This is a genomic window from Streptomyces sp. NPDC090798 (genome assembly GCF_044768965.1).
GTDB lineage: Bacteria > Actinomycetota > Actinomycetes > Streptomycetales > Streptomycetaceae > Streptomyces.
The window spans coordinates 1-114,857 of sequence record NZ_JBIVXA010000028.1 but is presented as its reverse complement, the minus strand read 5'-3'; the positions used below and the strand labels follow the sequence as shown (position 1 = coordinate 114,857).

Sequence of the window (114,857 nt, the reverse complement as noted above, 5' to 3'; positions counted from 1 at the left end):
GGCGTTGAAGGCGCTCAGCCCGCGGACGTAGGCGCCCTTGAAGGTCGGCCCGTCGGCCCCGCAGCCGTTCGTCTCGCACGGCTCGCGCAGGATTCCGCCGGAGTTCAGCGCCGTGGAGGTGGTCGAGGCATCACCGATCTGACGGCCGGTGGTCAGCAGGGTCGAGTCCCCCGTCGCGCGGTACAGGTCGGCCAGTCCGCCGAGGAGTACACCCTGGTTGTACGACCATGCCGTGGACCCGTTGTTGCGGCAGGTCGACAGGTCGATGCCGTCGTTGACGAGATGCGAACTGTTGATCATGCCGGTGCCCTTGAACCACGACCACTCGGCGTTCGCCCGGCCGAGATAGACCGTGTCGCCACCGATCCGGTTGTGCAGGGCGGCGTTCAGCTCCAGGTAGAGGGAGTTGGCGATCGCGTTCTTGTACGTCTTCGCCGTGCTCCACCACACCCCACCGCCGCACGTCGAGTCCCAGTACCGCGCCATGTAGTCCGCGTCGGCGCGGGCGGTGTTCAGATAGCGGCTGTCACCGGACAGGTCGTACGCGGCGACCCAGGCGAGCCCCCACCATCCCGTGTCGTCGATGTACTCGTTTCGGAACTGGCCTCCTTGGGCGCCCAGTTGGCGGTCGTAGGTGTTCGCGACGGCGTACTTGTAGCTGGGCATGCCCGTGACCCGGATGTTGTCGATGATCGCGGTCAGGGCGTTGGCGGAGTTCCACCAGCCGGTGGTGTCGAACAGGCCGGTGGAGTTGTTGTACGACTGCATCAGCGCGGTGGCCGCCGCCGTGGGGCGGCTGTACGCGTTCCACGTGGTACGGGCCCATGCCGTGCAGGCGATCTCGGCCCGGTCCCCCGCCTTGCCGCAGGCCCGCAGCGCGCCGACGCCGTTGTTGTTCCAGTCGTCGACGTTGTACATCAGGGTGCGCCAACCCCGTTGCCCGGTAGGGACGGTGGTGTCGCCGAGCTTGCTGCCCGAGCTCCAGGTGCGGCCGCCGTCGAAGGAGCGGTCGAGCCAGACCTCGTCGGTCGGGCTGCCGTTGGTGATCGAGGCCCAGCCCATCGCGTCGGTGTCGTCGAAGTGCAGGGCGAGAGTGCGGGAGTAGATGGTGGCGGTGACCGGCTGCCGGTCCCCCGGGGACAGGGCCGGGTCGCGGCTGTCGCAGTACTTGTTGCAGATCGTCGCCTCGGAGGCGGCGATCGCGACGCCGGAGGTGACCGGGACGAGGAGGGCCAGGGTCACGATCAGGCCGGTCCCGATTCTGCGGACGCGTCTTGCCGTTGAGGTCATGTCAGCTCCGTGGGCGTGGGGGGTGCGGGCCGTCAGCCCAGACGCCACTGCTGGTTGGCGCCGCCGTTGCAGGTCCACAGCTCGACCTGGGTGCCGTTGACGTTCCCGGCGGGCTTGTCGCCTCCGGTGACATCGAGGCAGAGCCCGGACTGAGTGCCGGTGATGGTGCCGTTCCCGTTGAGGCGCCACTGTTGGTTCGCGCCGCCGTTGCAGGTCCAGAGCTGCACTTTCGTGCCGGAGGTGGTCCCGTTGTCGTAGGCGTCCAGGCACTGGGTGCCGCCGTAGAGCCGCAGTTCACCGGCGGCGGTGAGGGTGACGGCCTGGTTGGAGCCGCCGCCGCAGTCCCAGATCTCGATCTTGGTGCCGGGGGTGGTCTGACCGTCGTACGCGTCGAGGCAGCGGTTGGAGGAGGCTCCGACCAGCGGGTGCGTCGTCCCGACGCTGGTTCCGCTGCCGACGGACACCCGGTACATGACCGAGCCGTGCCCCGGAACGCTGGCCGCGATGCTGCCGCTCGTACTGCTGATCACGTGCGACCAGAGGTTGTTCACCCGGTACGAGGATGCTGCCGGGAGGCCCGCCGCGGAGGCCGAGGTGGTGATCGTGGCCGCGCTCGAGTTCTCGTTGAACAGGACCACCGACACGTCACCGTTGGCGAGGGGTTTGGTCAGGACGTGCAGACCACCCGCCGAGGAGATCTCGGTGCCCTGCTTGCCGAGGGAGTCCTGGTCCACGGCGATGACGTCCTTGTTGCCGTAGAGGGAGAGGGTGGCGGCGGAGGCTTTGCGCAGGTCGGTTCCGGCGATCAGCGGCGCGGCCATCTCGGCCCACAGGCTGAAGTGGGAACGGTCCTCGGTGAACGACATGCCGTTGCCGACTTCGAGCATGTCCGGGTCGTTCCAGGCGCCGGGCTTGGCGTACTGGGCGAGCTGGACGTTGGCCTTGTAGATCGACACCACCGTGGAGAAGTTGACGTTGATGTCGTCGGTGGTGCGCCAGCTGTTGCCGACCCCCGCACCCCAGGTCCACACACCGGCCAGGCCCCAGTTGCAGAGGCTGTAGACGATCGGACGGCCGGTGTTCGCCAGGGCGTCGCGCATGGCGGTGTAACGCTGCTGGTCGGGCACGTTCTGGTGGTTGCAGTTGTCGTACTTCAGGTAGTCGACGCCCCAGGAGGCGAAGCTGTTGGCGTCCGTCTGCTCATGGCCGAGGCTGCCCGGGAATCCCTGACAGGTGGCGGTGCCGGCGCTCTCGTAGATGCCGAGCTTGAGTCCCTTGGAGTGGACGTAGGCGGCGCTACCGCTGATGCCGGCGGGGAACTTGGCGGGGTCGGGTACCAGCTGACCGGCGGAGTTCCGGGCGGAGGTCATCCAGCAGTCGTCGATGTTGACGTACTGGTACCCCGCGTCCTTCAGACCGGAGGAGACGAGATAGTCGGCGGTCTGCTCGACCAGCGTCTCGCTGACATTGCAGCCGAAGGCGTTCCAGTCGTTCCAGCCCATCGGGGGCGTCCGGGCCAGGCCGTTGTCGAGAGCGTGGACGCGCGGGGCCGAGCTCAGCAGGAGCAGGGGCGGTGAGAGCACCAACAGCAGCAGCGCGAGCACTGCTCTCAGCGGTCTCCATGGTCTTGACGGGGCGGTCATGTCTGCGTCTCCTGTATCGCCGTGGGGGCCGGACGGATCCATATGTCCGGAGCTATGGAAACGTAACCATCGTGAAGGTCCCACCAGCCCGAGCAGACGTCAATGGTCCGTACCACACTGGCCGTTGAGAAAGACAGCGGAGAACTACCGTGACTGCGCGGTCCGTTGACGACTCCATGCGACAGTGGCAACGTTTCCATTCGCCGGACGCCCGCACGACCCGTGCGGGCAGCGGCGTCCTGAATGGAGGCGTTTCGATGCGCTTGAATCCCTCTCGCCGGGCGCTGGTCGGCGGCGGCCTTGCGGCAGTGGCCACGTTGACCGCGGCCAACGAAGCGTCCGCCGCAGGAGACTCGGGCGCATCTCAACGCTCGGACCGATCTCGGGCGTTGTCACGCGGCAGCGCCGCCTACGCCGCGCTGGAGACACACCTGGCGAGCAAGGACGGCTCAGGTCTGGTCCGCGAGCAGTATCCGGCGGCCTCCGGAGACAACGCGTACTCGTACGAATGGCCCTTCTCCCAGGTACACATCGCGGCCCTCGACCTCGCGGCGGTCGATGCCCGGTACGCGGCGGAGGTGGCCGAGCGGGCGAAGGCGCAGGAGCACTACTGGAACGCCGGCGGCGGCACCACCGAACTGGCCGGGTACGACTCCTACCCTCGCGCGCCCTACGGCTCGGGCGGCGACATGTTCTACGACGACAACGAATGGGTGGGCCTGGCGAAAGTCCAACTCCACCTGCAGACAGGGGACTCGGCCGCGCTGGTCCGGGCCAAGGAGATCTTCGACCTCGTCAGGTCGGGCTGGGACACCGACTCCACGCACGCCGCTCCCGGCGGCGTCTTCTGGACCCAGGCGAACTGGAGCCAGGACCGCAACACCGTCTCGAACATGCCGGGCGCCCAACTCGCCCTCCGTCTGCACCAGATCACCGGTGAAGACGGCTACCTGGACTGGGCAAGACGGTTCTACGACTGGACGAACACGTATCTGCAGAGTCCCGGCGGTCTGTACTGGGATCATCTCGACCTGAAGGGGACGGTCGAGAAGACCATCTGGTCGTACAACCAGGGAGTGCCGGTCGGCGTCAACGTCCTCCTCTACAAGGCGACCCACGATCGCACGTATCTGCGCCGCGCCGAGCGGATCGCCCGGGCGGCCTACGCCTACTACGTCACGCAGGGACGGCTGTTCACCCAGCCGGTGTACTTCAACTCGATCTTCTTCAAGAACCTGCTGCTCCTGGAGTCGGTGACCGGGGACGGCAAGTACCACCAGGCGATGGCTGACTACGCGGACGAACTCTGGTCCACGATGCGCGATCCCGGCACGGGTCTTGTGCACTTCGACTCGTCCGGCGGCACCGAGGCGATCCAGCAGGCGGCCTTCGCGCAGCTCTACGCCGTGCTCGCATGGCCGCGCGAGCTGTGGCCGACGCTGTACTGAGCGTCTATCGGGCGGCCGTCTCCCCCGTGCCACGGGCGATCAACTGCGCCGGCAGCACGGTCCGGTGGAAGGGGGCGTCCTCGCCGTTGATGCGGTCGATCAGCAGATGGGCGGCGCGGCGGCCGAGTTCCTCGAGGTCCGAGGTCACCACCGTGACCGGGGTGGGGAGCATATCGGCGAGCTTGAAGTCGTCGAAGCCCACGACGGCGACACGGGCGTGCAGCTGCTGGCTCGCCCGCAGGACGCCCTCGGTGAGGAAGCCCGTCGTCGAGAAGATCGCCGTCGGCGGGTGCGGCGAGGTGAGCAGGGCGTGCGTGGCGGCCGTGGCCTCCTCTGTGGTGCCGCGCCGCAGGGTGACCACCAGCGCTTCGTCGGCGTCGATGCCGCTCTGCCGCAGGGCCTTGCGGTATCCGCGCAGCCGGCGACCGGTGGTGTAGTACGAGGGGGCGACGAGGATCGCGATCCGGCGGTGGCCGTGGTCGATGAGGTGCTGCGTCGCCATGCGTCCCCCGCCCTCGTTGTCGACGAGGACGACATCGGCCTCGGCTCCGGTGGCGGGCCGGTCCACGAAGACGATGGGCACCTGGTCGTGACCGTTGACCTCCTGCAGAAAGGCGTGATCGCCCTGGTCGGGCACGATGATGAGTCCAGCCACTCGTCGCCCGATCAGCTCGCCCACGGCACGGCGTTCGACCTTCGGGTCCTCGTCGGCGGTGCTGAGGAGAACGGCATATCCGGCTTGGGCCGCCACCTCGACGGCCGCCTTCGCCAAGGACGCGTAGAAAGGGTTGGTCAGGTCGCCGAGCAGCAGACCGATGGTCATCGAGTTCTGCCCGGGGCGCAGGGAACGCGCGATCTCGTTGCGCTGGTACCCGATCTCGCTGATCGCCGCGTTCACACGGTCGGCCGTCTCCTCGCGGACCGTCCCGATGCCGTTGACGACGCGGGACACGGTGACAAGGGCGACTCCGGCCCGCTCTGCGACATCGCGCATGGTCGGCCTGGTGTTCTGACGCTGCGGGAGACGACTGCTCACGTGGGGCGGAGACCAACTTTCGTTACGTGTCGCGGCCACCTGAGAGGGTGCCGCGCGGGCCTGACCGGACGAACGCCCTCAGGATACGTTTCCGGTCTCGTCGTACGCCCCGGTCGGCGGGCAGCTTGCCCGCCGACCGCGAGCGAGGAGAACCGGAGCCGGACACCTAACTGCTGCTCTTGATCAGTTCGTTGATCTTGTCGGCCATGGTCTGCAGATCGGACAGCGGCTTCTTGCCCTGGAGGATGTCGGGCCAGTACGCCGTGACCAGGTCGCTGGCCTGGCTGGCCCACTGGGTGGTGAAGCGCACGCCGGTGGTGGACGAGGCCTTCAGATCCGTCTTGACGGTGGAGGCGACGGTCGTCTGCCCCGCCTTGTCGAGGGCGTTGAAGTAGGAGTCCTGAGCACCGGTGTAGGCCGGCACCGCCACGGGCGAGTCGGGGAGCACCTTGGTCCACACGGTTGAGTCGAGGTACTTGAGGACCTTGAAGGTGGCGTCCGCGTTCTTGGTGTACGAGGGGGTGCAGATGCCCACGGCGTCGTACAGCGTGGCCGGCTTGTCGACCCGGGGCAGGGGCGCGAACCCGTACTTGATCTTCGGCTTGTCCGTGAGGAAGCCGGCGGCCAGCCACTGGCCGCTCCAGAGCATGGGGATCTCCCCGGCAGAGAACAGCGACTGCTGGTTGGAGATGTCGTAACCAGGAGGCGCTACGGCGCCGCTCTTGATCCCTGCCACCAGCTTGCTGACGCCTTCGGTGTAGGTGGCGTCGACGGTGACCTTGGTGGGGTGGTGGACATCGTCGGTGAAGGGCGCGCCGCCTGCGGACTGGGAGTAGAGGCTGAGGCTGAAGGGGGCGTCGAGGGCGGTCATGGCGTCGGCGACCAGGCCGTACTTGGCGCCCTTCTCGTGCAGCTTGGCGGCGGCCTCGTACATCTGGTCCCAGCTCCAGCCGGCCGCGGGTACCTGAATGCCGGCTGCCTTGAAGGCGTCGATGTCGTACCAGATGCCATAGGTGTTCATCAGCGAGGGGACGCCGCCGATCCTGCCGTCGGCGGTCTTCCAGTTCTTCATGGCTGTGGAGTCGAAACTGCCGGTGCTGAAGTCGCCGGAACCGGAGAGTTTCGAGGACCAGTCGGTGAGCAGTCCCTGTCCGGTGTACTGCTGCTCGGTGTCGTTGCCGCACCAGAACAGGTCGGGGAGCTTCTTGGCCTGGGTCAGCGCCGAGAGCTTGTCGCTGTAGTTGCCGTTGGGAGTGTCGATGCGTTTGACCGTGATGCCGGGGTCCTGGAAACCGGCCAGGGCCTGGTCGATGAGCTTGTTGGTCGCGTTCGACTCCCAGGTCATCACGGTGACCGTGGTCTTCCCGCCCGACTCCTGACCCGAGGAGCCGCCGCAGGCGGAGGTGGCCAGCAGTCCGCCTGCCGCCAGCAGCGCTCCGGCGGCGTGGAGTGTTCGTTTCAACGTGGCCTCCTGGTACGTGGAATGGGGTCGGCCGACCTGATGCGGTCAGCGTTGGTTGACGGTGCCCAGGGCGCTCAGGCCTTGGATGAAGTAGCGCTGGGCCACGAAGAACACGGCCAGTGGGGGCAGCATGTAGAGCAGGTTGGTGGCCATGAAGAGGTTCCAGTCCGGGGTCTGGCCGGCGAACTGGGAGACGAAGGAGGCCATGCCGACACTCAGCGGCCACTTCTCCGACGAGTACAGATAGATCAGTGGGTTGAGATAGTCGTTCCACGACATCTGGAAGGCCAGGATGGACATGGTGATCCAGGCCGGTCGCGTCATGGGCAGCATGATGCTCACGAAGATCCGGAAGTGTCCCGCGCCGTCGACCTTGGCGGCCTCGTCGATGGAGTGGGGTATCGACAGGAAGTACTGGCGGGCGAGGAAGATGAACAGCGGATTACCGCCCAGCCAGGCTGGCACGATCAGCGGCAGCCAGGTGTCGTACCAGCCAATGTCCTTGAACAGCTGGAACAGCGGGATGATGCCGACCACCGGTGGCAGGAGCATGCTGCCGACGAAGACGTAGAAGAGGATCTTCCGGCCGGGAAAGCGGAGCCGGGCCAGGGCGTATCCGGCCAGCATCGATGTCATCACCCCGCCGATCACCGAAAGACTGGTGATGACAAGGGAGTTGAGCAGCAGCCGCGGGAAGTGGATCGCTTTCGGCCCGTCGATGAAGTTCTTGAAATGGAACTCGTGGGGCAGCAGTTTCGGCGGCACTTCGAAGACGGCCGAAGGGCCTTTGAGTGCGACGGTGAGCATCCACAGGATGGGCAGGATCATCACGGAGCTGATGAGCAGCGCGACGGCGTACCAGGACGCGGTACGTGCTGCCCTGCTGCGCGGTCGGTCCGCGCCTGCGCTGTCGGACGCCTGCGGAGCGGTCGGCGGCGATGTCTTCATGACGTCAGGAGAGGTGGTCACTGTAGGTCCAAATCGAGGAGAAGCGAGCGGTGGCGGCGATCAGGACGACGATGACGAGGAAGAGCACCCACACCTGGGCGGAGGCGTAGCCGAGCTGGGCGACCCGGCCGAGCGAGGGGAAGCCGTTGGTGTAGATCGACAGCATCAGCGCCCTGGTGCTGAATCCCGGGCCTCCCATACCGTCCGGTGAGAGGATCTTCGGCTGGTTGAAGGCCTGGAGAGCGGTCACCATCTGCAGTACGACCTGCAGCACCATGATCGGGCTGATCAGCGGCAGGGTGATCCGGAAGAACACCGTCCTGGGTCCGGCGCCGTCGAGCCTGGCCGCCTCGTACAGCTCGGTCGGCACCGCCTGGAGCGCGGCGAGGAAGATGACCATGGTCGAGCCGACGCTCCACAGCATGACGATCACGATCGAGGGCATCGCCGAGTCCGAACCGGACAGCCACTCACTCGTCGGAAGGTGAAGCCACGTCAGCACCTGGTTGGCCAGGCCGACTTGGGGGTTGAAGACGAACTTCCACAGCGTGATCGTGGCGACCACCGGCAGTACGACGGGTAGGTAGCACAACGTGCGCAGCAGGCTGACCCCCCGCATCCGCTGGTTGCAGAAGACCGCCAGGGCCAGCCCGATGGCCAGTGACAGCGGTACGTACAGGACGACCAGCAGCAGGGTGGCGCGTACCGAGGGCCAGAACGACGGATCGGTGGTGAACATCCTTCGGAAGTTGTCGAAGCCGACGAACTTCGGGTCCGACAGGCCGTTGTACTGCGTCAGCGCGAAATACGCCGACCGGATCAGCGGGTAGACGACGAACACCGTGAATCCGATGAGGGCCGGCGCCAGGAACACGTACGCGGCCCGGGCGTCCGATCCGAGCTTCCTCCCCCGCCGGATCGGGACCCGGCGGAGCCGCCGCCCGGGCCGCCGCGTCACCGGTGGCGGAGAGGTCTGCACCTCTCGGTGCGGAGTGGCTGTCACACGCGCTCACCTTCTCCCTCCGAGGAGTTGGCGATGGCTCAGTCCTGGGCGCGCTCGCCGGTCTGGTGGCCGCCAGCTCCCTCAAGGTAACGTTTCCATTCCCCGTTGATCACACCGTGGCGTAGGTCACAGGAGGAGTCAAGAGGCGTGATGGTAACGTTTCCCATTCCCAAATCGCCTGAGCCATGGGGCGTTCCGGAGTCCCTGAGCACGCTGGGACGAAAGCTCGCCGGCGAACTCCGGGGCGGTCCGGCCGCGGACATCGTAGAGAGCTGCCTGGCCAACACCTGGGCCACGTCGATGAGTTGGGGTTCCCCCCACGAGCCGTCCGACAGCGGGGAACGGATGGTGTCTCCCCGGACGGAGGTCTTCGTCAGGACCGGCGACATACCGGCGATGTGGTTGCGTGACAGCACCGCCCAGATGCGTCCCTACCTGGCCCTGGCCGCGGATCCCCAGATCGGCGAGGTCCTGGTCGGCGTATCGCGACGTCAGATCCGCTGCGTCCTGCTGGACCCGTACGCGAATGCCTTCAACGACGGTCCCATCGACGCGCACGGCGAACCCGCCGACCGCCCTGCGCCGGGAAGCTGGGTCTGGGAGCGCAAGTACGAACTCGACTCGCTGTGCGCGCCACTGCAGTTGGCCTACGCGATCTGGCGGGCGACCGGTCGCGTGGACCACCTCGACGACGGCTTTCGCCGCGCCGCGTGGACGATCGTACGAACCTGGCGTGTTGAGCAGGCGCACGAGCGGTCGCCGTATCGATTCGTCCGGCCCTCCGGCCCCTTCTCGGCGGACACCCTGCCGCTCGGCGGCCGCGGCGCGCCGGTGGCGTGGACCGGTATGACGTGGTCGGGCTTTCGGCCGAGCGACGACCGCTGCGCGTACGGCTATCTCGTGCCGGCCAACGCCTTGGCCTCGACCTGCCTGCACGGCCTGGCCGCACTGGCCGAGTCCGTCCTCCACGACACGGAGCTCACCCGAACGTCCTTGGCGCTGGCGGACGAGATCGATGCGGGAATCCTGGCCACCGCGGTGGTGGAGGCGGACGGCGCGTCCGTGCTGGCGTACGAGGTGGACGGCCGGGGCCATGTCCTGCTGGGCGACGACGCCAACCTCCCCAGCCTGCTGAGCCTCCCCCTCAGCGGCTGGTGCGCCCAGGACGACTCGCTGTATCTGTCCACTCGGCGGCTGGTGCTGTCCGAAGCGAACTCCTCCTACTTCCGTGGCAGGTTCGCGTCCGGGGTGGGCAGTGCGCACACCCCGGACGAGCACGTCTGGCCGCTGGCGATCGCCGTCGCCGGGCTGACCGGCGACGAGAACGACGCGGCGCGGGCTCTGGACACACTGGCGGCCACCACCGCGGGCACCGGGCTGATGCACGAGAGTTTCCATGTCGACGACCCCGCCCGGTTCACCCGGGACTGGTTCGGCTGGGCCAACGCCATGTTCTGTGAACTCGCCCTCGACCTGTGCGGGCGCGGCGTGCGCCACCTCTTCCCCAGGCACCCGCGCATACCGCCTGCCACCTCGGGCGTCACCTGAGAAACGCCCGGCGCGGCCCGTCGGTTCGCGTCCCTGCCTCGGTGCGAGGCGACGAGGGCGAGACACGGCGGAGATCGTGCGCCGTGGCCGTACTGACGTGCCCCAACACCCCTTATTCTTGGGGCCTTTCTACGCACTCGCCCTCGAAGACCGGGGCGGCCGGGAGACCGCTCGGGTCATGTGCTTCCCGACATACACGGACCTGCCGGCCGCTCTCAACCTTGGGTGTTCGACCGCGTCCGACGGTCCCGGCCGGCCCCGCGAACTGCCGGGCAGGACGGCCATGCGGAGGGGGCTGCGGCTCAGCAGGCCTCCGCCGGTGCGCCGACGGGCAGTCCGAAGTACGCGCGGGCCGCGGTCTGAAGCACGGCGGGCCTCCCGGCGGCGTCGTCGAGCCGGGATTCGGCAAGGAAGCTGAAGTGGTTCTTCTCCCACTCGGCGTAGCCGGCGCCGTCCGGCGGCTCCTCCTGCGTCACGACGCGGTAGCCGCCGTCGGTGTCCCGCTCCAGCCGCACCACCTGTGGGACGTGAGCGCCGCCGCACTCCACGAGGGCACCGTCACGCACCCCGTACTCCAGGCACAGCGTGTCGACGCCGGCCCGCACCAGGTCTCCGTGCTCCTGGAGGTCCAGTGCTTCCGCCCGGCAGAACCACCTCGCCCTGAGGGCAGGCATGCTCTCCCCATAGCCGCTCCCCGCTGCCTGAGCCACGAGCCGCGTCTCGATCACCGGTCGCACCTCGGCCCATAGCCGTGCGTCCACGCCCGCCGGCCACCGCGCCCACGCCCCGTCGCCAACAGCACTGCCACGGCTCCCACTCCGGGCCCCACATGCGTACGGACATGACCGCGAGCTCCTCACCGTGCCGCGCACACCGCGCCGCTCCTGCCGGTCAAGACACACTACGCGGGGTTGTGCCCGAGGTCTGCCCGAGGACTCCTCGCCTCCCCTGCGAAGGGTGTCCGGTGTCCCGTGCCGGTCACCGCGTGCAGCCCGGACAAGCCCCTGACCAGGCCGGACAGGCCACGGGTGTCCCGGACATGTCCTGGACACTTCAAGCCATTGATGACCTCGAACACCCCGGCCAGCCTTTCGGTCTGTCAGCCGGACCCGCCTTCGGGTCCGGTACGGATCGCAAGGAAGGAAGCACGGGATGTCTGCGATGAACACGGTGAAGACCACAGCCGTCGCGGGGGCGGCCCTGGCCATGACACTGGGGAGCCTCGTCATGGCCGCCCCAGCTCACGCGGCGACCGCTCCGGGGGCACTGATCGCCGAGCAGGCGCTGGGCCAGTACACGAGCGGCAACGCCGAGGTGCGGAAGCGGAAGTACGAGGGGGACGCCAAGGACGGCGACACCGAGAGGAACAACTGCAACTTCTACACCGGCTTCTGGACGGCGAAGGCGAACCTCCAGTGGGATCACACCAGCGCTCCCCGCACCGGCACGATCGTCAACCGCCAGGCGTGCGGGACGAGCAAGGGCTACATGTACATCAAGGTCAACGGCACCTGGACGAAGACCTGGACCAGCGTCAAGTGGACCTCGCGCGCCTGGTGCGCGGATTTCGCCAAGTACACCTGGTACTGGGGCAAGGCGAAGATCACCGGCCTGAACGCGGCGGCCGACTCCTTCCGCACGTACGGCAGGTCCAATGGAACCTGGCACACCAAGGCGCAGGTGGTGACGAACACCTACAAGCCGAAGCCCGGTGACGTCGTGAGCTACGACGACAACGGTGACGGCCGAGCCGACCACGTGGGTGTCGTGACCTCGTACGACTCCGCCAGGAAGGTCTACAACTCCGTGGAGGGCAACACCTCGCTCGAGCAGCTCACCTACAAGAAGACCCAGGCCGCCACGGCGGGCAGGGTCCTCGGCTACACCTCGCCGAAGGCGCGATAGCCGTCCGGTGACGTTGTCCTGAAAGGGTTTTGTTCCATGGCAGAGCCACGACAAGTATGGATCGCATGGAACAGAGGTCGCTCGCGTTGCAGGAGTTACGGACCGCGGCTGAGCTGAACGCGGAGCTGCGCGAGCTGAAGGCGCGCTCCCGGCTGACGTACCGACAGCTGGAGGAGCGCGCCGCCCGGCACGGGGAGCTGCTGCCACGCAGCACGCTGGCCGACGTGCTGCGCAACGGCTCGCTGCCGCGACCGGAACTGCTGGCCGCGTTCGTCCGCGCCTGCGGGGAGGGCGATGACGTGGACGAATGGCTTGCCGCCCGGCAGCGGGCCGCCGAATCTCCGGCGCCGTCCTCGGAGAGCGCCCCCTCGGTACCGAACGTCCCGGGCCCGGTCCGGCGACTCACCCGCGCCCGCCGCACGCGCGTCGCCGCCGTGTCCTTCGTGGCCGTCGCGCTGGTCACGGCCGTCTCCTGGGCCGCCCTGCGTGACTCCGGCGGCTCGGGGGCGTCCGGGTCCCCGGCCACGTCCGCGCCGACGTCCGGGTCCACGCGGCTGCCGCGCGACCAGGTCCTCATCCGGCCGCTCGGATCCCCCGGCCTGTGTGTGACGGACGGACAGGTGGCGGACAAGCGGTACGGCTCCCTCGTGGCCGTACAACGCCCCTGCGGTGAGACGGAGCCGCAGACGACGTCCCTGGAACGAGTGGGCAGGAACGCCTACCGCATCTCCTGGTTCCGACCCGACCAGGGGAAAGGCTGCCTGAAGGCGCTCACCTCCGGTCCCGGCAAGGGTCTGCTCGAACCCTGGGAGGCGTGCGACCGGACCACTGCCTTCCGCTTCGTACCCATGGAGCCCAAGGAGCCCAAGGAATCCGGGGGATCTCGGGATTCCGGGGTCTCCGGGAAGTCCGTCGGCCGGACCTATCTGATCCACGTGACCGACGAGAAGTGCGTGGGCATCAGAGCCGCGAGCACCGTCGCGGGCGCGGAGGCCGTCGTCGAACCCTGTTCGGGCACGGACGCCCAGCTCTTCGTCGTCGAAGCCGCGCTCTGAGCCCGGCCGTGGTGGACGAACGGCCGACCGAGACCGCACTCCGGCACACGGGAAACTTCCGCGAGATCAAGCCCGTGGGCAAGGTAACTTCGTCCGGGCCATTGGACGGGTGGCAGGGGATCGTGCCGCTCGGACGGGGCCAGGACCGGGCCGGCGCGCCTATCCTCGCCGCATGGCATGCCGAATCAGCGAACTCGTCATCGACGCGGAGGACCCTGGTCGACTGGCCGCATTCTGGTGCGAAGTGCTCGGCTACGTCGAGCTGGCTCGAGAAGGTGACGGCAGCATCGAAATCGGCCCGCCCGGCGTCGGATTCGGCGGCGCACAGCCAACCCTCGTCTTCAACGCGGGCCGCGACCCCCGGCTCGGGAAGCTCCCGCTGCACATCGATGTCAGCGCCACCGACCGCGACCAGGACGCCGAGCTGGCCAGGTTGCTCGCGCTGGGCGCCAGGCCTGTCGACATCGGCCAGACCGGAGAAGAGAGCTGGCATGTCCTTGCCGACCCCGAGGGCAACGAGTTCTGTCTCTTGCGCACGCGGCTGAAGCCCATCTGACGTTCCGCCACATCGATCGAGGTACAGCGGACGGGTGACTGACTCCCTGGTCGGGGTGAGGTAGCCAGTGCCCCTACCCCTGCCCGACCCCGGCGCAGCCGCTGGACCGCAGCGGACGCGCCCCGGTGGCACAGCCGGGGCACGCCTCCACCCGTATGCGGACCGAAGTGGACGGGTTCCTGGAATCCTGGAGGGGATTGGGCGGGAACCCGTCGGTCCCCAGGGGTCATAGGCGGGGTTCTGCGATCGGTTGGCCCTGGAGTCCTGGCCCGGACAGGACACCAGACAAGGAAATGGCCAGCCGGTAGCTTTCAGGGCTTCGTAGCCGAAGTCTTCTTCGGTTGGCCAGGCACGGTCTTGGCCTTGTCGAGGTGCCCGTACACCGTCGACCTCAGTACACCGGACATGTCGGTGAGCTGCCGGACGCTCTTCTCCCGCTCGTCGTAAAGCCGTTGGGCGAGCGCGGCCTGGTAGCCGGTGAGCTTGGGCCGGCGCCCGCCGACCCGACCGCGGGCCCGCGCCGAGGCAAGGCCGTCGTTGGTGTTCGCCACGATGAGCTCGCGCTGGAGCTCGGCGAGTACGGACAGCGTCCCGAACACCGCGCGGCTCCCGATGCTGGCGGTGTCGATGCCGTCGGCCGGCCCCCGGTCAGTCCGTGCGCCGCTGCGGTTCGGACAGCCCGGTGCCGCTCTCGGTGAGAGCCGTGCGCGCGGCCTGCAGCAGTTCTTCGGAGATCGGGTTGCCCCGGGTGGCGCGGGCGAGGACGAGGGCACCGACCATGGTGCAGAGCTGGGCCATGCCGTCGTCGTCGCCGGTGGCCAGCCGAGCGGCGCGGTTGCGTACCCCCTTGATGTAGACGTCCTGGGCGCGGGCGGTCTGGTCGGGCTCGCGCCCCAGGTCAGCGGCGAATCCGGAGACCGGGCAGCCCTCCCCCGCGTGATCGCGGTGCCAGATCGAGAGGTACTGCTCGATCAGCGTCCGGCGGGCGGCCTCGTGGTCCCCTGAGTGGTCCTCGATCACCACCGGCGAGTGTGCCGCCGGATCGTCGAAGGCGTGGACGATGGCCTCGTCGACCAGGTCCTCTTTGGATGCGAACTGCTTGTAGAACCCGCCATGGGTGAGCCCTGCGGCCTTCATCAGGTCGGCGACGCTGACCGCGGTGCCTTTCTCGCGGAACATCCGGGAGGCGGTGGCTACGACGCGCTGCCGGTTCTCCTGCGCCTGCGCCTGGGACACACGGCCCACGGAATCACTCTCCTCAGATGGATGTCACTTGCCATCTATCCTAGCCTCCATTTAGATTGCGAGCGACATCTATTTGAGGCCGATGAGATCACCCGGCGGGTCGAGCAGGGCCTTGCGCTGCCTCCCACCGTCTGAGGCCGACCGAGGCCGAACGGCCTCCGCCCTGCAATCGCCGCACCACCGACAGCACTGGAGACGCCTGTGGCATCGCCACCCGCCCCCACCGAGTCCTCGACGCCCGCGGCGTCGACACCACCCGTGCCCTCCGGACCGTCCGCCCGCCGGGCGGTACCGGTGCGGGCCTGGCTGCAACCAGCGATCGTCGGATTGATCGTGGTCTCGGCCTTCGTCGCCTGTTACGTGGGTCTCCAACGCGACCCCCAGCCGCACGGCGTACCGCTGGCCGTGACCGGGCAGCGACTCGCCACCGAGGTCCGGCATACGCTCGGCGACCGCGTCGACGTGCACCAGGCAGCCGACGCCGCCTCGGCGCGCCGCGCGGTACTCCACCGTGACGCCGTCGCGGCCCTCGGTCCCAACGGTGACGGCGGACTGCGGCTGGACGTGGCCGGAGCCAACGGTCTGTCCACCACCAACGCCGTCACCGGCCTCGCCGCCGCCTATGCGAAGCAGTCGGGGCAGCACCTGGAGACCACGGACATCGTCCCGCTGGCCAAGTTCGACAGTCGTGGACTGTGCGGCTTCTATGTGGCGTTCGGTGTGACCCTCGCCGGGTTCGTCCTCGGCCAGAGCACCCTGGGCCTCGGCCACGTCCTGGCCCTGCGCCACCGGTTCCGGCTGATATGGGGCTTCTCGGTGGCCTGCGGCACCATCGCGTCCGCCATCGCCGGACCCGTCATGGGAGCCCTGCCGGCACCGTTCCTGCCTCTGGCGGGTGCGCTCGCGCTACTGGCAGCCGCGGCAGCGTTCACCACCAAGCTGCTCGGCACCTGGCTGGGACCGATCGGCGTCCCGGTGGCCACCCTGCTGCTGCTCACCATCGGCAACTCGACCAGCGGCGCCACCATCGGCGTCGTCCTGCTGCCCGGTCCGGCCCGCATCGTCTCGGGGCTGCTTCCGCCCGGCGCCGCCATACGGGCCGTCGCCGACCTCAGCTACTTCGGCGGTGCCCACGTCGCCGGCCCACTGATCACCCTCGCACTGTGGGCCGTACTCGGGGCGCTCCTGGTGGGTCTGCGGTCCCGGCGGGTCGCCGCCCGGGGCTGAGCGCCCGCTGCCCGGGACGCGGGGGAGGAGGGCCCCCGCCGCCGACTCGCCGCTCGCCCTGTGGAAGCGGCGACCCGCGAGCCCGGAGTGGATCAGCGGTGACATCGCCGCGGCCAACGCCTTGCCATCAGCTCCGCTGACGCCCTGATCGCACCTCAACCCAGATATTCCATTACTCCGAAGGAGATCGACCGATGGTTGCCAGCAACCTTGTTCTCATCGCCGGCGCCGGTGGCGTGGGCCGCACGGTCATCGAGCAGCTACGCGCGCAGGACGTGCCGGTCCGCGTGATGGTCCGCCGCGACGACGATCGTGCTGCCGAGCTGCGCGCACTCGGTGCGGAGGTCGTCGTCGGCGATCTGACCCGACCCGAGACCGTCGCCGCCGCGCTGGAGGGTGTCGGGCGGATGTACTTCGCGATGCCCGTGTCACCGGACCACCTGCTGGCGGCGACCGTGGTGGCCTCCGTCGCGAGGGAGTACGGGAAGCTGGACGCCCTGGTCGGGCTGTCCCAGATGACGGTGTCGCAGATGACCGCCACCAGCACCGAGGAGTCGCACCAGCAGCGGCTGCACTGGCTGGCGGAGCAGGTACTGAACTGGTCCGGCCTGCCCGTGGTGCACATCCGGCCGACGTCGTTCCTGGACACTCCGTTGTTCACCACGCTGGCGGCGCGGTCGATCAGGGAGAACGGCACCATCGCGCTGCCGTTCGGCACCGGGCGGACGTCGCCGGTCGCCGTGGAGGACGTCGCCCGGGTGGTCGCCACCGTGCTGCGCGACCCGGCTCCGCACGTCGGACAGGTCTACGAGCTGACCGGGCCCCGCTCGGTCGACATGAAGGAGCTGGCAGAGGAGTTCTCGCGGGGGCTGGGACAGCCGGTGACCTACGTGGCCGTGCCCCCGGAGAGGTGGGAGGCCGAGCTCCCGAAGCTGGGGATGCCGCCTCACCTCGAACAGCACGTCGCCGTCATGGGCCGACTGCACCGCGAGAACCGCTACGACCGCACCGCCGACGGCGTCGAACGGGTGACCGGCGTACCCGCCCGGACGATCGAGGCGTTCGTGGCCGCCCGCAGGGACTTCTACCTGGGCTGAGCCGCCCGGCCAAGGCCGGCCGCGGACGCGAAGGCGTTGTTCTTCGTCTTCGACGACGGAACAGCTTTGGCGCGGGCGCCTGCCCAGGCCGCGGATCCCCCTACGTTAGGGCAGCGTCGGGCGTCCGCTTCTCCTCCCTTTCCTCCCCCTCGGCGAGCAGCGCGTCGAGGACGTTCAGGGCGCGCCAGGTCCGTGTCATTCCGAACGGCGCGGTGACGCGGACGGCGGCACGGACCTCATCCGGTGTCGCCCCCGCACCCAGTGCGCGGCCGACGTGGGCGCGGAAGCTTTCCTGAAGGGTCTGGTAGAGGACGTCCACCGTCAGCGTGGCGAACGCCCGTTCGCGGACGCTGATGAGGGACATGCCGGCCCGCATGCGCGACTGCAGGTCCATGTAGTCGGCCAGGGCCGGGTCGAGGGCTTGGACCTGGGCGCGCATCGCCGCGGGAAGCGGGCTGCCCTTGCCGTCCGCGTTCACCTTGTGGCCCTGGCCGGTCGGTCCGGGCAGGTCGTGCTCGCGCTCGATCTCGGCCAGCCGCACCAGCGCGGCCAGTGCCGCCGGGTATCCGCTGTCGTAGGAGATGAAGCGGAGCAGTTCGCGCAGGTCGTCGGCGTCGATGCCCTGGTCCAGGGCGGCTCGCACATGCAGTTCGTACGGCACTCCGAGGACCTGTGCGCACACGTCGGCGACGAGGCTGACCAGGATGCGCTCACGTGGTGTCAGTTCCGGCCCCTCGCCGGCGAGTCGAAAGCTCGCGGCGGTCATCTCCGCGAACACCGGGTCCAGCTCGACGATCGTGCTCTGGGTCGGCAGTGTCATGGCGACTCCCCTAAGTGAACACCTGTAGTGCTACGACTGTAGCCCTACAGGACGTCCCCTACAATGCCGAACCATGGACGCGACCACCCCGGCCCGGAAGACCGCCCGGACCACCTCGCGCGGTCGCAACCCGCGGGGCCAGGGCGAGCGGCTGCGCGCCGAGATCGTCGACTCGACGCTGCGACTGCTGGACGAACTCGCCGACGACGAGGCCCTGTCGCTGCGCGCCGTCGCTCGCGAGGTGGGTATCGCCGCGACGTCCGTCTACATCCACTTCGCCGACCGCGACGCGCTGGTGCTGGCCGCGCTGGAGCGCTGCTACACGGACCTGCTGCGCGCGGTGGACGAGGCGGAGTCGGGTGCCGCCGACCCGGTGGCCGCGCTGCGCGCCCGCACGACGCTGCTCGGCGCGTGGTCGCGCGAGCACCCGGGACTGTACAAGGTGCTGCACGAGAGCACACTCAACCGGCGCACGGACATGTCCTTCAAGGAGGAGATGGCCGGGCGCACGACCGCTGCGATCCGTCGCTGCATGGACGCGGGGCTGGCACCGCGGGGCGACGCCGAGACCGTATCCCTGGATCTGCGGACGGCCGTCCATGGCGCGGTGTCACTGCGCGTCAATCAACCAGAGCTGCCCTGGCCCCCGTTGGAGGAGCAGGTCGACCGGTTCCTGGCGAAACTGGTCGGTGTGCCGCCCGCGAAAGGGTGACGGAGCGGCGCGGCCCACCGTCGCTCACCGACTCAGCCGCCGGAGGACACCGGTGGCAGGGGCGTGTCGTTCTGTCGCAGTTCGACCAGCAGTTCGTTCTGCCCCGCCAGCAGCTCCGTGAGGATGCGGCGGGCCGCGCGCAGGAGCTCCGCGACGTCACCGCCGGCCAGCGCGTAGCTGACGGTGGAGCCCTCACGGATGGACACCACGATGCCGGAACGACGCAGGACGGCCAGCTGCTGCGACAGGCTGGACGGCTCGATGTCGAGGTCGGCGAGCAGGTCCCGCACCGGGACGGGGCCGTGTTGCAGCAGCTCGAGGACCCTGATGCGCACGGGGTGTCCCAGCATGCGGAAGAACTCCGCCTTGGCCTGGTAGAGGGGGACCCGCATCGGTGCTCGCTCCCTGCCGCGTGGGGATGGTCGTCACCTGGTGCGACGGCGCCCTGAAGGCGCCGCCGCACCATGTGTCCGTCGCCGCCGATCCTTCTCGCTCATGGCCGCGCGCATCCACTTGTTCGGAGGATGCTGATGTGGTGACTTGAAGAAGTCTTCACATCGTGGGCGCACGTCGGGCCGAGAATCCGGCCGGCCTAGACTTCCAGCTGCTCCTCGACGCGCTTGAGTTGGTGGCGGGCCATCGCCAGGTTCGAACGCGCCTTGTCGAGCACGAGGTAGAGGAACAGACCGTTGCCGGTGCGTCCGGCGACCGGTCGGATGAGGTGGTACTGCGTTTCGAGAGTGATCAGGATGTCTTCGATCCGGCTCTTGAGCCCCAGTTGCTCCATGGTCCGCACCTTCGCGCGGACGACATCCGTGTTTCCCGCGGCAGCGATCGTGAGGTCGAGGTCCTTGCCCCCGCCCAGCGTGCCCAGTGCCATGCCGCTGGTGTAGTCGACGACGGCCGCCCCCAACGCCCCCTCGGCCGCGGTCATCATCTCCTTCAGCGACACATCCACACTCGCCATAGCGCCTCCCCTTGGTTGTCGGCTGTGCGGTGGGATCGGCGATGCCCGTCCCGCCGCGTGACCGCACCGTATGCGGGCGACCGAGGCGCCGACGGGGGTATCTCCGAGGCTGACATCTGGCGATCGGAGATGAGCGCGACGGCGTCGTTTCTCGACTACTACTGCCCCATTGCGGCCAGTGTGGCGAGGGTGGCGTCGAGGTCGGTGGCACGGGGCTGGTTGAGCGGGAGCCTGGCCAGGACACGGGCCATGGCGCAGCTGCCACTGACGGCCGAGTGGACCAGACCTCCGGCGACGCCGACGGACAACCATCGGGCGGCCGACCGGCGTTGGCCGGCCGCGAGTCCGGCGAGGACCAGGGCCCCGGCGACGAAACGGACCTGCCGGTCCATGGGCCAGACGCCGCGGTCGTCGGCCGGGCGGTGCAGGCCGTGTCCGTGCCGGCTCCAGGCGGTGGTGCCGCCGGTGAGGGTGGCGGCGGGGATGCCGTGGGCGGCGAGGGTGGCGCAGGCCTGCGCGGAGCGGGCGCCGGAGGCGCACACCATGGCGAGGTCACCGCGCTCGGCGGCGGACCTCAGGACGGGGACGGCCGCGTCCAGACGGTCCAGGGGGATGTTGTGGGCGCCCGCTATGTGGCCCGAGGCGTACTCGCCGGGGGTGCGCACATCGATGACGGTCAGCTCATGGAGCCGGGCGTGGGCCTGGTCCGGGGCGAGGGAAGTGGGGGTCACGGGAATTTCCTTGTCTTTCTGGGGCTTCACCCCCACGGACAGGATACCCGCGGGGGTATATCGAGGGAGCGCTTGTGGAACTGGCGGGACGGCTGCCGACCTGGCCGCCGACGGTGACCGTGAGCGGACGCGGGCCCGTTTGGCGAAGCTGTTCCTGTCCCTGGCGTGAGTCCGCCGGGACCGGCCGGGGTCAGGTCAGTGCGTCGACGAGCATGAACGCGGCCACCGCCAGCAGGACCACGGCGAAGGTCCGCTGAAGGAGGGTGCCCGAGACCTTTCCTGCCAGGCGTTTGCCGTCCCAGGCGCCCAGGATCGCGGTCCCGGTGAAGGGTGCGATCAACGTCCAGTCCAGGCCCGACGTCGTGGCACCGCGGGTGAGCAGCGAGGCCAGCGAGTTGACCGAGATGATCAGCAGGCTGGTGCCGACGGCGGCCGGCATCTCGAAGGCCAGGACGGTGACCAGGGCCGGCACGGCGAGGAACCCGCCGCCCACCCCCAGCAGTCCGGTCAGTGCGCCCAGCCCGGCTCCGGTGCCGAGGGCCTTGGCCGGCCGAACCGCGCCGGGCTCCGTGGAGGACGTTGCCCGGGAGGGGCGCAGCATGCGGGTGGCCGCCAGGGCGGCGACGGCGGCGAACGCGGCGATCAGCAGCGGCTGCGGCAGCCGGGCCGACGCCGCTCCGGCCGCCACGGCCGGGAGGATGCCGGCGGCCGCGAACAGAGTGCCGGCCCGCCACCGCACATGGCCGCAGCGGGCGTGGCCGAACAGGGCCGTGAGCGAGGTGGCGGTGACGATCAGGAGGCTCGCGGTGGTGGCCGCGGCCGGGGTGAAACCGAGCAGGTAGATCAAGGCGGGCACGGCGAGGACGCTGCCTCCGCCACCCAGCGCGCCCAGCGCGAGACCGACCAGGCCCCCCGCGACGAGCGCGAGAACGAACGCGCTCACGCTATGGCACCGTCGTCTCCGTCCGGGCGGGCCGCCGGCAGACCGGCCCGCGCCCGGGCGACCATTCCGCCGGTGACATCGGTGGCCTTCGTTCCACGGCCGGTCAGGATCTCGACGGCCTGCCGCGAGCGTCGGCCGGAGCGGCGGATCGCCACGACTGGCCCGCCCTGAGCGGCTGGTGGCAGCGCCTCCCCCGCCACCAGCCGGGACAGGGGCCGGTGCGGCGCATCCGGTGCGTGTCCCGCCTCCCACTCGGCGGTTTCACGGACGTCGAACGGGACGACCCGGCCATGGGCGGCCCGCTGGTGGGCCCGGACAGGGCCGAGGCGACGGGAGGCGCGGCTGCGGAAGAACATGGGTTCATCACTCCGAAGGGGTGGTACGGCGGGGGGAGCCGTCCGTGCGGGACCGACTGAGGGGCAGTCGGTACGGGACCGGGCTCGGTCGGGACCGGGTGCGGGTCAGGCCACGCAAGACCGCCGAGGGTCAGTCCGTGCCGGACCAGGTGCAGGTCCGTCCATGCCGGTTCAGGTGAGAGTCAGTCCGTGCTGGACCAGGTGAGAGTCAGTCCGGCCTCGACGGCGGCGGCGAAGCTGTCGTCGACGGCGACCACGCCGCGGTCCGTGGCGTCCAGGAAGGAGGCCGCGATCGCCGCGCGCATCCCGCCCGCGCAGTACACCCACACCTCCCCCGCGGGCACCTCCCCGAGACGACCGGGCAGCTCATGGATGGGTATGTGCACCGAGCCCTCCACGCAGCCGCCCGCGCGCTCGGAGTCGCGCCGCACGTCGAGCACCACCACGTCCTCGCCACGGCCGCGGCGGGCGGCGAGGTCGGCGAAGGTGGCGCGCGGGAAGGACCGCGGCTCCACTCCCCCGGGCACCCAGTCCCGCGGGCCGCCGGTGGCGGCGGCGACCGGCCGGTCGATGCCGACCCGGGCCAGCTCCCGCTGTGCCGCGGCGATCCGCTCGGGTGTGTCGGCGAGCAGCGTGACGGGCTTGCCCCACGGGATCAGCCAGGCCAGGTAGGTGGCCGGCTTGCCCTCGCCCTCGAAGTTGTAGGAGCCGGCGACGTGCCCCTGGGCGAACGCGACACGGTTGCGCAGGTCGACCACCCACTCTCCGGCCGCCAGCCGCTGGGCGATCTGTGCGGCGTCGGCCGCACGTGGCGGGGTGAGGTCGACGGGAGCGGGGCCCGCGGCGTTGGCCGGACCCATGTGCGCGTAGTACGCCGGGACGTCGTCCAGACCGTCGAGCAGGTCGGCGACGAAGGTGTCCACGTCGCGGGTGAGGGCTTCGTTGGTCTTGCGTTCGCGCCCGATCGTGGAGGTGTCCCCCTCGGCCTGGGATCCGGAGCAGAAACTGCCGAACCCGTGCGTGGGCAGCACCGGCACCTCGTCGTCCAGTTCCTCGGCCAGACGGTGGGCGGATGCGTGCTGGGCGCGGGCCAGTTGCTCGGTCAGCCGCGGTTCGACCAGGTCCGGCCGCCCCACCGTACCGATCAGCAGTGATCCGCCGGTGAAGGCGGCCACGCCTCGCCCGTCCTCTTCCAGGACGTAGGACGTGTGGTGCGGGGTGTGGCCCGGGGTGGCCAGTGCCCTCAGGGCCACACCCCGGCCGACCGTGACGGTGTCGCCGTCGGCGACCGGGGTGCGGGCGAAGGACACCGAGGCCCCGGCCGGGACCAGATAGCGGGCACCGGTGACCCGGGCCAGTTCGAGCCCACCGCTCACGTAGTCGTTGTGCAGGTGCGTCTCGGCGACGTACACGATCCGCACGCCTCGTCGGGCGGCCGCGGCGATCACCTGATCGATGTCCCGCGGGGGATCGATCACGACCGCCTCGCCAGGGCCGCCGGCCAGGTAGCTGCGGTTGCCCAGGCCCTCGAACTCAAGGGTGTCGACGAAGAACACGGGTTCGACTCCTTCCGGATTAAAGTACCCCGGGGGGTATCTGACGGCCACCGTAACAGAAATACCCAGGGGGGTATCCCGGGATATGCGCGGAGGTGTTTCAGGGACGGCCACCGGCCAGTGACCGTGAGCGACATGAGTGGCGCGAGTGATGTGAGTGATGTGAGTGACGTCGGGGGCGCCCTAAACGAGGCCCTTGAGCATGCCGCGCCAGTACAGAGCCGGCAGGCCGTACCGCTTGAGCAGCCACATGTCACGGCGCTCCTTGGTGGTGTCCAGCAGGGGGATGCTGGGGGCGGGGCGCTGGTCGTAGTCGAACTCGGCGAGCAGCACCTTGTCGCGGGCCGTGACCAACGGGCAGGACGTGTAACCGTCGTAGCGGCGCTGCTCACGGTGCTCGCCGTTGATCTCGGCCAGCAGGTTGGCCACCAGGACGGGCGCCTGCTTGCGGACGGCGGCGCCGGTCTTGGAGGTGGGCAGGCTGGCGACGTCGCCGAGGGCGAAGACGCCGCGGTGCCGCGGGTGTTGCAGGGTGTGCTTGTCCACTTCGACGTAGCCGTAGGGGCTCGCGGGGTCGGACAGCGGGCCGCGCTTGACCCAGTCGGGGGCGCTCTGCGGCGGTACGGCATGGAGCAGGTCGAACGCGAGGCCCTCCTCGGTGCCGGTGGAGTGGTCGGCCACGGTCAGCCGGCGGGCCGCGCCGTCGACGGCGGTCATCTCGGAGTTCAGCCGGACCTCGATGCCGTAACGCTCGGCGACGCGTTCGAGGGCACGGCGCCAGACCGGTACGCCGAACATGGAGTCGGCGGGCAGCACAAGGACCACGCGGATACGGTCCAGTACCCCTTGTCTGCGCCAGTGGTCGGCGGCCAGATAGGCGATCTTCTGGGGGGCGCCACCGCATTTCACCGGGCCGCTCGGCTGGGTGAAGACCGCGGTGCCCGAGCGCAGGCCACGGATGAGTTCCCAGGTGTACGGGGCGTACTCGAAAGCGTAGTTGCTGGATACGGCACCGTGTCCGACGGCGGCATCGAGGCCGGGGATCGCGTCCCAGTCCAGCTGGAGACCGGGGGCCATCACGAGGTGGTCGTAGCCGATGGTGCGGTGCGCGGCGGTGGTGACGGTCCGCGCCTCGGGTTCGACGGCGGTGGCGGCCTCACGGATCCAGCGCACCTGCCTGGGCATGACGGAGGCTTCGGGGCGGCGGGTGACACCGAGTGGGGCCCGGCCGCCGCCGACCAGGGTCCACAGCGGCTGATACCAGTGGACGTCGGCCGGTTCGAGCACCGCGACGTCAAAGACACCGGCGCGCCGCAGGCGGGCCGCGACGGTGATGCCCGCGGTTCCACCTCCGACGATCAACACCTGGAAGTGGTCGCGGTCCGCGCCGGAGGCGGAGTGGAGGGAGGGCATGGCGGGCTCCTCGCAATCCTCGGAATATACCCCCGGGGGTATTGAGCGAACCCGATGCTAGGCCACGCCGGACGACGGGACCAATGCGCGGTCGATTAATTGCCAGTCAAGTAAGGGGAGTTGACGTACATGACGACTGTCGGCTAGGTCGAGGCGGTGAGGACCGGCCGTGGAGCGTGTCGGCGCGCGAAGGCGATCCGCCCGTCGAACACGGTCCGGTCGACCTCGACCGGTGTGGCGTCGTGGAAGTCGACACGGACAGCCGATCGCCGTCCAGTACGCCCAGGTCGGCGGCCTTGCCCGGCTCGACCGACCCCTTCCGCTCCTCGGCGAAGTCCTGGCGGGCGGTAGCCGAGGACGCCGACTCGGACACCGAGGGGCTGCGCTTCCGCGAGGCTTGGTCCGACGCCAAGCGGGTGCGCCCCGCGGGTTTCCGCGACGGGTTCACGGGGGCGCCGCGCCACCGGGGGCCGTCAGGTCGGCCTGATCCATCTCCTGACGGAACGCGGCGAGCTCCGCGACGTGCGCGGCGACGTCGTCCTGGCCGACGCGTACGACACCGATGCCCGCCATCTGCCGACCTCACCTGCCGACCTCGGTATGCCCGCCCTCGCTGCGGGTAGAGCGGTTCCGTGTGCTGCTGCGGGCGTTCGACACCGCGGGCGGCATGCGGCTGCGGCCGTCGTGGCAGGTGGAGCGCGGCTGGTACCACGCGCTGCGCCGCCCCGGCCGCCGTCGTACGGGACACGGCCCTGCCGCAAGCGCCGCCGTGTCAGCTCATGGTGAGCACCATCCGGAAGCGGGCGGCACCGGAGAGCATCTTCTGGTACGCCTCGTCGGTCTCGCCCAGCGTCACGACCTCGGTCATCGGACGGATGCCGTGCAGGGCGCTGAAGTCCATGGTGTCCTGGATGTCCTGCGAGGTGCCGCTGGGGTGGCCTCTGACGACCTTGCCCGCCATCAGCAGCTGGGCCGGGGTGATGCCGAGCGGCTCCGCGTCCAGGCCGACGACCACCAGCTCACCGCGGGGACGCAGGCCGTCCACGGTCGCGGTGATGGCGGCGGAGTTCGACGCGGTGGCCAGGACGACCTGTGCGCCCCCCAGGGACTGAAGCGCCTCGGCGACCGGAGTATCGGCCGTGCTGTCGATGTAGTGGTGCGCGCCGAGCTGCTTGGCGAAGTCGGCCTTGTCGGCACCGCGGGCGATGGCCACGGTCTCGAAGCCCATCGCGGCCGCGTACTTCACCCCCAGGTGCCCGAGGCCGCCGATGCCGAGAATGGCGACCAGGTCACCCGGCCGTGCCGGGCTGCGCCGCATGCCGTTGTACACGGTCACGCCCGCGCATGCCAGGGGCCCCGCGTCGGTGGCCGCCAGCGCGTCGGGGATCCGGGCCAGCGCGTCCACGGGTACGACCACCGTCTCGGCGTAGCCACCGTCGTACGCCCATCCTGGGACCCGCAGGTTCTCGCACGCGATGAAGTCGCCCTGCCGACAGGGTGTGCAGTGGCCGCACGCGCCGCCGAACCAGCCCACCGCCACCCGGTCGCCCACCTGCCAGCCCCAGTCCCGCGTCCCCTCGCCGAGCTCCGCGATCCGCCCGGCGACCTCATGCCCGGGGACCACCGGGAACGTCACGCCGGGAACGCCGGCGTTCACGAAGAAGGTATCGCTGTGGCACACCCCGCAGGCGTCGACGGTGACCCGTACGTGTCCCGGGCCCGGCTGCGGCACCTCACGCTCGACGACCTCGAAAGAGCCGCCGGGGGCGGTCACCTGCGCGACGCGATAGCTAGTCATCCGGATCCCTGCCTTGGAGAGTCGGTCTGATCTCGAAGCGCTCCGCCCTCAGGTGCTCACGGGGGCCGGTGACAGGCGCGCGGGCCGCACGCGGACCACACACGAACCCGACCGGCTCGCGTCACTCCGGTGGTGGCTGTTGTCGGTCGGCGGCCGGGCGGGATCCGCTTGCCGAGCCTCGGCAGGCCACGGGCGGACGGGCGCGGGTAAGCTCACGCTACTTCAGGTCACAGCAGGACGCTCGGCGAGTACAGGCCGCCGACCGCGAGCCGCCACCCCGGCCCCGCCGCCAGGGCCGCCCGGGGCGCCCGCCACCGGAGCGGCCCCGGCGCGACGAGCGGCACACCTCCGGCCGCGACCTCTCGCACGCGCGGTCGACGACCAGCCGGACGGGAGCGCCGTCCGCCGCCCCTGCCGCACGGCGACGCCCCATCGCCAGATCCGCCGGAGCCCCACCTGCCGTGACCTGCCCGCCCCGGACAGAAACCCACCCCGCGCCGCTACGGCTGTCGCACCCGATCCTCCACCGGCGCCCGCATCGAGCGCAGCCGACCGCCATGGATCGGTGTCGTGTGCCAGCGCACGCTGAACGTGCCGGCCGGCAGCGAACAGGTCACGGTCAGTCGGTGCGGGGTCTCCAGGAACAGCACGTCGAGGCTCAGGGTGTCCTGGTCCCTCCAGCCTCCGCTGACCGCCGTGGGCGGGCCGTCCGCGTCGACGGTCCAACCGGTCGCGCCGAGCCGCAACCCGAGGAGCTCGTCGTCCTCCGCGAGCGACACACCCCAGCCCTTCCCGTCCGCGTCGGCCGTGACCGTGACGCCCGTCAGGGTCCGCTGCTGCGGGCACTCACCGTCCTCCGGTGTGAACACGGCGCTCCTCCAGTCGTCACCCCGCGCGGGCGGCTCGGGACTCGCCTCGACCGGTGGCAGGGCCAGCTCCGCGAGGCGGCGGCGCACGCCCTCGTCCGCCGTGCCCGCGAGCGGTTCGGCGTCGAACGCCGGGAGGAGGTGGCGCCACACCAGGTTCAGCAGACCCTGCATGTCCTCGGCCGCCGCGGTCGTCGCGATCACGGCGTCGTGCTCGGGCAGGACGAGACAGAACTGCCCGTACGCGCCGTCGCCGCGGTACCCGTGCCTGCTCCTCCAGAACTGGTACCCGTACCCCTGTTGCCAGTCCGACAGCGCCCCCTCCTGCGTACCGTCCGCGGTGGAGATGTGCGCACGGGTCGCTTCCGCGATCCATGAGGACGGAAGCAGCCGCTGCCCCTCCCAGACCCCGTCCTGCAGATAGAACTGGCCGAGCCGGGCGATCGCGTCCGTCGTGGCGTGCAGACCGCTGAAGCCGAGGTCACGCCCGGGCGGCCGCTGGAGCCAGGCCGTCTCGCCGATGCCCAGCGGGTCGAAAAGCCGGGGCCGCAGATACTCCGTCAACGACTGGCCGGTCAGACGCTGGATGATCGCGGCGAGCGTGTACGTGCAGGGCTGGTTGTAGGCGAAGACGGTGCCGGGTTCCCGGTCCGGCGGGAAGAGCAGGAAGCCCCGTACGATTTCGTCGCGGTCGCGTCGGATCGAGGTCGCGTAGGTCTCTTCGAGGTGGCCGCTGGCCATGGCGGCCACGTGGCGTACGAGCATGGCGCGGCTGCGCGGGTCGGTGATGTCGGCCTCGAACTCGGGGAAGTACGAGATCACGGGGGCGTCCAGGCGCAACAGGCCTTCGGCGACGGCGAATCCGGCGGCCGTGGACGTGAAGCTCTTGCTGAGCGAGTAGAGCAGGTGGCGGCGGTCGGGTGTGTACGGCGCCCACCAGCCGGAGGCCACGAGGTGCCCGTGGCGCAGGATCATCAGGCTGTGCGGTTCGATGTCCGGCGCCGCCTCGACGGCGTCGAGGAAGGCATGGATGCCCGCGGCGTCCACCCCCTCGGCGGCGGGGGTGCTGGCGGGCAGAGGACGGGAGCTCATGAAGGCTGCCTCCGGGCGGCTCGGGCGGTGATGGAGCGGAGCACTGTGGGCATTTGCCATCTTTCCGTCGGCGGACACCGTCTGTCCACGAGGTGTGTGCAGGACTCTTGAGGCTGAAGTGGCGTGATGCGTAGGATCATCGACACCGGAATGAAACGTTTCAGCGCCCACAACGGTGCCGACACCATGTGGGAGATATGGCCGCTCGACTCCCGTTCCGGGACCACTACTTCCTGGGCACCGTGGTGCAGTGGCTCTACGAGAACGTGGCGGGTCTGCGCCCCGGCGACGCGGGCTACCGCACCGTCACGGTCCGCCCGGACGGCCGTACGGGCGTGGACTGGGCCCGCGCCTCGGTGCGGACCGTGCGCGGCCAAGCGGCGGCCGCGTCGTCCGTCGTGGACGGGACGACCCGGCTGTCGGTGGGAGTACCGGTCGGGGCGACGGCGGAGGTGCACGTCCCGGCGGCCCACCGCTCGGCCGTCGCGCCGCCGGCCGGCGCGAAGTGGGTGCGCTCGGAGCCGGGATTCGTCGTGTACGCGGTACCGCACGGGAGTTGGGAGTCCGTGGCGCGCGTCTGAGTCACGTACGGGGACGCCGCGGCACGTCGGCACGGGCAGGGGCGAGGGGTTGTGCGGGCCGTGTCAGAGGGTTGCGCAGGCGGTGTGGGGGCTTGTCGGATCGCCGCCATAATGCCGGGATGATCAACCCCTCCCCCACATCCGCGCCGGCACCGCGCGTCCCCGTCGTCATCATCGGTGCCGGACCGGCCGGGCTCACCGTCGCCAACATCCTGCGGGCCGCGTCCGTCGACTGCCTGGTCCTGGAGACCGAAAGCCGGGAGTTCGTCGAACAGCGGCCCCGCGCCGGCTTCATCGAGGAGTGGGCGGTGCGGGCGCTGCGTCAACGGGGGCTGGCCGACCGGCTGGCGGAGCGGGCGCAGGCGCACAGCGAGTGCGAGTTCCGGATCGACGGCGAGCAGCACCGCTTCCGGTACGCCGCGCTGACCGGGGACCGGCACTTCGTCTATCCGCAGCCGCTGCTGGTGACGGACCTGGTGCGCGAGTACGCCGACGTGAGGGGTGGCGAGATCCTTTTCGGCGTGCGGGACGTGGCCCTGCACGGCATCGACGGCGACCGGCCCGCGGTGCTCTACACCGATCCGCAGACGGGTGGGCGCCGGCGGATCGACTGCGACATCGTCGTCGGCTGCGACGGCGCGCGCGGAGTGACCCGCACCCATGTGACCCCGGGCCGGGGCACGGTGGCCCGGTACGACTACGGGGTCGGCTGGCTGGCGCTGCTCGCCGAGGCTCCGCCGTCCAGCGACTGCGTCGTTTTCGGTGTCCACCCGCGCGGATTCGGCGCCCACATGGCCCGCAGCCCCGAAGTCACCCGCTACTACCTGGAGGTGGCGCCCGGCGAGGACCCGGAGAACTGGTCGCACGACCGCGTCTGGTCGGAGCTGCACGCCCGGCTGTCGGCCGCCGGAGCCCCACCGCTCACCGAGGGACCGCTGATCGAGAAGCGCGTCCTCGACATGCACAGCTACGTCGTGGAGCCGATGACGTACGGGCGGCTGTTCCTGGCCGGCGACTCCGCGCACCTCGTCGCGCCGATCGCCGCGAAGGGCATGAACCTCGCGCTGCACGACGCCCTGCTGCTGGCCGACGCGCTCGTCGCCTACTACCTGAGGGGGGACGCCGACGGACTGCGCGGCTACTCGGCGGCCTGTCTGCGGCGGGTGTGGGAGTACCAGGAATTCTCCCAGTGGCTCGCGGAGTTGCTGCACGGACCGTCCTCGGGCGATCCCTTCCGGGCGGGTGCCGCGCGAGCCCGCCTCCGACGGATTCTCGGCTCACCCGCGGCGGCGGCCACCTTCGCCGAGTCGTACATCGGCAAGGACACCGGCCCGATGTCCACGACGACACCGTGCGATGAGCCCGCGCTGGGGATGTGACGACAGGAAGGTGACGACAGGACCTAGGCCGGAATTCCTCGCACGGGTGCGCTACGCGCAAAGAATTCCGGAAAACGGGGCCCCGGAATCGCCCGCCTTTGAACACACAACGTCACACCCGCCGTACAACCGGGAAAGGTGAGAGTCCGGTGCGCAGCGAGGGATGACCATGGTCAAGGTGCAAGTCTCCACGGATGAGTTGGTCGCCGGAAGATACCGACTGCTGGAGGTCGTCCACCACGAGGAAGGGCGCGACGGCTGGCACGGTCAGGACGTCGAGTCCGAGCGGCCGGTCACCCTGACCCGCTCCCGGCTCCCGGCCCATCTCCGTGAGGAGGCGGAGCTGCGCACCGCCGTCCGGATCACCCGGGAGTCCGAGGCCCTGGGGCTGGTCTGCCCCGGACAGGTCTCCGTCGTCGTCGACGTCCTCGAGGACAACGACTTCCTGTGGACGGTCACCGCGCGGCCGCAGGGCGTTCCCCTGAGCGCACTCCTCGGGCACGGCCCGGTGGACCACGTCCGCGCGGCCCGGATCGGGCTCGGCGTCCTCGACATCCTGGGCGCGGCCCATCAGGAAGGGATCACACACGGCGACCTCAGCCCCGGCCAGGTGTGGGTGGCGGAACGGGGCGGGGTCACGGTGGCCGGCTTCGGGCTGATGGGGGCCAACGCCTCCCCTCGCGTCACGGCACCGTCGTACGCCTCCCCCGAGCAGGCCCGTGGCGAGGGCGGTGGACCGGCCTCGGACCTGTGGGCGCTGGGCGCGATCATGTACGAGATGGTCGAGGGCCGGCCGGCCATCCGGGACCGGGGAGGGCTCGAGGCGACGTTCCGCGCCGTGGAACGGCTGCCCATCCGGGCCCCGTTGAGCGCCGGGCCGCTCAGTCCGGCCATTCAGGGGCTCCTGCGCAGGGATCCGGTGGAGCGGGTGCCCGAGTCGGTCGTGCGGGAGGCGCTCACGCGCATTCTCAAGGCGGAACTCGACGAGAGCTCGATGCCCACCGAGACCCTGCCGGTCTTCCGGGACCTCGACGCCCCACCGCCGGGGCGGGTGTGGGGCAAGGTGCCCCTCAGCCGCCCGGTGCTGCTGGGCGGGGCGCTGGCCGTGACGGTCGTCTGCTTCGCCGGGCTCACCGCGGCGGGCGGGCTGTCCGAACGCGGCACCTCCGCGTCCGGCCCCGCGCCGTCCCCCACGGTTTCCGCCAAACCGTCCCCCACACCGAGCGCCTCGCCCAGCAGCACCGTTCCCCAGCAGGCCCCGTCGACGTCCCCCTCCCCTTCTTCCTCCTCGTCCGCTTCCGTTTCCGCCTCCCCTTCGCCGTCCCACACCGTCACCGCGGATCCGCCGGCCGGCTTCTTCCGTTACACCGCGTCCCAGGGCTTCTCCGTCGAGCTGCCCAAGGGCTGGAAGCCGGTGCGGACCGAGAACTCCGCCGACGGCTCCTATCGGGTCACGCTCGGCGCGAGCGGGGACCCGCGCACGCTGGTCGTCACCTACAGCACCCGGCTCGCCTCGGACCCCGTCGCGGTCTGGCGCGAGGTGGACACCTCGCTGCGCGGCGACTCCATCGCCTACGAGCGGCTGGGTGACATCCGCGCCGTCACCTACCAGGGCTACAAGGGTGCGGACATGGAGTGGCTGTCGACGAACGGCGGAGTCCGTGAGCGCACGTTCGGGCGTGGCTTCCTCATCGGTGACCACGAGGGCTTCTCCCTCAGGTGGACGACCCCGGCCGCCGACTGGGACACCACCGCCAACCGGGCAGCCCTGGCCACCTTCCTGGGGACCTTCAGGGGCACATCACAGTGAACCCGTGCCGCAACAGCCGTCCCCGCGCATCAGGCGCCCCACTTCGAGCCAGTGGTCCTCCGTCACGTCGCGCCGCTGCGACGCCGAGACCTTCGACGGCGGCTCGAAAGCGGCCACCAGGTCCTCCGTCACGTACGGTGTACCGCCCCTCAGGACGGACACCGTGCGGACGAGGGTGTCGAAGTCCTCGAAGGGATCGCCGTCCACCACCGTGAGGTCTGCGAGTTTCCCCGGCTGTACGGTGCCGAGGTCACCGTCGAGGCCGAAGAGGCGGGCCGGCAGCACGGTCGCGGTGCGCAGCGCCCCGGCCGGGGACAGTCCGCCGCGGTGCAGCGCGCGCAGGCCCAGGTGCAGGGAGAGCCCGACCGGTACGAGGGGCTGGTCCGTGCCGAGCGCGACGAGACCGCCCGCGGCCAGCACCCGCCGGTAGACGTCCGTCTCGGTGCGCAGGGTGGCAAGTTGGGCCGCGGTGGGCGGCACACCCGCGGACAGCCGTACGGCGGCGGAGTCCCACGGGGGCATGACGAAGGTGACGCGTGGGTCGTCGGCGAGCCCCGGATCGGCGCCGAGCAGCGGCGCGGAGGTGAACGGGGTGGCGATGAGGGCGAAGTTGACGCCCTGCCCGGTGTAGATCTCCATGACGTCCTCGTACGCCCGCCCGGTCGCGGTCACCGCGTGTCCGAACTCCCCCCGCTGAGTGGCCAGCAGATGGGTCGTCAGGTCCTGTCCGCTCTGGACGCCCGGTGACAGGAGATGGCTCCCCGAGCGCACCCCGAGCCGCTCGTGCGCGAACCGCGCCGCCTCCTCCATCACCCAACTCGGCGCTCGCACATAGGTCTTGACGAAGTCCCAGTCGAGGGCGGCACCCCGCTCCAGCGACCTGCGCAGACCGTCCTTCGTGCGGTGGGCGCGTCCCATGCTGTAGGCGACCCGCGAGCCGTCGAGCAGTTCGCCGGTCGTCAACAGCCGGGGTCCGGCGAGCTGGCCGACGGCCACCGCCTCGCGGATGCGGGCCTGCTCGTAGGCGAATCCGCCCAGGGAGACGGCCGTGGTGATCCCGTACGTCAGTTGTCCGACGGTCTGGCGGCCTCCGTAGGTGCTCTGCCAGGGGTGGGTGTGGGTGTCCCACAGCCCGGGGATCACAGTGCGGTTCGAGGCGTCGATCCTGTTGAGGGCGCCACGGCCGCGGGCCCGGTGCGGCGCGACTTCGGCGACGCGTCCGCCGCGTACGACGATGTCCACGTCGTCCCTGACCGACTCGCCGGCGCCGTCCCACAGGCGCCCGGCGTGCACCACCGTGTCGGCGGGGGCGGTCCTGTGCTGGTCGAGCGGGACCCGGACGGTGCGGCTCTCGCCCCCGTCGATGCCGATGAGCCGCAGCCGCCCGGCCGAGAGGTACAGGAGCGTTTTCGAGTCGCCGGACCAGGAGGGGTGGTCGGCGGGTTCGGTGGCGAGGGTGCGCGGGGCACCGGTCGGGGTGCCGTCGGGGGCGACGGGCAGCAGGCACAGCGCGGACTCGACGACGACCGCCATCCAGCGTCCGTCGGGCGACCAGACGGGTCCTGAGTCGTAGCGGTCGGCGATGCAGACGTGGGGTGCGACGGCGTGGAGGCGGTCGGTGCCTGTGGTGGTGTCGACGATCCGGATGACGTTGTAGCCCTCGCGGAAGCGGAGGTTGAGGCGGTTGCGGTCGCACAGCGCGAGGTATCTGCCGTCGGGTGACCAGCTGGGGCGGCCGGGCAGCCCGCCGCCGCCGAGTGGCGTCACCAGGACGCGTTCCTCATCGCTGCCCGGATCGCGCAGGACGAGCCTTCCGGTCATGTCGAGACAGGCGAGCCGCTTCCCGTCGGGCGAGAGGGCGGGATGGACCCGCCCGCCCGTGGCGAGCGCGGTCTCCTCGCCGGTGGTGAGATCGCGCCGGTACACGCCGAGCAGTCCGTCGCGGTCGTCGGCGTACACGAGGGACCGTCCGTCGCGCGCCCAGACCGGTGCGAGCAGATAGCGGGTGGGCCCGGACTTCCTCAGTCGCTCGGGCGGCCGCCCGCCCGACGTTGCGGCCAGCCAGAGCGAGTTGAGGGCGGCGAAAGCGATCCGCCGTCCGTCGGGGGACAGCGCGGGCAGGTGGATGCCCCGCACCGGTCGCACCCGTGCCTCGCCGAGGTCGTACTCCTTGATCCGGTACCGCGGCCGGTCCACCGGCAGTTCGCCCGCGAAGGGGACCGGCTCGGTCCGCGCCGGCTTCTCCGGTCGTACGAGGGTGAAGCGGCCGTCCACGGTGAGGAGCAGTTCCCCCGCCGCGGTCCAGCGTGGCGGCACGGGTGCGAGGTCTCCGGCGAGCGCGACGGGCGTGCCGTCGACGACAAGGGTGCAGGAGGCGCTCGGGGCAGCGGTGAGGCGCAGGTATGCGAGGCGCCGGCCGTCGGGGGCCAGGGCCGGGGTCATGACCTGCGCGGCCGTGGTCTCCGTGTGCTCGACGACGACCGGGCCCGCGGCGCCGGCCGGTACCGCGGCGATGGTGCGGGCTTCGAGGCCGGTCCCCGTGGGCAGGGTGACGGCCTTCGCGCGGACGAAGAGGACGCGTTTGCCGTCCGGCGACCAGGTGGGGTCGAAGTCCTCCCAGGGGCCGTCCTGCAGTGGGCGGTCCTGACCGGTGAGCCCGGTGACGCGGGTCAGTTCGCCGCTTGCCAGGTCCAGGACGTGGATGCGGTACGGGCTGCCCTCGACCGGGTCGCCGCCGCGCTCGGAGGCGAAGGCGATCCGGGTGCCGTCCGGGGACCAGGCCGGGGCGCGGTCGTCCCAGGGTCCTTCGGTGCGCTGCCGTACGTCCGAGCCGTCGGGGCGCATGGTCCACAGGTGGTAGCCGCCGCCCTGGTACGCGCAGAACGCGATGAGCTTGCCGTCCGGGGAGTACGAGGGCCGGTTGGGTTCGAGGCCGGCCGGGGTGAGGGGCACGGCACGGCCGCCGGCGCGCGGGAGCGACCACAGCACATGCTGGATCTCGACGATCAGCCGGTCGCCGGCCGGCGAGAGCGTGGCCGCGCCGTTGGTGGCCTCCGAGAACGACAGGGAGAGAGCGGCGCGGCTGCTCGCCGCGGCCGGAGCGGCGGCGAGGGCGGTGGAGGAAACGCCCACGACACCCGCGACGCCTGCCGCGGCGAGGAGTTGACGACGGGAAAGACGAGAGAGCGGGGAGAGCGGGGAAAACAGGGCGGGACGGGAGGTGGGGAGGGCTTCGGGGCTCCGGTCGCGTTCCATGACAGAGAACGCTTACTCATCTCAAAGCCCGCGAGCAACAGCGCCATTCACGCCAAACGGGTACGGTCGGCCTGCCTTGAGGTCGGGTCGGCGTGCCGGTGAGGCCGGGTTGACGCGCGTCAACGAGGCCGGGTCGACGCGCGTCAATGACCCTTGGCAGCTGGTCTTCGCTGGGAGAGCCACAGGGCGACCGCCTCCGAGATGGGCTGGCCGGTTTCCAGTTCGATGAAGCCGAACTGCCCGCCCTGGTTGCCCTCGAGGAACCACCAGACGCCGTCCTCGTCCTCGGCGAAGTCGAAGGCGGCGTACGCGAGTCCGGTGAACGCGGTGTACTCCTGGACCGCGCGGGAGATGCGACCGGGCACCGGGGTGGACTCCCAGCCGTGTCCGGTCTCGCCGAAGCGCCCGTCGACCTGTCCGGCCACGGCGACCTTCCGTGCGGCGAACAGCTGGTTGCCGATACAGGTGAGCCGGATGTCGGCCCGCTTGGGGATGTACTGCTGAAGCAGCGCGGGACCGGCAGCCACGCCGGAGAAGTCCGCGTCGGGGCCGATCAACGTGGTCGGCAGGGCCACCGGGGGTTCGCCGGGCGGCGGCCCCGAGGCGGACTTCACCACCACCTGCCGGTACTCCTCCACGAACTGCTGGGCCACCTGGGGAGCGGTGGTGATCACGGTCGGTGGGACCGCGAAGCCACTGCTGTGGGCGACCCGCAGCTGCCAGGGTTTGTGCCGGGCCTGTTCGGCCCGGCGCGGATGGTTCATCCAGCGGGTGGAGGCGGAGTAGAGCATGCCGAACAGGGCCTGCCTGGTCTCCGCGGTGAGCCACGGCGAGGGCTCCGCCGCGTGCGCCGCGGGTTCGCCCGGCCGGCGTACCCACACGGAGCGCAGGCCGCCCATGCTGAGCACATGGCCGTTGACCGAGAGGTAACCGTCGAAGTCGCCGTGCGCGTAGTCCGCGGACAACACGGCCTTGCCGGGCAGGTCGGCCGGGTCCAGGCGCACCATGGGCACGCCCTGTTCGTGCAGCCTGGCCACGACCATGTCGGCGGTGACGTCCTGCTCCGCCGTGAGTATGAGTACCGTCATGTGAGTGAGGGACCGTCAGTCGTCGAAGTGCGTCTGGGAACCGGCGGTGGAGGTGGTCGTGCCGGTGGCCAAGAGGAGGGCGTGGTCGCTGACGGCCGGGCGGCCGTCCGGCAGCACGTTCAGCTGCAGGGACACGTCGAAGTGGTACGAGGGTATTGCGGCCGAATGCCCCGTGGGCAAGGCGTAGTTGAGGGTGAACGGTCGCACGAAAGATCCTCCCGCCATCTCACGAATGTTCTGCCCCCTTCCCTACGTGTCGCGACCGTAAGGAATTCATCACTTTCCGCCACATCGGGGTGAAGGGCATCACATCGCGTCGTTTCAGGCTTACTTGTTTCCGTATTGCACGTGTGTGTGCTTGATTGTCTGTTTGACCCAGGCCAAAGCTTCGGCCAAGGCTTCATTCTCCGTGATCTAAACGCCGTTCTTACCCAGGAGAGTTCCCGGTGACCGTAGTTCTCGATCCGAGTGCCCAATCCGCCCCGATCCAGGGCGTGTTGGACCCCATCTCGTGTGACGCACGCGACTTCGGCGCCTATGCGCGAACCGGCGGCTGGATCTTCGCCCTGAAGGTGGCGCGCAGCGTGCGCCCCGGTGGGCAGTCCGCCGACGAGACGCCGAAGGTGTCCGCGAAGGAGTTCGCCGAGCTGGCCGGATGTTCCCCCGAACGGGTGATGCGCTATTACAAGGCGTGGGACAGGGCCGCCGACGACGGTCTCGTCCCGCACTTCGAAGTCCTCGTCCCGGGCCAGGACATCGAGCTGCCGGACGCCGAGGTGTGGCAGACGTACTACGTGTCCCGCTCCAGCGCCTCCTCCGAGCGCGGCAGCGCCATCACCGAGGCCGCCGCGGCCGAGGGCATCCGCCCCACCAAGGCCCTGGAGGTCGCCGAGAACCCCACCGCGCTGCGGGCGGCGATCCTCGCCGACCCCTCCACGGCCCAGGCGGCCCGGACCGCGCTCCTCGACCGGGTGAAGGAGGACCCGGCGCTGCAGGCCGAGCTGGCCCGTGACATCGCCCGCACCGACGAGCTGAAGAAGGCGGTCGCCACCGAGACCAGGGCGGCCGACCGGATCGGCTACGTCCGCCAGATCGCGGAGAAGGGCCAGATCAGGACGCCGGCCGGACAGACCCTCGACGCCCCGGCCGAACTGCGTTCCGAGGCCGAGCGCCACCTCTCCCTCCTCGACGAGCTGGACGAGGGCGAGGACACCGGCGAGTGGGCGACCGAGGCGTACGAGACCATGAAGAACCTCGTCGTCGAGACCGTCGAGGCTGACCCCGAACTGCGCGTCCAGGAGCGCCGCACGAAGTTCTACAGCAGCCTGCAGAGGGCCACGAAGGTCTTTGAGGAGCTCACCTTCGACGACGCCGACGCCGACGACATCTACGAGGACGACATGGTGCAGCGCCTGGAGGAGCTCCAGCAGGCGATCGGCTCCTGCATCACGGCACTTCGGAGCGCGGCTCCCCGCCAGTGAGCCGTGCCGGTGGTCTCCCGGGAACGGCCTGTTCCCGGGAGACCACCGGTTTCACCGGGGAAGACCGGCCGGGTCGGTCGCCCACTGGGTGTTGGGCTGTTCGGCGAGCCGGAAGGCGATCCTGCCGCCCTTCGTCGTCAGATCGGCATCCGTCCAGGAGCGTTGCGTGGGGCGCCCGTTGACGCGTACGGCGTCGATGTAGGGGTGTGCGGCGTCCGCACCGGGCGCGCCGACGGTGAGGTCGGCGCCGCCCGGACGGTCCACGACCGCGCTCGGGAAGAGCGGGGCGCCCAGCAGCATCGAGGCGCTGCCCGGGGTCTGGGGATACAGGCCGAGGGCGGAGAAGACGTACCAGGCGGACATGGTGCCGAGGTCGTCGTTGCCGGGCAGCCCCGAAGGCCCGGTGCCGTACACGGTGTTGAGGATCTGGCGTACCGTCGCCTGGGTCTTCCAGGGCTGTCCGAGGGCGTTGTACAGCCAGGGCGCGTGGATACCGGGTTCGTTGGTCGGGTCATAGCGCTGCGGGTCGCCGCCGCGCACCGACCAGGAGCCGTCCGCCGTGTGGAAGAACCCGTCGAGGCGGGCGGCTGCCTTCTCCCGGCCGCCCATCGCGGCGGCCAGGCCCTGGACGTCCTGCGGCACCATCCAGGTGTACGTGGCGCTGGTGCCCTGGGCGAAGCCGAGGTCGCCGGCCGGGTAGAACGGGCCCACCCAGGAGCCGTCGAGCCTGCGGGCCTGGATGTAGCCCGCGTCGGCGGTGGCGGCGGGGTTGAAGACATTGCGCCAGTAGGCGCCGCGCTCGGCGAACACGGCGGCCTCCTGGTCACGGCCGAGCAGCTTCGCCCACCGCGCGAGCGCGGAGTCGGCGACGGCGTCCTCCAGGGTCTCGGCGGCGCCGCCCCAGCAGTGGCAGACGTCCTGCGCGGCGTAGTGCGAGGTCAAGTACTGGGCGAGATTGGGCCGTTGACCCACGCACTGTCCGGGGCAGCCCGCGTCCGAGAGTCCGTCGGCGTTCGGCACGGTGGCCTGCCGGACCAGCGAGTCGAAGGCGCCCTCGTAGTCGAAGTTGCGGACGCCCATGGCGTAGAAGGTGGCCAGGGTGGCCGCCGAGGGATCGCCGGTCATGACGTGGGTGGCACCGCTGATGTGCACCCAGCGGTCCCAGACCCCGTTGTTCTGCCGCGCGAAGTTGTAGAGGGACTGGGCGAAGTCGCCCGCGATCCTCGGTTTCAGCAGGGCGAGCAGCTGTATCTGGGCGCGGTACTGGTCCCAGCCCGAGAAGTTGCTGTACTGCGCGCGCTGGCCGCGGGCGAGGCGGTGCACCGCGCCGTCCATGCCGTAGTACCGGCCGTCGGCGTCGCTGATCAGGTCGGGTTGCATCAGCGCGTGGTAGAGCGCGGTGTAGAAGGTGGTGCGCTGGGCGGAGGTGCCGCCCCCGACGCGTACGGTGCTCAGCTCACGGTCCCAGGCTCGGGCACCCGCGTCGGCCACCTGGGCGACACTCGCGTGCGACGGGATCTCCCCGCGGAGGTTGGCCTCGGCGCCGCCGAGACTGACGTACGAGATCCCGATACGCATGTGGACATCGTTGTCAGGGCGTGTGTCGAAGCCGACGTATCCGCCGGAACCGCGGCCCGCGCGGTCCGCCCCGGTGGCGTACCCCTCGCCTCCCGAGGCGGAGGTCGAGCCCGTCGACAGCGTGCCGTCCTTCCACGTACCGAAGTCGGAGAAGGCACGGTCGAAGGAGGCGCTGAAGTACAGCTTGTAGTAGCTCTTGCGGTTGTTCGTGCCGCCGTTGGCGCGGCGTCCGCAGAAGGCGCCGGTGAGGACCCAGCCGGTCACCTTGCGATGCGCGGTGTCGATGTCGACGTGCGCGTCCTGGCTGCCGTTGAGGGAGTTGGAGACGCGGAAGAGCAGGTTGGCGGGTCGGTCGCTCGGGAAGCTGAAGTCGGCGACACCGGCCCGCTCGCTGACGGCCAGGTCGGCGGTGGCGCCATTCTTGAGACCGAGGGTGTAGCGCCCGGGTACGGCCTTCTCCTCGGCGTGCGTGAAGTCGGCGGCGTAGACCGCGTCCTTGGTGTCCGCCGAGGGCGAGGACGTCACGTCACCGACGAACGGCATGATCGGTACGTCCCCGGCGGCGCCCGGGTTGCAGCCGGCGCCGTTGACGTGGGTGAGGCTCAGGCCCCGGACGCGGGTGGTGTCGTACTGGTAGCCGTTGGCGGCCCCCGTGCTGGTCTGATCACCGGTGGTGCTGGTCGGGGACCAGGCGATCATCCCGTACGGGAGCGTGGCGCCGGGGTAGGTGTTGCCGCCGTTCGCCGATCCGATCAGCGGGTCCACGGTGGAGACCGGCCGCTGGGGCGGGAGGCCGGCCGCGTGCACCGGGGCGGGGAGGGCGAGAACGACCGCCGTGGTCACGACCACGGCGGCGGACCCGCTCGCGGTGCGACTGCCGAACCGTCTTGCTGTGCGCAGCCATTGGGGGCGCATACGTGATGTCACCTTCCGTGGGACGAGGAGGTGCGATGACGGATCGGACCGGGCTGTCCCCGACGGCTGGCCGCCTCGGGCGCCGGTCCGGGCGCGAGGATAGATGGCGGCCGGGAGAGCCGGAAGTGGCAGGTGCGGACTGCTGGTTACGGGGTGGTGAAGGGTGTGGGTGGGGCGGGGGTGCGGAGCTCGGGCATGTGGGGCCCGCGGGTGGGCTGCGGCTCAATCGGTCACGTTCGCCATCGCCGTCTCGGCCGCCGCACGGTAGAAGGCCATCTGGTCGACGAGCGGCTGGGGGGCGTGCGGGGCGAAGCAGAGGTCGAGGTTCTCCGCCGATGCGGCCGCCGCGGCCTCGCTGCGGGGGAAGAGCGCCTGCTCGTACACGGTCAGGGCCTTCTCGATGTCGTCCGGGTGGGCGGCGATGGCCGTCGCGAGTTCGGCTCCGTCGAGCATGGCGAGGTTGGCGCCCTCGCCGGCGAACGGGGACATCACGTGCGCGGCGTCTCCGAGCAGGGTGACGCCCGGAACACGGTCCCAGCGGTGACCGACCGGCAGGGCGTGGACCGGGCGGGCGACGAACTCCCCGTCCGCCTCGGCGATCAGCGCCCGCAGCCGCGTGTCCCAGCCTTCGTAGTGCTCCAGGAGACTCGCCTTGGCCGCTTCGATGTCCTTGAAGTCGATGGGGCCGGACGTGGCCCAGTCGGCGGGCGTGCGTAGCGCGGCGTAGACGTGCAGCGAGCCGGCGGGGGTGCGGTGGGCGAGAAACCCGTGGCCCTCGGCGAGCGCGAACATCATGCCGTTGCCCACGACGGCGGCGCTCTCCGGGTGCCGGGTGTCGGCATCGAGGAGGTGCGCCTCGACGAAGGAGAGGTCGAGGTAGGCGGGGGTGGCGTCCGAGACCAGCGGCCGCACCTTCGACCAGGCGCCGTCGGCACCGATCAGCAGATCGGCGGTGATCGTCCGCCCGTCGGCGAACATCGCCTCGTGGCGGCCGTCCTCGAGCGCCCGTACGCCGGTGACTTTGGCGCCCCAGCGGACGGTGCCGTCAGGCAGGGAGCCGAGGAGGAGGTCGCGCAGTACTCCCCGGTCCACCTCGGGCCGTGTGCCGCCCTCGCCGTCGTCCGCCATCCGGACGGTGGCCTCCTGGTCGAGGATGCGCATGGCCTCTCCGCCGCGGTGGATGACCGCCCGGAACTCGTCGTGGAGACCGGCGGCCCGCAGGGCGGCCTGACCGGAGTCCTCGTGCATGTCCAGCATGCCGCCCTGCGAGCGGGCGGTGGGTGAGGCGTCGAGATCGAAGACGGTGGACTCGATGCCGTTCAGGTGCAGTACGCGGGCGAGGGTGAGGCCGCCGAGACCGGCGCCGACGACGGCGATGGGGTGATGAGTGGACAAGGTGTCGCTCCTTCGGAATGGGTGACGCGGACCGCTGTCACTCCACGAAGGTAGCGAACATGTTCGTTGCGAACAAGTACCTTGCGATCATGTTCGTTCGTCAGGGCCTGGCCGTTCTGCGTGCGGGAGGGTTGAACCGGCAGGCGGGGCTGTCGCCCGGAGGGCAGATCAGGACGGCGGAGGCCCGCCGGAGAACCGGCGACAGGCAGTCGCATGGGGGGCCAAGCCGCGCGCGCCCTGCCGGGGAGGTGCGGGCAGCCACGTTGGAGGCCCTGCGGCGGGCAGCGCCGCCTGAGCATGGCGCGAGTGGCCGGAAGGCTGCCCTACGGAAAATGGCCGCCGCGCAAATCTCGCGGACGGCCTCGCACGGCGGCCCTCGCAGCCGACCGCGGTCCAGCGGCGTCCGGGGAAGGCGGTCACTGCCTACTGTCCCCGCCCGGGCCCTACCGAGGCGGGCGCGGGCGGCCGAGGGCCCCGGAGGCCAGGCTCGCGCGGGCCCGATCCGGTGGGAGCCGTGACACACGGACCCGTCCCACGCGGAGGCCCCCAGGACCCAGGGGCAGGGCGCGACCATCCGACGCCCCTCCTGGAGACACGGCCTCGAACCACCCAGCGGCAGGCCACACCTACGCGACGGCAACCCCGGCGACCGAGGCCGAGGACGCCGCCCCTCCCTGGTGTCCCGGAAAGCCGAGGCCATGGTCGGCACCCGCTCTTAAGTCCACCCGCGCGGACAAGGCCACAGACGGCACCGGCCCCGAAGCTCACCCGCGCGGGGCCGGGACGGCGGACGGCACCCGCTCCCGAAAGCCGCCGGTGCGGGGCCGGGGCCGCGGACGGCACTCCCCCAGGGGCGGTCCGACGAGCCGGGCCAGGGACCCGACGAACCGGGGCACCGGCGGCACCCGTCGCGCGGCCCCCGGAGGGGTGCTACCAGCGGCCGTCCACCTGCTCCTTGATCCGTCGGTCGTAGAGTTCCGCGATCGCGTCCAGCGTCTCCGCCGGGAGCGCCGGAAGCTTCGCGGCGGTCGCGTTGGCGTGGGCCTGTTCGGGCGAGCGGGCGCCCGGGATCACCGTGGTCACTCCGGGCTGCTGGATGATCCAGCGCAGCGCCAGCTGGGCCGGGGTGACACCCTCCGGGGCGAGGGCGGAGAACTCGGCCGCCGCTTCCACGCCGGTCACGAAGTCGACGCCGGAGAAGGTCTCGCCCTGGTCGAAGGACTCCCCGTGACGGTTGTACGTCCGGTGGTCGTCCGCCGCGAACACCGTGTCCTTCGTGTACTTGCCGGAGAGCAGCCCGGAGGCCAGCGGAACGCGGGCGATGATCCCGACGCCCGCCTCCCGCGCCGCCGGCAGGACCTGCCGCAGGGGCTTCATGCGGAACGGGTTCAGGATGATCTGCACGCTCGCCACGTTCGGCCGGGCGATCGCGGTCAGCGCCTCGTCACAGGTCTCGACACTCACCCCGTACGCGGCGATCCGCTCCTCCTCGACCAGCGTGTCCAGCGCGTCGAACACCTCGTCCGACGAGTAGACGGGGGTCGGCGGGCAGTGCAGCTGCACCAGGTCGACGCGGTCGACGCCGAGGTTGCGCCGGGAACGGTCGTTCCACGCGCGGAAGTTGTCGAGGACGTAGTTCTGCGGAATCTGCTCGACCCGGCGGCCCATCTTCGTCGCCACCATCACGTGCAGGTCGGGGCGGGCACTGAGGAAGGACGCGATCGCCTGCTCACTGCGCCCGTCGCCGTACACGTCCGCGGTGTCGAAGAACGTCACCCCCGACTCCGCCGCCGTCTCCAGCACCGCCTCGGCGTCCGCAGCGCTCACGTCACCCCAGTCGGCGCCGAGCTGCCACGTACCGAGACCGATGACCGATGCCTTCTGGCCTGACCTGCCGAATTCACGCTCGTCCATGCCGTCAGTCTGACATCTCCACTCGCTCGCGCAGGCCGCCCACCCCGCCCGCGACCGCCCGCGCCCCCCAGGCGGACGCAACAGCGCGTCATTCACTCACACGGGTGAGGCCGTTTGACGGACAGGTGATGCGTGTCAATCGTCACCTACCGTGAACCGGGTGACCGACCATTCAGAAAGTGAAGGGCGCACACCCTGGTCCCGTCGGGGGTTCCTGCTGAGCGCGGCTTCGCTCGCCGCGCTGCTGCCGCTCGAGCTGCCTGACCGCGCCGCCGCGGCGGCGGAGCTTCCCGGTTTCCCCGAGGGTGTCGACGTCTACCGCTCGGCGTACCGCAACTGGGTCGGCGAGATCACCGCCACCGGGCTGTGGGCCTGCGCTCCGGCCGACCAGGACCAGGTGGCCGACGTGGTCAACTGGGCCTGGAGGCAGGGCTGGTCGGTGCGGGCCCGGGGCAGTTCCCACGGCTGGTCGCCACTGACGATCGCCTCGGGGACCGAGGCGGGCGCTCCCGTACTGCTCGTCGACACCGCCCGGCATCTCACCGGTCTGTCCCTGGAGTCCACCGACCCCGCCGCCGTGCGAGCCGGTGCCGGCGTCACGCTGGAAGCACTGCTCGGGTATCTGGAGGACCACGGCCTCGGCCTCACGGCGACGCCCGCGCCCGGCGACCTGACGCTCGGCGGCGCCCTGGCCGTCGACGCGCACGGCACGGCCGTTCCGGCCCACGGCGAGAGCAGACTGCCCGGGCACACCTACGGCTCGCTCAGCAATCTCGTCCTGTCCCTCACGGCGGTGGTGTGGGACGCGGGCAGCGACGCCTACGTTCCGCGGACGTACGAACGGGACGACCCCGACGGTGCGGCGCTTCTCGCGCATCTCGGCCGCGCACTGGTCACCGAGGTGACGCTGCGCGTGGGCGCGAACACCAGTCTGCGCTGCGTCAGCCGTACCGACATTCCCGCCGCCGAACTCTTCGCCGCGCCGGGCGACCCCAAGGGCGAACGCACCTTCGCGAGCTTCCTGGACGAGTCGGGCCGAGCGGAGGCGATCTGGTTCGCGTTCACCGAGCACCCCTGGCTGAAGGTCTGGAGTGTCGCCCCCACCCGGCCGCCGGCCTCCCGCCGCGTGCGGTCCCCGTACAACTACCCCTTCTCGGACAACATCCCCACCGCCGTCGCCGATCTCGCCGGGCGCATGGTGGCCGACGCGGCCTGGCATCTGGCCCCGCTCCTGGGCGCCGCGCAGTTCACCGCGGCGGCCGTGGGACTGACCGCCACCCTGTCGGCCGACATCTGGGGACCGTCGAAGAACACGCTGCTCTACATCAGGCCCACCACACTGCGGGTGACCGCCAACGGGTACGCGGTGCTGACCTCGCGTGCCGAAGTGCAGCGCGTCATCGCCGAGTTCACGGCCTTCTTCCGCGAGCGGCTCACCGCCTACGCCACCCGGGGTCGCTACCCCGTCAACGGCCAGGTGGAAATCCGGGTGACCGGCCTCGATCACCCGTCCGACGCCGACTCGGCGGGCGCCTGTGCGCCCCTGCTGTCCGCGCTGCGCCCCCGCGCCGACCACCCCGAATGGGACACAGCCGTCTGGCTGGACGTGCTGACACTGCCCGGGACGCCCGACGCGGAGGCGTTCAACCGGGAGTTGGAGCACTTCCTGCTCACGACGTACGACGGCGAGTACGCGCTCACCCGCGTCGAGTGGTCCAAGGGCTGGGGCTATACGGACGAGGCCGCCTGGTCCGACGAGGAGGTGCTGGGCACCACGGTGCCCGCCTCCTTCCGGGACGGCGTGGGCCCTGGCTGGGACGAGGCGGCCGCCGTCCTGGACCGGCTCGATCCTCACCGGCTGTTCGGCACGGCCCTCCTCAACCGGCTCCTCCCTTGATGTCCGGTCCTCATCTGATGTCCGGTCCTCCTCTGATGTCCGGTCCTCCGAAGCGCGGTGGTCTCACTCGGCGGCAGCGGTCAGTTGCTCGTGTTCGGGCGCGCGCGTCTCACGGAACAGCAGACGCGCGGGAACCGTGAGGAGCCACCAGTACTTGGCGGCCGTCGGCGAGGCGAGCGACATCGGAATCGAGGTGGCGAAGACGAGGACGGTCAGGAGGCCCCTCAGGACCGACTGCCTGACCTGCGCGGGGGGCACGGTCGGCTTGGCAAGGGCCGGACTGGCCCACAGGCGGGCGGACATGGCGGTGAGCAGCCCGACGGCGAGGACGATCGTCGCCGCGTAGACCGAGGTGGCCACGGCGGTGCCGCCGTACTCGCTGATGAGGCGCGTGGGGAACGGGAGCGCGGCCACGACGGCGAGGAGAGCCAGATAGAGGCGGAGCAGCCAGTTGTCGAGCGCGACGATCTGCCGGAAGAGCGCGTGCTGGCCCAGCCACAGGGCACCGATGACGGCGAAGCTCAGCAGATACGCCCCGAACTTGGGCAGAGCGTCCCGCAGCGCGGCTCCGACCTCACCGTCGGCCAGTCCCTCGGGAACGGTGATGTCGAGCGCGAGCAGCGTGATGGCGATCGCGATCACCGCGTCGCCGAAGGTGACGAGCCGATCGGGATCCATCATGGCGTCGCGGCGGGGAAGGCGCGGGACACGGTTGGTCATCAGGAGAGCACCAGGGGTGTGAGGAACGCCTCTCGGCGTCAACGGCGACGGCAAGCGGTCAGAGTACCGGCGGCCACACCCGTGCACTTCCGCCTCAGAAGAAGCTGAGAGGTTCCTGTGTCAGGCTGCGAGCCGCCGGGCGCCGGGCGATCACCACCGCCGCCCCTGAGCACCCCCCACTTCACGACCGAACGTCTCCAGGAGACAAGCCTGATGAGCCCCAGCATTGTCAACGGCCTGCCCGCTCACGTCCTGTTCGTGCACTTCGTCGTCGTCCTCGTACCGCTGAGCGCACTGGCGCTCGTCGTCTGCGCGATCTGGCCGCACCTCGCGCGGCGGCTCGGCGTCCTGCCGCCGGCGCTCGCGCTCGTGACACTGGTGAGCGTGCCCCTCACGACGCAGGCGGGAGAGTGGTTGGAGAAGCACGTCGACAGCTCCTCCCTGGTACAGCGACACGCGCAGCTCGGTGACGGTCTGCTGCCATGGGCCCTCGGCCTGTTCGTGCTGTCCTCGGCGCTGTGGTGGGTGGCCCGACGCACCGCCCCCGGCCAGGGAGACACCCGGGGTCCGGTGGTCCGTCTGACGTCCGCGCCGATACGGATCGCCGCGGTCGTGCTGTCCCTCGTCGTGGCGGCAGGTTCCGTGGTGGATGTCTACCGCATCGGCGACTCCGGCGCCAAAGCCGCCTGGCACGACGCCTACTCGAAGACCGCCCAGAGTCAGGGCAACTGACCCGGGCCCCCACCAACGGGCCCCGCACAACCGCTAGCCGCACAACCGCTTGCCGCACAGCCGAGGTTCCGCACGGCGGAGCCTCGGCTGTTTACTGTCTCCAGGGTGGCCGATGCGTTCAACTCCTTGTGAACCCGGGTCAATTCAAAGCCTGCTTTGCTTCATCTCTTGACGAGCTTGGTTCAGACCTTTAGGTTCACCGATCACTACAGCTCCATGAATGCACTCAACATTCACGGACATGAACGCCCCCCACTTTCAGCCTCCCCGAAGGGCTGTGACCCTCTGATGGCAAGACAATCCCTCGCGCGCTCCACCGCGCTGCGCGCCACTCTGACCACTGCGGTGTTCGCTCTCTCCGCCGGCGCCCTGAGCGTCTCCCCCGCCTCCGCCGCCACCGGGACCATCACCGGCCTCGCGGGCAAGTGCCTCGACGTGGCGGGCGCGAACTCCGCGAACGGCACGGCCGTTCAGCTCTACGACTGCAACGGCACCACCGCCCAGCAGTGGACCGTCGGCTCCGACGGGACCGTACGGGCCCTCGGCAAGTGTCTTGACGTCACCGGCAACTCGACCGCGGACGGGGCCAAGCTCCAGCTGTGGGACTGTTCGGGCGGCGCCAACCAGAAGTGGACGGTCTCCGCCGCCCGCGACCTCGTCAATCCGCAGGCCAACAAGTGTGCCGACGTCACCGGCAACACCTCGGCCAACGGCACGCCGATCCAGATCTGGACCTGCACCGGCGCCGCCAACCAGAAGTGGACCGCGCCCGCCGCCGACGGCGGAGGCACGCCCCCCTCCGCGCCGATGGCCGTCGCCCCGTACCTCTACAACGGCTGGGGCAACCCGCCGAGCCCCACAACCGTCATGAACGCCACCGGCGTCAAGTGGTTCACGCTGGCCTTCGTCCTCAGCAACGGCTACTGCAACCCGCAGTGGGACGGCGGCCGCGCGCTGACCGGCGGCGTCGACCAGCAGACCATCAACACCGTGCGCTCGGCCGGCGGCGACGTCGTCCCCTCCTTCGGCGGCTACAGCGGCAACAAGCTGGAGAGCTCCTGCTCCAGCGCCGGGGAGCTGGCCGGCGCGTACCAGAAGGTCATCAACGCGTACGGGCTCAAGGCGATCGACATCGACATCGAGGCCGACGCATACAGCAACACGACGGTCCAGCAGCGCACCGTGGACGCGCTCAAGACCGTCAAGGCCAACAACCCGGGCATCAAGGTGTACGTCACGATCGGCACCGGGCAGAGCGGCCCCGACACCGGCCTGATCAACCGGGCCGCGTCGTCCGGGCTGACCGTCGACGCCTGGACGATCATGCCGTTCGACTTCGGCGGCGCCGGCCAGAACATGGGCACGCTCACCCAGCGGGCCGCGGAGGGCCTCAAGACCGCGCTCAAGAACGCGTACGGCTACAGCGACGACCAGGCGTACCGGGACATGGGCATCTCCTCCATGAACGGCATCACCGACAACAACGAGACCGTCACCACCGCCGACTTCCAGACCATCCTCGGCTACGCGCAGCAGCACCACCTCGCGCGGCTGACGTTCTGGTCGGCCAACCGTGACCGTCCCTGCCCGGGCGGCTACCCGAACGACGACACCTGCTCGGGTGTGGCCCAGAACGCCTGGCAGTTCACCAGCATCTTCGCCAAGTACACCGGCTGACGGACGCCTCCGACCTTTCCACCCCACCCCCCATCACCACAGGAGAATCCGTGCTCAGACGGAAGAGACTGACAAGCCGCCATCGCGTTCCGAGAGCGCTCACGGCGGTCGCGCTCGCGGCGACCACCGTGACCGGCATCGAGTTCGCCGCGCAGGGTTCGGCGAGCGCGGCGAACACCGCGGCGGCGGCGATACCGACCGGCTACACCACCGTGGTCAACAAGGGCAGCGGCAAGTGCGTGGACGCCCGCGCGGCCGCGAGTGCCGACGGCACCGCCGTCCAGCAGTACGCGTGCAACGGCAGCACCGCCCAGAACTGGCAGCTGGTGGCCACCAGCGGCGGCTACTACCGCGTGAACAGCAACCTGGACGCCACAAAGGCGTGGGACGTCACCGATGTTTCCACCGCCGACTCCGCGCCCCTCCAGCTGTGGACGTACTCCAGCGGCAACAACCAGCAGTGGCTGCCCGTCGCCGAGGCCGACGGCGCCTACCACTTCGTCAACCGCAACAGCGGGAAGTGCCTGGACGTCCCCAGCGCCTCCACCGCGGACAGCGTGCAGTTGGCGCAGTACACCTGCAACGGCACCGCCGCGCAGTCCTTCACCCTGGGCGGCGGCACGACGAACCCGCCGGGCACTCCGGACTTCGGTCCCAACGTGACGGTGTTCGACCCGTCGATGTCGGCGTCCAGCATCCAGTCCAAGCTGGACTCGGTCTTCTCCCAGCAGGAGACCAACCAGTTCGGCTCGGCCCGCCAGGCCCTGCTGTTCAAGCCCGGCACCTACAGCGCCAACGCCAACGTCGGCTTCTACACGCAGGTCGCCGGCCTGGGCTTCTCGCCGGACGACGTGACCATCAACGGCGCGGTGCACGCGGAGGCCGACTGGTTCCAGGGCAACGCCACGCAGAACTTCTGGCGCGACGCCGAGAACCTGTCGGTCAACCCGACCGGTGGCACCGACCGTTGGGCCGTCTCGCAGGCCGCCCCGTACCGGCGCATGCACGTGCGCGGCAACCTCGCGCTGGACGACGGCGGTTGGTCCAGCGGCGGCTTCATCTCCGACACCAAGGTCGACGGACAGATCCAGTCCGGCTCCCAGCAGCAGTTCCTCACCCGTAACTCGCAGATGGGCAGCTGGTCCGGCTCCAACTGGAACATGGTCTTCGTCGGCGACCAGGGCGCGCCCGCCCAGTCCTTCCCGACGTACACCAACGTCGCCAGCTCGCCGACGATCCGCGAGAAGCCGTTCCTGTATGTCGACAGCGCGGGCGCCTACCAGGTGTTCGTGCCGGGGCTGCAGTCCAACGCCGTCGGCACCACGTGGAGCGGGAAGACCCCGGCGGGCAAGTCCCTGCCGATCGACCAGTTCTACATCGTCAAGCCCGGTGCCACCGCGGCCGACATGAACACCGCCCTCGCGGCGGGCAAGAACCTGCTGGTCACCCCGGGTGTCTACCACCTCAACCAGACGATCAACATCACGCGCCCCGATACGGTGGTGCTGGGCATGGGCCTGGCCACCTTCGTGCCGGACGGCGGGATCACCGCCGTCACCACCGCTGACGTGGACGGCGTCCAGCTGGCGGGCCTGCTGATCGACGCGGGTACCACCAACTCCTCCACGCTGATGCAGATCGGGCCGTCCGGTTCGTCCGCCACCCACGCGGCCGACCCGACGCAGTTGTCCGACGTCTTCATCCGGATCGGCGGCGCCACCGTCGGCAAGGCGACCAACTCGCTGGTGATCAACAGCGCCAACACGATCATCGACCACACCTGGATCTGGCGGGCCGACCACGGCAACTCCGGCACGGTCGGCTGGACGACCAACACGGCGGACAACGGCCTGACCGTCAACGGCAACAACGTGACCGCGTACGGCCTGTTCGTCGAGCACTACCAGAAGACCCAGGTCACCTGGAACGGAAACGGCGGCAGAACGTACTTCTTCCAGAACGAGATGCCCTACGACCCGCCGAACCAGGCCTCCTGGATGAACGGCTCCGGGAAGGGCTATCCCGCCTACAAGGTCGCCTCCTCCGTCACCAGCCACGAGGCCTGGGGACTTGGCAGCTACTGCTACTTCAGCTCCAACTCCAGCGTGGTCGCGGATCACTCCTTCGAGGTGCCGAGCGTGTCCGGGGTCAAGTTCCACGACATGGTGACCGTCTCGCTGGGCGGTGTCGGCACCATCAGCCACATCATCAACAGCACCGGTGGACCGTCCAACTCCAGCACGAACGTCGCCTACTTGACCAACTATCCGTAGACCGCACGGAGAGGATCGATCAGCAGATGCACACCATCAGATCCGGTTCCACCCGCGCGGCCCTGCGGATCCTGCTGCTCCTGGCAGCACTGCTCGGCCTCGCGGTACCGCCCGCCGCCCACGCGAGCACCGCCGCGACCCCGTTCAAGGTGCTCGCGCTCTACAGCGGCACCTACGACGCGGCGCACATCGACTTCGACAAGGAGGCCAACGTCTGGTTTCCGCAACAGGCAGCGGCGAACGGCTTCACCTACACGGCCAGCACCAACTGGGACCTGCTCGCCAACGGCGGGGTCAACGCGTATCAAGTCGTGCTTTTCCTCGACGACTTGCCACAGACGTCCGCCCAACGCACCGGTTTCGAGGCGTACATGAGGGGTGGCGGCGGCTTCATGGGCTTCCATGTCTCCGCCTTCACGACGGATGCGGCGAGCTGGTCCTGGTATCACAACCAGTTCCTCGGCTCCGGGAACTTCCAGTCGAACACCTGGGGTCCGACGTCGGTGACCCTGAAGGTCGAGGACCGTACGCACGCGGCCACCAAGAACCTGCCGGCCACGTTCACCTCGTCGGTCAGCGAGTGGTACAGCTGGTCCAACGACCTGCGGCAGAACCCGGACATCAAGATCCTCGCCTCGATCGACCCGAGTAGCTTCCCGGTGGGCACCGATCCCAACCAGTCCTGGTACAGCGGCTACTACCCGATCCTGTGGACCAACACGAAGTACAAGATGCTGTACGCGAACTTCGGCCACAACGCGATGAACTACACGACCAACACGCGTCTGTCGTCGACGTTCGCGAGCGCGACACAGAATCAGTTCCTGCTGGACGGCCTGAAGTGGCTGGGAGGGGCCGACACCGGCACACCCCCGGCCGACTCCCCTTCAGAGACCGCCTGGTACTCGCTGACCAATGCCGGCAACGGCACCTGTGTGGACGCCCGTTCGGCCGCCACGGCGAACGGGACCGTGATCCAGCAGTACGCCTGCAACGGCACCCAGGCCCAGCAGTTCCAGTTCCGCTCGACCGACAGCGGGTACCGGCAGGCCGGCATCCGTGCCAACCCACAGCAGGTCATCGACGTGACCGGTGTCTCGACGGCCGACAACGCGCCGCTCCAGCTGTGGAGTTACTCGGGCGGACAGAACCAGCAGTGGCTGCCGGTGAAGGAGAGCACCGGGCGCTACCACTTCACGGCTCGCCACAGCGGCAAGTGCCTGACCGCGGCGAGCGCCTCGACGAACAGCGTCCAGCTCACCCAGCGGACCTGCGACGGCTCCGCGGCACAGAGCTTCACGCTCACCGCGCAGTCCTGACAGCGACGCACCGGTGCCCCCGCCGCATGCGGCGGGGGCACCGGTGCGTCGCGTCAGGGACTGGCCAGGAGGGCGAGTTCGCTGCCGGCAAGCAGGAAGGCGCCCACGCCGAAGTCCGCGGTGCTGTCATAGGTGATGGGCTGACTGGATTCCGGGCGGTCGCCGACGCTCTGGACGTAGCCGAGGAAGCCGTCGGGGTGTACGGCCGTGGTGACGAGGCCGTTCCAGGCGCGGGCCACGACCGGGAGGTGGGTGCGCCGATCGACGAGGCCGGCCCGGATCGCGTAGGAGGTGCCGTAGAGGAAGAAGGAGGTGCCGCTGGTCTCGGGGCCGGGCAGATGGGTGGCGTCGGCGAGGTTGACGTTCCAGAAGCCGTCGGTGCGCTGGATCCCGGCGACGGCCGTCACCAGGCGTACAAGGGTGTCGCGGTACTCACCGGTGTGCCGCTCGGCGGGCGGCAGCGCCTTGAGCGTCTTCGTGTGTCCGCCCGCCACCCAGCCGTTGCCGCGCGACCAGACCACCGGCTTGCCCGCGGGCGAGAGGATCCCGCCGGGGATGCCGGGGAGGAACCGCTTGTCGCGGTACCAGAGCCCCGTGTCGGCGTCGTAGAGGCCGGGTCCGCCCTCCACACGCTTGGTGTGGTCGTAGAGGGCGTACAGCTTCTGCCAGTACTGCGGGTCGCCGCGGAGCACTCCGATCCTGGCGAACGGAGGCATCGCCATGTGCAGGGCGTCGTCCCACCACCAGTCGTCGTTCTTGTCCGGCTGGTCGGTGTAGACCATGCGGTGGAGCGACTCCTCGATGGCGGAGATCTTGCTCTCCTCCGGCTCGATCTCGTACAGGTCGAGGTAGGCCTGCCCGGCGTTGTGGTTGTCGGCATGGCGCGTGGTGACCCCGCCGTTGAGGCCGTACGCGTGCTTCTCGGCCCAGTTCTTGGCGTACGCCAGATAGCGCGGGCTGCCGGTCAGGCGCTGGAGGGCGAGCAGTCCGCTGAAGAAGGTGGCGTTGGCCCAGCCGTTGTCGCCGGGGTCCGTGTGCGCGCCGATCCACTGGTCGGCCACGCGCCGCAGAACGGCGACGACCGCGGCTCTGGAGGGCAGCGGCGCGGCGGGCGCAGCGGCTTGCGCGGTTTCCGTGAGGGCGGGCTGGAGCGAGGCGGCGGCCGCGAGGGCGGCTCCACCGGTCAGCAGGCGTCGTCTACGCATATGAACAACTCCTACGGATAGGGACTACCATCCTCAACACCCGTCTCAGCCGGTGTCCATGGCCCGTCGTCAACTTGTCGCGAATCAGACCAGGTTCATATTCTGATGCGATCTTCATGGGACGGAATCCTGGCCGGATGGCTTCCCGCTCATACCGGGCCATGTCGCCCACCGGGCGCCCGGCCTCACGTTCCACGCCCGTCGAGCTACGGCGTGTGGTCATCCCTGCCCTGGTCAGCACGGTCCGTGAGCTATGTTGAGTTCTCGTGGGACACGAAGGAGGCACATCGGTGCCATCGCCGCAGCAGGCACGCGCTCAGGCGTCTGCGATCACCTCGGGGAAGACGGCTCCGGAGGTGGGCGCGGCACCCACGTCCCAGCTCAGGGAGTTGTTCGACGGCCCCCGGCTCTCGCCCGGACAGCGCCGCATCGCCCAGTACCTCATCGAGCACATCACCGAGGCGGCGTTCCTGTCGATCACCGATCTCGCGGAGCGCGTCGGGGTGAGCCAGCCGTCGGTGACCCGTTTCGCCGCGGCGGTCGGCTTCAGCGGCTACCCCGCGCTGCGGGAGAAACTGCAGGCCATCGCGCTCAGCACACTCTCCAGCACCCCGGGCGCGCCGGCGGAGGACCAGGGCAACGAGCTGCAGTTGGCGGTGGACGCCGAGATCGAGAACCTGGAGAACCTGCGCCGCGACTTCGCCGATCCGGACCAGGTGATCACCATCGGCCGCGCGCTGTCGCAGTCGACCCCGCTCACCGTTCTCGGCCTGCGCATCTCGGTGTCGCTGGCCGAGTACTTCGCGTACGCCGCCCGCCGCATCCACCCCGATGTACGGCTGGTGACGCGCGGCGGGAGCGTCGCCTACGACGCGCTGCTCCAGTCGCGCGAGGCGGGCGGCACCTGGCTGCTGGCCTTCGGAATGCCCCGGCACGCCCAGGAGACGCTGACCGCGGTGCGGGTCGCGCGCAGCGCGGGGCTGAAGGTCGCCCTGATCACCGACCTGGGGCTCGGACCGCTCGCGGACGAGGCCGACGCCACCTTCACCGTGGGCACCGGGGCCCGCCTCGTCTTCGACTCCTACGCCGCGCCCGTGATGATGTCGGCGGCGCTCCTCCAGGCCATGTCCGACGCCGATCCGGAGCGGACGCAGGCCCGGCTGGAGGAGTACGAGCAGATCGCGGAGCAGCACCAGTTCTTCCTCAAGGACTGACCCCGCACGGTTCCCCTCCCGTACACCCCCTGCCACCACGGCATCGCGGGATCATTCGCCCATATCGCGCATGAATTTTTTCATGTCCTTGCGTATCCGGCGGTATATATAAATACTGCTCGCGGATGCGACCAGGAGGCCTCCGGGTCACGTCCTACGGCCATCCGGGGCCGTCCGCTCCTACCCGCATGGGGCCCCGGATGTTCGGACGGGCCCCGCGTGAGCGGGCGCCCGTGGTGGCGGCCCCGGCCATCCCCTAGACCGGGGCCGCCCCATAACCCGCTGACCCCTTGCCGCCGACGTAACCCGGAAGCGATGAACATGGCCCTGACGACGTACTCACCGATCACCTCGGACTGGCCGTGCCAGGTCAAGACCCCCGGCAGCTTCGACTGGGAGCGCTCCGCGACCAAGTGGCTGCGCGATCTGGTGCCGTCCCGCTACGCGAGCTACCCGGTGCTCATGAAGCACCCCGTGCTGCTCGCCCGGCACGCCCAGATCCAGGTGCAGCACGAGATCCGGGTCGCCCGGACCGCGCTGCAGACCGCCCGGGCCGAACTCCCCGCTCTCGGCCTGCACGAATCGGTCATCGAGCACACCATCAAGATGTACGCCGCCGAAGTGCTGCAGCTCAACCACATCGCCCGCAGCGTCCGAGCGGTGACCCAGGCGCTCGTCGACCACCACGCCGGGCGAAACTGAGGTCCCGGGTCCAGGTGCTGGTCCCGGCGGGATCATCACCGGGAGACGTCGTGGACACCCAGAGGCAGAGGGCCGAACAGACCGCTGAAGCGGCGGAGAAGGCCGCGGGCGCGCGGGCGTTGGACGTGCGGTGGATCCACGGATCGCCGTCGGCCAAGCACAACACCGATCCCGACATCCAGGTCCACGCCCACGACGCGCACACGGTGATCCTGCGGCAGAACATGGCCGTCGACTACGAGGCGCCGTTCCTCTTCCTGCTGTTCGGCGAGGCACGGGCCGTCCTGATCGACACCGGTGCCACGGCCTCGGCCGCCCACTTCCCGCTGCGGCGGGTGGTGGACGAGCTGGTGGAGACCTGGCTGACCGCCCGTCCCCGGGACGGTTACGAGCTGTTGGTGCTGCACACCCACCCCCACGGCGACCACGTCGCGGGGGACGGGCAGTTCGCCGACCGTCCCGGCACCACGGTCGTCGACGCGGCCCTCGACAAGGCCTGGCCGTTCTTCGGCTTCGACGGCGACCCCGAGGGCGTCGCCCGCGTCGATCTCGGGGGCCGGGTGCTGGAGTGCCTGGCCACGCCGGGCCACCACGCGGCCGCGGTGACGTTCTTCGACCCCTGGACCGGCTTCCTCCTCACCGGTGACACGGTCTATCCCGGCCGTCTGTACGTCGAGGACTGGGCCGCGTTCACCCGCACCGTCGACCGCCTGGTCGACTTCTGTGCCGAACGGCCGGTCACCCACGTGCTCGGCTGCCACATCGAGATGACCCGGCAACCGGGCGTGGACTATCCCGTCCGCACCACCTACCAGCCCGACGAGCCGCCCCTGCAGATGACGACGGACCAGTTGCGCGACATCCGCGCGGCCATCGAGACCGTCGGCGACCGCCCCGGACGGCACGTCTTCGACGACTTCGTGCTCTGCCGCCGTGACGTCCCCGAAGGCGGGTAAGAGCCGTACGGCCGGATTGTCAGAGGCGCGCAGTACGGTCCTGGCATGGCAGCCAGAATCGATCTGACCCTTGACTGCGCGGACGCGAAGCTCCTCGCCGAGTTCTGGAAGACGGCACTCGGGTACATCGACGAGCCTCCACCCGCTCCCTTCACCACCCGGGAGGAGTGGCTCGCGCAGTTCGACCTTCCGCAGGACGACTCCGCGGACGACGGCGCGTGGCTCTGCGATCCCGACGGCGTCGGCCCCCGCCTGTCCATCCTCAAGGTTCCCGAGCCGAAGACGGCGAAGAACCGCCTTCACATCGACGTCCGCGTGCCGGGGCACGGCGGTCCCGAGGAGCGGTGGGCGCGGATCCGGGCGGAGTCCGAGCGGCTCGTGGAGGCGGGCGGCTCCGTCCTGGAGGAGTTCGACGGGCACCACGTGGTGATGGCCGACCCTGAGGGCAACGAGTTCTGCGTCGCCGCCGGCTCGGCCTGAATCGGCCGCTGGTTCGGGGGCGATACGAACCGGACGAGCGGGAACACGAAGGGGAGGAACTGCCCTACGAGAGCTCTGGACGGAACTCATGGACTCCACGACATGGACGGTGGTCCTCATCGTCGCGATCCTGGGTGCCGCCGCGCTCGGGGTGGCGATCGCGGTCCTGGTGCGGCTCGTGCGCACCCGCCGCGACCTCAGGCGCGCCGGACTTCCGACGGGGTCCCGCTGGGTCTTCTGGGGCGCCGTCGTCTATCTCCTGCTGCCGACCGACCTGCTGCCCGACCCGATCTACCTGGACGACATCGGCGTACTCCTGTTCGCACTGCGGTCGTTGCGCCCGCCCGAGGCGATCGACGCGCGCGGGGCCGCGGAGCTCGGGAACCCACGGGAGCGAACGGGACGTTGACGGGGTGAGCGGACGGGGAGCGGGTGCGCCCGGGTCGGTGGTCCGCGAGGATCAGCACTTCGACGGGCGGCACGATGAGCGAGCTGGTTCCCGGGGGCAACGTGCCCCTGCCGGGCGGCACCCTGACGATCCGGGTGCCGGGTCCCTTCGATGTCTCCGCGCTCATCACCGACGACAGCGGCAAGGTGCGCGGCGACGCCGACTTCGTGTTCTACAACCAGCCGACGGTGCCGGGCGCCCGGCTCGCCGGGGAGCACCTCACCATCGACCCGCCGCGCCTGCGGTCCGGCGCGAGCCGCGTCACCGTGGTCGTCAGTCCGGCCGATCCCGGTACGCCGCTGGGGCGGCTGCCCACTCCCACCCTGCACGTCAGCGGCCCGGGCGGTCACACGCTCGCCCGGTTCACACCCCCGCGCCCACAGCGGGAGACCGTACTGCTGCTCGCCGAGATCTACCGACGCGGCACGGCGTGGAAGCTGCGCGCACTGGGCCAGGGATACGCGGACGGACTGGCCGGCATCGCGCGGGACTTCGGGGTCGAGGTCGCCGAGGATGCCACCGGGGACGACCCGACACCGGTGGCGGCTCCCGACCCGGACGGCTTTCTCGACCTGGTCAACTCCGTGCGCCGCGCGGCCGGTTCCCCACCCGTCTCCCTCGACGCGCGGCTCGCGACCGCGGCCCGGGCCCACGCCTCCGACATGGCGTCACGCGGGCTCCTCAGCTCCGAGAGCGCCCAGGGAATCTCCGTCTACCAGCGCATCACGTCCGCCGGATACACGTATCTGACCGTCGGCGAGCATCTCGTATCCGGCCCGCGCACCCCGGGCGAGTTCGTGGAGTACTGCCTCACCACCGAGCAGTCCCGCGACACGCTGTACAACCCGGCGTACAGCCAGGCGGGGCTGGCGTACGTCCCCGGCCGGCGCTCCGGCGACATGTACTGGACGGCGCTGTGGGCCAGACCCTTCAGCCGCGACGGCCTGCGGCGGACAGCGGGCGAGGTGGTCGTGCTGACCAATGCCGAGCGAGCCGTGGACGGCCTGCCGCCGCTCGCCGTCGACACCCTGCTCACCGCCGCGGCCCAGGCGCACAGCGACGACATGGTGGCCCGCGCCTTCTACTCCCACACCTCCCCCGACGGCAGCCGGCCGTGGGACCGGGCGGCCGCCGCGGGCTCCGAACGTCGCACCATCGGGGAGAACATCGCCTGCGGCCAGCGCTCCCCCGCCGAGGTCGTCCGCGGCTGGATGAACAGCCCGGGCCACCGTGCCAACATCCTCAAGCCCGACTTCACCCACATAGGCATCGGCCTCGCGGGCGGCGGCACGGCGGGCACGTACTGGACGCAGCTTTTCGGCCGCTGAAGGATCTTTTCCGCTTTCCTTCGCGTGACGTGCAACCCATCTGCCGTTCCTGCGCGTACAGATGGTGCCGGCGTTCGCATCCGCGGCGCGGTACACAGAGGGAACTCGGGAGAAGAATCAGATGGTCTCAGGAATGGTGGGCAGAGGTACGGCGCTGGGCGCGGCGCTGTTGGCCCTCCTCGCAGTCCCCGCACAGGCCGGCACCGCCGCGGCCGCGGATCTGCCGACACCCGACGACGCCGGTCTACAGGCGGTGCTGCACACGGCCCTGTCCCAGGGAGCCCCCGGCGCGATGGTGCGGGTCGACGACAACGGCACGGTCCACCGGCTGTCGGAGGGAGTCGCCGACCGGGCCACCGGGCGGGCGATCACCACGACCGACCGGTTCCGCGTCGGCAGCGTCACCAAGAGCTTCTCCGCCGTGGTCCTGCTGCAACTGGTGGACGAGGGCAAGCTCGACCTGGACGCTTCGGTCAACACCTATCTGCCCGGGCTGCTGCCCGACGACCGGATCACCGTGCGCCAGGTGATGAGCCACCGCAGTGGGCTGTACGACTACACCAACGACATGTTCGCGCAGACGGTCCCGGGCTTCGAGTCCGTCCGCAACAAGGTCTTCAGCTACCAGGACCTGGTCACCCTGTCCCTGAAGCACGCGCTCACCAACGCCCCGGGCGCGGCCTATTCGTACTCCAACACGAACTTCGTCGTCGCGGGCATGCTCATCGAGAAGCTCACCGGCCACTCCGTGGCCACGGAGTACCAGAACCGCATCTTCACGCCGCTGAACCTGACCGACACCTTCTACCTGCACCCCGACACCGCCATCCCGGGCACGCACGCCAACGGCTACCTCACGCCGGACGAGGCCGGTGGGGCCCTGGTCGACTCCACCGAGCAGACGGTGTCCTGGGCGCAGAGCGCGGGCGCGATCATCTCCAGCACGCAGGACCTGGACACGTTCTTCTCCGCGCTGATGAGCGGGCAGCTCATGTCCGCCGCGCAGCTCGCGCAGATGCAGCAGTGGACGACGGTCAACAGCACCCAGGGGTACGGCCTCGGCCTGCGCCGCCGTGACCTGTCCTGCGGTATCTCGGTGTACGGGCACACGGGCACCGTGCAGGGCTACTACACGTACGCCTTCGCCTCGAAGGACGGCAAGCGCAGCGTCACCGCGCTCGCCAACACCTCGAACAACGTGAACGTGTTGAACACGATGGCCCGCACGCTGGAGTCCGCGTTCTGCGGCAAGTCGACGACCGCGAAGCTGCGCGGCGCGACCTCCTCGGCGACCACCGTGGAGCGCCACGAGGACATCGCGCCGGGCATCGCCCGCGACTGACGCGCGAAGGTGCGGCCGGACCCACCCGTCCGGCCGCACCCCTCCGCCGGACAGGCCCCAGGCCGGACTCATGACTTCTTCAGGTCGGACCGGTAGGTCCGGTACAGGGCGCTGCCGTCGTCGCACCGCCTCGGGGGCTCGCTGCACTTCTGGCAGGTGAGCAGGTGGTCGCAATACGCTCGGTAACTGTGGGGGGCAAGCGTAGGGCGTTGCTGCGACATGACGTTCTCCCCGTGGACGGCGGCTGCGGCGCCCGCTATTGACCAATATTCAACAGCTTGATGAGCATAGGCGGAATGACCGGTCCCGGACCCGAGGTCGACGCAGGCTGGCCGAATACCACTCTCGCACCCTGATACTGGTGGCATGGGATTCACCGTCTTCATGACCCCGCCGGGACTGGTCATCCTGCTGACCCTAGCCTTCCGCGGGCCCCGCTCATGACCTTCGACGACCTCGTGGAGCGGGCCGCGGCGCTGGTGCGCCCCGGCCGGCGCGCGATCCTCGGGATCGCGGGGAGCCCCGGCGCGGGCAAGACGACGCTGGCCGAGCGCCTGGTCCGGGAGCTGAACGGCGACGCGCCCGGCCGGGTCGCGCATGTGCCGATGGACGGGTTCCATCTCGCGGACGTCGAGCTGGACCGGCTGGGCCGCCGGGACCGCAAGGGCGCTCCGGACACCTTCGACGCGGCGGGGTACGCGGCGCTGTTGGGCAGGCTGCGCGACGACGAGGAGGAAGGCATCGTGTACGCGCCGGGCTTCGAGCGGACTTTGGAGCAGCCGATCGCGGGCGCCGTCCCGGTCTTCCGCAGCGCCCGCCTGGTCATCACCGAGGGCAACTACCTCCTGCTGGGGGACGGGGCGTGGGCGCGCGTACGGTCGCGGCTGGACGAGGTGTGGTTCTGCGAGCTCGACGAGGAAGAGCGCGTACGTCGTCTCGTCGCCCGCCACGAGGAGTTCGGCAAGGACCACGACACGGCGGTGGCCTGGGTGCTCGGCACGGACCAGCGCAACGCCGGTCTGGTCGCCGCGACACGGGACCGTGCCGACCTGGTCGTCGGCGCGGAGGTCACCGCCGCCGTAGGTCCAGCGCGGGTTCCCCTCGGGCATCACCCGCGGGATTCCCGATCAGTGCGGTGAACGCCTCGGTGCGGATCGTCAGGCCCGCCGGTGTGTCCGCGAAGGTGGTGGCGAAGGGGCCCGGGGAGCCGTAGCGCACGGCGAAGACGTGCAGATCCTCCGGGGCACCGGGAGCCGGTCCGGCTTCGAGTGCCGTGGAGGTGACGAGGTGGCGCCAGCCCTCGTCCGGGTTGCCGTAGCCGCGCGGGTCCGCGGCCAGGGCGAACGCCGCCTGCTCCTGGGTCGTCTCGGAGCGGGCGTCGAAATGTTCCGCGCCGTCCGCCTGTGGATGTGTCAGCCTGAGCGGGCCTGCGGAGGTCACGGCGGCCTCGGCGGTCCTGCGCACCCGGTCCCCGTCGTCGGTGGCGTACGGCAGTCCGGCGAGCAGGTACGGCGTCCCGTCGAGGCGTTCGACGGCGACCGTGGTCCACAGGCTCGCGCCGTCGGTGACGTACAGCGACCTGACGTGGCGCAGGACATGGTCGCGGCCGACGACCGGCTTGGTGACGAGCTTGGCGCTCAGGCCGTCGCTCTCGAGGTCGCGCACCCGTACCTCGCCCATGGGGCGGCTCAGCAGGAAGCCGTCGACGGCCGGGCCGAAGCCGTGCTGGCGGTTGACGGCCGCGGGCAGGTAGTACGTGCCCGCCGCCTCGACCAGCGAAGGGGTCATCCGCTGGTCGAAGGCCACCGAGACCGTGCCCGCGCGCAGCTGATGCCGTGCGGGGTTCTTCGACGGCGTGCGGTGCCAGCGCGTGGCGTCCTGGATCTGCCAGACCAGCATGAACGCGAAGTGGCCGTCGATCGCGCCGTCCGGCCCGACCGCGTGCCGGCCCCAGCGGGTGTCGCCCCGGTAGCGGCCGAGGTCGGCGCCGATCCGGCGGCCGAAGTGGCGCAGCCCGAGCACGGCCTCGAAGCCGGAGTGCTGTTCGCTGTAGCGCGGTCCGCCGATGTCGAAGCCGCCCGCGGTCAGACGTGCGTCGAGATAGCGGGCGAGCGCGTCCCCGTCCTCGGCGAAGACCGGCTCCCCGCTGACCTTGTGGGCCTGAGCGAGGAAGGAGAGGGAGATCGGCCCGTAGTTGTTGTCGTACGCGCCTCCGTGCTCCGGGGGCAGCAGGGCGCCCCGGTCGCGGACGCGGCGGGCGCGGATCTCGTCGGCGTACAGGCTCATCGCCCGCGCACGGACCGACTCCCCTTCCTCCGTGGGGAGATGGCCTGCGAGCATCAGGCCGCCGACGACACAGCCGATGGCCTGGTTGCCGGCCTCCTGCGGGTTGAAGAAGGTCGCGTCGGTCAGCCAGCGCCAGTAGCCGTGCGCCAACTCGACCAGTTCGTGGCGGTCTTCGTCGGGGACGACCGGGTCGGCGGTGCCCAGGATGTTGACCACTTGGAGCAACGCCCACACCGTGCTCGGCCAGTCACCGATGGGGTGGGCGCCGTCCTCCAGTACGTAACGGGCGTACGGCAGTCCTGAGCCGCGCTTCCTCAGGTTCGGGTAGCCGGGGTTGTCCTGAGTGAAGACCCGTTCCCGCAGATGGAAGCGCAGGCCGCGGCCCACGGCCTCCGGCAGGCGCGGGTCCTTCGTGCGCTGCCAGGCGAGCGCCAGCAGGGAGGTGACGCCGAGCGAGGTGTCGCCGACGTCGTCGATCGCGGCGGGGTGTTCGAGGTTGCCCTCGGGGGTGATGCGGGCCAGGGCCTCCTCGGCGACCGCGGCGAGGACGGCGTCGTACGCGGCCGGTTCGTCCGGGAGGTCGTGCAGATGGCCGCGCTGGTAAGGGAGATACACGCCGCTCAGCCCTTCATGCCGGAGGTCGCCAGTCCCTCTACCAGCCTCTTCTGGAAGGTGAGGAAGCAGATGAGCGTGGGCAGGAGGGCGAGTGTCGACATGGCGAACATCGCGCCGTACGAGGAACCGCTGGTCTTGTCCAGGAACAGGGTCAGGCCCAGGGGCACGGTGAAGCGGTCGTTCTGCTGGAGGTAGACGAGCTGGCTGAAGAAGTCGTCGTAGGTCCAGATGAAGGTGAAGATGGTGGTGGTGACCAGGGCCGGGCGCATCAGCGGCAGGATGATCTTCCAGTAGATCTGGAAGGGGTTGGCGCCGTCCATCATGGCCGCCTGGTCGAGTTCGCGCGGGATGGACCGGATGAACTGGACCATGAGGAAGATGAAGAAGGCGTCCACCGCGAGGAACTTCGGCACGATCAGCGGCAGGAAGGTGTTGATCCAGGTCAAGTTGTAGAACAGCGTGTACTGCGGGATCAGCGTGGCCTGCATCGGCAGCATCAGCGTGCCGAGCATCAGACCGAACCAGATCTTCTTGCCGCGGAACTCGAAGCGCGCGAAGGCGTAGGCCGCCAGCGAGCAGGAGACCACGTTTCCGATCACCGCGCCGATCGTGACGATGAGCGAGTTGGTGATGTAGAGCGAGAAGGAGTTGCCGGAGCCGTTCCAGCCCTCCGCGTAGTTCTGGGTGTGCAGCTTGTTCGGGATCAGCCCGGGGTGGGTGAAGATCTCGGTGTCGGGCTTCACCGAGCTGCTCAGCATCCACAGCAGCGGATACAGCATGACCAGGGCCACGCCGATGAGCAGGGTGTGGGTCAGGATCCGGCGGGGGCCGGTGAGGGCGCGCAGCCGCTTCAGCGGTGACACGGCCGGGGTGATGACAGACATGGGGTACTTAACTCCTCACCGACGCTCAGTCGTCGTAGTGGACCCAGTAACGGCTGGCGATGAAGTTGACGGCCGTGAAACCGGCGATGACCAGGAACAGCACCCAGGCCAGCGCCGAGGCGTACCCCATCTGGAGGTCGGTGAAGCCCTTCTTGTAGAGGTAGAGCGAGTACAGCATCGTCGAGTTGAGCGGGCCGCCGGTGCCGTTGCTGACCACGTACGCCGGGGTGAAGCTCTTGAACGCGTCGATGATCTGCAGGACGACGTTGAAGAAGACGATCGGGGTGAGCAGCGGCAGGGTGATCTTGAAGAACCGGGTCACGGCTCCCGCGCCGTCGATCGCCGCCGCCTCGTACACGTCCTTGGGCAACTGCTTCAGGCCTGCCAGGAAGATGACCATCGGGGTGCCGAACTGCCACACGGCCAGCAGGACCAGCGTGTAGATCGAGGTGTCGGGGCTGGAGATCCAGTCCTGGCCCTTGATGCCGAACCAGCCGAGGAAGTCGTTGAACAGGCCGTCGCCGCCGAAGATCTGCCGCCACATGATGGCGATGGCCACCGCCCCGCCGAGCAGCGAGGGCAGGTAGAAGGCGGCGCGGTAGAAGCCGATGCCGCGCAGCGGGCGGTTGAGGACCATCGCGACGGACAGCGCGAGGGCCAGCTTCAGCGGTACCGAGACCGCCACGTACACCAGCGTGGCGTGCACCGAGTCCCAGAAGTTCGGGTCGTCGGTGAACATCCGGGTGTAGTTGTCCGCGCCGACCCACTTGGCCGGCGTCAGCAGGTCGAAGTCCGTGAAGGAGAGGTAGAGCGAGTCGAGCATCGGATAGATCGTCAGCCCGAACAGGCCGACGAACCAGGGGGCCAGGAAGAGGTACGGCCACCAGCCTCCACCGCGCCGTCGGGCGGCGCGTCGACGCATGCGTTCGCGTTCGCGCTGGTCGGCCGGGGTCGTGGGAGCCGTTGGCTCCTTGACGACCTCGTCGGTCTTGGTGGTGGTCATGCTCATCTCCCTGGCCCTTTCCCGGTCCTTCCGTGTACCGCGCGCCGGTGTCCTACTGCGAGAGGATCGACTGCGCCTGGTCGAAGAACTCGCTGAGCTGCGCCTTGATCGTCTTCTTGCCGAAGGCGATGGCGAGGTTCGACTGGAACAGCAGGTCCCAGATCTGGTCGGCGCCGTTCGGCGGCGGCTGGGGGGCGGGCAGCGCGTTGGTCGCCTTGCCGACCCGCTTGGATATGTAGTCGGCGATGTCCATGGACTTCTTGTCGGTGTCCGACAGTCCGGCGGAGATGAGGGAGCGGGCCTTGTCCGTCGGCGGGATGCCGCGCAGCAGCTGCATGTCCTTGATCGCCGTCTCGTCCTGCGCGAAGAAGCTCATGATCTTCACCGAGTCGGCGATGTGCTTGCTCGCCTTGGTGGCGCTCAGCAGCACGCCGCCGTTGACGAAGTTGCCCTCGCGCGCGCCGGACCAGTCGCCGTTCGGGGTGGGCAGGAAGTCCAGGACCGCGTCGGTGATCGCGCCGCCCGCGCCGTAGACGCCGGAGTCGAAGGTGAACAGTGTCTTGCCGATGACCACGCCGTTCTTGGTGAGGTCGTTGTGCGCGGCCGAGGTGATCGCGGCGGCCGGGGACGCCTTGTCCTTGCGCATCCCGGCCCAGAACTCCCACCACTCCTGGAGGGTGTCCGCGCTGAAGCCGAGCTTCTTGCCGTCCGTGGCGAAGAAGGACTGGCCCTTCTCGCGGGCGAAGACCTCGAAGGCCTGGAGGGTGCCGCCACCGCCGTCGTCGACGCCGAACTGCTTGCCGCCGCTCTTCTTGTTGACCTCGACCGCGATCTTCTTCAGGTCGGCCCAGGTCCATTCGCGGTCCGGCAGCTCCAGACCCAGCTTCTTCAGGCCGGTGACGTTGACCGTGAGGATGTTGACGCCGATGCCGGACGGGACGCCGTACAGCTTGCCGTCGACCGTGCCGGCCGCGAGCAGCGTCTTGGAGAAGCCGGTCAGGTCCAGGGACTTGCCGACGTACTCGTCGATCGGGGCGATGACACCCTTGCGGGCGTACTGGGCGACCAGCGCGGTGTCCATCTGCAGCAGGTCGGGGGCGCTGCCGCCGGCGACCTGGGTGTTGAACTTGTCGAAGTAGCCGTCGTAGCCGGAGTATCGCTCTTCGATCTTGATCTTCGGGTTGCTCTTCTGGAAGGTCGCGAGCGCTTTCTTGTAGGCGTTGTGGCGGTCGTCGCTGCCCCACCACGTCATGGTGAGCTTGCCGCTGGTGGTGCCGGCGCCGGTGCCTCCGCCGCAGGCGCTCAGCGAGCCGCCCATCGCGGCCGCCGCGGCGATACCGCTCGCGGTGCGGAACAGGGTTCTGCGCGAGATCTGGTGACCCACCGGGTCCTCCCCTGGAGTTGCGTGACGGATCCCCCGGCCGGTCAAGGCGGCGCGGGTCTGTTCCCTGGAGTCGCTTCCGGCGTGCGGCCTCGCCCGGCCACACCGCCCTGTCGGGTGGGAGTCCCCGGCCGTTGCTCCGGCCGTGACCTTACGAGCACGCCCTCGTACGGCTGCCGTACGGATCGCGTACGGCGGGACGCTCCCTCCGGAGCCGGGTTCCCGCCGGCTCAGAAAGCGCTTGTCCGGACATTGGCAGAAGCGCACGGAGTCCGTCAATGCTTGACCGGTGCACCGTCGGTCACGGTTTGAATTCCGCGTACCACCGCGAGCCGGGCAGCTCCCGCGACGGTGCCGCTGTCGCCGACCTCGCTGCACACCACCTCGGTGGGCCAGCTGAGCCGGGCGAGTTCGGCCCTGACCCCGGGCAGGAGCTGCGGGTTCGCGCCGATGCCGCCACCGAGGACGATCAGGCCGGGGTCCAGGACCGCGGTGGCCGCGGCGGCGAGCCTGCCCACCTCGCGGGCATGTCCGTCGACGAAGCGGCGGGCCGTGGCGTGGCCTTGGGCGGCGAGGGCGAAGAGCCGGGCCGCGTCCCGCGGCTCGGGCCCGTCCTGCGGAAGCCAGGCGGCGGCGACCCGGCGCAACAGGGCGCCCGCACCGGCGTAGCGCTCCATGCCCTCGTGCACGGACTCCTCGCCCGCGGCCCACGGGTAGGGCAGCCGCGCTATCTCGCCGGCCGCGCCGTTGCTCCCGCGCAGCACCTGGCCGCCGACCACGATGCCGAGGCCTATGCCGTAGCCGACCTGGAGGTAGCCGAAGGTGTGACGGCCCCGTGCGGCGCCCTCGTGGAGTTCGGCGAGGGCGGCGCAGTTGACGTTGTTCTCGATGTGGACGGGGATGCCGGGCGGCAGGCCCAGGGCATCGACTTCCGCCGCCACGGCGGGAGTCGCCGGTCGTGATCCCAGGCCGTCATGTTCGGTCGCCACATCGGGGACGGCGATCACGACGGCCCGCGGCGAGCCCGTGGGCAGCCCGTCGAGTACGTCGCGCAGGGCGTCGGCCGCTCTCGTACGACCGTCGGTGGCGCGGGCGATGAGGACGGTGCCGTCCAGGGCGCAGCCGCGGACTTCGGTGTGGGTGGAGCCGAGGTCGACGGCGAGGACGCAGCCGGCGGCGGGGCCCAGGCCGTAGACGGCGGCCGAGCGGCCGGTCGCGCCGTGGGCGGTGCCGGAACGCGTGGCGAGCGAGGCGGTCTCCAACTCGGCGACGGCCGCGGACACCGTGGGCTTGGACAGGCCCGCGAGGGCGGCGAGCCGGGGCCGGGTGGCGCTGCCCGCCGCGGCCAGCACGGCGAACACGGCGCCGGCGCTCTCGCTCAGCCGCGGGCCGTCCTCCAGGTCGTGTGCCACAGCTCCCCCACAGTTCGACGGATCGCGTCCATGCCTCTTGACGCACCCTACTTCGTTAGTTAATTTCCTAACGAAGTTCACGGTACTCGCCTGCCGTGGTCCGTCAGAGGCCCGTCCCGGGGCTTCCCGACATCTTCAACTCCCGTTCGTCCAGGCACGGTTCGCCCACCGTTCGCAGCTCAGTACTTCGCAGCTCAGTACTTCGCATCCCAGTACCGCGATCTCAGTACCGCGATCTCAGTACAGCGACGAAAGAGGTTCCGTGCAGGACTCCACGCCCCTCGTGGTCGGTATCGACGTGGGCGGCACCAAGACCCATCTCCGTGCCCGTGCCGGACGGAGTTCCGTCGCCGATCACGTCCGTACGAGCAGTGGATGGCGGCCGCACGACCCCGCGGGCGCCGCCGCGTGGCTCGCCGCACTGCTGCGCGAGGCTCTCCCGCCCGACACGTCCGCGTCCGCTGTGGCCGTGGGCGGGCACGCCTGCGAGACGCCTCGGCAGTGTGCGCAGATCCGCTCGTCTTTGGAGGCGGTCCTCCACGTGCCCTGCGTGGTGGTGGGTGACGCCGAACTCCTCGTTCCCGCCGCGGGGTTGGACAAGGGTGTCGGCCTCGTGGCCGGTACCGGTTCGGTGGCGGTGGGGCGACTGGCCGACGGCAGCCCCGTTCAGGTCGGCGGCTGGGGTGCGGCGCTCGGTGACGAGGGCGGCTCCGCCGGTCTCGTACGGGAAGCGGCGCGCGCCGCGTGGGCGGCGCACGACCGTGGTGAAGCCCCGGACGAACTCGCCCAGGGGCTCATCGCCGCGTTCGGGGTGGGTGAGGTGCCCGCCCTGGGCGCCGCGCTGGAGAGCGCCACGGATGTGTCGGCCGAGTGGGGTCGGCACGCGCCCGTCGTGTTCGCGGCCGCGGAGCGGGGTTCCCGGATCGCTCGGGCGGTGATCGCGGACGGGGGCCGGTCCCTCGCCGCGCTCGTCGTGCGGCTCGCCGAGCGCGGGGTCGCCGTCGACGACGTGGTGGTCGCCGGCAGCACCGTGCTCTCCCAACCCGCCCTGTACACCTCCTTCACGACGTCACTCACCGAGTCCGTACCCGGGGCACGCCCCAGGCCGCTGCGGGCGGCCCCGGTCGAGGGAGCCCTGGCCTTGGCGCATGCCCTCATATGAGGGGACGGGGTGGCGTGCTGCTCGTGGGGCGACCGGCACCCCGCGGGGCAGCGCGCGCTGCCGCGGTGTGGGGGCCGGACAAGTAGCGTGCGCCGGAGGCGCGTTCGCCCGTACAGCGGGCGCACAGGGTCGGCGCATTCGTCCGTACGACACTTCACCGCCCCCCGCGCTTCGCAGGCGTGACATGAATCAGCCGTAGATCTTCGCTCGTATGACTCGTCCTCACCACAGGGGCACAGTCGCTTCACGACTTCACCCGGCTGTCGGAGGACCCCACCATTCAGGAGAGGCACATCCATGCCGTCACCAGCCGGGCAGCAGTCCGTCCCCTCGGTCCCCGTCCGTGAACGCGCCCTGAACCGACGGGTGTTCCTGCGGAACTCGCTCGGCGCCTCGGCGGGGCTGCTGGCCGCTCCGACCGTCGTCACCTGGCTCGCCGCCGCGGACGCGAAGGCCGCGACGAGCCCCGCCGCCTTCGTGGACGACTACACCACCAACATCCTCACCAACCTGACGCCCGAGACCAACGCGGTGGTCCGGATCCTCGGTGGCATGAGCAAGGTGTGGAAGACCGGCGGTTCCTGGAACACGGGCACACCGCTCATGCCCGAGGTGCTGCGCGCCAACATGCGTTACTGCGCCCTCATCACGCACGCCCGCACCGACGCACAGGCGAAGGAGGCGTTCATCTACGACCGGCAGCACCAGAGTTACGCGATGATCGCCGGCCTGGGCCCGCTGGCCGGCCTGTACAAGACGGGCGCCAAAGCGGTCACCTCCATCACCAGCGCTCCTGACGGCACCCCTTCCGGCAAGATCAACGACGCAGTGCCGGCCGACGCTCCGGCGGGTTCCGCGCAGGGCGCCGGTTCGCACGACTCGGCGCTCGGCAAGGTCGCCGAGCTGGTGGACACGGTGCGCGGCCCGTACGCCTCCGGCAACCCGGCCAAGTACGCCTTCCAGTACCCGCGTCCGTGGCGCATGAACGAGAAGAGCGAGGTCGTCGACACGGGCAAGGTCGACGCGCTCGGCTTCCCGGTCTACGACTCCGACGTGATCGTCGCTCCGCAGCTGCTGTGGCAGCGCGGCACGACCGCGGCCGACGACGGCGGCTTCCCCAGCGGCCACACCAACGCCTTCCACCTGGCGGGGCTGGCGTACGCGTACGCGGTGCCCGAGCGTTTCCAGGAGCTGGTGGCGCGCGCCTACGAGCTCAGCCACACCCGGATCATGTCGGGCATGCACTCCACCGTCGACGTCATCGGCGGCCGGATCATGGCCACGGCCCTGGCCGCCGCCACGCTGGCCGACCCGGCCAACGCCGCCCTCAAGGCCGCGGCGCGTGCCCAGGCCGCCGCGTACTTCCAGCAGCGGACCGGTTCGACGGCGGACACCCTGTACGCCTACGCGCACTCGGCGGGCGTCGCCACCGACCCGTACGCCGACCGGGCCGCCAACGCCCGCGCGCTCACGCCGCGGCTGACGTACGTCCTCACCCGGCACGGCCACTCCGAGGGCATGACCGTGCCCAAGGGTGCCGAGGTCCTGCTGGAGACGCGGCTGCCCTACCTCTCCGCCGCCCAGCGCCGCGAGGTGCTCCGCACGACCGCCCTGCCGTCCGGGTACGTGCTGCTCGACGGCTTCGAGCAGTGGGGCCGGCTCAACCTGTTCGCCGCCGCGGACGGGTACGGGGCCTTCGAGGCCGACGTGAACGTCACCATGAACGCCGCCGACGGGGGTTTCAGCGCGGCCGACACCTGGCGCAACGACATCTCCGGGTGCGGTCGGCTGGTCAAGCGCGGCACCGGTGCGCTGACCCTGACGGGCGACAACGCCCACACCGGCGGCACCGTGCTGGAGGAGGGCGCATTGGCGGCCGGTTCGTCGGGTGCGCTGGGCTGCGGCGACGTGCGGGTGGACGGCGGGGCCCTGCGGGTGAGTGCGGCGACGTCCGTTCGCGTGCGCGGCAGCTACACGCAGGGGTCCGGCGCGAGCCTGGAGGCGACGCTCCGTGCGGGCCGCGTGCCCGCACTGTCGGTGGAGCGACGGGTGGTACTGAGCCGGGACAGCGCGCTCACGCTCCGGCTGGACGCCGACCGCCCGCCGGTCCCCGGCAGCACCGTCCCGGTGCTCCGGACGTCGTCGCTGCGGGGCCAGTTCGCCCGCATCACGGTCCAGGTGGAGGGATACCGGGCCGTGCCCGTGTACTCGGTGGACGGCCTGTCCGTACGACTCGTGCGGCGCTGACCCCGGACCTGGGGACGAGCTGAGCGACAGGACCCGTGGACCGTGCGTGAACGGTCCCCGGGTCCTCTTCGTACCCGTGCGCTTTCGGCCCCGTGCGCCGCGTCCGATTCCCGCCAGCCAAGGCGGCGGCCATGGCGCAGAGTGGACAGCGGAGACACACTTCGAAAGGACACGACCAATGCCGGTGTACACAACGATCGACAGCCCACTGGGCGAGCTGCTGCTGGTGGGCGAGGAGTCGGTCACCGCGAAGGGCGGCACGGCGCTGGTCTCGCTGTCCATGCCCGGCCAGAAGTCCGGCGCCGTCGTCCAGGACGGCTGGACCAGGAACGAGAAGGCGTTCGCCGAGATCGTCTCGCAGCTGCGCTCGTATTTCGACGGGGTGCTGACCAACTTCGACATCGAATACGTGAGCGGCGCGGGCAGCGACTTCCAGCAGCGGGTGTGGAAGGCGGTGGAGACCGTCCCGTACGGCACGACCGTCAGCTACGGAGAGATCGCCGCGCGGATCGGCGCCTCGAGGGCCGCCGTGCGCGCCGTGGGCACGGCGATCGGCGCGAACCCGCTGCTGCTCGTGCGCCCCTGCCATCGCGTGATCGGCGCCAGTGGGTCCCTCACGGGGTACGCCGCCGGTCTGGAGCGCAAGCAGCGGCTCCTGGACCTGGAGCACGCCCGCCCGGCCATCTGAGGATCGTCACCATCATGCACACGCTCGACACCACCCACCCGGCGGGTCCGGTCGCCGACCGCGTCGCGGCCGACGACTGGACCGCACTGACCGACGAGCTGAACGAGCACGGACACGCACTGACCGCTCGACTGCTGACCCCCGACGAATGCCAGGGGATCAGGGCGCTCTACGACGAGACCGACCGCTTCCGCACCACCGTCGACATGGCCCGCCATCGCTTCGGTTCCGGTCAGTACCGCTACTTCACCCATGAACTGCCGGACCTGATATGGGAGTTGCGCGAGGCGTTCTATCCGCGGCTGTTGCCCGTCGCCCGGGACTGGGCCGACAAACTCCGGCAGCCCGCCCCCTGGCCCGAGGACCTGGAGGAGTGGCTGGCGATGTGCCACGCGGCCGGGCAGTCCAGGTCCGCTCAGATCCTGCTGCGTTACGGGCCCGGCGACTGGAACGCGCTGCACCGCGATGTGTTCGGCGCGATGGTGTTTCCGCTCCAGGTCGTCATCGGCCTCGACACACCCGGAGTCGACTTCACCGGCGGCGAGTTCATCATGACGGAGCAGCGGCCCCGGGCGCAGTCGCGGGGATCGTCCACGACCCTCCCGCAGGGGCACGGGCTGATCTTCACCACTCGCGACCGGCCCGTCGCGTCCCGGCGCGGCTGGTCGACAGGACCGATGCGGCACGGTGTGAGCACCGTCCGTTCCGGGCGGCGACACGCACTGGGCCTGGTCTTCCACGACGCTGCGTGACCGTGTCGCGGAAAACGCGGTGGTGCCCCACCGAGCCCGCTGGTTAAGGTCGCCGGATGAGCTCACGTACCTTCCGCGTCACCGTCCGCGGCGTCTTCGACGGGCTTGGCGCGGAGCAACGCGCCGAGCTCCTGGCCCGCGCGTCCGAGCACGACGTGCTGCACGCCGCCTTCACCCCCGAGGGGCACCTCAGCTACGACCTCGCGGCCCGGCCCGCCTTCACGTTCCGGTTCCAGGACTCGGGAGAGGCGGAGGAGGACATCCTGGAGGCGACCGAGCGCGCCGAGGCCGCCGCGGAGGCGTGGCTGACCGAGCGCGGCTACGGATACAAGAACCTCAGGTCGAAGGCCGAGGACCTGTCCCAGGCCCCACTCGGCAAACGGCAGCGCCGCGCCGCCGCGCAGGGCGCCTAGGACGCGTTCGGCCGATCATCGACGCGCCCCGCGACCACGGGACCGGTTTTGCCGAATCGGCAACAGGCTTGGCTCGCGCCACACCGACCGCCGCATGATCGTCGGTAGTACCGGAGGCCGCATGGCGAACGGGCCGCTCCGGCCCCTTCGCCGCACCGGCCACGCGTTGAGCCCCCTGGGAGGACCCGTGCCGCAGTCGTCCGCACAAGACCGCATCCACCGTCTCGTCCCCTCGCCCGCCGGGCGGACCCATCTCGTGGAGCAGGGATCCGGCCCACTGGTCCTGCTCGTTCATGGTTTTCCGGAGTCCTGGTACTCCTGGCGCCACCAGCTTGCGGCACTCGCCGCGGCCGGCTACCGGGTGGTCGCCATCGACGTCCGCGGCTACGGCCGCTCCTCCAGGCCCGAGGCGCCGACCGCGTACCGGATCCTCGAGCTGGTGGAGGACAACGTCGCCGTGGTGGAAGCCCTGGGTGAGGAGTCCGCGATCGTCGTCGGACACGACTGGGGTGCGAACATCGCCGCCGTCTCCGCCCTCGTCCGGCCCGACGTGTTCCGCGCGGTCGGACTGCTGAGCGTGCCCTACGCCCCGCGCGGCGGCCCGCGCCCCAGTGAGATCTTCGCGCAGATGGGCGGGGACGAGGAGTTCTACGTCTCCTACTTCCAGGAGCCCGGCCGGGCCGAGGCCGAGATCGAGCCCGACGTCCGCGGCTGGCTCGCGGGCCTGTACGCGGCGCTGTCCGCCGACACCATGCCCGCACCCGGCGCGCCGGACCCGCACTTCGTGAGCCCCGGGGGTGCGCAGCGCGACCGCTTTCCCACGGGGCGGCTCCCCCACTGGCTCGACGAACGCGACCTCGATCTCTACGCGGGAGAGTTCGAGCGGACCGGGATGACCGGGGCACTGAACCGCTACCGGAACATGGACCGGGACTGGGAGGACCTGGCCGACCACGACGGTGCGCCCATCACCCAGCCCTCGCTGTTCATCGGCGGTGGTCGGGATGCCTCCACCACCTGGCTGGCCGACGCGATCGCGGCCTACCCCACCACCCTGCCGGGTCTGCTCTCCTCCCACCTCCTCGACGACTGCGGCCACTGGATCCAGCAGGAACGGCCCGAGGACGTCAACCGCATCCTGATCGACTGGCTCACCCGGGTCACGAGCGACAAGTGACGTTTCCGACCGGGGCAACCTCTCGATCGGGTGACTCACCTAGGGCGAGTGGATCGAACGCCACCCGGGACCTCTCCCTGCGGGGCGTCTGCTCCATCTCGACCACGTCGTCCGACAACGGCCGCCCGAATCCGATATCCGACCGCCTTCTCCTCGCCGCGGTCGCACGGACCTCCAAGTAACGTCCACAGGCGGGGAGTTGATGTGGTAGGTGCGCCGAGCACGGCGTCGCTAGGCGCGGGTCGATGCCCGGACGTTCAGTGCGACGGGCAGGGTGCGCACGGTTCCCGGTGACGTCTCGCCGGACAGGATCTCGCAGAGCAGGCGGGCGCATTCGGCTCCCATCGAGCGCGGGCGCAGATCGATCGCGGTGATCGGCGGCTCCGCCGTACGCATCGCGGAGCAGTCCACGCAGGACGCCAGCAGCAGGTCCCCGCCCACGGTGCGGCCTGCCGCGCGCAGTTCGGGCAGCACGGCCGCGGCGGCGCCGTCGGGAGCGCACACGACGGCGTCGGTCCCGGGTTCCTGGGCGAGCAGGTCCCGCGCGATAGCCCGCAGTGCCTCGGGGGTGGCACCGACCGGCGCCTTGCGCAGGACGAGGGGGACATCGTGGTCGGCGCACCAGCGGGCGTGGGTCCGCTGGAGGGTGAGGGACCAGTCGGAGGTGGCTTCGGAGGCGATGAGCGCGGGCCGCCGGGCACCGGAGTCGCGCAGATGGTCCAGCAGTTCGGTCATCGACGCCTCGTGGTCGGAGCGGACCACCCCGGTCGGTTGCTGGTCACCGGCGTACCGCTCGGCCGTCACGACCGGCAGACCGGTGTTCATCAGGTGCCGGACCACCGGGTCCTCGGGGGCCGGGTCGCACAGCACCAGCCCGTCCACTTGGGGCGGCGCCGTGCCGTGCCGCGGCAGATGGCCGGAGGACAGCAGGGTGACGTTCAGGCCCGCGCCCGCGGCCCGCTCGGCCACTCCGAACACGAACGCCATGGAGTACTCGGCACTCGTCAGGAACTCCGGGAAGTAGAGCGCGACGGTGTCCGTGACGGAGGTGCGCAGGCTGCGGGCGCTGCGGTTGGGCGCGTAGCCCAGCCGCCGGGCCGCCTCCAGCACGGCCTCCCGGGTCGGTCCCGACACCCGGCCGTGACCGCGCAGGGCGTCCGAGGCCGTGGTCTTGGAGACCCCTGCCGCGCGCGCCACGTCGGCGATCGTGGGCGGGGTGCCGGGGCGGGGCGGGGTGCCGGGGCGGGGCGGTGGCACGGCCGCGGATCCGGGGGTCGGCATCACCCGTGTCACCAGCCGTGCGTCAGTACGTCGTCCAGGGCGTCGGCGAACACGTCGGCGCTCTGCCGGGTCAGACACAGCGGCGGCTTGATCTTCAGCACGCACTGCCGGTCCGAGGTCGGCTGGACGATCACGCCGAGTTCTCGCAGCCGGTCGCAGATCGCGGCCGTCTCCTCGGTCGCGGGTTCCAGGCTCTCCCGGTCCCGGACGAACTCGACGCCCAGATACAGCCCCGAGCCGTGCACCGCGCCGATCAGTGGGTGGCGCTCGGCCAGTTCGAGCAGCCGGTCCTTCAGGTAGGCGCCGATCTCACGGGCGTTGGTCTGAAGGTCCTCGTCGCGCAGTGCGTCCAGGACGGTGAGACCGACCACCGAACTGACCGGGCTGCCGCCCGCGGAGGAGAAGAAGTAGCCCTGCGTACGGTAGGCGTCGGCGATCTCGCGTCGGGTGATCACCGCGCCCAGCGGATGCCCGTTGCCCATCGCCTTGGCGACGGTGACGATGTCCGGCACCACGCCCTGCTGTTCGAATCCCCAGAAGTGCGAGCCGAGCCGGCCGTAACCGACCTGGACCTCGTCGGCGACGCACAGGCCGCCGACGTCGCGGGTGGCTTCGTACACCTGCCGGAGATAGCCGTCGGGGAGGGCCATGCCGCCCGCATTGCCGTAGTACGGCTCGCACACGAAGGCGGCCAAGGGGCGCCCCTGGTCGGCCAGTTCACGGATCGTGGCGGCGGCTTCGGGAGCGTACCGCCGCGCCTGCGGTCCCCGGTGACGGCCCCGGTAGGAGTTGGGAGCCGCGACGGTGTGCACCCACGGCGGCCGCGAGGCGAGGGCGTTCGGGTTGTCGGCGATCGAGGTCGACACCGCGTCGCTCGCGTAGGTCCAGCCGTGGTACGCCTCCTCGACCGCGACCACGTCCTGTCGTCCGGTCGCCGCCCAGGCGAGCCGGAGCGCAAGGTCCACGGCCTCGGAACCACTGTTGACCAGGAACACGGTGTCCAGCTCGGCCGGGAGGAGTCCGGTGAGCCGCTCGGAGAGCTCGACCACCGAGGCGTAGTGGAAACGGGAGTTGGTGTTCAGCCGCTGCCACTGCCGGTGCACGGCTTCGCCGAGCCCGGGGTGGCCGTGGCCGAGGATGGTCACGTTGTTCAGCATGTCGAGGTAGCCCCGGCCCCGGGTGTCCACCAGATGGTGCCGCCAGCCGCGTTCGATCTGCGGCGGCGTCTCGAAGTAGTGCTCCTGGACGGTGGCGAAGGATTGCTCGCGCCGCTCCAGCAACTCCGCCTCAGCGACGGCCTGTTGGGCATCTCGAACGGAGAGCGGCGCGTCGTCGGGAGCGGCGGACGGCGCGTCGGGAGCGAGGAAGAGGCGGGTCGGGTCCGGGCACAGCTCCAGCCATCCGGCGGCCAGGTCCGGCGCCGCGAACCGTGGCGGTCGGCCTCCGGTGGCGCACGGCCGGGAGAGCTGGACGCCCAGCACTCGTACGCCCTCTCGGGCGGCCACCGTTCCCAGCGGTTGCCCGGAGGCGACGGGACCCGGCTGGACCTCTCCGCCGACGCCCTCCAGCAGCAGGTCGAGGCCTCCCGTGTGCAGCGTCACGCCGGTGTCGCCGTGCCGGGTGACCGTGCCCGCCCAGGGTGCCCGTATCTCCGCCGGACCGGCGAGGTGGAGCTCCACGCCGAGTGCGCAGGTCGCGGCCGGGACGGAGTCGTCGACGATGGTGCGGGTCAGCCGGAATTCGCCGTGCCGGGTCCCTACCGCCGTGTGGCCCGCCGTCAGAGCGGCCCGGGCCAGGGCGGTTTCGGCGTCGGGCGCCAGCCAGCGTCCCGTGTGCAGCTCCTCGCTCGACACGGACAGGTCGAGGCTCGCCACGTCGTCCGGCAGGCCGGGCAGCAGCGTATGTTCGGCCACCGGCAGGAGCTGCGCCGACGGGCGGCCGAGGGCGTGCCTCAGCTGCGCCGTCATCACCTCGGCCGGGACGGACACCGCGGCCTCGAACATCGCCCATTCGCGGTCCAGCGCCACCGAGGCGTAACTGTTGCCGGGGTCCAGCAGGGTGTCGTACTGGCCGCTCACCACCATGACGGAGGTCCGCAGCACGACCAGCGGCCACAGCGCGTCCACTTCCTCGTTCGCGAGCGGTCGCGCCGCGTGGAAGGCGTGCACGGCGGGCAGCACCGACGCCGGTCCGGCCCCGTGATGATGGAGCACGGATGCGCAGGTGACCGCCAGTTCGGCCGCCGTCCAGCCGAGACCGAGGTCACCGAAGTCGATCACGCCGACCGGCATCCGGCGGCCGTCCGGCGCCGGTTCGCAGACCACGTTGTTGTCGGTGACGTCACCGTGGATCACCTGCACCGGCAGGCGGTCCGCGTACGGCTCCAGCAGGGTGTGCGCGGCTCGGGACGCGCACAGCACGCGGGCAGCTCGTTCCTGGTCGGGCAGGTGGGGAGCGAGCGTCTCGACGACGGTGAGCGCGTTGCGCAGGTCCCACAGCAGGGGTCGTTCCTGCTCCACGCCCGCGAAGTCGGCGAGCCCGGCCACGACACGGCCGGCGAGTCCGCCCAGCCTGGCCACGACCGGTGGTGCGAGATAGCGGCTGTCCATGATCGGCTCACCGGGCACATAGTCCAGCAGACGGCATACGAGATCCGCGCCGCCCGCGCTGAGCCGCTGCACCACCTCGCCGTCGACGCCGGCGTGGGCTCGCGGCAGCCTCAGCCAGGACATCACGTCGGACAGGCGCTCCACGGCCGCACACTGGGCGCGCAGCGCGGCCGGGTCCGAGGCGGGGTTGGCGATCTTGAGGACGTAGTCCCCCGTCCCCGTACGCACGCGGTAGTTCCGGTCCTGCTGACTGCCCAGGTCGTGGACCGTTCCCGTCACCCCGAACCGCTCCGCGAGCACCGCCGACACCTCGGCTTCGTCGACAGGACCGATCGGCCGCACCAGCCAGTCGGCGGACGGAATGCCCATGGGGTCGCTCGCTTCTGTTCGGCACGCCGCACGCGCGCGGGGGCCCGGCGTAAGGGGTGCCGGAACGTTCCGGCAACCGTAGGTTCGCCCGCTGAGATGTGTCAACGATTCCGTGGGCGGCCCGTGGGCGAGCCGTGGGCGATCCCATAGCCGCCGCGTAGCCACCCCGCAGCCGCCCGCGTAGCCGCCCCCATGCGGAAACGGCCGGGAATCGTCGATCGTGAGCCGGGTGGTCACAGGGTTACTCGCCGCCGCCTTCGTGGTCGCCTCGTCGGCCGTGCGGGCGGCGGACGCCGGCCTCGGGTCACCTCGTCCCGCTGAAACACATCAGCCGAAGTCCCCTGGAGTCGGAAGAGCGGCGCGGGGACGCTGTCGGCGAGGAGCTGGTAGCCGGCCGGATCGAGGTGGAGGTGGTCGCCGTCGTCGATCGCGGTCAGGAGCCGGGCCGGTCGCCGGGGGTCCCGGGCCGCCCGGTCGAATGCCCGTTCGACAGCCCGGCCAGCAGCACCTCCAATGCCAGCGCCGTATCAGGATGAAGACCGAGCAGCGCCGCCCCGGACGGGCCAGGTGCCGTCGTCCGCCACGTACCGTCGCAGCCCAGTAGCCCGGCCACCGCGTCGCACGTCGCGGGGTGGGCGGCGAGCAGCGCGGCACCGCGGTTGTCGTCCGCGCTCCGCGCCGAGGCCGGGGCCTCCGGCGCCGGCTGCGCCCGCCACGGCGGCACCCACGCGTCCAGCGCCGCCAGCCGGCCGGGGAAGATCCGTCCGGCCTCCCGGATCAGCAGCGGGGCCAGCTCGGTGCCGCTCGAGCGCAGGGTGGTGATCAGGGTGGGCAGCCACGGCAGGAGCACCGGGTCCGGCAGCCGTCCGAATGCGTTCGACACCGCTTCCACGACGAAGTCGGTGAGGGCCGGGACAGGCTCCAGGGCGTGCACGAAGCCGCTGAGGTAGCGCGGATAGGCGGGCACCACCAGAGGGTTGCCGAGCAGCTCGTCGCACCTTGTCCGAAGGTCCGCGCGGGAGAGGTTCCCGAGCTGTGTCTGCGCCGCCCACAGCAGCGCCGTCTTCGAGGGGTCCGCCGGATGCGACTGGCCGACGGCCAGCTCCAGTTGGGTCCGGTCGCAGCCAAGCGACAGCGCCAGGCTCTCCATGCTGAACAGGAAGCCCAGCATCGCCGCGACGTGACGGACGGTGGCGTCCTCGTCGGTGAACGCCGTGGGCAGCAGGGTGCAGTAATGCGCGTACCCGGTCTTGACGAAGGACTCGATCCATGGGGGCAGCGTCGGCTCGTTGGTGCGGTAGTACGCCAGCAGTCGGCGAACCCGGCGCAGTACCTCCGGCGCGCCGTCGACGCTGCGTTCGGTCGCCAGCACCTCCAGGGCACGGGTGCCCAGTTCGTCCGCGAGGCGGCGGCTGCGCAGGTACAGCGTGGCGTCCTCGACGGTCCCCAGAACCGTCGCCGTGGTGGCCTGCGGACCGTACGCCGTCCGGCGCAGACGCTGTTCAAGGACCTGTTCGATGCTGACGCCCTCGTAGCCGAGCTCGATGAGCGCGCGCTGGTGGGTGCCCAGCGCCAGGTCCCACGACTCCTGGATCGACCGCTCCCCCAGCTTCCGCTCGCCCATGATCGGCCGCGCGGCGCCCTGGGGCAGCAGATGGCGGAGCATCCACAGCACGTCGGAGCAACGCTCCAGTTCCGGCTGGGCGGCTATGTTCAGCAACGCCCTTTGCACGCCGCGCTGTTGGAGCTTGAGGTTCAGCGGCGCGAGCCGGTCGTGCACGTCGCGCGCCAGCGGTGGCAGCGCGTCGTAGCCGACCTGGCCGACGCGGTCGCCGCCCATCATGATCTCCACGAGCCGCCGCACATCGCGCCGGCCCGGCACGATGTCCTTCTCGATGCAGGTGACGGCCGCGTCCTGGAAGTCGTACGGCGTCGGCCTGGCCCGGTCGCGCATCCCGGCCAGCAGGATCGACGTCTCGAACACGGCGATGGCGTCGGCGGTGGAGGCGAGGTAGCCGTTGCGGCGCGCAGCCCGCACGATCTCCACGGACCAGCCGAGCAGTTCGTCCTCGTCCAGCCGGTCGAGGACGGGCGGCCGCCGCAGGAAGCCGGTCAGTTTGTCCGCGGGTGGGAGCGCCGGTGCCGCAGCCGCCGCGGCCACGGTCTTCTTCGCCCTCGACTTCTTCGCGCCCGCCTGTCCCGCCAGACGGTAGGGCTTCACACGGGTGCGGCTGACGTTCTTCGCCCAGACGGTCGCGGCGATCGACACCGAACCGGCGGCGAGGCCGAACTGTGCCTCGATCGCCGCGTGGCTGGACGGGATCAGGCCGTGCTGCCACTTGGTCGCGCTGCGCGGGGCGATCTCGAAGGTGTCGGTGCCGTGGACGCCGAACTCCTCGACCCGGCTGGCCGCGTGGAAGGCTCCGCAGACATAGAGGCAGTCGTCGGGATCGGTGCCGGTCGCGGTGAGGTGCTCGCGCATCCTGGTCCACATGTAGCGCTCGCGGTCCTCGTCCACCCGCACCCGGTGCGGGTCGCCGGGTGCGAGGCGCCGGAAGAGGCTGCCGATCAGGAGCATCACCTGGCGGTAGGTGTCGTGGTCGCTGTCGCCGAGCGGCAGTTCGACGTACTGGTGCCACCACTCCGACCAGTGCCGCACCCTGCCGTGCCGCAGCAGGTGTTCCTCCAGTTCGGCGAAGCGCGGGCGCAGGTCGCCGATCTCCACGCCGACCGCGTCGCCGTGCAGCGCGGCCTCCTCCTCGACGGGCGGGGCGTCGGGGTCGGCGGGCTCACCGGCGTGCGTGCCGCGCGCGTCCCACTGGAAGACGTGGTCCGAGGAACGGTCGACGAGGACGAGTTCGACGCCGGGCGTGTCCAGTGCGTAGGCGATCGCCTGGTACTCGGCGGAGGCCTCGGTGATCGGTGCGACCACCGACAGCGGCGACCACTCGGCCGGGAAGCCGTCGATCTCGGTCGCGAACGCCTGGACGGCCACCGGGAGCCTGCAGTTGCGCAGTTCGGCCAGCAGCGGCGCCATGTCCTCACACAGCTCCAGGTACACGACCTTCGGCTGTTTCTCGCGCAGCCGGCGTGCCATGGCCAGCGCCGAGGCGGGCGAGTGGTGGCAGACGGGGAAGATCTCCAGGGGCTCGCGCACCGCGCGGTCGACGTCCTCGACGATGCCGAGGAGGATGCCCTCCAGCGCGTCGGGCCCGTCGGCCAGCGTCGTGGCGGCCCCCTGCAACTGCGCGCGCAGCGCTTCGAAGGTGCCCTCGTGCGTACTCGCGTGCGTGCCGCTCATAGTCCCGTCCTGGGTGCTCTCGTGCGCGCCGTTCACGGTCCCGTCCCGCGTGCTCTCGTGCCGGCCGCTCATGACAGGGTGGCGATCGCGTCGCGGCCGCCCTCCAGGAACTCCGGCCAGCATCCGCCCTCTTCCTTGCTGCGGGGCTCGACCACGCCGTGCAGGTACTTGTTGAGGATGGCCAGGTCCTCGGGCTCGCGCCGGGCCAGTGACCCGACGAGCGAGGAGGCCAGGGTGTGGGCGGTCAGGGCGCGTTCGCCGAAGAAGTTGCTGTGCAGGATCGCGTCCTCGAGTACGCCGATCTGCTCGGCGGTGGACAGCGCGGACTCCAGCTTCTCGTCGTCGCTGCCGGCCGCTGCCGCGGAGGCGCGCAGGTCGGCGAAGCTCTGCAGCAGCACGTCGAGCAGGGTCGGCGGCACGTCCAGCTCGATCTGGTGACGGCCCAGCAGTTCCTCGGTTCGGAAGCGGACGATCTCCGCCTCGCTCTTCTTGTTCGTCACCACGGGGATGCGTACGAAGTTGAAGCGGCGCTTGAGCGCCGAGGACAGGTCGTTGACTCCCCGGTCGCGGCTGTTGGCGGTGGCGATGATCGAGAAGCCGGGCTGGGCGAAGACGATGTTGTCGCTGTCCAGCTCCGGGACCGAGATGTACTTCTCGGACAGGATCGAGATCAGCGCGTCCTGGACGTCGCTGGTGGAGCGGGTGAGTTCCTCGAAACGGCCGATCGCGCCGGTCTCCATCGCGGTCATGATCGGCGAGGGGATCATCGACTCCCGCGACTGGCCCTTGGCGATGACCATGGACACGTTCCAGGAGTACTTGATGTGGTCCTCGGTGGTGCCGGCCGTACCCTGCACCACCAGCGTGGAGTTGCGGGAGATCGCGGCGGACAGCAGCTCGGCCAGCCAGCTCTTGCCGGTGCCGGGGTCACCGATGAGCAGCAGACCGCGGTCGGAGGCCAGTGTGACGATGGAGCGCTCGACGAAACCGCGGTCGCCGAACCACTTCTGCGAGACCTCCCGGTCCAGACCGTCGGAGCGCTCGGAGCCCAGGATGAACAGACGGACCATCTTCGGGGACAGCCGCCAGGAGAAGGGCTTGGGGTTGTCGTCGATGGACTCCAGCCAGTCCAGTTCCTCGGCGAACTTGATCTCGGCGGGGGCGCGCAACAGGTCGGACATCACAGGGCCTTTCTGAACGGGAAAAAGCTGAGCGAGAAGTGTCTGAGCGGGCGACAGGCCCTAAGCGAGGAACGTCTTGAGCTCGTGGACGAGCTTGCGTATGTGGCCGGAGAGCACCGGCGTACCGAGGTCCTTGAAGCGCTCGCGGAACCACGGGTTGACGCTGCCGCGGCCGGAGCTGGTCACCGAGCCGACCGGGATGAACTTGGCTCCCGAGCGGTGGATGGCCGCCATGCTGTCGAACAGCGGCTCGGACCGCCATTCGTAGAAGTCGGAGATCCACACCACGACGGTGTTGCGGGGCTCGGCGATCTTCGGCTGGGCCAGGGCCATGGCGACCGTGCCGTCGGTGCCGCCCCCGAGGTTGGTGCGCAACAGGGTCTCGAAGGGGTCGTGCACCCATGGTGTGAGGTCGAGTGCCTGGGTGTCGTACGCGATGAGGTGGACGTCCACCTTCGGCAGCCCGGCGAATATGGACGCCAGGATGGTGCAGTTCACCATGGAGTCGACCATCGAGCCCGACTGGTCCACGACGACGATCAGCCGTTGGGGCGTCGTCTTGCGCGCGGTGTGCCGGTAGTAGAGGCGGTCGACGTACAGCCGCTCCTCCTCCGGGCTCCAGTTGGTGAGGTTCTTCCAGATCGTGCGGTCGAGGTCGAGGTTGCGGAAAACCCGCTTGGGCGGGACCGAGCGGTCCAGCGCGCCCACCGTGGTCTTCTCCACCTGGGTGCGCAGCACTTGGGCGACCTCGTCGACGAATCGGCGGATCAGGGCCTTGGCGTTGGCCAGGGCCACGCCCGAGAGGTTGTTCTTGTCCCGCAGCAGTTGCTCGATCAGCGACATGCTCGGGGTCAGCTGCGCGGCGAGCTTGGGGTCGGCCAGCACCTCGCGCAGGCGCATCCGTTTGACGAGGTCGGCCTCGATCGCGCCGAGTTCCGGGCCGATCGCCGGAATCAGCCGGCTGCGGTCGGGGGTCGTGCCCGGGCCGCCGGTGCCGGTCGGGCCGACCCCGGGTCCCGCCGTGCCTGCCCCGGATCCCGCGCCGGCGCGGCCGCCGCGCAGTTCGCCCGGCTTGCAGCCGAGTGCGCGCTCCAGCCAGCCCGCGTCGGACTGCCAGCGCGCCAGCTGTCCGGCGGTGACCGTGCCGGAGCCGGCGGCGAAGACGTTGAGCAGCACCTTCGACACCAGTGCCGCGCGTCGTACTTCGGCGGCCCGGACCCGGGCCTCGTCGTCGTCGGCCTCGGGCACCATCAGCCCGTCGAAATCGGCGGCCAGTTCCGGATGGCGCTGCACGATCGAGTCGACGGAGGCGCCCGGGTCCAGCAGCGCGGACGGCAGACCGATGTCCTCGACGACGGCGAGGCTCGCCGACTCCAGCGTGGCCTGCTCCTCGGGGTCGAAGAGCCGGGCGAGGAGCCGCCAGTACAGGACCTGACGGCGGTTGTCGTGGGGGTCCGCTTCGGGGTGGGGTGAGGTCGTCGCGTCGGTCATTTCCGCAGCAGCCTTCCGGCGCGCTCCCGCAGCACGGCCACGGCGTCGGTGGCGGCCTTCTCGGCCTTGACGCCGACCTTGTCGGCCGTGCCCCCGGCCCATGCCCCGGCGTGGAACGCGACGGGCTTCTTCCGCACGGTCGTCTCGACGGCCAGCGGCTGGACGCGATACGTTCCGGCGTCCCACCGGAGCAGCCCTATGCAGGCGTTCGACGTCGCGACGGCCTCGGGGGTGAGCGGGCCGGCGGTCGGAACGCGGTCGGTGTCGACGGCGAGAGGGTGTCCTGCGACCGTGAACGTCAGTGTCTCGTCGTCCTTCCGGGCGGCGTAGCCCTCCAGGAACACGGGGACGGCGATGCGCGTCGGGTGCCGGTCCAGCGGTGCGGTCGCCGGGTCAGTGGCGGTGGGCAGGGCGACGCGGGCGGTGGTGAAGGCGTCGGCGGGCTCGCTCGGGTGGGCGTGCTCGTCGCTCCAGATCAGGTCGCCCTCGGCGGTGACCGGCATGTCGGTGAGCTCCATCGAACGGCCTTCGCCGACGGCTGCCAGGAGCGACATGTGCGGGCGCAGCAGCTGCCAGAGGCCGGCTCCGACGACCGTGTCGGGCTTCGGCACCGACACGGTGGCGCGCACCAGGCCGGGCGCGGAGCCGTCGGCGGGTTCGAACACCGCGTGGACCTGGGCCTGTGCCGCGGTCGCGTGTTCCTGCAGGTCGACTCCCAGGGGCAGCAGACGACCGGTGGCGGTACCCGGCGCGGGCGCCTCGGCGGCACCGGGCAGCGTCAGCAGCATCCCGCGTGACCAGAGGTCGCCCCAGCGGCGTGCCGGGATCCTCTCCAGGGCCGAACCGGGGCAGGACGCGGCGAGTTCGGCGGCGAAGCCGTCGAGGAGCGTCGCCGGCCGGCGCAGGGACGGGTCCGGAAGCATCGCGGAGACGACCTGCGCCGCCCCGGACACCACCTCGTGGTCGATGCCCTGCCATCCGGCGCGGGCGAGATCGCAGAGCCAGGCGCGGGCGGCGGCGAGCAGGTTCGCCGCCTGCTGCCCGCCGGTCACCGGGACGGCCTCCTCGCCGCGGGGGCGACCGGTCGCCTCCGTGACGCGGGTCATCAGTGCGTCGTGGACGGAGCCGAGCAGTGCGGTGCGGGCGGCGGCGAGGGCGACGAAGTGGTCTTCGCCCGCTGCTCCGGCCGCCGCCTTCGCCGCCGCCTCGGAGACCCGGGCGGCCAGCGGTGTCCCCGCGACGGCGTGCGCGAGCTCGGTCAGACCGGCGGCCTGGGCGGGTTGGGGACGCAGCAGGCCCGCGACGAGAGCCTGGTCGAAGGCGTCGACGGCCGCCAGCGCTTCGTCGAGCCCGGCGATGGTGTCGGAGAGCAGGTCCGCGCGCATCACGCCACCGCCCTGGTCGGCGGGAACCACTGCATCTCCGGCAACGGCGCGGTGGTCGGGGCGAGTTCGAGATAGGCCAGGTGCCGCAGGAACCGGCTGAAGACGGGCGCGGCGGCCTTGGTGTCTCCCTGCGCCGGCCGTGTGTTGCCCATGACGTGGGCGATGGTCTGTCCGCTCGGCTCGCCGTCCGCGAGCTCGACCCTCAGATAGCGGGCGACGCGCTCGGCGCCGTACTGCAGTACCGCCTCGTTGATCAGGGCCCGGATGTGATTGCAGAACATGCCCCGCGCGCCGCCGCAGGGGCGGTTGTTGTTCGTGCTGCAGGCGAACGCGTAGGTGCCGGCCGCGACCGACGAGACGTAGACCCGCTCGATGTCCGAGCCGCTGGACACCACGCCCTGGAGGCGTCCGTCGGCCAGTTCGACGAACGGCACCTTGGCGAGCTTTCGCGGCCGCGCGGGCACTGTCACCCGTGCCGTGCTCGACCTCTCCCAATCCGACAACGCACCATCTCCTATGCATCAGAGGGGACTTCCGCGCCACGTCGGCGGGACACGACTGAACATAGCGGCGACCACTGACAACGCCGTTTTCGAGAAGGCTCTGGACAGGCTGCTGAGCGGCATGCGCCCCTACCTGTTCGGCAATTCCCTCCGGATCCTCCGTTCCGATGACCTTCTCCAGGAAGTCACCCCCGCCGTCTACTCGGCGCCGGCCAGCTGGGCCCGGAAGAAGTCGGTCAGCTTCTCGACCGCGGGTCCGACGTACTGCTCCTTGTCGTAGAGGTCGACGTGGCTGGCGCCGTCGATCCAGTGGAGCTCCTTCGGGGCGCGGGCGTTCTGGAACGCTTCCACGCTCATCCAGGAGGTCACCGCCTCGCGTCCGACGATCATGAGGAGCGGGCGCGGCGCGATCAGGTGGACGAAGCGGAAGGCGTCGAAGAAGGCCATGCGGTCGACGCTGGACCAGGTGAAGGACTTCGCCGAGCGTGGGTGCTGTGCGCGGTCGGAGCAGTAGTGCTCGCAGCCCTCCACGGCGTGCCGGCCCCCCAGCACGCGGGCCTGCTCGGCCGTGTCGGGGAAGAGGGGGAAGGTCTGGACTCCCTCACCGCGGGCCTCGGCAGTGCGTGCGGCCGCGGCCGCGGCGAGCATGCCGTGGAAGACGGCCGGATCCTCGGCGCCGTCGGCGCCGTCGCGGAACTGGCGGGCGATGTCCACGGCGCTGACGGTGCCGACGGCCTTGATCCGGTGGTCGGACGCCGTCGCGCTGAGGACGTAGCCGCCGGAGGCGCAGATGCCCAGCGCTCCGATGCGGTCAGCGGCTACATCGTCACGGGTAGTGAGGTACGAGACCGCTGCCTTGATGTCCTCGACCCGGTGGGCCGGGTCCTCGAGGCCGCGCGGCTCGCCCTCACTCTCGCCCTGGTAGGCGGCGTCGAACGCGAGGGCGACGAAGCCTTGCGCGGCCAGGCGAAGCGCGTACAGGCCGGCGGCCTGCTCCTTCACACCGCTGCCGGGATGGCTGACGACGATCGCCGGGCGCGGGCCGACGGCCCCGTCGTCCGGCGTGTACAGGTGGCCGGCGAGCTTCAGGCCGCCACTGGGAAAGGTGACGTCGGTCCTCACGGGGATGCTCCAGTCGCAGAGGAACGGGCTCGCGGGGGGGCGGGCTCCGGTGGCCTCCTGCTGACGGCCACACGTCCACGGTGGCGTCGGAGCCATGGGGGTACCAGGGAGGGTGCTGCCTATGCACGCCAGTACCAGGCGCGCGGCTGTCCGACTGCGGACACTTAAGTCATGGAACTCCAGGACAACGCTTCCGGCGGCAACGAGCTGGGCAATTTCCTGCGCTCCCGCCGTGCCGCCCTCGATCCGCACCAGGTCGGCCTTCCCGACGACGGCCGTCCGCGCCGAGTACCGGGCCTGCGCCGCGAGGAGCTGGCCCAGCTCGGTCACGTGAGCATCGACTACATCGTCCGTCTGGAGCAGGGGCGCACCCACCGGGTCTCGCGCCCGGTCCTCGACGCGCTCGCCGACGCGCTGCAACTCGCCCCGGACGAACGCGCCTACCTCTTCACCGTCGCCGATGTCACCCCCAGCGCTCCCACACCCAGACCGGGCAGGCAGCAGGTCGACCCGCAGCTGCGGCAGCTGCTCTCGACCATGCACGACATCCCCGCCATGATTCTCAACCGGCGCATGGACGTCCTGGCCTGGAACCGGGGGGCGGCCGCCCTGCTCACCGACTTCGGCGCGCTCGCCCCGGCCGGACGCAACCTGATCCGGCTGACCTTCCTCGACGACGCCTACCGTGGGCTGTACGCGGACTGGCCGCAAGCCGCGCGCGAGTGCGTGGCCGTCCTGCGCATGGAAGCCGGCCGCCACCCCAAGGACCAGGCCCTCGCCACGCTGATCGGCGAGCTGAGCCTGCGCGATCCGGACTTCCGCACCTGGTGGGCCGACCACCGGGTCCGCGGGCCGCGTCAGCTCACCAAGACCTACCTCCACCCCGTCGCGGGCAGCATCACCCTGGACGTTCAGCAGTTCACCGTCGACACGCAACCCGATCAGCAACTGGTCGCGTACACCGCCCCACCCGACTCTCCCTCCCAGGAAGCACTGCGCTTCCTCCTCCAGTGGGCGGCCGCGAGCGGCAGCAGGCCCAACTGCCCTGCGCCGGGTGAATGTTGAGCGTGTGCCGGCGAAGTTCGAGCGACTACCCCGCACCGCCCGGCATCACGCCGAGACCTTCAGTAGCCGGAGTGGTCCGCGAGCCAGTCCATAGCGGCCGCGCCGGCATTGAGGACGGAGATGTGTCCGTCGCCCGGGCGCAGCCGCAGTTCCGCCGCGGGGCAGCGGCTCGCGAGCCACTGGCTGTGTGAGCTGGGCACGACCCGGTCCTGGGTGCCGTGCAGGAAGAGGACCGGCGCGCTGACCTGCCCGGGATCGAATCCCCACGGAGCGGCGTAGGCGAGGTCGTCGTCTATCAGGCCGCCCGGGCCGGCCTCCACGGCGGGAGCGACGACGTCGCCGAACCAGGACCACTCATCACAGAGCGCGGCATGGTCGGCCGGGGTGAACATCTCCGGGTCGTACTCGGCACCCGCCTCGTAGTTCTCCTTCGCCGCGCGCCCCAGGGCGGCAGCACGCAGGGACGCCGCGCCGGAGTCCGTCATGCCCGCGAACCAGTCGAGCCCTTCGGCGCCGAACGGAGCCGGCCCCGCCACGCTGACCACACCGAGGACACGTTCTGGCAGCAGCGCGCCGCATGCCAGGGCGTGCGGACCGCCACCCGAATGACCCATGACCGCGAACCGGTCGATGCCCAGCGCATCGGCGATGCTGGAGACGTCGGCGGCCACCGATGCGACATTCCGGTCCGGGCGGCGGGTTGATCCTCCGTATCCGGGACGGTCATACGACACCCAGCGGATACCGAGCCGGGCGGCGGCCGGGAAAAGGGGCTCGGGAGGTGCGCCGATGTTCGGCGTGCCGTGGTGCCAGAAGACGACGAGGCGACCGTCGGATCCTTCCGCATCGGTGTCGTAGACATGCAGCCTGCGACCATCGCTCAGCTCCAGATCAGTCTCCGTCACACCGCCACCCCTGACGCCCGAACATCCCCGGTCACCTCAACTTCGGTAGCACGAACCTAGAGGTCATCACCCTTCGGTGACAACGAACAAGCTTCCATGGCACAGGACACCATCTGTCGCTGCGAGTCGCAGCCGGCGCATCGACTCGGCAGAAAATCGAACACGCGGCCTAATTATGGGCATGGAGCACGCACCCTTCCTCCCTGACCTGATCGAGCTCCAGGCGCAGTGGCAGCTCACCTATGCGGCGCTGGCCGTGCCGCACCCGGTGCACACCACCGCGCTGCGCCGCCGCCCGCAGACCCTGTCCGGCCGACTGCTGTTTCACCCGTACTGGTCCGGCCCGGGACGAACGCCGGCAGCGCGCGACGCCTCGGTGATGTCCGCGAACGAGCCGCTCAGGTGGATGCCGTGGCGGCCCCACGACCGCTTCGTGGTCTGCGAGGGGCAGCCGCCCGCGAGGGGATCGCGGGCGGCTGCCGGCATTCTTGTGCGAGGTGCCGGTGCCTACGGTGCCACGGGATCGCCGTCCCCCAGTTGCAGCCACCACACGTCGTGGTGGTCGCGGGAAAGTTCCAGCACCTGCTTCTGCCCGTCGCTGAAGCGAAGCTTGACGCTGGTCAGGTAGGGCACCCCGCGGTCCTGCACGATCGCTTCGACGGGTTCGCCGGCGTGTGCGCCGTACCGGGTGATCAGCTTCTGCGCGGCCGGTTCCCGGCCGGTGTACCAGGGGGCGCCGATGCGAGCCAGGTCGGTGGCGTCACCGGCCTGAAGGCGCTGGACGTACACCTTGACGAGCGGTTCGACGTCGTCGGCGGTCTCCTTGACATCGGGGTACTCGGATTTCACGGCGCGGACGGTGACTTTCACCGCCGGCGTCTTCCGCAGTGCGTAGGGGGCGGGGTCCCGCAACAGCCACCAGGTGGTGACTGCCGCTCCCAGGACGGCCAGAGCCACCGCCGCCACCCACAGGCGTTTCCTGTACGACTCGGTCATCAGTACCACCCTGGAATGACGTGGAAGATGTCCGCCCAAGTGCCCTCACTCAAGAAGGAATCCAGGCGCTTGTCGAGACGGGCGCTGGTGTGCGCGCTCACGTAGGCCTTTCCGTGCGCCATTTTGGTGATGACGCCCGCGTGGTCCCAGCCGCCTCGGCCTTGCCAGTTGAACAGGACGATGTCACCGACCTTGGCCTCATACTGCTTCGATTCGGTGTTGATCATGCCCCTGCTGTGGCGTTCCAGGAACCTGTGCAGGTAGTCGGCGCCCGTCCAGGTGTAGGAGTTGTAGTGGTAGCTCACACCGTGCGGTGCCGTTTTCCAGATGCTCCACCAGTTGTCCACGCCCTTCCTGTCCTTGTTCACGCCCTTCATACGCATGCCGCCGCCCGAGTGCAGAGCCTTGGAGACGAAGTTGGTGCAGTCCTCGCCGTACTCGGGATAGGCGTTGTAGTTCGCCTTCGCCCATCTCGCCGTGCCACTGCCGTTGAGGGTCGCGTTCGCGATCTGCGCCGCGGAGGCCAGAGACGCAGGGGGGTCGACGCCAACCCCGCGGGTAGCGGTCGTGGTGCCGTCGTCGCTCTCCACGGTGCCGTAGGTGACGGCGCCCAGGGCACGCTCGTCCTTCGCGAGGTGCTGTTCGTACTGCCCGGCGTTCATCCTGCTGCGCAGCACCGGGGTGTCCCCGCCCGAGAAGGTGTACAGGACCGTCTCCTCGGAGGTCTCCGGGTCCTCGGGCGTGTCCGCCGGTGTCTGCTGCCCGCTCACCGTCACGCGAACGGCCACCGATCCGTCGGCGGAGGGCAGCACCAGGGCGTCGGAGAGGCTGGAGGTGACCGACGTGTACGTCAGCCCGTTCGTCTTCAGGGAGTCGCGGGTGTCGATCAGCCAGGACTCTTCCGCCTTCAGCAACCACGTGTACATGGCTGCGTTCGGGCGTCCGCTCACCGCCGCGGCGGCATTGTTCTGCGTGCCCGTCGTCAAGGAGGCGCCGGCGTCGAGGTATTCGCCGATCGCCCGCGTGTAGGTGGCGCTGTCGAGCGGGGCGCTCAGCGGCCGGGTCTGCGCGCTGGTGACGCTGTCACTCGTGCCGTACGGGTTCGAGGCGCTGACCCGGAAGGTGTACGTGGTTCCGTTGGTGAGGCCGGTGATCACAGCGTCCGTGCCCTTGGTGGTCAGCTTGGCCACCACCGCGCCCGAGGAGTCGAGGGCTGTCACCTCGTAGCTGAGGACGGAGTCGTTGTATCCGCTGTCGTCGCCGGCTTCCCAGATGACCACGGCTCCCTTGTCCCCGGCCCGGGCGCGGACCGACGTGGGCGGTGACGGCGCTGTGGCCGATGCGTAGTCGACGGTGAGCGTGGCGGAGATGAAGCTGATGCCCGCCGTGCTCGGTGCGTCGTCGGGGCGGCGGAGCACCAGGCCGTTGTTCACGTCCGCCCCGTCGGTCCAGCCCGTGACCAGGCCTGTGACGTCGATCGACCACGGCGCGGTGGCGGACACGTTGGCCTCCGGGGCCGTGGCGGCGTCCAGTTGGCTTCCCGTGCCGGTCGTGGCCCAGGCGGCGTTGAGGGCGTGCACGTCCAGGCCGGGCATGGTGCCGCCTGACTGGAGCTTGAGCACGGCGTTGGTCACCCGGGCGCCGGCGGGGACCTTTGAGAGGTCGGCCTTGAGGTAGCTGCGCCAGTTCTTGCCCGAGACGCTGCCGGCCTTCAGGCCGGTGCCGGTCTGACCGACGCAGGCGTCAGAGTCGGTGCAGACAGTGGCCTGGGTGAGCGGCAGCTCCACCGAGGAAGTGGCGGCCACTTGGTCCGGCTCCGCACCGGAGCCTGCGGTGATCGGGGCCTTGTCGGTCCACGCGGAGCACTTTCCCGCGTAGCAGGCCCTCATCGACCAGTCGAACGGGCCGCCGGAGGTGAGCCGGTCGGCGGGAATCTGGAAACCGGCACGCTCTCCGTCGGGCACAAGCTGGGTGCCCAGGGTCTTGGTCCCGTCGGCGCCGCCGAGGCGGAACTGGGCCTCGACCATCCCGCCGTTGGGCGAGGTGACGACGCCGCTGACGAGGGGCGCGGGAGTGTCCGTCGCGCCGGCCTGAAGCTGCGTGGGAAGGTCGGCGGGCTGCACGGCAGTCGCATCAACCCGAAAAGCCTTCCAGCCGGACCATGCGGAGGTGTCGAGCCCGTCACCGGTACGGGCGCGCATCTGCAGGTGGCTGCCGTCGGGTGCCACCGACGCGGTGGGGATCCGCGCGGTGGCCACGGTCCCGGGCGCGAACGCGGCGGTCTTTCCGGTCCAGGTGTAGGTGGTGTCGGCGAACGCGGGGTCCGGCTGGACCTGGAACTCCGTCACCAGGGAGGAGTCGGCATCGCTGTCGCCGACCTTGACCTGGAACGCGGGCGTCAAGGACGCAGCCGTCGTGAGCGTGGTGCCCGCCTTGAGCGGACTGACATCGAGATCGGTGGGCACCGTCGGAGCGGAGTTGTAGGTGACGATCAGCGACGGCTCGGTGGACGCGTCGTGCGATCCGTCGACGTAGTTGGCGGATCGGTAGCGGCGCCAAGTGAGCGGATCGGTCTCGTCCACGGCCGCGAGCCGCACCCCGTAGTTGGGCTGGCCGTCCGCCCACGCCTGGGCGATGCCGTCGATGTCCCAGGACACCTGTCCGGCGGGGCAGCTGGAGTTGTAGCCCTTGGCCGCCTTCGAGACGGGAGCCGACACGGTGGTCGTGCCCGGCTGGCTGCCCCAGGAGATGGCGGAGGGGTCCCAGTCGCTGGTGACGCGCCGGACCTGGATGCCGGAGTTGTCCGTCGAGCAGGAGGACGAATAGTAGGAGTACATCCTCAGGTCGGCGTCGACGACGTGCTTGCCGAGGAACCGGGCCGTGTCGAACTTGAGGTAGGAGCGGGCGCGCTGCGTCCCGTTGTACGTGCCGGCCTTCAGCTCGCTCGAGCCGCGCTGCGAGGTCGGGTAGTCGTCGTCCTGGATCCAGGTGTCCGTGAGCGGACCGAGCAGGGTGTTGGTCGGGTCCACAGTGACGGGGTACTTCACAGCGGGGTCCGTGAGGAACGACGTGTCCGGCTTGAGGACCAGGGTCTGGCCGTCGGAGCCGTTCTCGACGGAGACGTCCACGTCGGTGACCTTCGCCGGTTCCCCCGAGGCCGAGCCCTCCGTCGCGCCCCACATGACCGGTACGGGGGCGGCGGCGACATGCCTGCCGTTGTCGCTCTCCCACAGCAGGCGGTCGTCGGACGTCTCGCGGAGCTTCAGGCCGTCGGCGGCCACGGGTATCCGCAGCTCCACGTCGTCCTTGGGGCGCTCCTTCAGGACGAGCTGGTGGGAGAAGCCCTCCGGCAGGGCGGAGACCACGAGGTCCTGGTCCGGCCGTACGTTGCTGTAGACGGCGGTGTTGCCGTGGATCTCGGGCTCGGGAAGCTTCCCGTCCCAGCTGATGCCGAGGGTCTTGTCCCCCTCGTCGACCTCGGCGAGAGGGCCGGAGCCGCCGTCGGATATGCGGATGTCCGCCGCGGCCCGTCGCGGCTCAATGCCGCCGTCGCGGCGGACGAGGGTGGTGTCCACGTCATGCCAGGAGCCGTCATCGTCCTTGACCCAGACCGGCCCGGTGGCCGACTCCACGGTCACGGACCCGTCGGAGTTGACGTACGTCGTGGAACTCTCCGTGCGCAGGGCCGTGACCTCCACGCGCTCCCCCGATGCGGCCGCGCTCCTGCGGGCCGCGCCGATCGCCGCATCCTCGTCGTCGGACGCGGCCGCCGCCGACGCCACCGGGGTGGCGGCCACGGCAGGGGGGTGCGCCGCAGGCATGCCGAGCCCGAAGGTCAGGACGCCGGCCATGGCATATGCGGCATAGACCGACGAACGCCCGTTCATCGGTCTGTATCGTTTTTTCATGTACAAGATCCCCGATTTGCAAATGCGTGACACGGCTTCAAAGGATCTTCACAGGCTGATGCCGCCATGTCCATGACCTGCAAGCATGCTGAGACGCACGGCACAACGCGGTCGCCAAGTGGCCTGCCCCCGGGAGCGAGGCGATGGTGTGTTACGTCGTTCACCCCCGTCGGGCGGTGGTCCACGACCCCGAGCTCTGGGAGGACTTGCTGGTCGAACACGGACTCGTTGTCGACCGGATCGACGTGCTCGAGGCTCCCGACGAGGACAACCCCGTCTCCTGCCGTCTCTTCCACGTCCGCCGACGCGCCCGGGTCATGAGCCGACCGCGCACCAGCGTGCCGCCCGTTGCTCGGTCACGGCGGCGCCCCGTCCGCCGGTGGGCGGCGAGGACCGGCGTCCGGCCCCGAGCGACCGGCGCCCCACCGGCACCCTCCGTTCGCGTCCGGGGCGCGGTTCGTGGATTCCCACGTCACGGAGCGTCTGCGCCTCCGAATCGGGGGCACACGGCGGTGGGTCGGGTGCGAACGCCACCCAGCCGAAGACCGCCGCGAGGCGCCGACCCGTGGGAGCCCCGATGCCGACCGCCGTGCCGGAAAGAACCGCAGGAGCGACTGGAGAAGGACCCGAAGCGGTCCGGCCGGGCCGCTGGTCCGTCCTGCCCCGCGGTACCGGCAGGACCGCCGCGCGCATCGGCGTACTGACCGTCGGTCAGGCCGCCTTGATGGTGGGCTTCGGGCTGCTGATCACGGGCCCCGCTCGGAACGTGTGGCCGCTGACGGTCGAGGACAACGTCAACGAGGGATTCGAGCGGATCCGTACGGGCCCGCTCACCACCTTGTCGAACCTCGGCTCGGAGGCGGGCAACACCCTCACGGTGATCGCCATCACCCTGCTGAGCTGCGTGGCCCTGCTGCTCATACCCCGGCTGCCCATGTGGCGCCAGGCCGTCTTCCTCGCTGTCGCCGTCTCGCTCCAGTCACTGGTGTTCCTGTCCGTCACCGAGTCGGTGGACCGTACCCGCCCGGACGTGCACCGCCTCGACGCCTCCCCGCCCACATCCAGCTACACCTCCGGCCACACCGGCGCGGCCACCGCGCTCTATGCCGGACTCGCGGTGCTCGTACTGTCCCGGGTCCGCAGGCCGTGGCGATGGCCGCTGGCCGGACTGCTGTTCCTCGTGCCGCTGGCCGTCGGCGTCGCCCGCCTCTACCGGGGCATGCACCACCCCACGGACGTGATCGGCGGAATCGCCAACGGCGCCCTGTCCCTGCTGATCGTCGGCCGTGCCCTGTTCACCGACAGGTCCGTGGCCGCCGTCCCCTCGCCACGTACCGGGCACAGCGACGCGACCGCCGGGGCCCAGGAGCGCGAGCCCGGCAGCACCGCCGTGATCTTCAACCCCACGGTGACCGGCGAGGCGGCCCTCGAGAAACTGCGGCGCGTCCTCGAACAACACGGCCACCGCGCACCGGCGTTCATCGAGACCACCGCCGACGACCCCGGCACCGGCCAGGCGGCCGGCGCGGTCCATGACGGAGCGACACTGGTCGTGGTCTGCGGCGGCGACGGAACCGTCAGGGCGGCCGCGGACGCCCTGGCCGGCAGCGGGGTACCGCTCGTCGTGGTGCCCTGCGGCACCGGCAACCTCCTGGCCCGCAACCTCGGCCTGCCGCTCACCCCCGCCGCCGCGCTCGACGCCGCACTGTCCGGCACCCCGCACCGCCTCGACCTCGGCCGCATCGAGGGCGACGGCCTCGCCCCCACCCACTTCACCGCGATGTCCGGGGCCGGGCTCGACGCCGCGATGCTGGAACACACCGACGACCGCGCCAAGTCCGCCGTCGGCTGGCCCGCCTACGTACTCGCCACCATCGCCACCCTGCGCACGCCCCGGATGCGGCTGACGGTCCGGCTGGACGACGCGCCCGTCCTGCACCGTACGGCCCGCATGGTGCTCTTCGCCAACGTCGGCACCGTACAAGGCGGTCTCACCCTCCTCCCGGCGGCCCGGCCCGACGACGGACTGCTCGATCTGCTGATCCTCGACCCGCGCGGGCCCGGCGGCTGGATGCGTGCCCTGGGCGTCCTGATGCGCGGACGCGGGGGAAACTCGCGACCCACGACCGTGGACACACTCGTCCCCAAGGGCACCGGCACGAAGGGCGTACCGGTGGAGTTCCTCACCTTCCGGCGGGCCGAACTCACCTTCGCCGCACCGCAGTCGCGTGAACTCGACGGGGACCCGGTGTCCCACGGCCGACGTCTCACCGCCGAGGTCAGGCCCGGCGCGCTGACCGTCCTGCTGCCCACCCGGGAGAAGTAGATGGGCACCGCCACCAGGGTCCCCGAGACCCGCGACATGACCGGCGACGAACTCTCGGCCGACGAGGCGCTGGCGTCGCTGCGCCGCTACGGCCGCTGGCCGCTGCTGCGCGACGCCTTCGTCCGGTTCCGCTACGCCGACGGCTTCAGCCACTCCCGCGCGCTCGCCCTCCAGACGGTGCTGGCGGTGATCCCGCTGGCCATCGCCTTCGTCGGACTCTCCACCGCGCTGCACACGGAGAACATCGGCAGACTCGCCGAACTGACCATCCACCGCATCGCGCAGGGGCCCAGCGCCGACGTCGTCGACGACGCGCTGGCCCGCAGCCGCCACAGGGCGGGCGACGGTGCCCAGCTCGCCCTCTGGTTCGGCCTGGTCTTCTCACTGGTCAACGTCACCACCGCGATGTGCCAGATCGAACGCGGCGCCAACCGGATCTATGGGAACGAACGGGACCGGCCCTTCCGCCAGAAGTATCTGCGCGGGCTCGTGATGTCCCTCAGCGCCGGGATCCCGCTCGGCCTCGGGTTCGTCGTGATGGTGGCCGGCGGCGACGTGGCCGCCGCGGCGGTGACGGTGTATCACCTCGACGGCGACGCCAGGACCGTCTGCGAGATCCTGCGCTGGCCCTTCGGTCTGCTCCTCGCCCTCCTCTCGGCCAGCGCGATCTTCCGCCGTTCCCCCCGGCGCCGACAGCCCGGGTATACCTGGCTGGCCTTCGGCGCCGCCGTGTATCTCGTGCTGTGGACGGTCCTGACCTGGCTGCTGAGCCTGTACCTGGGCATCAGCGGGTCCTTCGACACGGTCTACGGCCCGCTCAGCGCCTTCATGTCGCTGCTGCTCTGGGCCTACCTGACCTCCATCGCCCTCTTTCTGGGGCTGTCCTTCGCCGCGCAGCTGGAGGCCGCGCGGGCGCTGCGGCCCGGTCCGATCACAGCCGACCCGGGAGTCTGAATGGTGGTCCGCGCCACGGCCCAGCGTCTTCGTGACCGTCGCCGCCGGGCGGCCGACCGGAGATTCGGCGTCCACTTGCTCGGTTCGGCCGCCGTCGCCGCCGTCGCCGCCGTCCCCTTCGGCCTGCTGCTCGTCCTGGTCGAGGGTCACTGGCAGCCGCTGCGCCGTCTCGACGTGGGCGCGGCGCGGCGGTTGAACGAGACCGCCCTCGAACACCCGGCGTGGACGGACACCCTTCGTTTCCTGTCCGACCGGGTGTGGGACCCGTTCACCCTGCGGACGGTCGTCGCGCTGCTGACGGTGTGGCTGCTGTACCGCCGGGCCTGGCGACTCGCCGCCTGGTCCGCCGTGACGGCCGTGGCCGGCGGATTCGTCGGGCTGCTGGTCAAAACGGTGGTCGAGCGGGCCAGACCGTCCCTGGAGGACCCGGTCGCGCACGCACCGGGGTTCTCCTTTCCCTCGGGGCACGCGATGACCGCGACCACCTCGTTCGCCGTCCTGCTGCTGGTGCTGCTGCCCATGGTGCCGCGCGCTCTGCGGGCGTGGTGCTGGTGCGCCGCGGTCGTGTCGGTGCTCGGCGTCGGCTTCACCCGGATCGCGCTCGGCGTGCACTGGTTCAGCGATGTCGTGGGCGGCTGGCTCCTGGGCCTCGCCGTGGTCGCCCTCACCACCTGGGCCTTCGAGGCCTGGCGCACCGACGCGGGCCGCGGACGTGCCGGATTGAGGGAGGGACTGGAGCCCGAACTCACCGGAGCCCACCCCGAACCGGGCTCCTCCGGCCGGGAACATCGCGATGAGTCCGTATGCGACTGACGGCAGAGTCCGAGACCAGAGGGTGGGCGACTTCCGCGCCCTGCGGGTCCGTGAGCGGCCCACCGAGGAGGGGGTCGAGGGTGCCGGTCGGACACCGGGGTCATCTCGTCGAGCAGCCTCTGTTCCGGCAGTGAGTTCGACCCGCCCGGAGCGGCGGCCCTTCGGACTGCTGCGGCGTACGGACAGGCCCTGGCGCTCCAGGCGGTCGATGGCGTGGCTCCCCCGCGACGCTGTGGGCGAGTGCATCGGTGATGTCCTGGACCGGGCAGGCGGGTCGTGCGCGGCCACCGTCAGAAGGACGCGCAGGCCGTTCAGGAGACAGCGTCTTTGCTGAACCGGAACGCCCCACCAGGCCGAACGAACCGAGGGACCTGAACCGCGGTGATCGCGCCGGCTGGGCGCCCGGCTGCTTGGTCGCATTCGGCCACCTTCAGCCCGGCTGGAAGAACGCGAGCATCTTCCGGCCGCCGTCCGGCGACATCAGGATTGCCTGGATGCGCGAGGACTGCCGACCGGCGGCGCTGGTGCGTTCGAACATCTCGCGTTCGTATTCCTTGACGGCGGCGGGAAAGTCATCCGGGTGCGCGGCCGGCGCGAGGCCGAGCGGGGCGCCGTCGAGGAGGGCCGTGTTGGCGTCCTGCCCCGGCTCAAGAGCCGCTGGTCGGACGGGACGGCCTGTGCCATGCGCCGCGAGATCGTCCACGGCCCTATGAGCCCCCGCCGATGAGAGCGTCGATACAGCGCTTCGCCGGATCGGCGTCCGCCTTCCGCGGCTACTCAGGTCTGCCCAGGGACCAGCCGGACACGTCCGTGAGCCGGCCGCGCCACAGTGGCATGACCACGGGCCCGCTGGTTCCGGCGACGCCGGTGGCGTCACGCAGATGGATCCACTGCGGCAGCCGTTGCGGGATCTGGTGCCCTTGCTTGTCGGCGAGTGCTTCGTCCACCTGCTCGGGGAACCGTTCCAACAACTGCGCGCCGGGCCCGTCGATTCCGCGCAGGCTGCGCGCCCAGTCGGCTCGCCAACTCTCGTGGGAGACCAGGTCGCCGTAGAGGAAGCCGCCCCCGACGACGAGTGTGATCGGCAGGGCAGCCTGGGCGTCCTGCCCGATCAGCCGTACCAGCATCTGCAGTTGGACGTCGGGCACGGGCTCGGTGACGACCGGCGCGGCGGGCTGGTGCAGTGGATCGCGCTCAGCATTCATGCCAGGCGCCCCTTTCGGTACGGGTGAGCGGGGCAGGGGCGCAGCGATGTCATGTGGGAAGCAGGCCCGTGCGGAGCTTGGTGAGGGTGCGGGTGAGCAGGCGGGATATGTGCATCTGCGACAGGTGCAGTTCGCTGCCGATCTGCGCCTGGGTCATTTCCCGTCCGAAGCGCATCTCGATGATGGCCCGTTCCCGGTCATCGAGTTGCCGCAACAGCGGGCCGAGCGTGTGCAGGTCCTCGAACAGGTCGAGGGCCGGGTCGACATCGCCCATGGTATCCGCGTACCTCGGACCACCGTCGCTGGACTCGTCGTCACTGGCCGGGGTGTCGATGGAGCCGGCGACATAGCCGTTCGCAGCGACGAGGCCCTCAATGACCTCATCCTCGGTCAGGTCCAGGTCGGCTGCGAGTTCCTTCACCGTAGGGGTGCGGCCCAGCACAGCGACGAGGGCTTCCCTGCTCCTCGCCAAACCGACGCGGAGTTCCTGCAGGCGTCGCGGGACGTGTACAGCCCAGGTGGTGTCGCGGAAGAAGCGTTTGATCTCGCCGAGGATGTAGGGGATCGCGAACGAGGTGAACTCGACCTCGCGGGACAGGTCGAACCGGTCGATGGCCTTGATCAGGCCGATGGTGCCGACCTGGATGACGTCCTCCATGTCGCCGCTGCCCCGGTTGCGGAAGCGGCGCGCCGCGAAGGTCACCAGGGACAGGTTCATCTCGATCAGCGTATTGCGGGCGTACTGGTACTCGCGGGTGCCCTCCTCCAAGTCCTGCAGGCGGTCCAGGAACAGCTTGGACAGCATGCGTGCGTCCCTGGGAGCGATCTTGCCGCCGTCCTCGATCCACGGCAGGTCATCCATGGCCTCCAGCCGTCCCGTGCCGCATGCAGATGCTTCGAGGGCGTTCACGGAGGACGTCACGGTGCCGCCTTAGGTGGAAAGCAGGGTGAGCATCTCCTGCCCCCTCTGACCGCATGCATGTCCGCGCGGACCCCATCACTCCGTCATGGCTCGAAAACGCCCGGCCTGGGTGCGACGTCCCGACCAGGAGTACGTTGTTCGCCCTTCGCGGGCTGTGATGACACTGGTCAAGCCGGAGTCACGTGCGATGCCGGACCTCAAGGCTCAGTCGCCTCGGATGCGGGCATGCAGACGCATGTCGTGTCGGCCGTCGTCGTGCACGGCGGCGCCGCGCTCGGTGCCTTCCAGGAGGTAACCGGACTTGGCGGCGACCCTGCACGAGGCATGGTTGCGGGTCGAGTGGTCCAGCTCCAGCCGGTGGAAGCCGATTTCCTGGCGGTATGCGTCGAACCATTCCCGGACCTGGCCCTCGGAGGAGGGCCGCCGCGTGTGCCAGCGGCGGATCTCACCGTCCTGGTAAGCAGACAGGAACGCCGGTGTGTCGGCTTCTTCCCAAGGACGCAGCAGCAACCCCCCGGAAATGGGGAGCACCGGTTGGGGGCAGTCACCGAGCGAGCCGGAGACGATGACGGGCGGCGTCGACAGAGCGCGAGTCATAAGCCATGATCGCCGGACGCCGACCGCACACGTCAACCTCGCAGGCGTAGCCCTTCAAGTACGACGGATCCGTGAGCCCGGCAGGAGTGATCGGTCGGAGACGGCCCAACGCGGCACACACCCTTCTCGGAATCAGGCCAGTCATACGACCCCAGCCCGTGACCGCACCGTCCACGCGCCACTTCAACTTCGCCCGCACCCGCCCGGTCACCGTGTCCACACCGGCCCAGCGAGCCGCTCGCCGACGCGCCACGACCGCCACGACCGCCACGACCGCCACGACCGCCACGACCGCCACGACGTCAAGGCTGCCACGACGTCAAGGCTGCATCAGGAACGGACACTCAGCTTGTTGCAGAGGGACGCGTTGTTGAGCCCGGTGGGTCGTACCCGCACAGCCACGTTCGCATCGATGTGGCATCCGGCATCGAACGACGTCTCGTAGCGAATGTGACGACAGGGCCTAGGGCTCCTCTTTCGGACCACTCTCGCGGGCACGCGATAGGTTGCCCGCCATGACTGGACTCGGACTCGACGCCTGGCCACCTGACCCGATAAGGACCGAACGGCTCGTGCTCCGCGAGTCCGAGGCGCGGGACCGTGCGGCGTTCATCGAGCTGTTCGCATCGCCGGAGGTGCGTACCTACCTCGGTGGCCCTCGACCTCGTGACGAGCTCGAAGGCGCGGTGCCTGAAGTGCCCGGGCGGCGCCCCGGCCTTTTCGTGATCGAGCTCGACGGAGCGATGATCGGCACCATCGAGCTCAACCGGCGCGACGCGGAGCGTCCGGGGCACGTCCGTCCGGATGCCGGGGAGGCCGAGCTCGGCTATATGTTCCTGCCGGAGGCGTGGGGATGCGGGTATGCCACCGAGGCGTGCGCGGCGGCGCTCGGCTGGTTCGCCGACGCGCTTCCCGACGAGCCGGTGGTGCTCTGCACCCAGACCGCCAACGACCGCTCGATGCGCCTCGCGGCGAAGCTGGGGTTCACCGAGGTGCAACGGTTCGAGGAGTGGGGCGCCGAACAGTGGTTCGGCGTATGGTCCTCGGTCACGCGGTCCGGTTGAGCCAGGTCGTTTCTCTCGGATCAGGGGGCTGACCAGATGAAGATGCCTGCGATGTGGGGTGCGGCGAGCTGGATGGTGGCGGTCTGTCGTAGCGGGTGCTCAGGCCGCGCCGTTGCTTGAGGCGGTTGATGCAGCACTCGACCGTGCTGCGCTGCTTGTAGGCGTCGCGGTCGAAGGCGGGTGGTCCGTCTCCGGCCCGTCCACGGCGCGCGCGGCGGGCGGCCCGGTCCGCAGGCTGGTGAATTGCCGCCCAAATGCCCCGGCGCCGCAGGTGATCACGGGTGGCCCGCGAGGAGTACGCCCAAGAGGCACGTGAGTTGGCCGGCGCGGCCGTCCGACTCCGGCCCGGGGAACCCGCACGTCTCCATGACCGCGTCGAAGGCGGTGGAGTCGTCAACGTTTCCCGGGGTGATGACAATGGCCAGGGGCAGGCCCCGGCCGGTCTCACGCGAGATGGACCTTGGTGGTCAGTCCGCCGCGGGACCGGCCGAGCGCCTGGCCAGCCACCGCGCGTGCCGGCTTCCGGTTCGTCCCCCGCCGCCGAATCACGGTCTTCCCAGGCGCCTGTTCGCCCGGGCCATCGCTAGTCCTGGTGCTCTGCTGTGCGTTGGTGGCGATGGCCACCAGAGGCCGGGGCCCGCCGCACGGGCGGTTCCGGGCCCGGCCGTCCACTGTCAGCCCGAGTGGACGCCGCCATCGGTGCGGGAGGCGCCCTCGGTCGCCGCCATGTCCTGCGTGCCGATGACGCCGAGCAGCTCAAGTTGAGCGGCGCCCTCGGTACCGGGCGGGGCCGTGAACCACAGGAGGCGCTGGCGGCCGTCCTCGCTGAACAGACTGTGGCAGTCCAACTCGATGACGCCCAGCGTGGGGTGCACGATGCGCTTGTGATCGGTGCGGCGCAGGCCGACGTCGTGGGTGTCCCACAGGGCAGCGAACTCCGCGCTGCGCCGCCGCAGTGCGGCCGTCATCCCGGCGACCTCGGTGTCGCGGCCCCGGCGGGCGGCGACTGCCTGCAGGTCAGCTACGAAGACCCGTGAGTGGTGCGGATGGTCCTCGGGCGGGTAGACCGCGCGGGCGGCCGGATCGGTGAACCAGCGGTACGCGAAGCCGGTGGCGGGGCCGCGCGGTTCCGGAGCCCGGCCGAGCAGTGCCGCGGCCAGCTCGTTCTGTACGAGGGTCTCGTGCAGGTCGGTGATGACCTGGGCCGGGGTGGTGGCCAGCCGGTCCAGCAACCCGAGCAGGGCGGGCTGGACGTGCCGCGCGCTCGCGCCGTGCGCCGATGCGGGCAGCGGCCGGTCGGCGAGATGGAACAGGTGGTCGCGCTGGTCGCCACCCAGCCGCAGCGCCCGGGCCACGGCTGCCAGTGTCTGGGACGAGGGCTGGGCGCCGCGTCCGCGCTCCAGTTCGGTGTAGTAGTCGGCCGACAGGCCCGCCAGTTGTGCGACCTCCTCGCGCCGCAGGCCGGGCACGCGGCGCCGGGGCCCGGCGGGCAGGCCGACGTCGGCCGGCCGGATCCGATCACGCCGGGACCTGAGGAACGCCGCAAGCTCGGGAAGGTTCACCCGCCCATCGTCGCCTCTCCGGCGGGGTCCGAGCCAGGGGCTGGTGACCCCTGGGTGGGCTCAGCCCTGGCCGGAGCGGGTGACTCGGACGGATGGTTGCCCCATCGGGGTCGGCCTCCTGCTCGTTGTGAGCAGCCCCGGCGCCCCCGCACGAAGAGAGAGCACCATGCCATTCGCGAACTTCAAAGTCCCCGCCGGCGCCCTCACCGCAGAACAGAAGGAGCAGATCATCACGCGCACCACCGACCTGTACGCCGAGATCTTCGGCGACGGCGCCCGGGCCACCACCCTCGTACTGGTCGAAGAGGTCGCCGACGCCGGATGGGGCATCGGCGGCGGTGTCCTGACGCTTGCCAAGATCCGGCAGACCCCGCAGGAGTGACGACCTGACCGGTCGCCGCCCGCGGCGCGGCCGCATTCGTTGCCCCGTGGAGGGCGGCGCGGATCTTCGTGCGTTCACCTCGGCTTTCTGGAGCCCCTGATTGGCGCCTGGCAGTTGGGCTTGCATCCGGTCTCCCAGCAGGTGACGTTGCGCTCTGCCCGCGCGTCAGGCTCTGGCTGCCGAACCGTGTGGGCGGCCGACTGCTGAAGCCGGGCTGGAGCCGCATCGCCGACTGCGCGTGGCTTCGGAGGGTTCGCGGTGTCGAAGAGGCGTCAAACCACGGGCGCCGACGACGACATCGGGTGGCTTTGGGCCTCGTCGGTTTGGTACCAGCGCGGTAATCATGACGACAGCGCAATCCACGTGGAGTGCCATCACGCAGACCGTGCCGATGGCCGCGGTCACAACCATCATCTTCGGATATCTCCTCTCGCTGGCCCTCGCCCGCCGCCAGGAGGTCGGGAAGCAGAGGGCGGCTTCCGAAGCCGCCATGCGGCAGAGCGTCCGGAGCATGCGACAAGCCGTGGCGGCAGCGGCGCTGCACTACGCCGAGGGCGGCGCCGGTTCGGAGCCGGAGTTCGTGACGCCGGACATCGGTGAATTCACCCTCGATGTCGTTGGCTCGGCATGGCATTTCCCTAGGGGGCGGCAGCACGTAGTCCGCTCCATCCTTGCCACCTTGGTCGGCGAGGTCCGGGTTCGGATGGCTGAAGAGTTCGGGCCGAACCTGGGACCGCCCGACCACCCCCTGGGTGAGCCGTTGCGCCTCATCGAGGAACGAGGCAGTCGGACCCGGGAACAACGCCTGGCGGCGGGGGCGTACGGCCAGGGAGACACGGAAGAGGTCGCGGCGTACGCCGCTCTGTCTTGGAGCGTGGACTACAGCGAACGGACGGGTGCGGACCACCACGGACTCTTCGGTCCTCTGGAACACCACTACCTTGACGTCCGCGCCAGAGTTGCGGTCGGGCCACCGGATATTCGGCACAAGGTGACGCCCGTGCTCGCGGAGCTTGACAAGTTGCTGGCCATCGCAGGTGGAGCCAGGCAACTCGGCAGCCGCATGTGAGAGCGACCCCGGCCGGGAGGGATCCCGGCCAGGGCCGTCGACGTGCGTGGTCGTGAAGGGCGGTCGCCTACGCGGCGAAAGGCTCCATGAGGCTTCAGCCGAACGATCGTCCTCATGGGCTATAGGTGAGGCCCGGGGACACTGTCCCCTTCACAACCACGCCTGTTGTAACCACGTCGAGGTCATGGATGTTCCCGGCGCGGTCCGGCGAGTCAGTGCCCGATCCGGGTCTACCGGTGCCGACCGGTGCCGACCGGCCGGCGGGTATTCTCGCCCCGCTCCTCCGACTGTCCCAGCTGGTAGGCGACCGAGGCCGTGCTCGACAGTCCTACGGTACGGGCGCGGGCCAGGTACAGGTCGATCAGGTCGGGTGGGAAGGCGTCGGGTGTGGAGCCCGGTCGCCGGGCTCAGCCGACGTGAACCAGGGTCTCCTCGCTGCCGAGGTGGGCGGCGCCCGTGTCCATGTACATGGTGGTCTCACCACCGGACCAGCGGATGACGAGGTCGTCGGTCCGGTGGTTTCCCGTGAAGTCGCCGGTCGTCATGACCGTGTCGTGCGTCCAGAGCCCGTTGGGGTTCAGGATGCGCTGCTCGGTACCGAGGCCCGATGGGGTCGTGCCGACGTAGTTGTCGAGTTCGCCGTCGGTCCACCGCACCATGAGGTCCCACTTCTGGTTGCCGGAGAACTCACCGCTGGTGAGAAGGGTGGCATCCCTCCACGTGTCGTTCTTGTCCTTGAGCTTGTGCTCCTGGCCGAAGGTGCCCGCGCTGACGTTGGTGTAGAGGGTCACTTCGCCGTCGGCCCAGCGGACGACCAGGTCGGTGACGTAGTGGGAGGTGCTGAAGCGGCCCGCCACGATCTGGGTCGCGTTCTTCCACAGGTCGTTGGGCTTGATCATCTGGGTGCCGGCCCGGTCGAGGCCCTTGGTGCCGATGTCTCCGTAGAGTGTGACCTCGCCGTCCACCCAGCGGACCATCAGGTCGAAACGGTTCGACCCTGTGAAGTCGCCCGCGGTGATGGTCTTGGCCTTCTGCCAGGTGGAGTTCTTGGGCAGCAACTGCCGCTCGCCCGTGAAGTGGCCGCGCCCGTCGCTGTTGTGGAGCGTGACCTCGCCGTCGGACCAGACCACGACCATGTCGCTGTGGCCCTTGCCGTCGAAGTCGCCCGAGGCCATGAGACCGGCGTGCTTCCAGGTCGCGCCGGTGCCCATGGTGTAAGGCAGCGACGGCTGTTCGTAGGGACCGTAGTCGGGGTTGCGGCCCTGCTGGGCATCGGCGTAGAGGCGGAAGAAGCGGTCACCGTGCAGCGGGCTGTAGGTGATCTCGTTGTATCGCGGATCCGAGCCGCTCACATCGGGGCCGCCCTGAAGAAATCCGCCCACGTTGCCGATGATCGTGCCGGTGTCGCCGGAGGGGTCGAGCGCGGAGAAGAACGGCCCGCCGGAGACTCCGCCCCACATCCCGGCACAGAAGATCTGCATCTGGTAGTAGCCCGACAGTGCGGTCGTATAGATGTCGGGGCAGCGGACCGCCTGGTCCGGAGGGTTGTGCGCGATCTTGGGGTAGCCGATGACGGTCACCTTGTTGGCATATCCGGGTGTACGGGCCAGGGTGTTGGCGCCCACGACGTCCTGGACGTTCTCACGGCCGTTCGGCTTCAGGCTCGCGAAGGCGTAGTCCAGGTCGGAGCTCTTGGCCTTGTCCCAGGTGGCCCTCTTGTCGCGGAACCACTTGTCCACCGCCCAGACCCCGTAGGGCTGCGCGGCCGCAGTCTTGGTGTGGTCGTACTTGGGCACGAACATGGAATTCGAGCCGGCACAGTGCCCCGCGGTGAGGATCAGGTTGTGCCCCCCGCTGCGCACCACGCTGGCCGTGCAGCGGTGCCCCTTCAGCCCCTTGTCCTTGCTGAAGATCGTGCCGACGGACTTGATGCCCTTGAAGTGCTGGGCGGTGATGCCGCCGACGGAGGGCCGCCGGGCCGCTGCCGCCGATCCCTCGGGCGGGGCGGTACGGCCCGAGGGGTCGGTGGCCGAGTGCATGCGCTGGGGAGTCCAGAAGCGGATGGCGGCCTCGACCGTCCAGTCGTCATCGGCGGCCGGCACCGCCGTGCCCGAAGCCGAAGGCGCGGCGGTCGGGCCGGTCGAGTCTGTGGGAGTCGGGCCGGCCGGCGGCTTCGGCGCGGGGGCAGCGCTCCGCAAGGGCCCCGAGGCGGTCGGCGTGGGGGTGGCGGGGGCACGGGGCGCGGTACCGGCCTGGGCCGCGGCGGCGTTGCCCAACAGCGCCACGGCACTCAGCACCGCGACGGCCCCGAGGCGTATTCGTCTGCGGAGCGATTCAGGTTTCTGCATTCGGGTTTCTCCAAGAGGCAGGCCGGGCGGCACGAGGGCCCGAAGGGCAGGCGCCTGCCACGGGACAGCAGGCGAGGCACTGCTGCGGAGTCCGACGCGTGATCTTCCGCCGACGACCTGCTCCGCGCTCACCGCGCGCGACAGCAACCCCCGTTGTGTTCCCCCGTGCCGCCGTAGGGCGGCTTTCGATCGACCGTGGTCAGCGGTCGCAGCCGTCATGATCGCATAGCGGGCGCGCGAATGCACACCTTCTATACGGGTTTATCTCAGTGCAGTTGGGGTGCTCCCAGCAGCATCTCGAGGTCACACACCTGTGCCCGCTGGTGGTGCCCCTTCGCATCGGTCAGTTGCACGCGGGAGCCGTAGTCGTGCGCCGTGGGGTGCGGGGGCCGTACGTCGACGCGAGGGTTGTATTCGGCCATGACCTCACAGGACCCGGACGGAGAGCCGATCGCGTCGTAGAAGACCGGGATCGCGATGCTGTGGCCCGGCTTCAGCACCAGATGGACCGGTGTGGACTTCTTCGGCTTGGAGTCGGCCGACGGCCCCTTGCCGACGTACACACTGAGCTCCGGGTAGCCGTCGAAGGCGCAGGGCTTCGATCCCTTGTGCGCGGCGCTGAGCGTCGCCGTCGGCGTGTTGTGCGGCTTGCCCGGGAGGAGGGTCATCTTCCAGCTCAGCTGGGGCGTTTGGCATGCGGCGATCCGGGTTCCCGAGGCGCTGTCGTTCTGGCCGCAGGCGGCGGCCCCCAGCAGCATCAGGCCGGCCGTGCAGACCGCCGCTGTCCGCCGTGACATGAGATCTCTCCCTGGGTGACGCCACTGCGCGGGGCCGAGTGCCGCCGCTCCTGCCTCACCGAACAACTAGATGCGGGCATGCGCGCCGAGGTTCCACAACGGGCGGCGAGATGATCGCCTCCCCTCGCGCGATCTCGGGCAACTCCGGTGGCTACACGCTCGGCTGCCGCGACGAGACCGCCACCCGGCCGGCCATCGAAGCCTGCGGAACCTGGAGAACGTCACAAGGAAGGGCGGACCCGGCAGTCGTGTCAGGCTGGCAGATCCCCCGAAAACCAGAAGGCACGGCACTACTGGTTTGGTTGATGTCGGGGTACCCAGCGTTGATCAGTGGACGAACCAGTCGGATGCGTTGGTGAGGTCCTCTGCGGAGCACGGCTTGCCCAGGGCGCTGGTGCTGAGCAGGGTTCACTCGCGCAGACGGCGGGTGAGGAAGTCGCGCGGCCTCGTCCGCCTCGGCGACGGTCTCCAGGGCCTGTAGGTAGCAGGCGAAGGTCCAGTGCTCGGCGGGCTCCTCGTCGATGTAGAGGCCGGTCATGCCGCGCGGAAAGGAAGGCGGGGTGTGTTCACCGCGTCCCAGCGGACCTGCGCGGATCGGCAAGTAGCCGAAAAAAGCCGGACCAGGGTCCCGGGGCATGTGCTCCGGGACCCTGGTGTACGTCCTGGCCGCAAGGTCAGGCGGGCGTGATGTTCTCCGCCTGCGGGCCCTTTTGGCCCTGGGTGACGTCGAAGGTGACCGCCTGGCCTTCCTGGAGCTCACGGAAACCGCTGGCGTTGATGTTGGAGTAGTGCGCGAACACGTCCGGTCCGCCGCCGTCCTGGGAGATGAAGCCGAAGCCCTTTTCTGCGTTGAACCACTTGACGGTTCCGCTGGCCATGCTGGTGCCTTCCAGTCGATATCGGGTTCCGCACCACGCGGACCCGGAGGTGATCGTCCTGGTCCCGCACTGCACAGCAAAGCGCCCGCGCCGGAGCGCGGGCAGGTACTGCGAACCACGACATCTGACAGCGACGCTACACGGCGAAACCGCCCACCGCCAGAGAGCAACAGCCATGATCCGCACGGGTCGGGCGAGCCCTGCCGCAGACCCATGCCGACGCCATGGCCGGGCCAGCCACGATCATCACGGGAGTGGCCGGTTGGCAGGGCTTACCAGGGCACGGTCTGACCCGAGCGGTCCAGATACGCCAGACCGGGCGTGCCCAGCCTGGCCAGCAGGACGTCCACCAACAGCGGGACGCTCTCCTCGATGGTGAACGGTGCGTCGGGCCCCCCGAGTGCGGTGCGAATCCAGCCTGGCGCCAAGAGGACAAAGGCGCGTTGCGTCTCGGCCTGCCTGATCGCGAAGCTGCGCACGAACATGTTCAAGGCCGCTTTACTCCCCCGATACACCTCGCGGCCTGCGGTCGTGTTGTTCGCGATGCTGCCTTGCCCGGATGACATCGCTCCGATGAGTCCGGCGGGAGATACGAGGTCTTCGAGCGCTTCCATGACGCGCATGGGGCTGAGAGCGTTGGTGATCATCACCTCGATGAAATCGGCTGTCGTAACCGCGCCGATCGGCGTCTGCTCATTGTTCGTGGTGCCCGCGTTGACGAAGAGCAGGTCGAGCCGGCGTTGCGCGAGACGCTCGTGCAGGGGCGCCAGTTGGTCGGGCTCGTTGATGTCGAGATGCTCGATGACTACGCGCCCGTCGGCTCGGTCCGCGAGATCGTGCAGGGGTGTTCGGGCAGTGGTTTCGCGGACCGTGCCGATGACGTTCCAACCCCTGTCGAGGAATTCGGCCGCCATCGCGTGGCCGAGGCCGCGCGAGGCCCCGATGATGAGGGCGGTCGGCGTGTGCCGGCCTGTGACAGTCGATGACATCCAGCGTCATCTCCGTTCTTTACGTGGTGAGCGTGCTTCGCGTCTTTGCAGGATTTCCCCCATGCCATGCGCATCAATGTCCGAGTCCGCCGCAGCGCAGCCCGATGATGCGCAAATCATTCGTGCACTCCAGGATCACGCCAGATCTTGATCCACTTCTAAATCGGGGCTCAGCAAATCTCGCTCGCCAGCAGCCCCATCGTGAACATGTCGTACCACTTGCCGTCACGGCGGAAGACCTGACGAAGGCGGCCCTCCTCGACGAAGCCGACCTTCTCGTAGACCCTGCGCGCGGCATGGTTCTCGGTAACCACGGTCAGCGTTATCTTGTGAAGGCGCATGTCCTCAAAGCCGTAGCGACAGATCGTCCGCACCGCATCGGTGGCGTATCCACGGCCCCAATACGCCTTCTCCCCCAGGTAGATGTCGAGTTTCGCGATGCCCTTCTCCGGTTCCGCTTCATGCAGCATGACCAGACCGATGAGCTGGCCGTCGGCAAACGTCTCGATGCCAAGGAGCAAGTCGCCATAGGTGTTGCGGGGGCGTTCCTCCAGCCACTTGCGGACGCGCTCCACCGGCTGGGCATACGTGTCGTCCATCCACCGCATGACCTGGGGGTCGTGGTTCCAGCGCCACAGTGCGTCGGCGTCCGCGGGACCCATCGCCCGCAGTTTCACCAGTTCTCCGAGCGCCATGCTCACCGACCCCTTGCATGTCTCGTGATCATCTTACGAATCACGAAGTGGTACCACGGTCGGTGTCGCACGCTCAATCGGTTTCGGGTGCCGAGGCCAGGGCCAGGGACTGTTCGGGAGGAAGCGCCCGACTACCCGGGGACCATGGCACCATGTGGGCCGCTACCGGTTGCAGTTGGGAGAGCCGCATCAGAGGGCGTGGGACCTCTCCCTCCAGTGATCCGGATGTGGCTCCGCGGTGAAAGGCTCACCAGATGGACTATCCATTTGACGCTCCGCCCGCTGACCGGGAACTCCTTGACTTCGCTGTTCGCCTGATCAGCCGTGCCGGGCAGGTATCGGTGAAGGGCTTCTTCGGTGACTGGCACAGCCGCCGCAAGGAGGACGGCAGTGAGGTCACCGAAGTCGACGAAGCGGTTGAGGAACTGATCAGAGCCGAGTTGGGCCGCCGCGTCCCGGAGGACGGGGTCTTCGGCGAGGAGGGAGGTGCGACCAGCGGGACATCAGGACGCCGATGGGTCATCGACCTCATCAACGGCACCACGTCCTTCACCCGCCGGTGGCCGCTGTTCTCGAACGATCTCGCTTATGAAGACGAGCACGGTCCGGCTATCGGCGTGATCAACATGCCGGTGAGCCAGCAGATGATCGTGGCCGGACGAGGACTGGGCTGCTGGGTGCTGACGGGTCCTGACCCGGACCTGCGGTCGGGCCACCGTGGCCGGGTCACGGAGCGGACCCGCATCTGCGGAGCGAGGACCCAGGCGCTCAACCCGGCCGGCTGGCCGGAAGAACTCCTCACCGCTCTGCACCGTCAGGTCTTCCTGATGGCCTCGATGGGCTGCATCGTGGATCTGGTCACCGGCCGGGCCGATGCCGTGGTGATCGCCGGCCCGCCGATGGGTTACGAGGACGTGGCACCGATGCCGGTCATCGTCACGGAGGCAGGCGGCCGGGTGACCGACCTCGGCGGTGCACCGGTGCTGGAAGGCGACATGACGGTGCTGGCCACCAACGGCCATCTCCATGACGCGTTCTTGCACCTGGTCGAGAGCTTGCCGCGCAGCCGTGACCTGCATGCCCTCGACGAGGCTGATTAGTACGGTGACCAGCGGGTGAGGTGCCATCGGGACGCCGTTCCCTCCGGCCTGGGCCGGCAGCGTCATCGCCCGCCGGTAGCGCACCGAACACGTGCTGCTCCGGAGCACGATCTGCTCTACAGCTCGGCGTACTTGGGAATGTGCTCAGGCAAGTACGGACATACGTGCTCAGCCGGATGTTCGTCCGTGTGCTCGCGAGAGACGGGCGGGTGCGACGATCGCGATGTGGGGGCGGCGGGATGGCTGCCGCACTTTCCCGAGAGTGGAGTCGGGCGACGGACGACGAGATGCGCGCGCTTCGACGGCCGTGGCCGCGTCGAGCTGTTACCCGGCCATGCCACGGCCCCGAAGCAGCGCCGGATCGAGCAGATCTCCCACGTGCTCGGCTACCGGCTGCTCGTCATCCAGAACCTCGGCCGCGTCGGCGTCCGGCTCGTCTGCGAACGCGACGACGCCCGCACGCGCGCCGCCGCGTAGAGCTGAGCATTGCCCGGCCGCGCGCCGGTGGGCCGCTGCTGTCGGCGACGGAGCCGTCCTCGCCACCATTCCCACCGCCCCCACCCCCCATCACCCCAACCTCTTACGAACTCCCCCGCGATTGCCTCGGCGTAGTCCTGGCGGCGTCCTGTCCAGCGCTGCAAGGGGCGCCATCGCACCGCGGTCCGCCCGTGCATCCGGCCCGACCGCACTGCCCCGCACCACAGGGTGCGTCCTTGGCCGTCGCTGATGGTGGTGATCTTGATCGTGTTCTGCTTGCGCTCGCCGCAGACGAAGGCGGCCCGTCCGGAGGGTCCGGCCTTCCGCCGACGGACCTGGATTTCGGTGCCGTAGATGCACAATGTGACGTCTTCGGCCTCGGCGTGGGCGAACACGTCGGCCAGGGTGTGCGCAGCCGCAGGTCTGGTCGGAGGGCCCGACCTGCTAGATCACGCCGAGGGCCTCGTGGGGCAAACCGGTGCGCAGGTGGACCGGGGTGACCACAGTCGGTCGGTGACCACGTACGCCTACACGTCTCTTGGCCCAGCGCCGGCCTGGCGCCGCCGGTCCCCACGGCGCAGCTGGCGGCGTCCGGACTCACATCGCGCCTTCCACTGCGGCACGAGTTCGCTGACAAGCTCGCCAAGGTGCTCCCGTGACAGCCCGCAGAATGCGTAACGGGACATGGCCGCGCGTGAAGACGCGGTCAGGCGGGCTGCCACAGCTCGATCCGATTGCCCTCGGGATCGGTGACCCAGCCGAATCGACCGACCCCCTCCATGTCCTGCGTCTCTTCGTCCACGTCCGCTCCCTTCGCGCTCAATTGCGCGAGCATCGCGTCCAGGTCGCGGACCCGGAAGTTGAGCATGGTCTGCTGGGTGCGGGACCCGAAGTAGTCGGTCTCGGACTCGAACGTCGCGAACACCGTCGGGCCGGTTTCCTGACGCCACAGGCCGTTCTCATCGGCGTCCAGGCCCAGGCAATCGCGATACCACGCGTTCAGGGCCGCCGGGTCGGCAGCCCGCATGAAGTATCCACCGATTCCAAGCACACGTTCCATGCCGCCATCTTGCCAGGACTACCCTCGGGCGGGGCCGGCACCACACCATCGCCCGCTTCACCCCCGTCTCAATCGCGGGCGAACTCGAAAGCTCGTTCTTTTCAGCGTTCCGCTTGGCGGATCAGTCTCCGACGAAGACCAGATAGCTGCCTGGAGTCGTAGCACAGTCCTCCAAGAAGGCAGCGAGGACTCGGACTGCTTCGGCTTGAGAGTCGTCGGTGCAGCGATCCAGGAGATCCGGGATTTCGCGGAGTGCGGCTTCGGCCTCTTGCTCGTTGAAAACCGTGTCGTTGTACGGGTCGACCATCCAGAGCTTGCCCGAGGTGTCGGAAGGAAGCGTGGCGATCAGCTGAGCCAGTGCTTCGCCGTGCTTGTGGGCCTCACGGACCAGAGTCGGCCTGCGCATTGAACGTCGGCTGGGCCACTGCGGGCGGCTGTCGTGCAACTGCAGGTCAATTCCCATGACCTGATTCTTCCGCGGGCGGCCCAGGCACGGGCATCCTCTCTCGAATGGCACTCGAACTTGATCACCCGAGGCGGGAAACGCCTGACGCAGAGTCGACTTGCGCTTGATCCTGTGCTCCGGCACAGAGGTATCGGAAGCGGGGATGCGCGGCTGTGGCGAATACGCCGGTCTCCGGTGGCCCGGGCGATCGGCGCTCACGCGGGTGTCGATTCCGGCGCCGCAGTGCACATGAGGGTCATGGGGTCTGACGTTGTACGTGCCGAATATTGCATCCACGCTGGTCACAGCCCTGATTCGACGTCATCGGACCGCGCCTGACGGGGCAGCCTCCCGCGCGGAGAAGAGGCTCTTGGAGCATGCGTGGGCCGACTGCGAGGATGGTCAACTGTGCTGTTGCGACTGCCGTACCTCGCCCTGTCTACCGCCTTCAGCCTCATACGGCTGTTGCCGATGAGTGATCGGGCGAAGGATCTGGAGATCCTGGCCCTGCGCCACCAACTCGCCGTACTGCAAAGGCAGGTAGACAAGCCACAACTGACCTGGCCCGATCGAGCGCTGCTCGCCGCACTGCTTCACCGCCTCCCCCGGGTACAGCTCCGCCAGCTCCACCT

At 70.1% G+C, this 114,857-nt stretch carries 96 protein-coding genes and 2 pseudogenes (1 of these 98 running past the window's edge); 40 read left to right on the top strand and 58 right to left on the bottom strand.

Annotation, left to right across the window (positions count from 1 at the left end):
* A protein-coding gene (locus ACIQTP_RS40515) for a glycoside hydrolase family 76 protein (RefSeq protein WP_403409521.1) crosses the window boundary here: on the bottom strand, window positions 1–1,290 show its 5' portion. 171 nt of this gene lie to the left of the window's left edge; 1,290 of the gene's 1,461 nt are visible here — the first part of the coding sequence; it begins with the start codon at window positions 1,288–1,290; its stop codon lies beyond the left edge, outside the window.
* 32 nt (window positions 1,291–1,322) lie between these two features.
* Complete coding sequence (locus tag ACIQTP_RS40510) at window positions 1,323–2,933, bottom strand: glycoside hydrolase family 27 protein (protein ID WP_403409518.1); 1,611 nt, start codon at window positions 2,931–2,933, stop codon at window positions 1,323–1,325.
* Window positions 2,934–3,190: 257 nt separating this feature from the next.
* Between ACIQTP_RS40510 and ACIQTP_RS40505 the strand changes: the two genes are divergently transcribed.
* A complete protein-coding gene (locus tag ACIQTP_RS40505; protein ID WP_403409515.1) occupies window positions 3,191–4,381 on the top strand; it encodes a glycoside hydrolase family 76 protein in 1,191 nt (396 codons plus the stop codon).
* 4 nt (window positions 4,382–4,385) lie between these two features.
* Here the strand turns inward: ACIQTP_RS40505 and ACIQTP_RS40500 are convergent, their stop codons facing one another.
* The 4 genes from ACIQTP_RS40500 to ACIQTP_RS40485 all read right to left on the bottom strand — a co-directional run bounded on the left by ACIQTP_RS40500 (window position 4,386) and on the right by ACIQTP_RS40485 (window position 8,830).
* Window positions 4,386–5,375: a LacI family DNA-binding transcriptional regulator gene (locus ACIQTP_RS40500; protein ID WP_403409512.1), complete on the bottom strand. Its 990-nt coding sequence runs from the start codon at window positions 5,373–5,375 to the stop codon at window positions 4,386–4,388.
* Between the two features lie 208 nt (window positions 5,376–5,583).
* The gene (locus ACIQTP_RS40495) at window positions 5,584–6,879 is read right to left on the bottom strand and encodes an extracellular solute-binding protein (RefSeq protein WP_403409509.1); all 1,296 of its coding nucleotides are present in this window, start codon (window positions 6,877–6,879) and stop codon (window positions 5,584–5,586) included.
* 45 nt (window positions 6,880–6,924) lie between these two features.
* Complete coding sequence (locus ACIQTP_RS40490; RefSeq protein ID WP_403409506.1) at window positions 6,925–7,827, bottom strand: carbohydrate ABC transporter permease; 903 nt, start codon at window positions 7,825–7,827, stop codon at window positions 6,925–6,927.
* Window positions 7,828–7,831: 4 nt separating this feature from the next.
* The gene (locus tag ACIQTP_RS40485; RefSeq protein ID WP_403409503.1) at window positions 7,832–8,830 is read right to left on the bottom strand and encodes a carbohydrate ABC transporter permease; all 999 of its coding nucleotides are present in this window, start codon (window positions 8,828–8,830) and stop codon (window positions 7,832–7,834) included.
* A gap of 150 nt (window positions 8,831–8,980) precedes the next feature.
* Between ACIQTP_RS40485 and ACIQTP_RS40480 the strand changes: the two genes are divergently transcribed.
* Complete coding sequence (locus ACIQTP_RS40480; protein ID WP_403409569.1) at window positions 8,981–10,378, top strand: glycoside hydrolase family 125 protein; 1,398 nt, start codon at window positions 8,981–8,983, stop codon at window positions 10,376–10,378.
* A gap of 302 nt (window positions 10,379–10,680) precedes the next feature.
* Here the strand turns inward: ACIQTP_RS40480 and ACIQTP_RS40475 are convergent, their stop codons facing one another.
* On the bottom strand, window positions 10,681–11,052 hold the full coding sequence (locus ACIQTP_RS40475) for a hypothetical protein (RefSeq protein WP_403409500.1): 372 nt from the start codon (window positions 11,050–11,052) through the stop codon (window positions 10,681–10,683).
* Between the two features lie 478 nt (window positions 11,053–11,530).
* On the opposite strand from ACIQTP_RS40475, the gene ACIQTP_RS40470 reads away from it, so the two are divergent.
* From ACIQTP_RS40470 to ACIQTP_RS40460, 3 genes are all read left to right on the top strand, one after another.
* A complete protein-coding gene (locus ACIQTP_RS40470; RefSeq protein ID WP_403409497.1) occupies window positions 11,531–12,283 on the top strand; it encodes a CHAP domain-containing protein in 753 nt (250 codons plus the stop codon).
* 65 nt (window positions 12,284–12,348) lie between these two features.
* Complete coding sequence (locus tag ACIQTP_RS40465; RefSeq protein ID WP_403409494.1) at window positions 12,349–13,338, top strand: hypothetical protein; 990 nt, start codon at window positions 12,349–12,351, stop codon at window positions 13,336–13,338.
* 172 nt (window positions 13,339–13,510) lie between these two features.
* On the top strand, window positions 13,511–13,894 hold the full coding sequence (locus tag ACIQTP_RS40460) for a VOC family protein (protein ID WP_403409491.1): 384 nt from the start codon (window positions 13,511–13,513) through the stop codon (window positions 13,892–13,894).
* Between the two features lie 311 nt (window positions 13,895–14,205).
* Here ACIQTP_RS40460 and ACIQTP_RS40455 read toward each other — a convergent pair whose 3' ends face one another.
* Window positions 14,206–14,523 carry a recombinase family protein gene (locus ACIQTP_RS40455; RefSeq protein WP_403409566.1) on the bottom strand — a complete coding sequence of 106 codons (318 nt, stop codon included), beginning with the start codon at window positions 14,521–14,523 and terminating at the stop codon, window positions 14,206–14,208.
* Window positions 14,524–14,542: 19 nt separating this feature from the next.
* The gene (locus tag ACIQTP_RS40450) at window positions 14,543–15,139 is read right to left on the bottom strand and encodes a TetR/AcrR family transcriptional regulator (protein ID WP_402032586.1); all 597 of its coding nucleotides are present in this window, start codon (window positions 15,137–15,139) and stop codon (window positions 14,543–14,545) included.
* A 201-nt stretch (window positions 15,140–15,340) separates the two neighbouring features.
* On the opposite strand from ACIQTP_RS40450, the gene ACIQTP_RS40445 reads away from it, so the two are divergent.
* Together ACIQTP_RS40445 and ACIQTP_RS40440 are read left to right on the top strand one after the other, a co-directional pair.
* The gene (locus ACIQTP_RS40445; RefSeq protein WP_403409488.1) at window positions 15,341–16,366 is read left to right on the top strand and encodes a hypothetical protein; all 1,026 of its coding nucleotides are present in this window, start codon (window positions 15,341–15,343) and stop codon (window positions 16,364–16,366) included.
* Between the two features lie 194 nt (window positions 16,367–16,560).
* Window positions 16,561–17,463 (top strand): NmrA family NAD(P)-binding protein, encoded by a 903-nt coding sequence (locus ACIQTP_RS40440; protein ID WP_403409485.1) that lies wholly within the window; start codon window positions 16,561–16,563, stop codon window positions 17,461–17,463.
* 100 nt (window positions 17,464–17,563) lie between these two features.
* On the opposite strand, the gene ACIQTP_RS40435 is transcribed toward ACIQTP_RS40440, so the two are convergent.
* Window positions 17,564–18,283 carry a carboxymuconolactone decarboxylase family protein gene (locus tag ACIQTP_RS40435; RefSeq protein WP_403409482.1) on the bottom strand — a complete coding sequence of 240 codons (720 nt, stop codon included), beginning with the start codon at window positions 18,281–18,283 and terminating at the stop codon, window positions 17,564–17,566.
* Between the two features lie 73 nt (window positions 18,284–18,356).
* Here ACIQTP_RS40435 and ACIQTP_RS40430 point away from each other — a divergent pair, with 73 nt between their 5' ends.
* Window positions 18,357–18,995, top strand: coding sequence for a TetR/AcrR family transcriptional regulator (locus tag ACIQTP_RS40430; RefSeq protein ID WP_403409479.1), 639 nt, complete (start codon window positions 18,357–18,359; stop codon window positions 18,993–18,995).
* Between the two features lie 32 nt (window positions 18,996–19,027).
* Here ACIQTP_RS40430 and ACIQTP_RS40425 read toward each other — a convergent pair whose 3' ends face one another.
* From ACIQTP_RS40425 to ACIQTP_RS40380, 10 genes are all read right to left on the bottom strand, one after another.
* Complete coding sequence (locus ACIQTP_RS40425) at window positions 19,028–19,387, bottom strand: ArsR/SmtB family transcription factor (RefSeq protein WP_402032598.1); 360 nt, start codon at window positions 19,385–19,387, stop codon at window positions 19,028–19,030.
* 200 nt (window positions 19,388–19,587) lie between these two features.
* Entirely contained in the window at window positions 19,588–19,962 is a 375-nt protein-coding gene (locus ACIQTP_RS40420; protein WP_402032600.1) for a hypothetical protein, read from the bottom strand.
* 158 nt (window positions 19,963–20,120) lie between these two features.
* On the bottom strand, window positions 20,121–20,693 hold the full coding sequence (locus tag ACIQTP_RS40415; protein WP_403409476.1) for a rhodanese-like domain-containing protein: 573 nt from the start codon (window positions 20,691–20,693) through the stop codon (window positions 20,121–20,123).
* A 190-nt stretch (window positions 20,694–20,883) separates the two neighbouring features.
* Window positions 20,884–21,636, bottom strand: a complete 753-nt coding sequence (locus tag ACIQTP_RS40410) for a sulfite exporter TauE/SafE family protein (protein ID WP_403409473.1) — start codon at window positions 21,634–21,636, stop codon at window positions 20,884–20,886.
* Window positions 21,633–21,992 (bottom strand): rhodanese-like domain-containing protein, encoded by a 360-nt coding sequence (locus tag ACIQTP_RS40405; RefSeq protein ID WP_403409470.1) that lies wholly within the window; start codon window positions 21,990–21,992, stop codon window positions 21,633–21,635. The genes ACIQTP_RS40410 and ACIQTP_RS40405 overlap by 4 nt, the downstream gene beginning before the upstream one ends.
* 182 nt (window positions 21,993–22,174) lie before the next feature.
* The gene (locus ACIQTP_RS40400; RefSeq protein ID WP_403409467.1) at window positions 22,175–23,548 is read right to left on the bottom strand and encodes a rhodanese-like domain-containing protein; all 1,374 of its coding nucleotides are present in this window, start codon (window positions 23,546–23,548) and stop codon (window positions 22,175–22,177) included.
* A gap of 183 nt (window positions 23,549–23,731) precedes the next feature.
* Entirely contained in the window at window positions 23,732–24,961 is a 1,230-nt protein-coding gene (locus tag ACIQTP_RS40395) for an FAD-dependent oxidoreductase (protein ID WP_403409464.1), read from the bottom strand.
* Between the two features lie 444 nt (window positions 24,962–25,405).
* Window positions 25,406–25,534 carry a hypothetical protein gene (locus ACIQTP_RS40390; RefSeq protein WP_403409461.1) on the bottom strand — a complete coding sequence of 43 codons (129 nt, stop codon included), beginning with the start codon at window positions 25,532–25,534 and terminating at the stop codon, window positions 25,406–25,408.
* Between the two features lie 199 nt (window positions 25,535–25,733).
* On the bottom strand, window positions 25,734–26,759 hold the full coding sequence (locus ACIQTP_RS40385) for an alcohol dehydrogenase (protein WP_403409458.1): 1,026 nt from the start codon (window positions 26,757–26,759) through the stop codon (window positions 25,734–25,736).
* A 500-nt stretch (window positions 26,760–27,259) separates the two neighbouring features.
* Complete coding sequence (locus tag ACIQTP_RS40380; RefSeq protein WP_403409455.1) at window positions 27,260–28,717, bottom strand: serine hydrolase domain-containing protein; 1,458 nt, start codon at window positions 28,715–28,717, stop codon at window positions 27,260–27,262.
* A 197-nt stretch (window positions 28,718–28,914) separates the two neighbouring features.
* On the opposite strand from ACIQTP_RS40380, the gene ACIQTP_RS40375 reads away from it, so the two are divergent.
* The 3 genes from ACIQTP_RS40375 to ACIQTP_RS40365 all read left to right on the top strand — a co-directional run bounded on the left by ACIQTP_RS40375 (window position 28,915) and on the right by ACIQTP_RS40365 (window position 32,487).
* The gene (locus ACIQTP_RS40375) at window positions 28,915–29,298 is read left to right on the top strand and encodes an alpha-L-rhamnosidase C-terminal domain-containing protein (protein WP_403409452.1); all 384 of its coding nucleotides are present in this window, start codon (window positions 28,915–28,917) and stop codon (window positions 29,296–29,298) included.
* Between the two features lie 119 nt (window positions 29,299–29,417).
* Window positions 29,418–30,677 carry a 4-hydroxybenzoate 3-monooxygenase gene (locus ACIQTP_RS40370; protein WP_403409449.1) on the top strand — a complete coding sequence of 420 codons (1,260 nt, stop codon included), beginning with the start codon at window positions 29,418–29,420 and terminating at the stop codon, window positions 30,675–30,677.
* Between the two features lie 169 nt (window positions 30,678–30,846).
* Window positions 30,847–32,487 (top strand): serine/threonine protein kinase, encoded by a 1,641-nt coding sequence (locus tag ACIQTP_RS40365; protein ID WP_403409446.1) that lies wholly within the window; start codon window positions 30,847–30,849, stop codon window positions 32,485–32,487.
* On the opposite strand, the gene ACIQTP_RS40360 is transcribed toward ACIQTP_RS40365, so the two are convergent.
* From ACIQTP_RS40360 to tgmA, 3 genes are all read right to left on the bottom strand, one after another.
* Window positions 32,479–35,742: an amidohydrolase family protein gene (locus tag ACIQTP_RS40360; protein WP_403409444.1), complete on the bottom strand. Its 3,264-nt coding sequence runs from the start codon at window positions 35,740–35,742 to the stop codon at window positions 32,479–32,481. The two genes, ACIQTP_RS40365 and ACIQTP_RS40360, sit on opposite strands and share 9 nt — an antisense overlap.
* 143 nt (window positions 35,743–35,885) lie before the next feature.
* A complete protein-coding gene (locus ACIQTP_RS40355) occupies window positions 35,886–36,830 on the bottom strand; it encodes an MvdC/MvdD family ATP grasp protein (protein WP_403409441.1) in 945 nt (314 codons plus the stop codon).
* Between the two features lie 15 nt (window positions 36,831–36,845).
* A complete protein-coding gene (gene tgmA, locus ACIQTP_RS40350; RefSeq protein ID WP_403409438.1) occupies window positions 36,846–37,037 on the bottom strand; it encodes a putative ATP-grasp-modified RiPP in 192 nt (63 codons plus the stop codon).
* Between the two features lie 239 nt (window positions 37,038–37,276).
* Between tgmA and ACIQTP_RS40345 the strand changes: the two genes are divergently transcribed.
* On the top strand, window positions 37,277–38,311 hold the full coding sequence (locus tag ACIQTP_RS40345; RefSeq protein ID WP_403409436.1) for a hypothetical protein: 1,035 nt from the start codon (window positions 37,277–37,279) through the stop codon (window positions 38,309–38,311).
* A 51-nt stretch (window positions 38,312–38,362) separates the two neighbouring features.
* Here the strand turns inward: ACIQTP_RS40345 and ACIQTP_RS40340 are convergent, their stop codons facing one another.
* The 3 genes from ACIQTP_RS40340 to ACIQTP_RS40330 all read right to left on the bottom strand — a co-directional run bounded on the left by ACIQTP_RS40340 (window position 38,363) and on the right by ACIQTP_RS40330 (window position 44,113).
* Complete coding sequence (locus ACIQTP_RS40340; RefSeq protein WP_403409433.1) at window positions 38,363–40,804, bottom strand: GH92 family glycosyl hydrolase; 2,442 nt, start codon at window positions 40,802–40,804, stop codon at window positions 38,363–38,365.
* 222 nt (window positions 40,805–41,026) lie between these two features.
* Entirely contained in the window at window positions 41,027–42,199 is a 1,173-nt protein-coding gene (locus ACIQTP_RS40335; protein ID WP_403409430.1) for an FAD-dependent oxidoreductase, read from the bottom strand.
* Between the two features lie 930 nt (window positions 42,200–43,129).
* Complete coding sequence (locus tag ACIQTP_RS40330) at window positions 43,130–44,113, bottom strand: aldo/keto reductase (protein WP_403409427.1); 984 nt, start codon at window positions 44,111–44,113, stop codon at window positions 43,130–43,132.
* Window positions 44,114–44,273: 160 nt separating this feature from the next.
* On the opposite strand from ACIQTP_RS40330, the gene ACIQTP_RS40325 reads away from it, so the two are divergent.
* Window positions 44,274–46,010, top strand: coding sequence for a cholesterol oxidase substrate-binding domain-containing protein (locus tag ACIQTP_RS40325; protein WP_403409424.1), 1,737 nt, complete (start codon window positions 44,274–44,276; stop codon window positions 46,008–46,010).
* Window positions 46,011–46,073: 63 nt separating this feature from the next.
* Here the strand turns inward: ACIQTP_RS40325 and ACIQTP_RS40320 are convergent, their stop codons facing one another.
* Window positions 46,074–46,730: a TMEM175 family protein gene (locus tag ACIQTP_RS40320; protein WP_403409421.1), complete on the bottom strand. Its 657-nt coding sequence runs from the start codon at window positions 46,728–46,730 to the stop codon at window positions 46,074–46,076.
* Between the two features lie 213 nt (window positions 46,731–46,943).
* Here ACIQTP_RS40320 and ACIQTP_RS40315 point away from each other — a divergent pair, with 213 nt between their 5' ends.
* From ACIQTP_RS40315 to ACIQTP_RS40300, 4 genes are all read left to right on the top strand, one after another.
* On the top strand, window positions 46,944–47,462 hold the full coding sequence (locus ACIQTP_RS40315; protein WP_403409418.1) for a DUF2231 domain-containing protein: 519 nt from the start codon (window positions 46,944–46,946) through the stop codon (window positions 47,460–47,462).
* A gap of 288 nt (window positions 47,463–47,750) precedes the next feature.
* Window positions 47,751–49,139 (top strand): ricin-type beta-trefoil lectin domain protein, encoded by a 1,389-nt coding sequence (locus tag ACIQTP_RS40310; RefSeq protein ID WP_403409415.1) that lies wholly within the window; start codon window positions 47,751–47,753, stop codon window positions 49,137–49,139.
* A 50-nt stretch (window positions 49,140–49,189) separates the two neighbouring features.
* Complete coding sequence (locus ACIQTP_RS40305) at window positions 49,190–51,412, top strand: RICIN domain-containing protein (RefSeq protein ID WP_403409412.1); 2,223 nt, start codon at window positions 49,190–49,192, stop codon at window positions 51,410–51,412.
* Between the two features lie 26 nt (window positions 51,413–51,438).
* Complete coding sequence (locus ACIQTP_RS40300; protein WP_403409409.1) at window positions 51,439–52,731, top strand: ThuA domain-containing protein; 1,293 nt, start codon at window positions 51,439–51,441, stop codon at window positions 52,729–52,731.
* Window positions 52,732–52,784: 53 nt separating this feature from the next.
* Here ACIQTP_RS40300 and ACIQTP_RS40295 read toward each other — a convergent pair whose 3' ends face one another.
* Window positions 52,785–53,936: a glycoside hydrolase family 88 protein gene (locus ACIQTP_RS40295; protein WP_403409406.1), complete on the bottom strand. Its 1,152-nt coding sequence runs from the start codon at window positions 53,934–53,936 to the stop codon at window positions 52,785–52,787.
* A gap of 290 nt (window positions 53,937–54,226) precedes the next feature.
* Here ACIQTP_RS40295 and ACIQTP_RS40290 point away from each other — a divergent pair, with 290 nt between their 5' ends.
* The 8 genes from ACIQTP_RS40290 (at window position 54,227) to ACIQTP_RS40255 (ending at window position 61,545) form a co-directional block, all read left to right on the top strand.
* Window positions 54,227–55,150 (top strand): MurR/RpiR family transcriptional regulator, encoded by a 924-nt coding sequence (locus ACIQTP_RS40290; RefSeq protein WP_402032658.1) that lies wholly within the window; start codon window positions 54,227–54,229, stop codon window positions 55,148–55,150.
* A 321-nt stretch (window positions 55,151–55,471) separates the two neighbouring features.
* Entirely contained in the window at window positions 55,472–55,852 is a 381-nt protein-coding gene (locus ACIQTP_RS40285; RefSeq protein WP_402034158.1) for a hypothetical protein, read from the top strand.
* A gap of 50 nt (window positions 55,853–55,902) precedes the next feature.
* A complete protein-coding gene (locus ACIQTP_RS40280) occupies window positions 55,903–56,808 on the top strand; it encodes an MBL fold metallo-hydrolase (protein WP_403409403.1) in 906 nt (301 codons plus the stop codon).
* A gap of 45 nt (window positions 56,809–56,853) precedes the next feature.
* Window positions 56,854–57,288 carry a VOC family protein gene (locus ACIQTP_RS40275; RefSeq protein WP_403409400.1) on the top strand — a complete coding sequence of 145 codons (435 nt, stop codon included), beginning with the start codon at window positions 56,854–56,856 and terminating at the stop codon, window positions 57,286–57,288.
* Between the two features lie 88 nt (window positions 57,289–57,376).
* Window positions 57,377–57,697: a DUF1232 domain-containing protein gene (locus ACIQTP_RS40270; protein ID WP_403409397.1), complete on the top strand. Its 321-nt coding sequence runs from the start codon at window positions 57,377–57,379 to the stop codon at window positions 57,695–57,697.
* A gap of 74 nt (window positions 57,698–57,771) precedes the next feature.
* Window positions 57,772–59,064, top strand: a complete 1,293-nt coding sequence (locus ACIQTP_RS40265; RefSeq protein WP_403409394.1) for a CAP domain-containing protein — start codon at window positions 57,772–57,774, stop codon at window positions 59,062–59,064.
* Between the two features lie 121 nt (window positions 59,065–59,185).
* Window positions 59,186–60,406 (top strand): serine hydrolase domain-containing protein, encoded by a 1,221-nt coding sequence (locus ACIQTP_RS40260; protein ID WP_403409391.1) that lies wholly within the window; start codon window positions 59,186–59,188, stop codon window positions 60,404–60,406.
* A gap of 440 nt (window positions 60,407–60,846) precedes the next feature.
* Window positions 60,847–61,545, top strand: coding sequence for a nucleoside/nucleotide kinase family protein (locus tag ACIQTP_RS40255; protein ID WP_403409388.1), 699 nt, complete (start codon window positions 60,847–60,849; stop codon window positions 61,543–61,545).
* Here ACIQTP_RS40255 and ACIQTP_RS40250 read toward each other — a convergent pair.
* From ACIQTP_RS40250 to ACIQTP_RS40230, 5 genes are all read right to left on the bottom strand, one after another.
* Window positions 61,475–63,307, bottom strand: a complete 1,833-nt coding sequence (locus tag ACIQTP_RS40250) for a hypothetical protein (RefSeq protein ID WP_403409385.1) — start codon at window positions 63,305–63,307, stop codon at window positions 61,475–61,477. The genes ACIQTP_RS40255 and ACIQTP_RS40250 overlap by 71 nt on opposite strands.
* Window positions 63,308–63,312: 5 nt before the next feature.
* Window positions 63,313–64,191, bottom strand: a complete 879-nt coding sequence (locus ACIQTP_RS40245) for a carbohydrate ABC transporter permease (RefSeq protein ID WP_403409382.1) — start codon at window positions 64,189–64,191, stop codon at window positions 63,313–63,315.
* A gap of 25 nt (window positions 64,192–64,216) precedes the next feature.
* Window positions 64,217–65,194 (bottom strand): carbohydrate ABC transporter permease, encoded by a 978-nt coding sequence (locus ACIQTP_RS40240; protein WP_403409379.1) that lies wholly within the window; start codon window positions 65,192–65,194, stop codon window positions 64,217–64,219.
* A 52-nt stretch (window positions 65,195–65,246) separates the two neighbouring features.
* Complete coding sequence (locus ACIQTP_RS40235; RefSeq protein ID WP_403409376.1) at window positions 65,247–66,578, bottom strand: ABC transporter substrate-binding protein; 1,332 nt, start codon at window positions 66,576–66,578, stop codon at window positions 65,247–65,249.
* Window positions 66,579–66,850: 272 nt separating this feature from the next.
* Window positions 66,851–67,987, bottom strand: coding sequence for an ROK family transcriptional regulator (locus tag ACIQTP_RS40230; protein ID WP_403409373.1), 1,137 nt, complete (start codon window positions 67,985–67,987; stop codon window positions 66,851–66,853).
* Between the two features lie 262 nt (window positions 67,988–68,249).
* Between ACIQTP_RS40230 and ACIQTP_RS40225 the strand changes: the two genes are divergently transcribed.
* The 6 genes from ACIQTP_RS40225 (at window position 68,250) to ACIQTP_RS40200 (ending at window position 74,426) form a co-directional block, all read left to right on the top strand.
* Complete coding sequence (locus tag ACIQTP_RS40225) at window positions 68,250–69,149, top strand: N-acetylglucosamine kinase (RefSeq protein WP_403409370.1); 900 nt, start codon at window positions 68,250–68,252, stop codon at window positions 69,147–69,149.
* A gap of 297 nt (window positions 69,150–69,446) precedes the next feature.
* The gene (locus ACIQTP_RS40220) at window positions 69,447–71,396 is read left to right on the top strand and encodes a phosphatase PAP2 family protein (protein WP_403409367.1); all 1,950 of its coding nucleotides are present in this window, start codon (window positions 69,447–69,449) and stop codon (window positions 71,394–71,396) included.
* A gap of 178 nt (window positions 71,397–71,574) precedes the next feature.
* A complete protein-coding gene (locus ACIQTP_RS40215) occupies window positions 71,575–72,084 on the top strand; it encodes a methylated-DNA--[protein]-cysteine S-methyltransferase (RefSeq protein ID WP_403409364.1) in 510 nt (169 codons plus the stop codon).
* Window positions 72,085–72,098: 14 nt separating this feature from the next.
* A complete protein-coding gene (locus ACIQTP_RS40210; protein WP_403409361.1) occupies window positions 72,099–72,836 on the top strand; it encodes a 2OG-Fe(II) oxygenase in 738 nt (245 codons plus the stop codon).
* Window positions 72,837–72,892: 56 nt separating this feature from the next.
* Window positions 72,893–73,249: a DUF6204 family protein gene (locus ACIQTP_RS40205; protein WP_403409358.1), complete on the top strand. Its 357-nt coding sequence runs from the start codon at window positions 72,893–72,895 to the stop codon at window positions 73,247–73,249.
* 187 nt (window positions 73,250–73,436) lie between these two features.
* Window positions 73,437–74,426: an alpha/beta fold hydrolase gene (locus ACIQTP_RS40200; protein ID WP_403409355.1), complete on the top strand. Its 990-nt coding sequence runs from the start codon at window positions 73,437–73,439 to the stop codon at window positions 74,424–74,426.
* 231 nt (window positions 74,427–74,657) lie between these two features.
* Here ACIQTP_RS40200 and ACIQTP_RS40195 read toward each other — a convergent pair whose 3' ends face one another.
* The 8 genes from ACIQTP_RS40195 to ACIQTP_RS40160 all read right to left on the bottom strand — a co-directional run bounded on the left by ACIQTP_RS40195 (window position 74,658) and on the right by ACIQTP_RS40160 (window position 87,668).
* Window positions 74,658–75,707, bottom strand: a complete 1,050-nt coding sequence (locus tag ACIQTP_RS40195) for a LacI family DNA-binding transcriptional regulator (protein WP_403409352.1) — start codon at window positions 75,705–75,707, stop codon at window positions 74,658–74,660.
* An 8-nt stretch (window positions 75,708–75,715) separates the two neighbouring features.
* Window positions 75,716–78,685: an aminotransferase gene (locus ACIQTP_RS40190; RefSeq protein ID WP_403409349.1), complete on the bottom strand. Its 2,970-nt coding sequence runs from the start codon at window positions 78,683–78,685 to the stop codon at window positions 75,716–75,718.
* Window positions 78,686–79,118: 433 nt separating this feature from the next.
* Complete coding sequence (locus ACIQTP_RS40185) at window positions 79,119–81,986, bottom strand: hypothetical protein (RefSeq protein WP_403409346.1); 2,868 nt, start codon at window positions 81,984–81,986, stop codon at window positions 79,119–79,121.
* Between the two features lie 68 nt (window positions 81,987–82,054).
* On the bottom strand, window positions 82,055–83,167 hold the full coding sequence (locus ACIQTP_RS40180) for an AAA family ATPase (protein WP_403409343.1): 1,113 nt from the start codon (window positions 83,165–83,167) through the stop codon (window positions 82,055–82,057).
* A gap of 60 nt (window positions 83,168–83,227) precedes the next feature.
* A complete protein-coding gene (locus ACIQTP_RS40175; protein ID WP_403409340.1) occupies window positions 83,228–84,658 on the bottom strand; it encodes a VWA domain-containing protein in 1,431 nt (476 codons plus the stop codon).
* On the bottom strand, window positions 84,655–86,073 hold the full coding sequence (locus ACIQTP_RS40170) for a hypothetical protein (RefSeq protein ID WP_403409337.1): 1,419 nt from the start codon (window positions 86,071–86,073) through the stop codon (window positions 84,655–84,657). Before ACIQTP_RS40170 ends, ACIQTP_RS40175 begins: the two co-directional genes overlap by 4 nt.
* Window positions 86,043–86,513, bottom strand: a complete 471-nt coding sequence (locus ACIQTP_RS40165) for a hypothetical protein (protein ID WP_403409334.1) — start codon at window positions 86,511–86,513, stop codon at window positions 86,043–86,045. Before ACIQTP_RS40165 ends, ACIQTP_RS40170 begins: the two co-directional genes overlap by 31 nt.
* A gap of 231 nt (window positions 86,514–86,744) precedes the next feature.
* The gene (locus ACIQTP_RS40160; RefSeq protein WP_403409331.1) at window positions 86,745–87,668 is read right to left on the bottom strand and encodes an alpha/beta hydrolase; all 924 of its coding nucleotides are present in this window, start codon (window positions 87,666–87,668) and stop codon (window positions 86,745–86,747) included.
* Between the two features lie 171 nt (window positions 87,669–87,839).
* Between ACIQTP_RS40160 and ACIQTP_RS40155 the strand changes: the two genes are divergently transcribed.
* The gene (locus ACIQTP_RS40155; protein WP_403409328.1) at window positions 87,840–88,733 is read left to right on the top strand and encodes a helix-turn-helix transcriptional regulator; all 894 of its coding nucleotides are present in this window, start codon (window positions 87,840–87,842) and stop codon (window positions 88,731–88,733) included.
* Window positions 88,734–88,792: 59 nt separating this feature from the next.
* Here ACIQTP_RS40155 and ACIQTP_RS40150 read toward each other — a convergent pair whose 3' ends face one another.
* From ACIQTP_RS40150 to ACIQTP_RS40140, 3 genes are all read right to left on the bottom strand, one after another.
* Window positions 88,793–89,638, bottom strand: a complete 846-nt coding sequence (locus ACIQTP_RS40150; RefSeq protein ID WP_403409325.1) for an alpha/beta fold hydrolase — start codon at window positions 89,636–89,638, stop codon at window positions 88,793–88,795.
* Between the two features lie 507 nt (window positions 89,639–90,145).
* Window positions 90,146–90,634 carry a hypothetical protein gene (locus tag ACIQTP_RS40145; RefSeq protein ID WP_403409322.1) on the bottom strand — a complete coding sequence of 163 codons (489 nt, stop codon included), beginning with the start codon at window positions 90,632–90,634 and terminating at the stop codon, window positions 90,146–90,148.
* Complete coding sequence (locus tag ACIQTP_RS40140; RefSeq protein WP_403409319.1) at window positions 90,634–94,521, bottom strand: DNRLRE domain-containing protein; 3,888 nt, start codon at window positions 94,519–94,521, stop codon at window positions 90,634–90,636. Before ACIQTP_RS40140 ends, ACIQTP_RS40145 begins: the two co-directional genes overlap by 1 nt.
* A gap of 598 nt (window positions 94,522–95,119) precedes the next feature.
* On the opposite strand from ACIQTP_RS40140, the gene ACIQTP_RS40135 reads away from it, so the two are divergent.
* Genes ACIQTP_RS40135 through ACIQTP_RS40125 form a run of 3 tightly spaced genes read left to right on the top strand, consistent with a single transcriptional unit; the run spans window position 95,120 to window position 98,635 of the window.
* Entirely contained in the window at window positions 95,120–96,868 is a 1,749-nt protein-coding gene (locus tag ACIQTP_RS40135; RefSeq protein WP_403409316.1) for a diacylglycerol kinase family protein, read from the top strand.
* Window positions 96,869–97,822: a YihY/virulence factor BrkB family protein gene (locus tag ACIQTP_RS40130; RefSeq protein WP_403409313.1), complete on the top strand. Its 954-nt coding sequence runs from the start codon at window positions 96,869–96,871 to the stop codon at window positions 97,820–97,822.
* The gene (locus tag ACIQTP_RS40125; RefSeq protein WP_403409310.1) at window positions 97,823–98,635 is read left to right on the top strand and encodes a phosphatase PAP2 family protein; all 813 of its coding nucleotides are present in this window, start codon (window positions 97,823–97,825) and stop codon (window positions 98,633–98,635) included.
* A gap of 430 nt (window positions 98,636–99,065) precedes the next feature.
* Here ACIQTP_RS40125 and ACIQTP_RS40120 read toward each other — a convergent pair.
* The 4 genes and pseudogenes from ACIQTP_RS40120 to ACIQTP_RS40105 form a co-directional block, all read right to left on the bottom strand.
* Window positions 99,066–99,278: pseudogene (locus ACIQTP_RS40120) on the bottom strand (FAD-dependent monooxygenase); the annotation flags it as partial.
* 130 nt (window positions 99,279–99,408) lie between these two features.
* Window positions 99,409–99,840: a hypothetical protein gene (locus ACIQTP_RS40115; RefSeq protein WP_403409307.1), complete on the bottom strand. Its 432-nt coding sequence runs from the start codon at window positions 99,838–99,840 to the stop codon at window positions 99,409–99,411.
* Window positions 99,841–99,889: 49 nt separating this feature from the next.
* Window positions 99,890–100,702, bottom strand: a complete 813-nt coding sequence (locus ACIQTP_RS40110) for a SigB/SigF/SigG family RNA polymerase sigma factor (RefSeq protein WP_403409563.1) — start codon at window positions 100,700–100,702, stop codon at window positions 99,890–99,892.
* 264 nt (window positions 100,703–100,966) lie between these two features.
* Complete coding sequence (locus tag ACIQTP_RS40105) at window positions 100,967–101,359, bottom strand: GNAT family N-acetyltransferase (RefSeq protein WP_403409304.1); 393 nt, start codon at window positions 101,357–101,359, stop codon at window positions 100,967–100,969.
* A gap of 515 nt (window positions 101,360–101,874) precedes the next feature.
* Here ACIQTP_RS40105 and ACIQTP_RS40100 point away from each other — a divergent pair.
* Complete coding sequence (locus ACIQTP_RS40100) at window positions 101,875–102,423, top strand: GNAT family N-acetyltransferase (protein WP_403409301.1); 549 nt, start codon at window positions 101,875–101,877, stop codon at window positions 102,421–102,423.
* A 20-nt stretch (window positions 102,424–102,443) separates the two neighbouring features.
* On the opposite strand, the pseudogene ACIQTP_RS40095 reads toward ACIQTP_RS40100, so the two are convergent.
* Together ACIQTP_RS40095 and ACIQTP_RS40090 are read right to left on the bottom strand one after the other, a co-directional pair.
* Window positions 102,444–102,973 (bottom strand): annotated as a pseudogene (locus ACIQTP_RS40095) (IS5 family transposase); the annotation flags it as partial.
* 124 nt (window positions 102,974–103,097) lie between these two features.
* Complete coding sequence (locus tag ACIQTP_RS40090) at window positions 103,098–103,985, bottom strand: helix-turn-helix transcriptional regulator (protein ID WP_403409298.1); 888 nt, start codon at window positions 103,983–103,985, stop codon at window positions 103,098–103,100.
* Window positions 103,986–104,151: 166 nt separating this feature from the next.
* On the opposite strand from ACIQTP_RS40090, the gene ACIQTP_RS40085 reads away from it, so the two are divergent.
* Window positions 104,152–104,367, top strand: a complete 216-nt coding sequence (locus ACIQTP_RS40085; RefSeq protein WP_054238373.1) for a 4-oxalocrotonate tautomerase family protein — start codon at window positions 104,152–104,154, stop codon at window positions 104,365–104,367.
* 343 nt (window positions 104,368–104,710) lie between these two features.
* Complete coding sequence (locus ACIQTP_RS40080; RefSeq protein ID WP_403409295.1) at window positions 104,711–105,436, top strand: hypothetical protein; 726 nt, start codon at window positions 104,711–104,713, stop codon at window positions 105,434–105,436.
* Between the two features lie 407 nt (window positions 105,437–105,843).
* Here ACIQTP_RS40080 and ACIQTP_RS40075 read toward each other — a convergent pair whose 3' ends face one another.
* From ACIQTP_RS40075 to ACIQTP_RS40055, 5 genes are all read right to left on the bottom strand, one after another.
* Window positions 105,844–107,784, bottom strand: a complete 1,941-nt coding sequence (locus ACIQTP_RS40075) for a trypsin-like serine peptidase (RefSeq protein ID WP_403409292.1) — start codon at window positions 107,782–107,784, stop codon at window positions 105,844–105,846.
* Window positions 107,785–108,050: 266 nt separating this feature from the next.
* Window positions 108,051–108,581 carry a DUF4232 domain-containing protein gene (locus ACIQTP_RS40070; protein ID WP_403409289.1) on the bottom strand — a complete coding sequence of 177 codons (531 nt, stop codon included), beginning with the start codon at window positions 108,579–108,581 and terminating at the stop codon, window positions 108,051–108,053.
* A gap of 674 nt (window positions 108,582–109,255) precedes the next feature.
* Complete coding sequence (locus ACIQTP_RS40065; protein ID WP_060899524.1) at window positions 109,256–109,459, bottom strand: cold-shock protein; 204 nt, start codon at window positions 109,457–109,459, stop codon at window positions 109,256–109,258.
* A gap of 272 nt (window positions 109,460–109,731) precedes the next feature.
* A complete protein-coding gene (locus ACIQTP_RS40060; protein WP_403409285.1) occupies window positions 109,732–110,448 on the bottom strand; it encodes an SDR family NAD(P)-dependent oxidoreductase in 717 nt (238 codons plus the stop codon).
* 170 nt (window positions 110,449–110,618) lie between these two features.
* The gene (locus ACIQTP_RS40055; protein ID WP_403409282.1) at window positions 110,619–111,143 is read right to left on the bottom strand and encodes a GNAT family N-acetyltransferase; all 525 of its coding nucleotides are present in this window, start codon (window positions 111,141–111,143) and stop codon (window positions 110,619–110,621) included.
* Window positions 111,144–111,397: 254 nt separating this feature from the next.
* Here ACIQTP_RS40055 and ACIQTP_RS40050 point away from each other — a divergent pair, with 254 nt between their 5' ends.
* Window positions 111,398–112,243, top strand: a complete 846-nt coding sequence (locus tag ACIQTP_RS40050; protein WP_403409279.1) for an inositol monophosphatase family protein — start codon at window positions 111,398–111,400, stop codon at window positions 112,241–112,243.
* Window positions 112,244–112,468: 225 nt separating this feature from the next.
* Window positions 112,469–112,720, top strand: a complete 252-nt coding sequence (locus ACIQTP_RS40045; RefSeq protein ID WP_403409276.1) for a hypothetical protein — start codon at window positions 112,469–112,471, stop codon at window positions 112,718–112,720.
* Between the two features lie 706 nt (window positions 112,721–113,426).
* Here ACIQTP_RS40045 and ACIQTP_RS40040 read toward each other — a convergent pair.
* From ACIQTP_RS40040 to ACIQTP_RS40030, 3 genes are all read right to left on the bottom strand, one after another.
* Window positions 113,427–113,780: a VOC family protein gene (locus tag ACIQTP_RS40040; RefSeq protein WP_403409273.1), complete on the bottom strand. Its 354-nt coding sequence runs from the start codon at window positions 113,778–113,780 to the stop codon at window positions 113,427–113,429.
* A gap of 121 nt (window positions 113,781–113,901) precedes the next feature.
* The gene (locus ACIQTP_RS40035) at window positions 113,902–114,243 is read right to left on the bottom strand and encodes a hypothetical protein (protein ID WP_403409270.1); all 342 of its coding nucleotides are present in this window, start codon (window positions 114,241–114,243) and stop codon (window positions 113,902–113,904) included.
* Between the two features lie 384 nt (window positions 114,244–114,627).
* Window positions 114,628–114,857, bottom strand: a 230-nt coding sequence (locus ACIQTP_RS40030) for a hypothetical protein (RefSeq protein ID WP_403409268.1), incomplete at its 5' end; no start/stop codon positions are given.

Bases quoted from the DNA above. Each gene is read 5' to 3' on its own strand.
- ACIQTP_RS40100 (WP_403409301.1), top strand. From the start codon at position 101,875: ATGACTGGACTCGGACTCGACGCCTGGCCACCTGACCCGATAAGGACC.
- ACIQTP_RS40385 (WP_403409458.1), bottom strand. From the start codon at position 26,759: ATGACTAGCTATCGCGTCGCGCAGGTGACCGCCCCCGGCGGCTCTTTC.
- ACIQTP_RS40205 (WP_403409358.1), top strand. From the start codon at position 72,893: ATGAGCTCACGTACCTTCCGCGTCACCGTCCGCGGCGTCTTCGACGGG.
- ACIQTP_RS40260 (WP_403409391.1), top strand. From the start codon at position 59,186: ATGGTCTCAGGAATGGTGGGCAGAGGTACGGCGCTGGGCGCGGCGCTG.
- ACIQTP_RS40420 (WP_402032600.1), bottom strand. From the start codon at position 19,962: ATGGCGAGTGTGGATGTGTCGCTGAAGGAGATGATGACCGCGGCCGAG.
- ACIQTP_RS40295 (WP_403409406.1), bottom strand. From the start codon at position 53,936: ATGCGTAGACGACGCCTGCTGACCGGTGGAGCCGCCCTCGCGGCCGCC.
- ACIQTP_RS40180 (WP_403409343.1), bottom strand. From the start codon at position 83,167: ATGTCCGACCTGTTGCGCGCCCCCGCCGAGATCAAGTTCGCCGAGGAA.
- ACIQTP_RS40155 (WP_403409328.1), top strand. From the start codon at position 87,840: ATGGAACTCCAGGACAACGCTTCCGGCGGCAACGAGCTGGGCAATTTC.
- ACIQTP_RS40285 (WP_402034158.1), top strand. From the start codon at position 55,472: ATGGCCCTGACGACGTACTCACCGATCACCTCGGACTGGCCGTGCCAG.
- ACIQTP_RS40390 (WP_403409461.1), bottom strand. From the start codon at position 25,534: ATGGCGGGCATCGGTGTCGTACGCGTCGGCCAGGACGACGTCGCCGCG.
- ACIQTP_RS40465 (WP_403409494.1), top strand. From the start codon at position 12,349: ATGGAACAGAGGTCGCTCGCGTTGCAGGAGTTACGGACCGCGGCTGAG.
- ACIQTP_RS40035 (WP_403409270.1), bottom strand. From the start codon at position 114,243: ATGGGAATTGACCTGCAGTTGCACGACAGCCGCCCGCAGTGGCCCAGC.
- ACIQTP_RS40505 (WP_403409515.1), top strand. From the start codon at position 3,191: ATGCGCTTGAATCCCTCTCGCCGGGCGCTGGTCGGCGGCGGCCTTGCG.
- ACIQTP_RS40055 (WP_403409282.1), bottom strand. From the start codon at position 111,143: ATGGCGCTCGGAGAACTGGTGAAACTGCGGGCGATGGGTCCCGCGGAC.
- ACIQTP_RS40430 (WP_403409479.1), top strand. From the start codon at position 18,357: ATGGACGCGACCACCCCGGCCCGGAAGACCGCCCGGACCACCTCGCGC.
- ACIQTP_RS40510 (WP_403409518.1), bottom strand. From the start codon at position 2,933: ATGACCGCCCCGTCAAGACCATGGAGACCGCTGAGAGCAGTGCTCGCG.
- ACIQTP_RS40240 (WP_403409379.1), bottom strand. From the start codon at position 65,194: ATGACCACCACCAAGACCGACGAGGTCGTCAAGGAGCCAACGGCTCCC.
- ACIQTP_RS40340 (WP_403409433.1), bottom strand. From the start codon at position 40,804: ATGCGCCCCCAATGGCTGCGCACAGCAAGACGGTTCGGCAGTCGCACC.
- ACIQTP_RS40080 (WP_403409295.1), top strand. From the start codon at position 104,711: ATGACGACAGCGCAATCCACGTGGAGTGCCATCACGCAGACCGTGCCG.
- ACIQTP_RS40140 (WP_403409319.1), bottom strand. From the start codon at position 94,521: ATGAACGGGCGTTCGTCGGTCTATGCCGCATATGCCATGGCCGGCGTC.
- ACIQTP_RS40460 (WP_403409491.1), top strand. From the start codon at position 13,511: ATGGCATGCCGAATCAGCGAACTCGTCATCGACGCGGAGGACCCTGGT.
- ACIQTP_RS40245 (WP_403409382.1), bottom strand. From the start codon at position 64,191: ATGTCTGTCATCACCCCGGCCGTGTCACCGCTGAAGCGGCTGCGCGCC.
- ACIQTP_RS40065 (WP_060899524.1), bottom strand. From the start codon at position 109,459: ATGGCCAGCGGAACCGTCAAGTGGTTCAACGCAGAAAAGGGCTTCGGC.
- ACIQTP_RS40275 (WP_403409400.1), top strand. From the start codon at position 56,854: ATGGCAGCCAGAATCGATCTGACCCTTGACTGCGCGGACGCGAAGCTC.
- ACIQTP_RS40265 (WP_403409394.1), top strand. From the start codon at position 57,772: ATGAGCGAGCTGGTTCCCGGGGGCAACGTGCCCCTGCCGGGCGGCACC.
- ACIQTP_RS40360 (WP_403409444.1), bottom strand. From the start codon at position 35,742: ATGGAACGCGACCGGAGCCCCGAAGCCCTCCCCACCTCCCGTCCCGCC.
- ACIQTP_RS40310 (WP_403409415.1), top strand. From the start codon at position 47,751: ATGGCAAGACAATCCCTCGCGCGCTCCACCGCGCTGCGCGCCACTCTG.
- ACIQTP_RS40320 (WP_403409421.1), bottom strand. From the start codon at position 46,730: ATGACCAACCGTGTCCCGCGCCTTCCCCGCCGCGACGCCATGATGGAT.
- ACIQTP_RS40425 (WP_402032598.1), bottom strand. From the start codon at position 19,387: ATGCGGGTCCCCCTCTACCAGGCCAAGGCGGAGTTCTTCCGCATGCTG.
- ACIQTP_RS40125 (WP_403409310.1), top strand. From the start codon at position 97,823: ATGGTGGTCCGCGCCACGGCCCAGCGTCTTCGTGACCGTCGCCGCCGG.
- ACIQTP_RS40300 (WP_403409409.1), top strand. From the start codon at position 51,439: ATGCACACCATCAGATCCGGTTCCACCCGCGCGGCCCTGCGGATCCTG.
- ACIQTP_RS40475 (WP_403409500.1), bottom strand. From the start codon at position 11,052: ATGCCTGCCCTCAGGGCGAGGTGGTTCTGCCGGGCGGAAGCACTGGAC.
- ACIQTP_RS40500 (WP_403409512.1), bottom strand. From the start codon at position 5,375: ATGCGCGATGTCGCAGAGCGGGCCGGAGTCGCCCTTGTCACCGTGTCC.
- ACIQTP_RS40145 (WP_403409322.1), bottom strand. From the start codon at position 90,634: ATGACCGAGTCGTACAGGAAACGCCTGTGGGTGGCGGCGGTGGCTCTG.
- ACIQTP_RS40190 (WP_403409349.1), bottom strand. From the start codon at position 78,685: ATGGGCATTCCGTCCGCCGACTGGCTGGTGCGGCCGATCGGTCCTGTC.
- ACIQTP_RS40210 (WP_403409361.1), top strand. From the start codon at position 72,099: ATGCACACGCTCGACACCACCCACCCGGCGGGTCCGGTCGCCGACCGC.
- ACIQTP_RS40370 (WP_403409449.1), top strand. From the start codon at position 29,418: ATGATCAACCCCTCCCCCACATCCGCGCCGGCACCGCGCGTCCCCGTC.
- ACIQTP_RS40105 (WP_403409304.1), bottom strand. From the start codon at position 101,359: ATGACTCGCGCTCTGTCGACGCCGCCCGTCATCGTCTCCGGCTCGCTC.
- ACIQTP_RS40490 (WP_403409506.1), bottom strand. From the start codon at position 7,827: ATGAAGACATCGCCGCCGACCGCTCCGCAGGCGTCCGACAGCGCAGGC.
- ACIQTP_RS40115 (WP_403409307.1), bottom strand. From the start codon at position 99,840: ATGAATGCTGAGCGCGATCCACTGCACCAGCCCGCCGCGCCGGTCGTC.
- ACIQTP_RS40355 (WP_403409441.1), bottom strand. From the start codon at position 36,830: ATGACGGTACTCATACTCACGGCGGAGCAGGACGTCACCGCCGACATG.
- ACIQTP_RS40085 (WP_054238373.1), top strand. From the start codon at position 104,152: ATGCCATTCGCGAACTTCAAAGTCCCCGCCGGCGCCCTCACCGCAGAA.
- ACIQTP_RS40195 (WP_403409352.1), bottom strand. From the start codon at position 75,707: ATGCCGACCCCCGGATCCGCGGCCGTGCCACCGCCCCGCCCCGGCACC.
- ACIQTP_RS40175 (WP_403409340.1), bottom strand. From the start codon at position 84,658: ATGACCGACGCGACGACCTCACCCCACCCCGAAGCGGACCCCCACGAC.
- ACIQTP_RS40440 (WP_403409485.1), top strand. From the start codon at position 16,561: ATGGTTGCCAGCAACCTTGTTCTCATCGCCGGCGCCGGTGGCGTGGGC.
- ACIQTP_RS40070 (WP_403409289.1), bottom strand. From the start codon at position 108,581: ATGTCACGGCGGACAGCGGCGGTCTGCACGGCCGGCCTGATGCTGCTG.
- ACIQTP_RS40110 (WP_403409563.1), bottom strand. From the start codon at position 100,702: ATGGATGACCTGCCGTGGATCGAGGACGGCGGCAAGATCGCTCCCAGG.
- ACIQTP_RS40330 (WP_403409427.1), bottom strand. From the start codon at position 44,113: ATGGACGAGCGTGAATTCGGCAGGTCAGGCCAGAAGGCATCGGTCATC.
- ACIQTP_RS40060 (WP_403409285.1), bottom strand. From the start codon at position 110,448: ATGTCATCGACTGTCACAGGCCGGCACACGCCGACCGCCCTCATCATC.
- ACIQTP_RS40365 (WP_403409446.1), top strand. From the start codon at position 30,847: ATGGTCAAGGTGCAAGTCTCCACGGATGAGTTGGTCGCCGGAAGATAC.
- ACIQTP_RS40315 (WP_403409418.1), top strand. From the start codon at position 46,944: ATGAGCCCCAGCATTGTCAACGGCCTGCCCGCTCACGTCCTGTTCGTG.
- ACIQTP_RS40435 (WP_403409482.1), bottom strand. From the start codon at position 18,283: ATGACACTGCCGACCCAGAGCACGATCGTCGAGCTGGACCCGGTGTTC.
- ACIQTP_RS40040 (WP_403409273.1), bottom strand. From the start codon at position 113,780: ATGGAACGTGTGCTTGGAATCGGTGGATACTTCATGCGGGCTGCCGAC.
- ACIQTP_RS40375 (WP_403409452.1), top strand. From the start codon at position 28,915: ATGGCCGCTCGACTCCCGTTCCGGGACCACTACTTCCTGGGCACCGTG.
- ACIQTP_RS40215 (WP_403409364.1), top strand. From the start codon at position 71,575: ATGCCGGTGTACACAACGATCGACAGCCCACTGGGCGAGCTGCTGCTG.
- ACIQTP_RS40130 (WP_403409313.1), top strand. From the start codon at position 96,869: ATGGGCACCGCCACCAGGGTCCCCGAGACCCGCGACATGACCGGCGAC.
- ACIQTP_RS40395 (WP_403409464.1), bottom strand. From the start codon at position 24,961: ATGCCCTCCCTCCACTCCGCCTCCGGCGCGGACCGCGACCACTTCCAG.
- ACIQTP_RS40470 (WP_403409497.1), top strand. From the start codon at position 11,531: ATGTCTGCGATGAACACGGTGAAGACCACAGCCGTCGCGGGGGCGGCC.
- ACIQTP_RS40270 (WP_403409397.1), top strand. From the start codon at position 57,377: ATGGACTCCACGACATGGACGGTGGTCCTCATCGTCGCGATCCTGGGT.
- ACIQTP_RS40050 (WP_403409279.1), top strand. From the start codon at position 111,398: ATGGACTATCCATTTGACGCTCCGCCCGCTGACCGGGAACTCCTTGAC.
- ACIQTP_RS40480 (WP_403409569.1), top strand. From the start codon at position 8,981: ATGGTAACGTTTCCCATTCCCAAATCGCCTGAGCCATGGGGCGTTCCG.
- ACIQTP_RS40405 (WP_403409470.1), bottom strand. From the start codon at position 21,992: ATGTTCTTCCGCAGCCGCGCCTCCCGTCGCCTCGGCCCTGTCCGGGCC.
- ACIQTP_RS40380 (WP_403409455.1), bottom strand. From the start codon at position 28,717: ATGAGCTCCCGTCCTCTGCCCGCCAGCACCCCCGCCGCCGAGGGGGTG.
- ACIQTP_RS40135 (WP_403409316.1), top strand. From the start codon at position 95,120: ATGCCGACCGCCGTGCCGGAAAGAACCGCAGGAGCGACTGGAGAAGGA.
- ACIQTP_RS40255 (WP_403409388.1), top strand. From the start codon at position 60,847: ATGACCTTCGACGACCTCGTGGAGCGGGCCGCGGCGCTGGTGCGCCCC.
- ACIQTP_RS40185 (WP_403409346.1), bottom strand. From the start codon at position 81,986: ATGAGCGGCACGCACGCGAGTACGCACGAGGGCACCTTCGAAGCGCTG.
- ACIQTP_RS40075 (WP_403409292.1), bottom strand. From the start codon at position 107,784: ATGCAGAAACCTGAATCGCTCCGCAGACGAATACGCCTCGGGGCCGTC.
- ACIQTP_RS40220 (WP_403409367.1), top strand. From the start codon at position 69,447: ATGCCGTCACCAGCCGGGCAGCAGTCCGTCCCCTCGGTCCCCGTCCGT.